Source organism: Microbacterium sp. KU4F, assembly GCF_056868075.1.
In genome coordinates this window covers 1-115343 of record NZ_CP200324.1, presented here as the reverse complement: position 1 = coordinate 115343, position 115343 = coordinate 1, and the positions used below count along the sequence as shown (strand labels likewise).

The window sequence follows — 115343 nt, the reverse complement described above, 5'->3', positions numbered from 1 at the left end:
GATGCGGCTCCGCGCACGCTCGAGCGGCTCGCGGACGACCTCGAGGCCCTGCTGACGACCGTACCGACACCGCTCATCCTGGTCGGACACAGCTGGGGCGGGCCGATCGTGCGCACCCTCGCGGCGCGCCAGGGCCTGGACGTGCGAGCCCTCGTGCTCGTCGATCAGACCGACGAGCACATCGACTCCTACTTCGCCCCTGCGCTCGCCGAACGGATGGCGGCCCGACCGCCCCGCTTCTCCTCGCTCGGCGCACGCCTGGGCATCGCGCTGCTTCGACGGCGGGCATTGCGCGCGCAACCCGTGGAGGTCAGGACACTGCTGCGACGCGATCTCGCCGACCTGCAACGGACGATGGTGCCCGAACTGGCGCAGTTCCTGCCCTCACTGTCCGCCCTGCGGGAGGATGCGGCGCATGCCGACGCCCTCCGGGGCATTCGCACGAGCGTCATCACCGGTACACGGGCCGGCTTCGGCGAACGCACCCGGCGGCGGGAGATCAACCGGGCGCACGGCACGACGGCGCGACGCCTCGGCGCACGGCTCGTGTCGGCACGCCGGTCGGGGCACAACGTGCTCTTCGATCAACCGGGCCTCGTCGTCGCTGAGATCCGCCGCGTCCTGGAGGAGGCCGGTCTCGTCCACAGCGGATGAGACCGGCCCTCCGTCTCAGCCGATCGCCGTGAAACGCGCCCGGTGGTGGGCGGGGTCCTCGATCTCGTCGAGGATGGCCAGCGCGAGATCGGCGGCGGAGATGGTGGACGTGCCGTCGGCGTCACGCAGGAGCACGTCACCGCCGAGCGTGTAGCGCCCCGTCGACGCGGTGCCGAGCCAGGAACCGAACTCTTCCGGCGGGCTGACGTAGAACCAATCGAGTCCCTCGGGGCTCGAGGTGAGCAGCTCGAGAGCGTTGAGCCCGGTCTGCACCTCCGGCTTGACCTCGGCCGGCATGTGCTCGTGGGTCACGTCCCACAGGCGCGGACCGTTCTCCTCGACGAGCAGCGACGACGCGCCGCCGATGTAGCCGAGACGGGTGGAGGTGCCGGCGAGACGTTCGATGAGAGACGTCACGACGCCCTCGAGCTTGCCTGCCATGTCGCCGCGAGGAGACAGCGCCACCACGACGACGTCGCGGCCCGCCACGACGTTCTCCTGCACGCCTTCGTCGAGGATCGAGCCCTGGACGTCGTCGACGCCGTCCACGGGATCCGACGGCGACGTGCGACTCACCGACGTGACCGTGTGTCCGCGACGCTGCGCTTCTGCGACGACCGCCGCACCCGCGTAGCCGCTCCCACCGAGAACTGTGATTCTTGCCATCGATCTCTTCCGTTTCGTCGGGGCCGACCCTCGGCCGCACTGTTCGTGCGATGTCGCGACTTCGTCCGCGACATCCTCACCACCTGCCAAGCGCCGTGCTCATCCGTGGATTCCCGCGGCACTGGACGCATCAGCGATTCATAGGCTGCCCGCCGGTCGGTCGGCCTCGAGATGGCGCAGAGCGTCGTCGAGCAGACGAGCAACCGACGCCCGGTACTCCGGCAGCCATTCGCCCTCGAACCCGCGGATGTCGATCTCGGTCGCAAGGATAAGGCGGTAGTACAGCCGGTACAGAGCCAGGCGGACCGGCCCGGTGGATGAGGCGAGCTCGGCGGCAAGAACTCCCCCGGCCTCCGTGTTGCCCTCGATGATCTGCTCCTCCGCGCCGTCCTCGGCCATCTGATTCGCCCCGACCAGATCGAAGAGCGGATCACCCCACACGGTGCGTTCGGTGTCGATCACTCCCACGATCCGCAGATCGTCGTCGAGGAAGATGTTCGCCGGCCACAGGTCGTTGTGCACGACGACCGGTGACGTGACCGCGTCCAGGACGTGCCCGTGGCGATCCAGGGCGGCGCGCACCCTCGTCTCCGGCAGGGTCGTCCCCGACTCGGCCGCGTCGCGGAGGATCCCGTCGAACATCGCGGTGATCGCGGAGCGCCAGTCGTCGCGCCGCATGCCCGCCTCCGGCGCGGGGTATCCGAAGACCGGGGCGGGCACGCGGTGCAGCTCGGCCATGAGAGCCCCCAGACCGCGCCGCACGCGCGCGGTCTGAGACGCGTCGAGTTCGAGATCGTTCCACGCACGTCCGGGCAGATGACGCGTGACGACGACGTCGGCGTCCACGACCGAGCGCGTGAAGTCGGTCATGAGAACCTCGGGCACCGGTGCGCGCCCGGCGAGCATCCCGTACACGAGCGCCTCGGATGCGGCGATCCCGCGCTCGTAGCGGCACAGCCGCCGCGCATCCGTCGGGGTCGCCTTCACGATGACGCGGGCGCCATCGGCCAGTGTGACCGCACAGGTGGTCGCGAACATCCCGCCGGTCAGCGGTGCGCTGTGCGAGATCTCGCCGAGCGGTGCGAGAAGGGCGGTGAGCTGCGCGGGTGTCAGCGACGTCGGTGTCACGGGCGGCGGGCCTTTCGAAGAGCGGCCGCACCGTCGAGGCGCGGCCCTCTCACGCTATCGGTGCGGCGGGGGCGACGCCCTCAGTGCGCGGGGATGCGGATCGCGACTTCCGTGCCGCCCGCGGCGCTGCGCGTGAGCGAGGCGGATCCCGCGTGCGCGGTGGCGATGTTGTGCACGACCGAGAGCCCCAGGCCGAACCCCTGGACGGCGTTCCGGTGCGACGTGGGTGCGCGATAGAAGCGGTCGAACGCCCGATGCTGCTCGATCTCACTCATCCCCGGCCCCTCGTCGCTGACGCTGATCAGGATCTCGTCGCCCACCCGATCGCAGTGCACGCGCACCTGGGTCCCCTCGACGGCGAACTTGACGGCGTTCGTGAGCAGCTCGGACACGGCTTGGCGGATGCGTCCCGCATCCGCCATCGCGACGGTGTCGTCGGCGACGGCTGCCCGGATCGTCAGGTCGCGCATGCGTGCGATCGGGACAGCCTCATCCACGCATTCGTGGACGAGGCGGGCGATGTTCGTCGGCTTGACCTGAAGCTCCATGCGGATGTCGGCAGCGGTCAACAGCTCCGACACGCGCGTCATGATGCGATCGACGCTGCGCAGGATGATGTCGATCCGCTCCTGCGCGCCGGGATCCGTCGTGGCCACACGTTCGCTGAGGAGGTCGAGGTGGCCGATGAGCGGGGTCATGGGGGTACGCAGCTCGTGCGAGACGGTGTGCAGGAAGTCGTCCCTCATCTGCTCGGAGTGAAGAATCTCCGTGATGTCCTCCGCGACGACGAGGGTCCCGAGCGGCGAGCCGTCGGGACGGGCGACCTTCGACGACGAGCGGATGTAGGCACGCTGGTTTCCCGGCGGCCCCACCCAGGCCAGTGTCGGCGGGAGTTCCGTACCGTCGACCACCGCCTGCAGGAGCCTCTCCCCGCGACCCACGCGCGTCGTGCGATCAGCCGCGAACACCACGCCGGTCGCGACGGGTTCTGTGGGACTCTCCAGCTCATAGCCCTCGTGCCGGGCGACCTCGTGGGCACGCGGATTGGCGAGCAGCAGCCTGCCCTCCGGGTCATAGACCGCGATCGCCGTAGGGACCGCACCGATGACGGCATCGACGAGCATCTTGCCGTCGGTGACACGGGTCAGCGCCTGCTCTCTCGCACGGTGCGCGGCGGTCAGGCGAGCAGCATGGCGACGCAAGGCCTGGGCACCGAGGGCCGCGACGACGATGACCATGAGCAGCGCGATGAGTGTTCCGAGGTCGTAGAACACATCCGAGAGAGTCGTGGGCCACGCCCCCGTGATCACCCACGGGATGACGACGAAGAGCACCATCAGCAAGACCGACACGGCGGGCCAAGGACGCGGAAGCAACGCCAGACCCAGCACCGGCACGGCCACCACGAAGACCGTGAGGGATGTCTGCGGCAGGAGCTCCTGCCGCAGCGCCACGAACAGGACGACATTCGCGCTCAACGCGGAGGCGACCAGCCAGGTGCGCGTCATCCGGCGCGCCAATGCCGCCGAGAGCCATCCCGCCGCGAGCAGGAGCGCGATCACGAGCCAGAGCGCGACGGGCAGTGTTCGCCCGAACTGAACCTCGTACACGATGAGACCACAGACGAGGCCGGCGAGCACGAGTCCCTGCAGCCACAGCAGGGACTCGGCCACGAGATCGACGATGAAGTCCGTCATGGGATTGTGCGCTCCTCGGGTGGGCCGACGACGAGATGCCCTCTCGCGACGGGAGAGGCGGCCCTCCGGGATGCCCGAGATCTCAGGGACGCGTCAACGCTATCCGCCGGGACCGCTCTCACGACAGCGCGCGGGGAGCTCGCCACCGGTGACGCCCGGCAGGCCAGGGCGGGTGGCATCCGCACGGTGCTCAGCCGTGCGAGAGCAGCTCCAGTGCGATGACGACGATCGCGAGGACGGCCTCCCCCGCGAGGATCACAGTGCGCTGCAGCCGGGGAACGGCGAGGCGTCGCACGGCCAGCAGGCCGATCGCGACGAGGGTCGCGGTCGTGACGAGCATCGCGACCAGCAGACCCGTCGAGGCGTCGTAGAGCCCGAGCGCCGACAGGCCGATGCACACGAGGGGTGGCAGGGCGACGGCCGCCGCGCCCAGCGTGCCGGCCACCATGTGACGATGCTCGGCACGCGACGGCACCCGAGAGTGCACCACCATGTGACTGAGGAGGTCGGCGACATAGACCGCGCACACGGTCGCAGCGACGGTGATCGCGAGCGTTCCGAGCGCGAGCCCTGCATCCGGATGCGCATCGTGAGCCCGCAACGCGATGATCACGGCGAGGGCGGTGAAGGCGACGTAGATCCGTTCCTTGAGCGATGCGGCACGCCGGACGCGCGTCTGAGCGTCGTCGTTCATGTCCGGTCCGCGTTCGACGCGTAGGCGCGCAGGAAGGCGCTCGCACCCTCCGTCATGATCCGGTCCACGCGATCGAGGTCGGCCCGTCGCCGTCCGGGCTCGTTCAGCACTCGCAGGGTCGTCAGGGCGTGGAAGTGATCGGCGGCGAGCGCGGGGTCGGGGGCGTCGATGAGGCCCGCTCGCGACAGCAGATCGAGACGTTCGGCAAGCGCACGGTTGTGCGCGGTCTCGAGCGGGTGATCGTCGAGTTCCGGAAGCAGCGCCTCGTTCTCCGTGACGAGCCTCACGGCGGCGCCGTAGTCGGAGGCGGCGAGCTGGGAGCGGCCGAGGTCGAGGGCGAAGGAGATCAGCGCGCGCTCGGTGGCGGCGCGGTCGGCGTCGGCGAGCACCTCCGGAAGGTGCCGGTCGATCAGCCGGCGAAGGGTGACGAGCGCCGCCTCCCCCGCCTGCTCCACGACGCCCAGGAGGAGTCGTCGCTTGTCACCGTAGTAGTCGTACACGGTGCGCTTGGACACGCCGGCGCGCGCTGCCACGGCGTCCATGCTGGTGCGCTCGACCCCGTCGCGCACGAAGAGCTCGCGGGCGGCGGTCAGGATCGCGGAACGTTTGTGCGCCTGGCCCTCTCGAACGGGCTTGAGGCCGGCATCGGCCATCGGCATCCCCTTCCTGTGACTGCACCGACCACTCTACACCACACGGTGTAGTGTGCCTCTCATGGCCCTCAGCTTCCTCTCTCGCTCCAGGCACATGCCCTCGTCAAGCGCTACGGCGCGGTCACCGCCGTCGACGGTCTGTCGTTCGCGGTACGACCCGGTGTCGTGACCGGCTTCCTCGGCCCGAACGGCGCCGGCAAGTCCACCACCCTGCGCATGTTCCTCGGTCTCGACCGACCGTCATCCGGAGCGGCGACCATCGGCGGCCTCCGCGCGGCGGAGCTGCCCCACCCGGCGCGCGTGGTGGGAGCGATGCTCGACGCCCGATCCGTCCACCCGCGACGCTCCGCTGTCGAACACCTCTGGGCGACGGCCCGCGCCGCCGGCATCCGTCGCTCGCGGGTCGACGAGACGCTGGAGATGGTCGGGCTCGCCGATGCCGGCGGCCGTCCGGCCGGAGCGTTCTCGCTGGGCATGAAACAGCGACTGGGAATCGCGACCGCCCTGATCGGAGACCCCGGGATCGTCATCTTCGACGAACCGCTCAACGGCCTCGATCCCGAGGGCATCCGCTGGGCGCGCAAACTCATGCGCGAACTCGCCGCCGAGGGACGCACCGTGCTCTTCTCCAGCCACCTGATGGGCGAGATGGAGCTGACCGCAGACCATCTGATCGTCATCCATCGCGGAACGCTGCTCGCCGACGAACCGCTGCAATCGTTCATCGCCACCCGGACGACGTCCTGGGTCCGCGTCCGTACACCGGATCCCGCCGGCCTCGCCAGGATCCTCACGGACGCAGGGCTGACGACGACTCCGGATTCCGAGCACCCCGACGCGCTCCACGTGTCGAACGTGTCCACCGATCAGGTCGGCCACCTCGCCGCCGCAGGAGGTGTCGAGGTGTCGGAGCTCACGCTCGTCCGCGACTCCCTCGAGGACGCGTTCCTTCGCATGACCGTCCTCGACCGGAAGGCGGCCTGAGATGAACCTGTTCGCCTCGGAATGGATCAAGGCGCGGAGCGTGCGGAGCACGTGGCTCATCGCCGCATCCACCGTCGTCGTCACCGCGCTCGTCAGTCTGCTGGGCATCAGCGGCCTGACCGCGCAGTGGCAGGCCGAGCTGCCCGCCGACTTCGACGCCGTCGGCGTCAGCTTCAAGGGGATCCTCGTCGGGCAGTTGCTCATCGCCATGCTCGGCGCGCAAGCCGTCACGAGTGAGTACGCCTCGGGGCAGATCATCAGCAGCCTCACCATCGCGCCACGGCGCGCCCGACTCTTCGCCGCGAAGGCGCTCGTCAGCGTCTGCGTCGCCGCCGTCGTCGCGGTCGCCACCGTGGCGGCGAGCTTCGCCGTCGGCCAAGCGGCACTCGCTCTCGCCGGCCTGCCGACCGCGAGCGCAGCCGATGCTGACACCGTACGCGCCATCGTCTGCGCCATGGTCTACCTGATGCTGTCTGCCGTGCTGGGCCTGGCGTTCGGCACGCTCACCCGCAGTTCGTCGGGTGCGCTGGCCATCACCGTGTCCGTCGCCCTCCTGGTACCCGCCCTGGCGCCGGGCCTTCCGGGGGTCGTCGGGCGGTTCGCCGGGACCCTCTGGCCGACGACCGCTGGGCAGGCGTCCTACACGGTGGGCGGCTCGGGCGTGCCGCCGCTCCTCGGCCTGGCGGTGATGGCCGTGTTCACCGCCTGGATGACGGCGGCGGCCGTCACTGCGCTCCGCGTGCGCGACGTCTGAGCGCACACGATCTCCACCCGCCCTCCACCCGTGGGTGGTCGTCGGGCGCGCCCGGTGCGACGACGCTGGCGTCATGACTTTCTCCTCGCTTCTGAATGCCCTGCTCCTTCTCGTCCTCGTCGTCTGGTTGGGCTACCGCCAGTCGACGTGGCGTCCCATCCGCTCCGGCCGGATGTGGCGGATGCCCATCCTGCTCGGCATCGCCGGCGTCGCGGTCCTCGCTCAGACCGTCGATCGCATCACGGCCCTCGACGTCATCGCGTTGACGGTCGAGGCAGCGATCTCTCTCGGCGTCGGCGCGGCGATGGGGCGGATCGCCCGCATCCGGCCCATCGCGCAGCCGTCCGCGCGCACACAGGGCGCATCGCTCGAGTCTCGAACCGGATGGTGGGGCATGGCCCTCTGGTTGATCGTGATCGCCAGCCGGATCGGCATCGACGTCGCCGCGGCGGCGAACGGAGCGTTCATCGCCTCCTCCACCGGCGCGATCCTGCTCCTCCTCGCCGCCAACAGGGCGATGCGGGTGCTGGTGCTCGAGTCGCGGACGCGGCGGCTCGTCGAGGGCGGCTCCGACACTGCGGCACCGACCGCGCGGTCCATGATGGGGTCATGAACACCGGGCGCCTGACGGCGCGGACAGCACTGCACCTGGTCGGAGCGGCACTGGTCTCGTTCTGGCTGTTCGCCGGTGCGCATCCGGTCGATGCGTGGACGTGGATCGGGATGCTCGCGGTGCTCACCTGGCTGGGCGGCGCGCTGCTACGCGGCACCCACCGGGTATCCGTCGTTCTCGTCGCGATCGCACTCGCTGCCGCATCCGTCGCCGTCATCCCCACCGCGGGGATCACCTTCACCCCCGTCGTCGTCGCCCTGCTCCTGCTGTGGGCAGATGACACCCTCCCCGCCTGGGCTGCCGTCACGGGCTCGATCGCCGCCCCGGCGCTGATGGCGGTCGGCGCGATCGACCGCGACCCCGGCGTTCCCACTCTGCTGGCTTTCGGCGGCGGCATCGTCATCGCGTCCCTGGCCGGCGCGAGCCGGCGTCAGACGCGGCGTCTCCTGCGGCAGCAGGCGGCGCTGCGGCGGCAGGAGCAGGAGGCTGCCGAGCAGGCCGCCCGGGCAGCTCTCGCCCGCGATCTGCACGACGTGCTGGCGCACACCCTCGGCGGACTCGTCCTCCAGCTCGACGCCACCGAAGCGCTCCTCGAACGCGGCGACACGGATGCCGCCCTCGCTCGCTCCCGCAGCGCCCGGCGCCTGGCCGGTGAAGGACTGGACGAGGCGAGACGAGCGGTCGCCGCGTTGCGCGCTCCTGTCGATCACGAAGAGCAGGAACGGTCGGACGACGTCATCGACCGCGTCGAAGGGCTGCTTCGCACGCATCGCTCCCTCGGCGGATCCGCGACGTTCGTCACGGCAGGAGCGCGGTGGAAGACCTCCGCCGCTCAGGCGGCGGCTCTGATCCGGGCAGCGCAAGAGGCCCTCAGCAACGCCCGACGCCATGCGCCCGACCAACCCGTCGATGTCAGCATCCAGTGGAGCGACGATCGCGTGCTCCTCGCGGTCGCCAACGACGTGGTCGATGCGGGCCGCACCTCATCGGGCGGGTTCGGCGTGCGCGGCATGCGGGAGCGCGTCGCTGCGCTTCCCCGGGGCGGTCGGGTGGACGTCAGCGACGACGGATCGCGCTTCCAGGTGCGGATGGAGGTGCTCCGGTGAGCCCTCAGCCCATCAGGGTGCTCGTCGCCGACGACCAGGCGATCGTGCGCGACGGTCTCGTGACGATCCTCGGCCTCACCGACGACGTGTCGGTCGTCGGTGAGGCGGTCGACGGCGTCGAGGCGGTCACCCTCGCCCTGTCCGAACGCCCCGACGTCGTGCTCATGGACCTGCGGATGCCGGGGCTGAGCGGCGCCGACGCCACGGCGCGACTGACACGGGATGCACCGGAGATCGCCGTGCTCGTGTTGACGACGTACGCCGACGACGACTCGATCGCTGACGCACTGCGCGCCGGCGCCCGCGGATATCTCACGAAGGATGCGGGACGCGCGGAGCTCGAGGCGGCGATCCGCTCGGTCGCTCGCGGCCAGTCGGTCTTCGCGTCCGAGGTGGGAGCACGTCTGGTTCGAGCCGCCACCAGCGCGGCGTCACCGCCCGCCGGTCGTCTGACCGACCGCTTCCCCACACTGACGGCCCGAGAGAGCGATGTCCTCGCCCTCGTCGCCCGCGGCAGGAACAATCACGAGATCGCTGCGGAGCTGTTCGTCTCCGTCGCAACGGTGAAGTCCCACATCAACACGATCTTCGCCAAGCTCGGCGTCCGTGACCGCGCGGCAGCGGTCGCCCTGGTGCTCTCCGGTGGCAGCTGACCTCTGACGTCAGGACAGCGCCGCCTTCAACGCGTCGAGATGGGTGCGGCTCGCACCTGCCGCCGCATCCGGTTCCCGCTCCGCGATCGCTCGGACGACGGCGGCGTGCGCGTCGTGGTCATCCCGCTCCGAGGCCGTCGGCCGGATGCGGAGCATCTCGACCATGGTGCGTCGCACGCGCGGCACGAAGCCGTCGAACAACTCGACCAGCACCTCGTTGTGCGACGCCACGACGATCGCTCGATGGAGGGCCATGTCCGCATCCACGTGTTCCTCGACGCTCTGGCCGGGCAGAGTCCTGACCTCGAGTGCGCGTCGGATGGCACGCAGATCGGCGGGCGTTCGACGTCGGGCTGCCAGCGTGGCCGCCTCCACCTCGATCGCCGTGCGCGCCTCGATCACGGTCACGATGTCTGCGCGCCGGAGGACGTCGCCCCATTCGTCCGGCGCATCGAGGGCGATCACATAGACACCCGATCCATGCCGGGAATCGAGGATGCCTCCGCCGGCGAGCCGACGGATCGCCTCGCGCACGGTGGAGCGGCCGACACCCAGCTGAGCGGCGAGGGTCGTCTCACCGGGGAGCTTGGCGCCCAGGGGCCACTTCCCCGCACGCACGCGCGCAAGAAGCAGATCGGCCGCTTGGTCGGCCAGCGGCGTCCGCGACACCTGGGTCATCTCAACTCCTCAACTTGTCTGAGGACTATGGTAGCGTGCTCGACATGTCCAGCCTCGGATTCCTCCTTCTTCGCCGCCACGGCGGGGCGTAGCCAGACCGGCTCCCCGTCGTGGAGCCGAATCTGCGCCGGTCTGCATCATCCAGACCCGAGGACCTCCGATCATGACCACGACACCCACGCCCGCCTGGAACCGACAGCGCCCCTCCGGCATGCCCTCCCACCGCTACAGCGACGCCTACTCGCGGGTCGAGGTGCCCCTCACCGATGGGGGGCGCCGCTGGCCGAACCGCCGCATAACCACTGCCCCACTGTGGGTCCCCGTCGACCTGCGCGACGGCAATCAGGCCCTTGTCGAGCCGATGGACCCCGCGCGTAAGCGCCGATTCTTCGAGCTCATGGTGCGCATGGGCTACACCGAGATCGAAGTCGGCTACCCGTCCGCATCGCAGACGGATTACGACTTCGTGCGACTCATCGCCGACTCCGGTCTCGCCCCCGAGGACGTCACGGTCGTCGTCTTCACGCCGGCGCGACGCGATCTGATCGAGCGGACCGTGGAATCGATCCGCGGCATCCGCAATGAGGTCGTCATCCACATGTACACGGCGACGGCGCCGGTCTGGCGCACGACCGTGCTCGAGAAGGACCGCGACGAGCTGCGCGAGCTGATCCTCGCCGGCGGTAGGGACGTGTGGGAGCTCGCGGGCCATCTGCCGAACGTGCGATTCGAGTTCTCCCCGGAGGTGTTCAACCTGACGGAGCCCGACTACGTCATCGAGGTGTGCGACGCGATCACCGAGCTGTGGCAGGCGAGCCCGGAGCGCCCCGTCATCCTCAACCTCCCCGCAACCGTCGAGATCGCCACCCCCAACGTGTACGCGGACCAGATCGAGTACATGCACACGCATCTCGCCCGCCGCGACGGAGTGATCCTCTCGGTGCACCCGCACAACGATCGCGGCACCGGCGTCGCCTGCGCCGAGCTGGCCGTCCTGGCGGGCGCCCAGCGCGTCGAAGGGTGCATCTTCGGCAACGGTGAGCGCACCGGCAACGTAGACATCGCAACCCTCGCCCTGAACCTCCACGCGCAGGGCATCGACCCCATGATCGACTTCTCCGACATCGACGAGATCCGCCGCACGGTCGAATACTGCAACCGCATCGACGTGCACCCGCGCCATCCGTATGTCGGCGACCTCGTGCACACCGCCTTCAGCGGCACCCACCAGGATGCGATCAAGAAGGGCTTCGCAGAGCACCGGGCCCGCGCCGATGCCGAGGGGTGCGACCCGCGGGAGATCGCCTGGCGGGTCCCCTACCTGCCCATCGACCCCGCGGACATCGGACGCAGCTACGACGCGGTCATTCGCGTCAACTCGCAGTCCGGCAAGGGCGGCATCGCCTACCTGCTGGAGACCGAGTACGGCGTCGTCCTCCCCCGTCGCCTTCAGATCGACTTCTCGCGTCACGTGCAGCAGCACACCGATGCCACGGGCGAGGAGGTGACGGCGGAGGCCCTCTGGGCGCTGTTCAGCGATGTCTATCTGCACGACCCGCAGCACTCGAGCATCGAGCTCGAGGCGGTACACATGGACGAGGGGAACGCCACCACCGAGGTCATCGTGCGCGTCGACGACCAGGTGCAGCGTTCCACGCACGCGGGCCTCAGGCCGGTCGAGGCGGCCGTGCGCGCGCTGGCCGGCTGCGGGATCGACCTCGCGATCCTCTCTCTCCACCAGAGCTCGCTCACCACGGGCGCGGATGCCGAAGCGGTCACGCTCATCGAGTACCGAGACGCGGACGGTCCGGCGTGGGTCGCGGGCCGCGACCGCTCCACGCTCGCGGCCACCCTGCAGGCGGTGGCCCGCGCCGCGGACCGGGTGCGTGCCCGTGCCGCGACAACACCCCGCGCGCGGCTCGGCACGGCGACCGGGTGACCGTCCTCTCGACTCACCAGAGGGCATTACCACGGAGGGGGGATGTTCACGCAGATCTCGCGCGACAGACTGTATCCATGGAGCACGTCGTTGAGCCGCCCCTACCGCGCCTGATACCGCCGCCGCCGGCGTGGGCGCGCGATCTCGTCGCGACTGTCCTGATCGCGGCGCTCGCACTCGCTCCGTTTCCGGGTGGAGAGTTCCGCGCATCGACGCCATTGACATGGGTACTCGTCTTCCTCCCTGCGGTGCTGTTGCCCGCACGGCGCCGATGGCCGCTCCCTGCGCTCGCTGCCAGCACACTGATCTACTGCACCCTGCTCTTGTTGGGCGTGGTCTCCACGGGTGCGGCGCTGGGAGTCGGGATCACGATGTTCGGCGCCGCTCACCGGACCTCACGCCGCACGACGTTGATCGCGATGATCGCAGCGGAGGTCGCTGTCATCGGTACGAGCGTCATCGCGACTCTCGGCTCGACTTTCGATCCTCGCACCGTGCAAGTCGCGCTTGTCATCGCCTTCGCCGGAGCAGTGGGAGACGCGACGAAGTTCCGCCGCGAGTATCTGCAGGCGATGACCGAACGAGCGATCCGTGCGGAGGAGACGAGGGAGGTGGAGGCGCGCCGACGGGTGAGCGAGGAACGCCTGCGGATCGCGCGCGACCTCCACGATGCCGTCGCCCACCAGATCTCGGTGATCAGCCTCAACGCCGGGGTTGCCTCGGCGAGCCTCGAGACGCGACCGGACAAGACGCGTGAGGCGCTGGCGACGATCCGGACGGCGTCTCGAACGGTGCTGAGCGAGATCGGCGGGCTGCTCGCCATGCTCCGCGCGGACGACGGGGATCAACAGGCACTCGCCCCGCAGCCCGATCTCTCGGACCTTGATCGCCTGGTCGCATCGTTCGTCGAGAACGGCCTCGAGGTCGGGGTGCGTCGCGACGGTGTCTCTGCCGCTGTCCCCTCAGCGGTCTCCCGCGTCGCCTATCGTGTGGTGCAGGAAGGTCTCACAAACGCGTTGAAACACGGATCACAGCGTCGCGCGCACGTCCTCATCGAGGGCGGCGCCGAAGAGCTCCGCGTGATCGTGACGAATCCCGCGATCTCTCCCGATGACACGGATCAGCGCGCAGGGTTCGGTCTGATCGGCCTCCACGAGCGCGTCGCCTCCGCGCGCGGCACCCTCACCTCCGGGTGGACAACGGGTGGTTTCCGCCTCGCCGCCGCACTCCCCCTGCCCGACGGATCCGCGTCGTGACGACCGTCCTCGTCGTGGACGATCAGGCCCTGATTCGCGCCGCGGTTCGGGATCTCCTGGATGCGGATCCCGGAATCGACGTGGTCGGAGAGGCGGCAGACGGATACGAAGCAGTCGCACTGGCAGGCGCGCGACGCCCGGATGTCGTGCTCATGGACATCCGGATGCCCGGGATGGATGGGATCGCGGCCACAGCGGCGATCTGTGCGGAGTCGTCGATGACGATCACGCGCGTGCTCATTCTCACCACCTTCGAAGAGGACGAGTACCTCGTCAGCGCACTACGCGCGGGAGCGAGCGGATTCATCGGCAAGGGAGCCGAGCCGGAGGAGATCGTCCGCGCAGTCAAAGCCGTCCATGCCGGAGAGTCCCTCCTCTCGCCGGCGGCGACGCGGAGCCTCATTACGCGCTACGTTCTGCCTCGAGAGCCGAACGCGGTCATCTCCGGCGACCTCGCGAACCTGACAAGCCGCGAGCTCGAGGTTCTCGTGCTCATCGCGCGCGGACGATCCAACGACGAGATCGCGGCGGATCTGTTCATCTCCCCGCACACCGCGAAGACTCATGCGAAGCGCATCATGACCAAGTTGCACGCGCACGATCGCGCGCAGCTGGTCATCTGGGCGTACGAGAGCGGGCTGCTCGTTCCCGGCAACTGAGTCGCGTACCCCCTGAGGGGTAGAGCAGGTGTCCTCGTGCGGGGGACGCGCCGTCGGGCCTGGCCGGCGAGGCTGAGAGCATGACTTCTCCCGCATCCGCCGCCCCCGCCGCAGCGACGGCGCCGACCGCGCGGCGATCCGTCCTGCTCGTGTTCGCCGGGCTTCTCGTCGCGATGCTGCTCGCGTCGCTGGATCAGACGATCTTCTCGACCGCTCTTCCCACGATCGTCGGCGAGCTCGACGGTGTCGACCACATGCTGTGGGTGACCACCGCCTACATGGTTGCGGCGACGATCATGATGCCGATCTACGGCAAGCTCGGCGATCTCATCGGCCGCAAGTGGCTGTTCATCGGCGGCCTCGCCCTCTTCCTGATCGGTTCGACGATCGGCGGCCTCGCCACCGACATGACGGGGCTGATCGTCGGCCGAGCTGTGCAGGGCCTGGGCGGAGGAGGACTCATGATCCTGTCGCAGGCGATCATCGCGGATGTCGTCCCCGTGCGTGAGCGCGCGAAATACATGGGCGTCATGGGGGCCGTCTTCGGCCTGTCCAGCGTCATCGGCCCGCTCCTGGGCGGCTGGTTCACAGAGAGCGTCGGCTGGCGGTGGGCGTTCTGGATCAACATTCCACTCGGTCTCGTCGCCATCGCCTGCGCCTGGGCCTTTCTGCGCACCCCTCACGGCCGCAGCTCCTTCCGGTTCGATCTGTGGGGCACCGTGACGATGGCGGTCGCCGTGACCTCGATCATCCTGACCACGTCGTGGGGCGGCAACACCTACGCGTGGGACTCGCCCCAGATCCTCTGGCTGATCGTGATCGCCGCCGTCTCCGCGGCGCTGTTCGTGCTCGCCGAGCACAAGGCATCCGACCCGCTGATCCCGTTGAAGCTCTTCCGCAACCGCAACTTCGTCCTGGCCACCGTCGCCGGTCTGTTCATCGGCGTCGCTATGTTCGGCACGCTCGCCTACCTTCCGACCTACCTCCAGATGGTCACCGGCGTCAGCGCGACCGTCTCCGGGTTCATGATGGTCCCGATGGTGGTCGGTCTGATGCTGACGACCATCAGCACGGGCCAGATCGCCTCGCGCACCGGACGCTACAAGTGGATGCCGCTCGCGAGCATGGTCGTCGTCGCGGGCGCGCTGCTGCTGATGTCGACCCTCACCGTCGAGACCCCGCTCTGGCTCCTGATGACCTACCTGTTCGCCCTGGGCGCGGGAATCGGTCTGGGCATGCAGATCCTCGTGCTGATCGTGCAGAACGCGTTCCTCGATTCCGAGGTGGGCACGGCAACCGCATCCAACAACTTCTTCCGCGAGATCGGCGCCTCATTGGGCAGCGCGATCGTCGGCTCGGTGTTCGCGAGCCGGCTGACCGAGCTGCTGACCGAACGGCTGGTGGGAGCGGATGCCGGCGCGGTCGGCGGATCCACGAACTCGCTCACCCCCGCCGCAGTCAATGCGCTGCCCGATGCGCTGCACGACGTCATCGTGGGCGCCTACAACGACGCCCTCACCCCCGTCTTCCTTCTTCTCCTGCCGATGATCGGGGCAGGCTTCGTCGCGCTGCTGTTCATCAAGGAGGTGCCCTTCCGAGCTACTCGCGACGAATCGCGCGACGGGGACGACGACGCCGTCACGACGGCGACCGCCACCCTGATGGACGAGATCACGGAGGGCGCACGATGAGCGTGCCCCTCCTGTCAGTGGACAACGTCACGAAGACCTACGGTCGCAATCAGAACCGTTTCGATGCGCTGCGAGGGGTGACCCTCGAGATCCGAGCCGGCGAGTCCGTCGCGATCGTCGGCAAGAGCGGATCGGGCAAGTCCACCCTCATGCACCTGCTCGCGCTGCTGGACGAGCCGACGGCGGGCCGAATCACGCTCGAGGGAGTGGACACCCGTCGTTTGCACGGACGCGCGCTGAACAGAATGCGCAATCGCACGTTCGGGTTCGTCTTCCAGCAGTTCTTCCTCACCCCGAATGCCTCCGTCCTCGAGAACGTCATCCTCCCGATGAAGATCGCCGGAATCGGTCGCGCGGAGCGTATGCGACGCGGCATGGCGGCGCTTGCGGAGCTGGATCTGGCCGACAAGGCGAAGAACAAGGCGACGAACCTGTCCGGCGGTCAGAAGCAGCGCGTCGTCATCGCGCGCGCACTCGTGAACAACCCCCGAGTGATCTTCGCCGACGAACCGACCGGCAACCTCGATTCGACCACCGGTTCCGTCGTCGAAGACATCCTGTTCGCTCTCAACCGGGAGCACGGCATCACCGTGATCGTGGTCACCCATGACGAGGAACTCGCCACCCGGTGCGACCGCCGCATCCACATCAAGGACGGCCTGATCGTGGCCGAGGAGGTGCCCGCATGAGAACCGCGGATCTGATCAGCTCGGCCATCTCGAACACGTTCCGCTCCAAGACGCGCACCGTGTTGACGATCCTCGCCATCTTCGTCGGCGCATTCACTCTCACCGTCACGAGCGGGCTCGGCACCGGTATCAACCGGTACATCGACGACACCGTCGCATCCATCGGCGCGAATGACGTGATGAGCGTCACGAAGAGTTCCACGAGCGGGAGCGGGTTGTCGTCGGGCCCGACCGAGTACGATCCTGACGCGATCGCGGCGAGCGCCGCAGGGCCCGGCGCGACGGTCACCGCGCTGACGGATGAGGACATCACCGTGCTTCGCGGAATCAGCGGGGTCGAGGACGTGTCGGCGAACAAATCGATCGATGCGGAGTACCTCCAGCACGCCGACGGCAAGAAATGGGTTGTCAGCGTGGGGTCTCTCATCCCCGGGCAGGCCCTCCAGCTCGCTGAAGGCAGTGCTCCCGACGACGCCGCGACCGACTACCAGGTCACGGTGCCGGACTCGCTGGTGGATGCCCTCGGCTTCGCGGATGCGGCCGACGCGATCGGCGAGTCGGTCACCGTTGCCGTCACCGACTTCGCACGCACGCAGTACACGGTGGAGGCGACGATCACGGGCGTGACAGAGGAGACCCTGGTCGGCACCGGATCGAGCATCACGCCGAACGCGGCTCTGTCGGATGAACTGTTCGCGCTGCAGAACACCGGCCTGCCCGCCGATCAGCAGGACCGCTATGCCAGCGCCAGCGTGCGATTCGCCGCGAACGCCTCATCGGAGCAGATCGACGATCTGAAGCAGGCGCTCTCCGACGCGGGGTACACCGGCATGACCGTCGCGGACCAGCTGGGAACCTTCAAAACCGTGATCGACGCCATCGTGCTCGTGCTCAACGCCTTCGCGGTCATCGCCCTGCTTGCCGCGAGCTTCGGGATCGTCAACACCCTGCTGATGTCCGTTCAGGAACGGACGCGAGAGATCGGGCTGATGAAGGCGATGGGCATGAGCTCCGGACGCGTGTTCACCCTCTTCAGCATCGAGGCGGCATTCATCGGGTTCCTCGGCAGCGCCATCGGCGCCGGCATCGGCATGATCGCGGGCACGGCGATCAGTGGCGCTCTGTCCACGGGACTCTTCGCCGATTTGGCCGGGCTCCAACTCATCGCGTTCGATCCGCTCTCCATCGTCACCATCATCCTCGTCGTGATGGCCATCGCCTTCCTGGCGGGCACCCTGCCGGCGGCGCGAGCCGCACGAGCAGACCCGGTGACGTCCCTGAGATACGAGTAGCAGCGGCCCGTCATCGCGAAGCGGCGAAGAAGGCGAGTTCGTGACGTGAGGATGCCAGGAACGCGTCGTACATCGCGGCTCGGGTCGCCGCATCCGCCGTCGCCGCCGACCGGGCAACGATGTCGATCGCGCGGCGGGTGGACTGAGCGAAGACCGGGTCGGCATAGGTCTCCAGCCAGGAGCGATACGCGTGCCCCTGATGCGAGTGCGCCTGCAGCCGCTCCCCCACGTCCTGATAGATCCAGTAACAGGGCAGCAGCGCCGCGATGAGCACGCGGTAGTCGCCGCGGGCCGAGGCCGCCAGCAGGTGATCGAGGTAGGCCGTCGTGACCGCATCGGGGTGCGAACCGAGCCCGAACTCGCCCGAGAGCCAGCGCTCGTGCAGTTGCAGCTCGCCGAGGATCGCGTTCTGGGCGCTTCCGGCCCAGAACGCACGCTCCGCGGAGTCCGGCGCGAGGCGAGCGGCGTCGGCGAGGACGCGGGCGTACTCGCCGAGGTACAGCGCATCCTGGGCGAGATAGCCGAGGAACGCGCTCCTCTCGAGCGTGCCGTCGCCCAGCCCCCGCACGAACGGCAGGTCGTCGATCTCCGCACGGATGCCGGCGATGTCCTCCCACCACGCGGCCTCGACCTCCTGTGCGGTCGGTCGGGTGTCGAGACCACCGCGTTCCCAGAGTCCGGCGAAGTGGCTGATCGGCCCGTTGCCCGAGCCGACCTCTAGCTCCGCGCCGTGACGGATGCTCTCGGCGAGCCACCTCTTCGACTCCGCCGTCGACCGCATCCAGTCCCCGGTGGCCGCCGCACGCGTCGCCACCGCAGAAGACAGCGAGCATCCGGTGCCGTGCGTGTTGCGGGTGCGGATGCGGATGCCGGGGAACTCGGTGACGACGACCGACTCGTCGACGAGCTCGACGAGCGCGTCTGGCAGCCGCTCCCCCGACAGATGGCCGCCCTTGGCCAGAACCCGTACACCGTGCTCACGCGCCACCGCGCCCGCCTGAGCGAGCACCTCGGTCCAGGCCGCGGCCTCGGGGACCCCCGCGAGGATGGCTAGCTCGGGGATGTTGGGGGTCACGAGGTCGACGTGCGGCAGCAGGCGCCGGAGGGCGTCCTCCGCATCCGCATTCAGCAGGCGGTCGCCGCTGGTCGCGACCATGACCGGATCCAGCACGACGACCGGCGGCCGGACCCGACCGAGCCACGCGGCGACTGTGTCGATCACCTCGACGGTGGCGAGCATGCCGATCTTCACCGCGTCGATATGCACGTCATCGGAGACGACATCCAGCTGCTGGGCGAGGAACGCGACCGGGGGCACGTGAACCGAACGCACCCCGTGCGTGTTCTGCGCGACCAGGGCGGTGACGACGGCCATGCCATAGCCGCCGTTGGCGGCGATGCTCTTGAGATCCGCCTGGATGCCGGCCCCTCCCGTCGGGTCGGTTCCCGCGATGCTCAGCACCCGCGGAACGGCACGCCCGGCGCTCATGCCGCATCCCATGCCGCGCGCAGCATACGGGCGGCATCCGCGGGGTCGCTCGCGCCGCAGATGGCAGAAACCACGGCCGCGCCCGCGGCACCCGCTCGCCGGAGCGGGCCCAGGTCGGCGGCGGTGACACCGCCGATCGCCACGGCTGGCAGCGTACTCGCCGCAACCAGCCGCGCGAACCGCTCGTGACCCAACGGCGGTGGTGCATCGCGCTTCGTGGCGGTGGCGTGAAGCGCTCCGATGCCGACGTAGTCCACGACGCCGCTGCCGGATGCGGCCGCCAACTGCTGCGGCGTGGATGCGCTGAGGCCGACGACCGCGTCGTCGCCGACCAGTGCGCGCACTGCGTCCGGCGGAAGATCGCTCTGTCCCACATGCACTCCCGACACGCGCGCGCCCGCCTGGCGAGCGGCGAGGAAGACGTCCACGCGGTCGTTGACGAGCAGCGCGACGCCGTCGGGCAGCACGGCCGACACCCTCGTCACCGTGTCGAGGAAGCAACGTGCGGACGCGTCCTTCTCGCGCAGCTGCACGGCCGTCACACCGTTCGCCGTCGCCATGCGCACCACCTCGACGATGTCGTGGCCCGCCGCGGCGGCTGTGCCGGCATCGGTCACGAGGTACAGCGAGAGGTCCGCGTTCACGCGATCACAGCCCGAGACCGCAGCGTGTCGGCGTCGAGACTGGCGAGGGCATCGAGGAACGCCACGGCGAAGCTGCCCGGCCCCGGCGCGCGCGCCGCCGCGACCTCAGCGGCGACGTTGTAGGCCGTGACCGCCGCGACCACGGCGGCGAAGCAGTCTTCGTCGACTCCCGTGAACGCGGCCATGACAGCGCCGAGGGCGCATCCTCCGCCGGTGACGCGGGTCAGCAGCGGGTCCCCGTTACTCAGCCGTACTTCGCGGCTGCCGTCGGTGACGACGTCCACCGCACCCGAGACGGCGACGATCGCGCCGGTCGCCCGGGCGACGCGTCGAGCCGCCGCGACCGCATCCTCGACACCGTCCGTCGCGTCGACTCCGCGGCCTCCGACGCCCGAGCCGTCGAGGGCGATGATCTCGGACGCGTTGCCGCGTACGACGCTCGGCGCCGCCGCGACGAGCTCGGCGGCCAGCGCGGTGCGCACCGGCAGCACACCGATCGCCACGGGGTCGAGCACCCAGGGAGTACCCGCATCCTGGGCGGCCGCCACGGCCTCGCGCATCGCCTCCCGCTGCTCGGCGCCGGGTGTGCCGAGATTGACCAGGACGCCCGAGGCGATGCGCGCGAACGGCCCCGCCTCGCCCGAGATGTCGACCATCGCCGGAGCCGCCCCGAGGGCGAGGAGCACGTTGGCCGTGAAGCCTGTGACCACCGCGTTGGTCAGGCACTGCACGAGCGGGCCTTGCTCGCGCACTGCCTCCCAGGCTCGGATGGTGGAGTCGATCAGGTTCTCTGGCGCGCGCATCATGTGCGACATCCCTCCGCTCGTACTGACGAGATCAGGTTCGACGGGTGTGATCTCAGCCCCGCAGGGCACCCCGTGTCGTATGTGTGGGTTCAGGTTAGCCGACGGCCCGGGCGACGAGCGCCTCGATCACACCGATCATGTCGAGTTCGCCGAGTCCCGCGTCCGCGGCCTCCTCGTAGAGCCGTCTGCTCGCCGTGATCAGCGGATGCGCGGAGCCCACCGCACGGGCGGCGTCTTCGGCGAGTCTCGCGTTCTTGAGCACATCGGCGATCGCCGCCTGCGCGGACAGGTCGCCGTCGGCGAGTTTCTGCGCCTTCCCGCGCGACACCGCCGACGCCATGGGGCCTGCGGCGAGCACCTCGCGGAGCACGCCGAGATCGGCACCCGCACGTTCGGCGAAGTGGATCGTCTCCGCCAGGCCCGTCACCATCGTGATGAGATACGTGTTCACCGCGAGCTTCATGGTCAGGGCCCTGGGGATGTCGCCGCACCGAAAGGTCTGGGCACACATCGCACCGACCACGGGCTCGACGTGGGCGAGCACATCGGGCTCCCCCGCGAGCATGCCCACGAGCGTTCCGTCGATCGCGGGACCCCGCGATCCCGAGACGGGCGCCTCGACGTACCGACCGCCCGCCGCGGCGACGTCGGCGGCCAGCACCCGGGAGAAGGCGGTCGTGAATGTCCCCATCTGCACGACGGTGCGGTCCCTCACCAGCCGTGCGAAGTCATCCGTACCTCGCCCGAGCACGGCGTCGACCGCGGGTTCGTCGCGCAGCATCAGGATGACGGTCTCGGCCGCCGCGAAGACTCCCGCGACGTCTGCGGACGCCCGCGCGCCTTGCGCCACCAGCTCGTCCCGTGGGGCCGCCGAACGCGCCCAGACGACCACGTCGAACCCGGCGTCGACGAGATTCGTCGCCATAGGTACTCCCATGATGCCGAGTCCGATGAACCCGACCGTGCGTGCGCTCATTCCTGTCCCTCCCGTGTACTCATCCTGCCCGCGGACGGCGGAGTCTTGCTCCATGGGGGCGCCCTCACGCGTGGGCGCACGCCCGCCACAGGCGCACCCACTGCTCGGCACCCAGGTCGCGCGGCAGCGCACCGTGGGCGATGCCCACCGCATCCAGTCGACGTCGCGCGGCGGGAGCGGACATGCGAGCGACCGACGCGAGGATCGCCGGCATGCCATGCCCTCGCGCGGTGAAGACATCGCCCACGAACCGCTCGTACGCACGGCGCTCAGGCTTCGGCACCAGCGGCGCCGGGCGGCGAGTGATCGAGAGAAGTCCGCCGTCTACGCTCGGAGCGGGTCGAAACGCCCACGCCGGCACCCGTCCGTGCAGGGTGAACGTGAACCACGGCGCCGACTGTGCAGTGAGGAGGGTGCCGCCGCCGACGCCGGTGCGTTTGCGGGCGACTTCCCACTGGGTCAGCAGGACGGCATGCGTCCACGAAGGCCGTTGCAGCAGTCTGCGCATGATCGGCGTCGTCAGGTGGAACGGCACATTGCCCACGATGGCGGGCGCGTCCAGCGGGTGGCGCAGAACGTCGGCGTGCTCGACGCGCACCGACGGATACGACCGGCGGAGTGCGGCGACGCGGCGCTCATCGATGTCGATCGCGGTGAGCGGCCGCCCGAGACGGGCGAGACCCGCGGTGAGCGCGCCGCCGCCGGCCCCGATCTCGAGGATCGCGCCCTCGGATGCTGCGACGAGCGTGACGATGCGGTCGATGGTGGGCGGGTGGACAAGGAAGTTCTGGCCGAGTTCGTGGCGGCCGCCGTGGACGGAACGGGTACGCATGAGCGCTCCAAAGGAAGATTCGGAGCACCCCGGTGAGCGGGTACGAAGAAGGACGCGCTGCCGAGGTGCGAGGACATCCCGGAAGACGGCGCGATCACGCGGAGATCAGCGACGCGCCGTCAGGCGCGGCGGTCGCGGACCGAATAGACGAACGCCGTCATCGGCGCTGCGTTCAACGTTCCCATGCCCAGGAGTCTACCGGGCGACAGGAGGACCGCATCCGGATCTCACCGCAAGCCCGCACCGCCGATCGGTCTGCTCTGCCACGCTTGCGGAGTGAGAGCATTCCGATGCCGCGTGTGCGGAAACGCCCTGTACTTCGAGAACTCCATCTGCACGTCGTGCGGCACGTCACTCGGCTTCTCCCGGGCCGAGGGCGCGATCGTTCCGGTCGACGACGCGGGTCGGTACATGGATCGGTCAGGGGCGGTGTGGCACGTGTGCCGAAACCTCGACCTATCCGGCTGCACGTGGCTGGCCTCGCACGAAGGAGGTCAGTGCTCCGCGTGCGAGCTCACCCGCGTGCGGCCCAACGACGCCGACCTCGAGGGGCTTTCGCAGTATCCGGTCGCGGAACGAGCCAAGAGATGGCTGCTCTTCGAACTCGACCGGCTCGGGTTCGCGGTGGTCGGCAAAGCCGAGGACCCCGAGAGAGGGCTGTGCTTCGATCTGCTCTCGAGCGTGCAGGAGAACGTCGTCATCGGCCATGATGCGGGGATCATCACGATCGATCTGGCAGAGAGCGACGACGCGTACCGCGTGAAGCTGCAGAAGCAGTTGGGTGAGCCCTACCGCACCATGCTCGGTCACTTCCGTCATGAGGTCGGGCACTACGTCGAGTGGCTGCTCGTGGAGAACACGGACCGCATCGCCGAGGCGCGCGCGCTGTTCGGCGACGAGCGCGCCGATTACCAGGCCGCGATCGACCGCCACTACTCCGAGGGTCCGCCGGCCGACTGGCAGGCGCGCTACATCTCGACGTACGCGACCATGCACCCGTACGAGGACTTCGCCGAGACATGGGCCCACTTCCTGCACATCACCGACACGCTCGAGACCGCCGATCAGTACGGGCTTGCCGTGTTCGTGGGAATCGACGCGTTCGCCTCGTTCCGCGACATCGTGACGGAGATCTGGATGCCGCTGTCCACCGCGCTCAACATGATCAACCGCTCCATGGGCAAGAGCGACTTCTACCCCTTCGTCCTGCCCGACCCGGTACTGGACAAGCTCGACTTCGTCGCCTCGCTTCGGCCGTGACCGGCGCCGACTCACACCTCAGTCAGCGGCACTGAGGAGCCGGAGAAGGTCCGCGACGAGGTCCGTGGCGCTCGCCTTGCCCTTGCCGTCCGGGGCGAGATGGCCGGCGGTCGGAGGTATCGAATGCGTGCTTCGAAACGGAACTGCGGCACTGCACGCGTGAGCTCGGTCAGATAGCCTGCGAAGCATGGGGGATCACTGGCTTCAGATCTGGGTATGGGCCATCACCGCGGTGGGGTTCGTCGTGTCCGTCGTCGCGTCGATCGCGCATTACTCGTTGGGCGAACGAGGGGAGGACCTTCGTCGACTCCTGCCAACTGTGCAGATCATCTGTACCCTCGCCAGCCTCGTCAGCTTCGCCGCATCGATTCCCGCACTCATCAGCCTGGGCGCCACACCGTCGACAGTCACGGGAGCGATCGGCCTGACGCTCATGCTCGCCATCCTCCTCGTCGCGATGACCATGGTGATGGCGGCCTTCCGGCGCCAGGCCCAGAAGCCCGAGTCGACGCAATGACGCAGACTCCCTCCGTGGACATCACGCTCGACTTCGAGGCGACGCACGTGGGCGGGATTCAGATAGACACAGTCCGACGCTTCAGTCGTATCACCGCCACCTCTGGAGCCGACGCCTGCCCGATGGTACGAAGTTCGCCCTGGAGCCGGTTCGTCGTCGGGGGTCGTATCTGCTTCGGCACCGCCGCGAAGACGGGGATCTGTATCTGTCGAGCGACATCCTCGCCAATTCGAGCAAACGCCCGTGCCGAGAGTTCTACGAAATGGTCCCCGACGATGCGCGCGCCCGCTTCCACTCGGTCGGCCTGACGATCGGCGGTCGGCTTGTCTTTCCCGCAGAGCGCGTCAACGGACGACAGACCATCAATCAGAGACGCGGCACCCATCCGCGAATCAGGGACCGTTTCGATCTCACGCTCGAGCGCATCCGGCGGCACTACGTCGGCGCGGAAAGTCCCCTGACAGCGGTGCTGTCCACGTACGAGACATACTTCGCGCTCTTCCAGGACTTCGCGCACTACGTCGAGTTCTTCTTGTTGCAGGACCTGGTGGACGATTCCCTCAAGAGAATCCGCTTCTATCTCCCGTTCGAGGATTTCTCGGGCGCGGCGCTGCCGAGGACTTATCCGCAGTATCAGCAGTTCCTCAGACGGCAGATCGAGTTCGTCGAGGCAAGAAATCGCCGCATCGCCCGATTGGCAGCGGCTTCACCCGTGTAGTCGGTCTGCAGCGGTACGGAGCAACGGCGGGTGACGACATGCAGCCGTGCTGTCTAGTGTTCGTCCAGGCGGGCGAAAGCCTCACGGAAGCCCGCGACGAACTGATCGCGGACGTTGCCGAGCGGAAAGCTCAGGGCGCGGGTGTGAAGCAATGGCAGCCCAGCTTCGCGCAGCGGCAGCGCGAGCGCATCGAAGACATCGCTGCTGCAGAGAATGATGCCGTCCGGGTTGAGGGCGCGGGCGCGCTCGATGCAGCCTGGGACGTTCTCGCGAAGTATCGCCTTGCGCTGCTTCTTGCTTGATACATCGTTGACGGGGTACGGAACCAGGTCGATCAGGAAGACACCGTCGGCCTGCAGCCGTCGCAGCCATGGGCGCTTGTCGTGCGAACGCTTCTCCAGCCCACCGAGGTCGTACAGCGCCTCGACGACGCCGCGGTAAAGGTTGTCGTAGCCGAGGTGGTCGGCGTAGAAGAAGTTCCGCGGACGAGTGCCACCGTGATCGGTCGGCGCGCTCTCACCGATCAGGAGCAGGCGCACATGCTCGGGCTGATAGTGGGCGCGCAGTTTCGCATACCAAGCGTCCTCGGTGTTGTTCACCACTTCGGAAGCCCCTCTCGCCACTCGTGGTCTGGCGGTAGACCCACACGGTCGGAGAGCGCGAGATCTCGGAAGCTTGAGGGCAGCAGAACCGGGGCGAGGCGCTGGTCAACTTCGAGCAGGTCCCAGCGGTCCTCGTAGTCGGCAAAGGTCCGAAGGAGCACCCGAGAGCGCTCGACCGGCGCATTCCGCTTTCCAGGGAGCGCATCGGGATGGGTGAGCCAGTTCATGTGCTCGATCCAAGCCGCCGCTGCGACGTGGACACGGGGCACCACAAAACTGCGGGGACGGGGTCGCGGAGATCGTGAGGGATTGCGACCATGACGAAGTACTCGCGCTCGTGCAGGCTCGGTGCCTGCGACTTCGAGCCGAGCGGCCAGCTGATCGAGTCCATTTTGGCGCCGCGCGCTGCCTTCACCTGGACTTCGACGAGGCGACGCTCAGTGCCTTCTGCGAGCACCGCGAGGATGTCGGTGCGTTCGAGTCCGTCCCGGGTGAGGGCCGGTGCCCAGCCGCGTCGAGCTAGCTCGGCGGCGACATGGTGTTCGCCGATCGTCTTCGTCTGCTTCGTATCGACCACGATCTGAGGCTAACGATGCGACCGGACATCGATCGGCGCCGCTTCCTGCAGACATACGAAGAGAGAGCCTCCCGCGGTCCTGCAGAAGACTCTCTTTCGGACCTTTACCCGCTTACTCAGTCGAGAGGTTCGAATTAAGCCTGTTCCGGTCGGGATGCGCCCTACCGCTTCTCCACACGGCGCTGCGCGCCGCGCGGAGCCTCGGCGGCAGGGGCCCTCCTGTAATCCACTCGCGGGAAACGCAGAAGGGCCGGCCATTCGGCCGACCCTTCTGCGTTCCCGGTCGGGATGACAGGATTTGAACCTGCGACCCCTTGACCCCCAGTCAAGTGCGCTACCAAGCTGCGCCACATCCCGGAGCCGCCCGCGCGCGGGCAACTCAACCATCTTAGCCGGTCCGAGAGCATGCCGCGAACGCGTCCGACGGCGCAAGCGGTGGATGCGTGTCCGCAGCCGGGAGTACGGTCGCGACATGAGCCAGATCCAGGTGCTTCCGGCCACGAGTGAACGCTTCGACCAGGTTCAGAACGCCCTCACCGGCGGCGGCGACGGCCGGGCGTGTCAGTGCCAATGGTGGATGATGCCGGGCAGCCGGTTCAGCGCGCTGAGCGTCGAGGAGAAGACGGAGATCCTGCGCGACGAGACGGCCGCATCCGTCGCACCCGGGCTCGTCGCGACCGTCGATGGCGTCGGCGCGGGCTGGGTGCGCGTCGGACCGCGCCCAGACCACGAGCGGCTCGCGCGCACGAAGCTCTATGGCAAGACCTCCCCCGAGCCCTGGACCGACGCCACGACCTGGGCCATCAGCTGCTTCTCCGTGCGCAAGGAGTTCCGCGGACAGGGCCTCACGCGCCGGCTCCTCGACGCTGCCGTCGCGTTCGCCCGCGAGAACGGCGCACGTCTCGTCGAGGCCTACCCGGTCGACACCGCCGCGACCACGACCTCGTCGAACGAGCTCTTCCACGGTGCACTGACGACCTTCCTCGACGCCGGATTCGTCGAGACCGCACGATCCCGCGCCGACCGGCCTATCGTCGCGCTCGACCTCCGTTGAGCCCGCATCCGCCAGGATGGAGGGATGACGGATGCGGCATCCCCCGTTCGGGTCGACTCGTGGCTCTGGGCCGTGCGTGTCTACAAGACCCGATCCGCCGCCACGACGGCCTGCCGCGCCGGCCACGTCCGCATCGGCGGCGACCGCGCCAAGGCGGCGCAGCGCGTGCGCCCCGGCGACGAGGTGCGCATACGAATCGCCGGTTTCGACCGCATCCTCGTCGTGCGTCAGACCATCGTGAAGCGCGTCAGCGCACCCCTCGCGGCCCTCGCCGCGGAAGACAAGACGCCCCCGCCTCCGCCGCGCGAGCTGACGGCCTTCGTGCCGGTCCGAGACCGCGGCGCGGGGCGTCCGACGAAGCGCGAGAGGCGCGATATCGACCGGCTGCGGGGGCGTTCCGCCGACGACTGATCGGACCCCGGCGATGTCGGAGGTCGGTGTCAGACTTCAGGCATGAAGGATGCAGCGGCGATGAGCCCCGAGGACGCCGAAGCGGCGATGCTCGAGGGTCTGCTCGCCGGCCTCGAGAAGACCCGCGCATCCATCGCCGCCCTCGAAGCGCTCGAGCTCAACCTGCTCGCGACCGCCCGCCAGATCGCCGCCGACCGCACCTCCCGCCTGCCCGATCCGTCGGCCCGGGCGCACGAGATGCCGCTGCGCGACATCGCCGCGGAGTTCGCCACCGCCCTGCACGCGAACGACCGAGGCATGCAGAACGAACTGCACGACGCCGCCGACATCGCCCGCAGGCTGCCACGCTCCCTCGCTGCGCTGGCCGAGGGCCGCATCTCGCGCCGCCACCTGCGCGCGATCCACGAGGCATCCGCTGGGCTCGACGGGCCACAGCTCGTCGCCTACGACGAACGGGCCGCGGCGGCCGCCTCCGAGATGTCCGTCAACCGTCTGCGCCCGATCCTCCGCCGGCTGGCCGAGCAGGCTCAGCAGCGCCCGCTCACCGAGCGCCACCGCGAGGCCCGCGCGCACCGCGGCGTCTTCGTGCGAGATCTACCCGACGGCATGGCAGAGCTCACCGCCGTCCTGCCCGTCATCGAAGCCCACGGCGCACACGACCGGCTCACTCGGATGGCGCACCTCGTGCGCGACGCCCACGACCCCGCGGCAGATCCGCGGACGATCGACCAACTGCGCGCCGACATCCTCAGCGATCTCCTGCTCACCTCGACCGCCGCCGACACCGCCGACGCACCGCACGCGGGTATCGACGCCGTGCACGCGCACGTGCGCATCACGATCCCCGCCACCACGCTGCTCGGAACGACGGATGCGAGCGCCGAGCTCATCGGTGTCAGCCCCGTCGATGCCGAGACCGCACGGCGACTAACCGGAGGCGCCGTGGCCTGGACGCGCGTGCTGACCCATCCGGTCACCGGCAACGTCGTGGGGGTCGACCGCTACCGGCCCAGCGAAGACCAACGGCGCCTGCTGCGCGTACGCGATGAGCGGTGCCGCTTCCCCGGATGCCGCATGCCCACCCACCGCTGCGACATCGACCACACGGTCGACTGGGCCCACGGGGGACCCACGCACGTCGACAACCTCGCGCACCTTTGCCGCCGACATCACTCGCTCAAACACGCCACGCCGTGGCGCGTCAAGCTCGGGCCCGACGGCGTGCTCGAGTGGACCAGCCCGCAGGGCCGACACCACCGCGACTCCCCCGCGTCCCGCGTCGTCTTCACGGATGCGGCCGACCCGCCGTTCTAGCGAGGGTCACGCCCGGAGCGCCCTGACGTTGACATGACATCCAGCCTGCACACGGGCCGGACACCGCAGGACGATGTTCGCTGTCGCCCGCGCACGGCTGCCGAGAGCGTGTCGCGACGCGCGATCAGGCCTTCCTGCCGCCGGAGGCGTCCTTGCCGTTGAGCTCGTCGAGCAGCGCTTCGAGCGAGGCGACGTCGACCGCGGCGTCGTCGTCATCATCGTCCTCATCAGGGTCTTCATCGATGTAGAGCTCGTCGAGCCGGAAGTCGGCGTCGAGCTGCGCACGGATGAAGACCTCGGGTGATTCGCGGGGCACGGGGAAAGACACCAGGTACGCGTCCGGGACGACCGCCACCCACTCGATCGTGAGGTCCTCACGCCCGGCGACTCTCCCAGCCCCCTCGATCTCCTCGAGGATCTCGTCGATCAAGCGGCCCCACCGTGCGGCGCTCATGGTGAGGAACGCCTCGGCCGCGGCGATGAGGGAGGCAGGCTCGACAGGCTCGGCGCCCACTTCGTCGTCAAGGGGATCGAACTCGGGGTCCGGGTCGAGATTGACCGACACGTCGTAGCCGGCCGCTTCCAGGCGAGCAGGTCCGCGGACGACTCCTTCTTCCTCGACGGGGTCGGCGAGCAGGCCCGCGGCACGGACCGCGCGCAGCAGAGCAGAGGGCTGAACGTTCATGACATCCGTTCGATCGTGGGTCGGTACGCCTCGATCATCCGATGCGCCGCACGCCCGCGCCAACCGCGTGAGGTGGTAGCGCCAGCCCTCCTCGTGCTCGTCGGCGAGCGTCGGCGACACATCCGCGCGGCGAAAGCCCGTCTCCGTGAGCGTGACGGAGGTCCCCAAGTCATGCGCCTCCAGTCGGAACCTCACCTCGAGCGGCGCCGACCATCCGTCCTCTCGCCACCGGAACGCGAGAAGCTCCGCCTCATCGCATCGAGTGACGACCCCGTGAGCCTGCCGTTGCTGCCCCGCCTCGACCCACGTCTCGACGAGCGGCGCGCCGACCACGGCATCGAATCGCAGATCCGGCCACCACTGGGCCCGGCCGGCGGTGAGTGCGCGCCAGACGACAGCCGGCGAGGCCGCAACCACGTGTGCGACGGAGACGGAATCCCGCGGGCCACTCACCGGCGCTCAGTCCTCGAACAGGTCGAGCAGCCAGCGCGTTCCCCGCACGGAGGCGCCGACGGCCTCGCACCGCGCGGCGAGTGCACGATCACTCGTCACGACGATCACCTGCGCACCCCACTCGGCCTCTTCGCGCGCCGTCCAGACGATCGCGTCGTCGCCCGCGGCCTCTGCGCGGATCTCGAGCACGACGGGCGTCCGATAGGAGGCGGCGTAGAACACCTCGGCACCCGGAGCGGCTTCACGCGCCCTGCCCTCCAGCACGACCTTGATCTCCGGATACCAGCGGTCCTCCGCCAGTCCCAGGGCATCGCCGGGAATGCCGCGCACGGCCAGGCCGCGAAGCCGCTCGACGAGCCGCTCCGCCGCGCCCGCGCGATCGTTCCACCAGCCGTCCGGCACGGAGCCGACGACGTTGGCCGCATCCACCACGATCTTCGGCCGAACGGCCAGCAGTTCACGCAGCCGAGGCCAGGATGCGGCGAACCCGGGGTGCAGCGGATAGTCGTCGACGTCAGCGACGGGCACCCACGACAGCTCAACGCTCTCGGGGTCGCTGATCACCGGATCGAAGGCATCCACCACATCCGCCAGCACCGTCGCGTACGACCAGTAGCCGAGATCGAACACGCTCATGAGCCGTGGCCTGACGGCACCGTCGGGCACACCCGCCTCCTCCGTCGCCTCGCGCAGCGCACCGTCCAGAGCGGACTCGCCTTCGTGGCGTGCACCGCCGGGCAGGGCCCACGTGCCGCCATGGTGGCTCCACGAGACGCGGTGCTGCAGCAGCACTCCACGCACCGGGTCGACCGCGAGAAGCCCCGCGGCGCCGAAGCGACCCCAGTAGCGCTCCCCGGTCGGCGCGACGACCCAGGCATCCCCCGGATCCCGCGGTCCCAGCGGCCGGCGCGGCTCTCCGGGGGCAGGGGGTTCGATCGTCACGCTGACAGCCTCGCACACCGCGAGGATGCCGACGCGACCGTCGACGCATTCGGGAGAACCGTCGCGCCTTCTACACCCGCCGATGAGCATCGACCCGCAGCGACGCGCGCGGCTGTGAGCACCCACAATCGGCGCCGCGCGGATGACAACCGCAGGCTGTTATTCCCCAACATATGGGTTCGACAACGCCTCCCACCCCTACATACAGTGGTCGAACCACCGCAGATCACCTTCACCCCACGGCTAGAAGGAGCCTGCATGTCCACGTCCACCACCGCTCGCACGATCCCCGTCGCCCCCACGATCGACGAGTACCTCTCGCGCGGAGACTGGCGCGTCAACGCCAACGCCAACCAGGGATACTCCCTCGGCGGCATGATGCTCAACACGTCCGGCAAAGTCATCGCCAATTACTGGCTCGACCAGGTTTACGCACCCGAGGCGGGCGCCGCGCACCGCGACGGTGACATCCACATCCACGACCTCGACATGTTCGCCGGCTACTGCGCCGGCTGGTCGCTGCGCACCCTCCTCGAGCATGGCTTCAATGGCGTCCCGGGCAAGGTCTCCTCCGCCCCGCCCCGGCACCTGTCGAGCGCGCTCGGCCAGATGGTCAATTTCCTCGGGACCCTCCAGAACGAGTGGGCGGGCGCCCAGGCGTTCAGCTCCTTCGACACCTATCTCGCGCCCTTCGTCCGCCTGGACGACCTCGACGCCGAGGCCGTGCGGCAGGCGATCGAGGAGTTCGTTTTCAACCTCAACGTCCCCTCCCGGTGGGGCACCCAGACCCCCTTCACCAACCTCACCCTCGACTGGGCGTGCCCGGACGACCTGGCCGACCAGCGCCCGATGATCGGCGGCCAGGTGTGCGACTTCACCTACGGCGACCTCGCCCCCGAGATGGCGGTCATCAACCGGGCGTTCATCGACGTCATGACCGCCGGCGACGCCGACGGGCGGGCGTTCACCTTCCCCATCCCGACCTACAACATCACGAAGGACTTCGACTGGGACGACCCCGCCGTCGACGCCCTGTTCGCGATGACCGCCAAGTACGGGCTGCCCTACTTCCAGAACTTCGTGAACTCCGACCTCGACCCGCACATGATCCGGTCGATGTGCTGCCGCCTCCAGCTCGACCTCACCCAGCTGCTCGCCCGCGGCAACGGCCTGTTCGGCTCGGCGGAGCAGACCGGCTCGCTCGGGGTGGTCACTGTGAACTGCGCGCGCCTCGGCTACCTGCACCCCGGTGACGAGGCGGGTCTCATCGCACGGCTCGACGGGCTGCTCGAGATCGCCCGCGACAGTCTCGAGGCCAAGCGCGTCGTGATCCAGCGCCACATCGACGGGGGCCTCTTCCCGTACACGAAGCGCTACCTCGGCACGCTCGACAACCACTTCTCCACGATCGGCGTCAACGGGCTCAACGAGCTCGTGCGCAACTTCACCGGCGACACGGAGGACATCACCTCGGATGCGGGTCACGCCCTCGTCGCCCGCATCCTGGATCACATCCGCGACCGGATGGTGGAGTTCCAGGAGGCGACCGGCACGATGTACAACCTCGAGGCGACGCCCGCAGAGGGCGCCACGTACCGATTCGCGAAGAGCGACATCGCCCGCTACGACGGGATCCGCCACGCCGGCACCGACGACAACCCGTACTACACGAACTCCTCGCAGCTGCCCGTGGGCTACACCGACGACGCGTTCGAGGCGCTCGCGCTCCAGGAGGACCTGCAGCAGAAGTACACCGGCGGCACGGTGCTCCACCTCTACATGGGCGAGGCCGTCTCCTCCGCCGCGGCCTGCCGCACGCTCGTGCGGCGCGCGCTCGAGAAGTTCCGGCTGCCCTACATCACGATCACCCCGACGTTCTCCATCTGCCCACGCCACGGCTACCGCTCCGGAGAGCACCTTCTCTGCCCGGAATGCGGTGCGGATTGCGAGGTGTGGACCCGGGTCATGGGCTACTTCCGCCCCGTGTCGTCGTTCAACGTCGGCAAGAAGGGCGAGGCCGCCGAGCGGCTGGCGTTCGCCGAATCGCGCTCCCTCGCCGCCGCGGCGGTGTGAGGTGATCCCCGCCGCGATCGACCCGGCCACCCTGCGCATCGCCGGTCTCACACGCCTATCCACGGTCGACTGGCCCGACAAGCTCGTCGCGACCGTCTTCCTGCAGGGATGCCCGTGGGATTGCTTCTACTGCCACAACCCGGCGCTGCGCGCGCCGCGTGCGCCCGCCGCGATGAGCTGGCGCACGCTGTGGACGTTCCTGAAGAAGCGGCGCGGTCTGCTGGACGGCGTCGTGTTCTCCGGCGGGGAGCCCACGATGCAGCCGGCCCTCCCGGCGGCGATCGCGGCGGTCAGGCAGCTCGGATTCGCGGTGGGCCTGCACACGGCCGGGATCTACCCGGCCGCGCTCGCCCGCATCCTGCCCCACGTCGATTGGGTGGGTCTGGACATCAAGACGAGCAAACGGCTCTACGAGAAGGTCACGGGCTACTCGAACAGCGCCGAGCGGTCCTGGGGCTCGCTCTCTGTCGTCCTCGCCGAGTCGGCGGCGCGCGCGGCGACCACCCGCCCCCTCGACTACGAGGTGCGCACGACGGTGCACCCCGAGGCGGCGGATGCGGCGGAGCTCGCCGTGCTGGGGCACCGACTCGCCGATGCCGGCGTGACGTGCTGGGCCCTGCAGCGCTTCCGCAGCGAAGGAACCCGCATCCCCCTGCCCCGTGTCGGCGAGGCCTCCTACGAGGTCTCGCTCGACACGGTGCCGGGTGAGCGGTTCGCGCGGTTCGCGGTGCGCTGAGAGAGTCAGCTGAGACGGTGCGGTGAGCTCAGCGCTGGCGGCGCTCGCGAACTCGCATGTTGATGACGATGGGCGTTCCCTCGAAGCCGTACAGCTCGCGCAGGCGGCGCTGGATGAACCGGCGGTAGCCGGGGTCCAGGAAGCCGGTCGTGAACAGGACGAAGGTCGGCGGGCGCGTGCCCGCCTGCGTGCCGAACAGGATGCGGGGCTGCTTGCCGCCGCGCACGGGGTGAGGGTGCTCGGCCACGAGCTCGGAGAGGAAGGCGTTGAACTTGCCCGTCGAGATGCGCTGGTCCCACGACTCGAGCGCCGTCTCGAGAGCCGGGACGAGCTTTTCGAGATGACGGCCGGTGCGGGCGGAGATGTTGACGCGCGGGGCCCACGCGACGTGCGCGAGGTCCTGCTCGATCTCACGCTCGAGGTAGCGGCGTCGGTCGATGTTCGCCATGTCGTCGTCGTTCAGGCGGTCCCACTTGTTGAAGGCGAGAACGAGCGCGCGACCCGATTCGAGCACCATGTCGATGATGCGCACGTCCTGCTCGCTGAGCGGCTCGGACACGTCCAGCACGACGACGGCGACCTCGGCCTTCTCGAGCGCGGCCGATGTGCGCAGCGACGCATAGAAGTCGGCACCCTGTTGCAGGTGCACGCGCCGACGGATGCCGGCGGTGTCGACCAGACGCCACAGCTTGCCGCCGAGCTCGACGATCTCATCGACCGGGTCTCGGGTGGTGCCGGCGAGCTCGTTGACCACGACGCGCTCCTCGCCGGCCGCCTTGTTCAGCAGCGACGACTTGCCCACGTTCGGGCGGCCCAGAATCGCGACGCGACGAGGCCCGCCGATCTCGTGCTTGGCGACCGCGGAGACGTCGGGCAGCACCTTCACGAGCTCGTCGAGCAGGTCCGCGACGCCGCGGCCGTGGATGGCGGAGACCGGATGCGGCTCCCCGAGACCCAGGTTCCACAGGGCAGCCGCCTCCGGCTCCTGGCGCGCATCGTCGATCTTGTTGGCGACGAGCATGACCGGCTTGCCGCTGCGACGCAGCAGCTTCACGACGTGCTCGTCGGTGGAGGTGGCGCCCACGATCGCGTCCACGACGAACAGCACCACATCGGCGAGGTCGATCGCGACCTCGGCCTGGGCGGCGACCGACCGGTCGATGCCCTTGGCATCGGGCTCCCAGCCGCCGGTGTCGACGAGCGAGAAGCGACGCTCGAGCCACTCGGCCTTGTACGTCACGCGGTCGCGCGTCACCCCGGGGGTGTCCTCGACGACGGCCTCGCGGCGCCCGAGGATGCGGTTCACGAGCGCGGACTTGCCGACGTTCGGGCGACCGACGATCGCGACCACCGGCAGCGCCGGCAGGTACTCGATCCCATCGCCCGAGCCGACGAGCCCCGCGAGCACCTCGGCGTCGTCGTCGTCGAGGTCGTAGTCCTCGAGCGACGCCCGCAGCGCGATCGCGCGCTGCTCGGCCAGCGTGTCGTCGATTCCAGCGAGGGTCTCCTCGAGCTGATCCGGTCCGGCTTCGTACTCGTCCTCAGCGCGCATCGCGCACCTCCTGCATTTTCTCTGCGACCGCGAGAACGGCCGCCACTGTCTCATCGAAGTCGAGGTGCGTGGAATCCACGACCTCGACCCCTTCGGCCGCCGACATGAAGTCGACGACGGTGGAATCTGATGCGTCACGTCGGCGCAGCGAGTCGGCGACCGCCGCCGCATCCTGTCCGGTGACCTCGGCGCTGCGCCGGGCAGCGCGCACCTCGGGGGCCGCCGTCAGCAGAATGCGCACCGGCGCATCGGGAGCCACGACCGTGGTGATGTCACGGCCCTCCACGACGACGCCGGGTCGTCCGGAGTCGGCGACGAGGGCGCGGAAACGGGCATTGACGGTGTGACGGACGACGGGGACGCGGGCGACTCCGCTGACCGCGTCGGTCACGCGGGTCTCACGGATCGCCTCGGTGACGTCCGTGTCGCCCACCCGCACCCAATAGTCGTCGGGGTCCAGCGAGATGCTGCCGTCGAAGTCGCCCATCGCCTCGAGCACCGCGGTGGCGTCGGAGGTGTCGACGGATCGGTCGAGGGCGTGCCAGGCCAGGGAGCGGTACACCGCGCCCGTGTCGAGGTACCCGTAACCGAGGCGGCGCGCCACCTCCTTGGAGACCGAGGACTTGCCGCTGCCGGCGGGTCCGTCGACGGCGACGATGGCGACGTCGGAATCACTCATTTGCACTGCTCGCAATCCTCCACCCGCGCGCCTCGAGGCCCGCCACAGCGGGCGCGGCGATCGCGGGAACGACACTGATCTCTGCCAGGCCGAACTGGGCGCCGGGCGAATGCTCCAGGCGCAGGTCCTCGACGTTCACACCCAGCTCGCCGAGTTCGCCGAACAGGCGACCGAGCTGACCTGGCGTGTCGTCCACCATGACGACGATGGTCTCGAAACGACGGTTCTGCCCGTGCTTGCCGGGCAGCCGCTCGACGCCCTGATTTCCGCGCAGGATCGTGTCGGCGACGCCGCGACGGGCACCCGGCGCATCGGGCTCGCGCAGCGCATCCGCGACGGCGGCGAGATCCTCCGCGAACGCGTCGAGCACGTCCACGACCGGAGCAGCATTGGCGCCGAGGATCTGCACCCAGAGCTCGGGAGCGGATGCAGCGAGCCGGGTCGTGTCGCGAACGCCCTGTCCCGCCAGACGCAGCGCGTCTTCGGGGGCAGCCGTGAGCCGCGCGGCCAGCAGGCTCGAAACGAGTTGGGGAACGTGCGAGACGAGGGCGACCGAGCGGTCGTGTTCCTCGGGCGCCATCTCTATCGGCGTCGCTCCCAGATCGAGAGCGAGACCCTCGACGAGCGCGAGATCGGCAGCCGTGGTCTCCTCGTCGCGGCAGACCACCCACGGCCGTCCGATGAACAGGTCGGCGCGGGCGGCGATGGCCCCGCCGCGTTCGCGTCCGGCCATGGGATGCGAGCCGATGTACCGCGCCAAGTTCGCCCCTCGGGCTCGGAGCGCGCGGAGCGGCTCTCCCTTCACGCTCGCGACATCGGTCACGACCGCGTCGGGGTAGGCGGCGAGTTCTCGCTCGACCACGTCGGCGATCACATCCGGCGGCACGGCGACGACGACGAGGCGGGGGGCGTCGCCGGGGGCCGCGGCACGACCGGCGCCGTAGTCGATCGCGAGGCGGAGCTGGGCGGGCGAGGTGTCGTCGAGCACGACGTCGACGTCCAGGGCACGGAGGGCGTGACCGATGCTGGCGCCCAGCAGGCCCGCGCCGACGACACGGACCGTGCCCGAGGTGCGCGCGGCGACCCGCGCGGGCGCGCTGGTGCCGTTCGACTCGCTCACTGGTTCTCCTGCTCTCCGGGCGGGTCGGACACCTGGTCGCGGCGCGCGAGCGTGAGAAGCGCACCCCGCTCGATCTTAGTCAACTCCCGCATCCTTCCCGCCGGGAGTGTTCCCAGGTGGAGGGGCCCGAACTGCCGGCGCACGAGCTCGAGCACGGGGTGCCCGACCGAGGCCATCATGCGGCGCACGATGCGGTTGCGCCCGGAGTGCAGCGTGAGCTCCACGAGGCTGCTCGTGGCCGAGGCATCGAGCAGACGCGCCTTGTCCGCCCGGATGAAGCCGTCCTCCAGCTCGAAGCCGCGCGTGAGCGTCGAGATCGTCTGCGCCGACACGCGACCGTCGACCTTCGCGATGTAGACCTTCGTGACACCGAACGAGGGGTGCGCCAGCACGTGGGCCAGTTCCCCGTCGTTGGTCAGCAGGAGCAGGCCCGACGTGTCGGCATCCAGGCGACCGACGTTGTAGAGGCGCTCCTCGAAATCGCGGGTGAACTCGCGGAGGTCACGGCGGCCGCGGTCGTCGCCCATCGAGCTGACGACGCCGGTGGGCTTGTTGAGCATGACGTACCGCTTCGACTGGTCGAACTCGACCGCGACGCCGTCGACGTCGACGAGGTCGGTCTCGGGATCGATCCGGCTGCCGAGCTCGGTCACGACGGCACCGTTCACCCGCACCCGGCCCTCGACGATGTACTGCTCCGCCACGCGGCGGGAGGCGACGCCCGCGTTCGCGAGCGCCTTCTGCAGGCGGACGCCCTCGGTATCGGTCATCGTGCGATCTCCTCGAAGCCGGTGCTGCCGTCATCCAGCAGCGGTGAGATGTGCGGAAGCTCGTCGATCGTGTTGATGCCGAGCTTCTCCAGCAGCGCGTCGGTGGTGCCGTACAGGATGGCGCCGGTCTCCCCGTCGTGACCCACCTCCGTGATGAGTCCGCGGCCCACGAGCGTGCGCACGACCGAGTCGACGTTGACGGCGCGGATCGACGCGACCTGTCCGCGGGTGACGGGCTGCTTGTACGCGATGACCGCGAGGGTCTCCAGGGCCGCCTGCGAGAGACGTGCGGGCTGCTGGGTGCCGAGGAACTCGGTGATGACGCGGTCGTACTCCTCACGCACGTAGAGCCGCCATCCGCCGCCCACTTCGCGCAGCTCGAAGCCGCGTCGCGGGCCGCCGTCCTCGCCGTCGTAGTCGGCGACGAGCGCAGCGATCGCCTTGCGCACCGCAGGGACGGGTGCGCTGACGGCCGCCGCGAGCGCGACGACGCTGTGCGGCTCGTCGAGGATCAGCAGCACGGCCTCGAGCCGGCGCGCGACGGAGCCCACATCCTGCGGCCAGGCAGTGGTCTCCGACTCTTCGGTGCGGATGTCATCGGTCATAGTCGGCTCCCAGAGTGGCGAGGTTCTCCTCGGACCAGCGTTCCGCGCTCCAGCGCAGGGTCAGCTCGCCGAGGGGCTCCAGCTGCTCGAATGACAGCGCCGCGTGGCGGTACAGCTCGAGGATGGAGAGGAATCGTGCGACGACGATGCCGGAGGCGTCCACCCCGGCGATCAGCTCGCGGAAGGTCAGCGTGCCGCGCTGGCGCAGGAGGGTCACGACGATCGCGGCCTGCTCGCGGATGCTGACCAGCGGCGCGTGCAGGTGGTCGAGGCCGACCGTCGGGATCTCCTTCGGCGCCATCGCCAGCATGGCGAGCGCGGCGAAATCCTCGGTACTGAGCGTCCACACGAGCTCGGGGGCAGCCTGCCGGTACCGCTCGTCGATGCGGACGCTGCGCGCGTGCCGTCTGTCCTCACGCTCCAACGAGCGCGCGAACCACGCGGAGACCTCTTTGAAGGCCCGGTACTGCAGCAACCGCGCGAACAACAGGTCGCGAGCCTCGAGCAGAGCCACGGCCTCCGCGTCGACGAGCTCGCCCTGCGGGAGCAGTCCCGCCACCTTCATGTCGAGCAGGGTGGCGGCGACGACGAGGAACTCCGACGCCTCATCCAGTTCCGCATCCGGCCCGAGCTGGCGCAGGTACGCGATGAACTCGTCGGTGACGACGCTGAGCGCCACATCCGTGATGTCGAGCTCGTGCTGCGAGATGAGGGTCAGCAGCAGATCGAACGGGCCGTCGAAGACGCCCAGCGATACCCGGAATCCGTCTGTGGCCGCGTCCTGCGGCTCAGGCGACGGCGCCACGGGCGACCAGCTCCCGCGCGAGACGCAGGTAGGCCTGCGCCGCGGCGTGCTCGGGAGCGAACTCGGTGATGGGCATCCCCGACACCGACGCGTCCGGGAACTTCACGGTGCGCCCGATCACGGTCTCCAGCACATCGTCGCCGAACGCCTCGACCACGCGCTCGAGCACCTCGCGCGAGTGGAGCGTGCGGGGGTCATACATCGTGGCGAGCACGCCGTCCAGGGTGATCGAGGGGTTCAGCCGGTCGCGTACCTTGTCGATCGTCTCGATCAGCAGGGCGACGCCGCGCAGGGCGAAGAACTCGCACTCGAGCGGGATGAGCACGCCGTGGCTCGCCGTCAGGGCATTGACCGTCAGCAGCCCCAGGGAGGGCTGGCAGTCGATGAGGATGACGTCGTACTCCCCCGCCACGTGGCGGAGCACCCGGGCGAGGATCGTCTCGCGTGCCACCTCGTTGACCAGGTGCACCTCGGCGGCCGAGAGGTCGATGTTGGCCGGCAGCACGTCCAGACCCTCGACGGAGGTCTTCACGATGACCTCGCGCGGGTCGCGCTTGGTGTCCAGCAGCAGGTCGTAGATGGTGGGCACGTCGTGCGTCGTGATGCCCAGGCCCGCGGACAGTGCGCCCTGCGGGTCGAAGTCGACCGCCAGCACCTTGCGGCCGTAGTGCGCGAGAGACGCGGCCAGGTTGATGGTCGTGGTCGTCTTGCCGACCCCGCCCTTCTGGTTGCAGAGGGCGATGATGCGGGCAGGGCCGTGGGCCGCGAGCGCCGGCGGTGTCGCGAACCCCTGGTAGGGGCGACCGGTCGGGCCGAGGGGCACATCGCCCTTCGTGCCTTTACCCGCCTGCTTCACTGCGCGCTCCGCCACCGTACTCCCGCTCTGCTTGGTCGTTCGATCGATTCTAGCGACGGCAGGCCGCGGGTTCGGGGAGGGCGCACCGAGCCCCCTCCCCGAACCGCGCTCACACGGTGCGCCGGCGACGTGCGGCCGCGGCCAGCACGACGGCACCCGCGAGGAGTGCCAGGACGCCGCCGCCGAGCCACACGCCGGAGATCTCCGAGCCCGAGGCGGCCAGCAGGTGGTCGCCCTCCTCGGTCACCTCGGGCGCCGGGGCGACGGGGTCGACGATGGGCGCGACACCGTTGACGGCGGACGTGTCGTTCGCCAGCGCCGCGGTGACGCTGGCCATCGCGCCGAGCATGATGCCGAGCGCCTCGGTGTTGATGTTCGACATGTCATCGGCCGGCGTGTGGTAGTTCGGGTCCATGATGATGCCTTCGGTGCCGCCGAACAGGGCGACCTGCTCCGCGGTCTTGACGTCGTCGGCCCCCGTGAACAGCCCGGATGCCGGGATGCCCGCCAGGATGAACGCGTTGTAATCGCTGCGGGCGTCGAAGGCGGTGTCGATCCAGGGCTGTCCGATCGCATCGAAGTAGCTCGTGAACGCCGCCTCCGTCGCGATCGACCCCTCGGGGACCTCCACCGGAGCTTCGTACGTGGACTGGTCGGCGTCGTACACGGCGATCACGTAGTTGGGCGAGGCGACCATGTCGAAGTTGAGATACGTCGCGATGGTCTCGAGAGCCGCGTCGCCACCGGTCTCGTAGAGATCGTCGACGTAGTGCGCCGATCCCAGCAGCCCGATCTCCTCGGCGCCCCACCAGGCGAAGCGGACCGTGTTCTCCAGCTCACCGGATGCGGCCAGCTGGAGGGCGACCTCCAGGATCGCCGCCGAGCCCGAGCCGTTGTCGTTGATGCCGGGGCCGTCCTCGACGGAGTCCAGGTGCGCGCCGAGCATGACGACGTTGTCGTCGCGGCCGGTGGGCGTGTCGGCGATGATGTTGAACGTCTCGACCGAGTCGATGTGCTGCTGCAGATCGAGATCCGCGAGGACCGGTCCGTCGGCGAGCGCGGCGAGGAGGTCCTGACCCTCGCTCTGCAGGATGCCGACGGTCGGTGCGAGGTCGGGCGTCTGCGCTCCGAGGGTGCCCTGGAGCGGCCCCGCCTCGTTGTTGTAGATGATCACGGCCTCCGCGCCGGCGGCGGCGGCCGCCGCCGACTTCTCCGCGAAGGAACAGCTGCCGCGCGAGACGAGGGCGATCGCGCCGGCGGCATCGGTGCCCGCCCAGTCGTCCGCGGTGCATCCCAGCGGCGCGGTCGGGGCGATGAGCGGCAGATCTGTGAGCCCGCCCGCGGGCGTGCCCGGCGTGAACTCCATCGGGATGCCGAAGGGATCGGCGGGAGTGTAGCCGTCGACCGTCAACGTGTAGGCGTCGATCGTCTGCAGGTCCGCGTCGAAGTACTGGCGCTCCGGCGTGTACCCGGCTGCCGTCAGCGTCTGCTCGATGTAGACCGCACTGGCCTCATAGCCGCTGGTGCCGGCCGCCCGATTGCCGCCGTTCGCATCGGCGATGTCCTGCAGCTGCTGCAGGTGCCCGACGACGGCGTCCACCGTCACCCGCTCCTCCAGATCGGCGGGGTCGACGGCAGCGGCCGGCGCGATGCCGGCGGTCACCGCCAGAGCCGCGCCGATTCCGATTCCGATTCCCATACGGGTGGCTCGTGGCCGTGATGTCGTCACCTGGTGTCCTCTCGCGTTTCCCCGGTGCGCCCGACGCTAGTCGGATTCAGCGGCGATCGCTTAGACAATTCACAGGTTCGTAACGCGACGCGCGCCACGCGCGCGGCATCAGCTCAGAAGAGCGAGCCCAGGGCGTCCAGCCTGAGCTGGGCGATGACGGCGATCAGCGCGACGTCGAGGATGGCGACCAGCGGCGCCCAGCTCGCGAGCCACCGACCGACCGGCCGCATCCGGCTGCCCCACAGCCCCGCACGCGCACTCCAGCCGAGCGTGACCCAGAACAGCGGGATGGTGACGAGCCACACGACCATGCACCAAGGGCAGAGCGAGCCGTACTCGAAGATGCTCCGGTAGGCCAGGAAGTGCACGAACACGAAGGCGGCGGCGATGAAGGACAGGTAGGTGCGCCAGTACCAGCTTCTGAGGCCCGTCGCCCCGGCGAGTGCCGTCACACCGGCGTAGATCGGGCCGAGGAAGAGCACGACGCCGATGATCGAGTTGCTGAAGCCGAGAAGGTTGCCGCCGGGCGAGAGCAGGTTGGGCCCGCACGTCACGATCACGCTCAGCTGACACGACACGAGCGGGTCTACGCCCCGCAGCTGCCCGATGTACTCGAGGTACAGCAGGAACGAGACCGCCCATCCGAGCAGGCCGGCGATGATCCAGAAGACGGCGAGCGCGCGTGAAGGCGGCGCGGTGGGAACGCTCATGCGCTCAGTGTGCGCGCGAGGAGTCCGGCTCGCGGGGCGCGGCGGCCGTGACTAATGCGTCCGGCTCACCGCATCCCCTGGAGCCGGTCGACCGACACGACGCCGGAGTGCAGGGCGCCGTCGGCGATGAGGGTGGGAACGGTCGCCGTGCGGATCTCCTCCTCGACGACACGCTTGCCGTCGGCGACGATGTCGTGCACCCGATCGGATGCGGCGAGTCGGGCGACGTCGTGGATGTCGGCCGCGTCGTAGCCGGCCTCCACGAGCCACTGCTGTAGCTGGGTCTCGGCCTCATCCGCCGAGGCCTGCTCGTTGAACCAGATCTGCCAGGCGACGCCGTCGGGGCGCTCCCCCGTGAAGATGTGCTCGAGGATCCGCCAGTCCGTTCCTCCCTGAGCGGGGACATCGTCCTGCTCCGTGAGGCGTACAGCGGTGAGGTAGTCGGCGATCAGGGGCGAGTTCGTGAACTTCGGGGCGGCATCCGGTCCGATCGGGTACGGGATGTAGGCGAGGTTATGTTCGTCGGCGAAGCCCGCACTCTCGATGTTGCGGAAGAGCTCGCCGCAGAAGCGACATCCGGGATCGATCACCTCGATCGCCACCGGGAGTCCCTCACGGAAGCCCCCGGCATAGCTCGCCGCCTCGGGGAGGTACTCGCGGGCGTCCCAGTCCTTCAGCCGGCTCGGAAGCGCGTCGAAGGTCTTGCCGAGCGAGCGGAACTCCGCAGCGAACGCGCCGATCACATCCCCCTTGGCCAGCGCCGAGCCGAAGTCGTCCGCGCCGGCGTCGATGCTGCACGCCCCCGCGGACAGACTGCAGGCCTGTGTGTCCTGCGGGTTGCAGGTGCCGTAGACGAAGAGGTTCAGCCCGCTCTTGCCGACGATGTACAGGCTGAGGACGAGGGAGAGCACCATGATCCAGGCGGCCACCTCGATCGCGATGCTCGCCGGCTTCACCAGCCTCGGAGCCCGCACCGCGAGAGGCGCGAGCATGCTGTTCTTCACATCCTCGCGGAACGACGTGTCGCAGGGACGGAAGGTCACGCGCCGGGTGACGCACCGCCATGCCGTACCGAGCAGGCGCCGGTACTTGGCGGAGACGGCCGCCAGCACGAGCAGCACGAGGAACGCGGCGATGCACAGCATTCAGAGCCCCCTCAGCATCCGGCCGAGCACATCGAGACAGCGTGCGACGTCTTCCTCGGTGTTGTGCGCGCCCAGGCTGAACCGCAACAGCGGCTCGACCCGCTCGCGTTCGCGAAGCCAGTAGTGCGCGCAGAAGTACCCGCTGCGCGCGGAGATCCCGGCCTTCGAGAGGAAGACCGCCAGACGGTTGCTGTCGACGCGGTGGGCCAGAAGCGGCACGAGCGCGCCGTCGGGATCGCCGAAGACGGTCAGGTTCGGGATCTCGCCCAGCCCCTCGCGCAGCGAACGGGTGAGCCGTCGCTCGCGCTGCTCCACCGACTCCCCCGCGGTACGCGCGTATGCCTCCCGCCAGCGGAGCGCCGCGCCGAAGGCGAGGATCTCCCCCATGCCTGCAGGCCCGGTTCCAGGCGGGTGTACGGCTCGTCGAGCAGCACGAAGTCATCGGCGGTGACCTCGGCCACCTGGCCGCCGCCGACGAATCCGACCTCGAGCGACATCAGCAGCGCGCGCGTCGCGACGACGACTCCCAGCGACGGTCCGTACGCCTTGTGGGCCGAGAAGCAGATCGCATCGGCGTCGAGAGACCGCAGGACCTCGGGCGCGTGCGCCATCGCCTGGGCGGCGTCGACGATCACGGTCCCGCCGAGACGGTGTGCGTCGGCCACGAGTCCCGCCAGATCCGCGGTGACGGCGCCGTCGACGTTGTTCTGGGCCGAGACGACCACGAGGGCATCTGCGAGGTCGGCGTCGCGGTACATCAGAGCACCGAGGGCGTCGCGCTCCAGCACGACACGATCGATCCCGCGAGCGCGGGCGAAGGCGATGGTGCTGAGGAAGACCGCGTTGTGCTCGGTCACCGTCGTCACGACTCGACGGAACCCGCCGGCCGGCATCTGCGCGAGCAGGAGATTCAGGCCGTACGTCGTGTTCAGCGTGAACGAGACGGCGTGCGTGCGCGAGGTCAACCCGAGCGCACGCAGCACCGCGGCCCGCGTGTCGGCGACGCCCGCATCCACCTGTCGCGCGCTCTCGTAAGAGGCGCGCCCGCCGCACGCGTTCCGGGTGCGGAAGTACTCGTCGAGCGCCTCGATGACCGGGACGGGACGCATCGACTGGCAGGCCGCGTCGAGGTACACGGTGTCGGCGGGCAGGTAGGCGAAGCCCGGACGCCCCGCAGCGTCCTCCCGCGCGGGGGTGCGGCGCAGTCTCCTCACCTCTCCGATGATCCGCGGGCGCACGCGAGCGCGCAGGCCGCGAGGCCGTGTCTATCCACCCGATGACGACGGGGCGTTCGGCTCAGCGCGCCCGCGGGTGAGCCGCCGCGTAGACGTCTCGGAGGGCGTCGACGCTGACGTGCGTGTAGATCTGCGTCGTGGCCACCGAGGAGTGGCCCAGCAGTTCCTGGACGACGCGCACGTCTGCCCCGCCCTGCAGCAGGTGCGTCGCGAACGAGTGCCGCAGCGTGTGCGGCGAGACGTGCGCCTCCAGCCCCGCCCCTTCCGCCGCCTGCTGGAGGACGGCCCACGCGCTCTGCCGCGACAGCGCCGCCCCGCGCGCACCTAGGAAGAGGCGCGGAGTGCCCCGGCCACGGCGCGCGAGCTCGGGGCGTGCGCGCGTGAGATACGCGTCGACGGCGGCGCGGGCGTAGGAGCCGACCGGCACGATGCGCTCCTTCGACCCCTTTCCCCGCACCCGCAGCACCTCGCCGTGGGCGAGGTCGTCGACGTCGAGCTGCACGATCTCCGACACGCGCGCACCCGTCGCGTAGAGCAGCTCGACGAGCGCCCGATCGCGAAGCTGGACGGAGGTGGCCTGATCCGCCCGACCGGGCGCGGGGCCCGACGCATCGAGGAGGCGCTCGACCTGCTCGATGGTCAGCGCCTTGGGCAGGCGCTGCGCGAGCTTGGGCGGTCGAAGATCCTGCGCCGGATCGTCTTCGCGGATCCCTTCACGCACGAGGAAGCGGTGCAGCCCGCGGACCGAGGACTGCAGGCGCGCGAGGCTGGATGCGGCCGGCCGCGGCTCGGCCGCCGCCTTCTCCGCGGCGAACGCGGCGATCATCGCCGCATCCACCTCGCCGACGTCGTCGACGCCCCGCTCGGCGAGCCAGGCGACATAGGTCGCCAGGTCGCGGCGGTAGGCGTCGACGGTGTGCGAGGCCAGTCCGCGTTCGATCGTCACATGACGCAGGTACACCTCGACCGCGCGGCCGATGCGCATCTCAACCGACCGGGTCGTCCCGGCGAAGCCGCTCGGCCGCGGCGAGCACGCCCGAGATGAGGATCCCGTTACGCACGCCGCCGGCGAGGATCGCGTCGACGACCTCGGACAGCGGCACCCACTGCGCGACGATGTCCGCCTCCTCGTCGGTGCGCTCGTGCGCGCTGAGTTGCACGAGGTCGCGCGCCAGGAAGACGTGGACGATCTCGTCGCTGCCGCCGGGGCTCGTGAACAGGCTCACGAGCGGCTCGAGGCTTCCCGCGGCGAGATCGACCTCCTCCGCGAGCTCACGACGGGCGGTCTCGGCGGGGCTCTCGCCCGCCACATCCAGCAGCCCCGCCGGGATCTCCCAGTCGCGGTGACGAATCGGATGCCGGTACTGCTGAATGAGCAGCACACGGTGCTCGTCGTCGACGGCCACGACGGCCGCAGCTCCGGTGTGGTCGACGTAGTCGCGCACGATCTCACCGTCGCCGTAGCGCACCACGTCCGAGCGTACGTCCCAGACGCGGCCGTGGAAGACCACGCTCGTGTCGACGACCTCGCCCTCGAACCGCTCGTCCTGGATCACGGCCGCGCCCCGCTCACGCGTTCTCGACGTCGAACAGCTCGCTGGCGCGGTGGCGGTCCAGCGCCGCACCGACGAGCCCGCGGAACAGCGGATGCGGTGCCGTCGGCCGCGAGCGCAGCTCGGGGTGGGCCTGGGTCGCGATGTAGTACGGGTGCACGTCGCGCGGCAGCTCGACGTACTCGACCAGACCGAGGTCGGGATTGAGGCCTGAGAAGACGAGCCCCGCCTCGGCGAGCTGCTCCCGGTACGCGTTGTTGACCTCGTAGCGGTGACGGTGGCGCTCCGACGCGCGGTTCGATCCGTAGACCTCCGCCGCGATCGAGCCCTCCGCGAGGTCGGCCGGGTACAGCCCCAGTCGCATCGTGCCGCCCAGGTCGCCGTGGTCGAGGATGTCGACCTGCTCGGCCATCGTGGCCACGACCGGGTGCACGGTGTCGGGGTCGAACTCGCTCGAGGACGCGCCCTCCAGGCCCGCCATCGTGCGGGCGTACTCGATGACCATGCACTGCAGGCCGAGGCAGATCCCGAGCGTCGGGATGCCCTGCTCGCGTGCGAAGCGGAGCGCGCCGAGCTTGCCTTCGATGCCGCGGATGCCGAAGCCGCCGGGCACGACGATGCCGTCGACATCCGCGAGCGCGGCGGCGGCACCCTCGGGCGTCTCGCACGTGTCCGAGGGGATCCAGCGGATGTTGACGTGCGTCTCGTGCGCGAAGCCGCCGGCCTTCAGCGCTTCCGTGACCGACAGGTAGGCGTCGGGAAGATCGATGTACTTGCCGACCAGCCCGATCGTGACGTCGTGCTTGGGGTTGTGCACGGCGTTGAGCACCTGCTGCCAGCGCGACCAGTCGACCTCCGCCGCCTTCTCACTGAGCCCGAGCCGGCGCGCGATGTACGCATCCAGGCCCTGCTCGTTGAGGGTGGAGGGGATGTCGTAGATGCTCGGCAGGTCGACGGTATTGATGACGCCTTCGACGTCGACGTCGCACATCAGCGCGATCTTGCGCTTGTTGGCGTCGGTGACGGGACGATCGCTGCGCAGCACGAGCGCGTCGGGCTGGATGCCGATCGAGCGGAGAGCTGCGACGGAGTGCTGCGTCGGCTTGGTCTTCTGCTCACCGGAGGCGCCCATGAACGGCACGAGCGACACGTGCACGAAGAACACGGTGTCGCGACCGAGCTCGTGGCGCAGCTGACGTGCCGCCTCGAGGAACGGCTGGGACTCGATGTCGCCGACCGTGCCCCCCACCTCGGTGATGATCACGTCGGGCTTGGGAGACTCGCTGGCCTGCAGCCGCATCCGGCGCTTGATCTCGTCGGTGATGTGCGGGATGACCTGCACCGTGTCGCCGAGGTACTCGCCGCGGCGTTCGCGAGCGATCACCTGCGAGTAGATCTGGCCGGTCGTGACGTTGGCCGCCTGGCTCAGCTCGATGTCGAGGAAGCGCTCGTAGTGCCCGATGTCGAGGTCGGTCTCGGCGCCGTCGTCGGTGACGAAGACTTCGCCGTGCTGGAACGGGTTCATCGTTCCCGGGTCGACGTTCAGGTACGGGTCGAGCTTCTGCATGACGACGCGCAGGCCCCGAGCGGTGAGCAGGTTGCCGAGGCTGGCGGCGGTCAGGCCCTTGCCCAACGAGGAGACGACACCGCCCGTCACGAAGATGTGCTTGGTGGTGTCGTCGTTGTTCGTACCGTGGGAGAGGCCTGAGCCGGAAGAGTTCGTCACGGGCTTCTATCCTATCAGTGGGCGGGACCGGCGAGGGCGAGCAGCTCCCTCGCGTGGGTGAGTGCTGCGTCGGAGTCTGCCAAACCGGACAGCAGTCGCGCCATCTCCGCTTCGCGCTCGGCCCCCACCAGGCGCCGCACGCTCGACTGGGTGACGGAGCCGTCGTTCTGCTTCACGACGCTGAGGTGGTTCGTCGCGAACGCCGCCACCTGGGCGAGGTGGGTCACCACGATCACCTGCGAGGTCTCGGCGAGACGGGCGAGGCGTCGGCCGACTTCGATCGCAGCCGCGCCGCCGATTCCCGCATCCACCTCGTCGAAGACGAACGTGGGTACCGGGTCGGTCGCGGCGATCACGACCTCGATCGCGAGCATGACGCGACTGAGCTCGCCACCCGACGCCCCCTTCGACACGGGACGCGGGGCAGCCCCAGGATGCGGGGCGAGCAGGATCGCGATCTCGTCGCGTCCCGCGGCGGATGCCGGCGTCTCGCTCACCTGCACCTCGACACGGGCGTCGGGCAGGGCGAGGGCATGAAGCTCCTCGGTGACGTCGGCCGCAAGCCGGTCCGCCGCCTCCCGTCGCGCAGCGGTCAGCGCGCCGGCGGCGTCGTCGAGGCGCTCGACGAGCTGAGCGCGTTCGGCGCTCAGTCGTTCGACGCGCGAATCGTCGTCGTCGAGCTCGGCCAGGCGATCCCCGCCGGCGGCGGCGAGCGTCAGCGCGGCTTCCAGGCTGCCGTGGACGCGGATGAGCCCGGCGAGGACGCTGCGGCGCTCCTCGACCGCGGCGAGCTCCGCCGGCCCCGTCTCGTCGAGGTCGGCGAGATACCCTGCGACGGCCCCGGCGAGATCGACGATCCGATAGGAGATCTCGGCGGCCTGCTCTGCCATCGTCGACACGGCCGGATCGGCGTCGGAGACTCGTTCGAGGGCGCGACGTGCCTCGGCGACGAGTGTGGACGCATCGGGCGCGTCCTGCTCGCTCGCGAGCGCCTCGTGCGCGAGAGCCGCGGCCTCTCGGAGCTCCTCCACGTTGGCGAGCAGCTCGGCGCGGGCCGCCAACTGCACGTCCTCCCCCGGCTGCGGCGCTGCGGCGTCGATGGCGGCGAGATCGGCGCGCAACTGCTCCGCCTCGCGTACGCGCTCGTCGCGGCGCTGCACCAGCTCGTCCAGTTCCGCATCCAGTGCACGCAGCCGCTCGTACGCGCTCCGATACTCCGCCAGCGGCACAGCCACGTTCTGGCCCGCATACCGGTCGAGGGCGTCACGCTGGGCCGCGCCGGATCGCAGGCGCAGCTGGTCGGACTGACCGTGCACGGCGACGAGGAGATCGGCGAGATCCGTCAAGACGCCGACCGGCGCCGATCTGCCGCCCACCGTGGCGCGGCTGCGTCCTTCGGCGCTCAGTGTGCGCCCGAGCAGGAGCTCGGCACGGTCGTGTCCGACCGGGTCGAGATCCCCGCCGGCCTCGCGGACGCGCTCGGCGGCGGCACCGTCGGCATCCACGAGCCAGACGCCCTCCACGGCTGCGGCGCTCGCCCCCGATCGCACGACACCCGAGTCGGCGCGCGCTCCGAGCAGCAGCCCCAGTCCGGTGACGACCATCGTCTTGCCCGCACCGGTCTCGCCCGTGATGGCGGTGAAGCCCGGCCCCATGGGCAGCGTCGCGTCGGCGATGACACCGAGCTCTCGCAGGCGCATCTCCTCGATCACGCGGTGACCTCTCCCGCCGGCCCCCGCCATCCGGTGACGGGCAGGTGGAACTTCTGCACGAGGCGCTCGGTGAATGCCGGCGGGTGCAGCCGCGCGAGACGCACCGGCTCGGCGGATCGACGTGCGACCACGCGCGCCCCCGGGGCAGGCGTGGGAGCGTCGGCCATCGCACCAGAGGATGCCGGTGCCGTGCGTGCGTGCCAGCACCTCGATCGCGACCGCGGCTTCCGGCCCGACCACGAGCGGCTTCGCGAACAGCGCGTGCGCCGACAGCGGGACGACCGAGATGGCTTCGACCGTCGGCCAGATGATCGGTCCGCCGGCCGAGAAGTTGTACGCCGTCGACCCGGTCGGTGTCGCAATCACCACGCCGTCGCATCCGAAGCTCGAGAGGGGGCGGCCGTCGATCTCCATGACGACCTCGAGCATCCGCTCGCGACTCGCCTTCTCGACCGTCGCCTCGTTCAAGGCCCAGGTGCTGTAGATGACCTGCCCGGAGGCGTCTTTGACCCGCACCGACAGGGCGAGGCGTTCTTCGACCCGGTAGTCGCGGGCGATAACCCTTGCCACGGCCTCGTCCATGTCGTCGCGCTCGCTCTCGGCGAGGAAGCCCACGTGGCCCATGTTGATCCCGAGCACAGGCGCGGTGCCGCTGCGCACCATCTCCGCGGCGCGAAGGATCGTGCCGTCACCGCCGAGCACGATCGCGAGCTCGATCTCGTGCAGGGGCACGTCGACGCCGAGAACGGCCAGGTCGGCGCACCGCGGCAGCACTTCGGCGAGCTCGTCCCGGTCGTCTTCGGCCAGTACCGGGGTGGCGCCCGCGGCCCGCAGGGCGGAGATCACCCGATCGGCCGCCTCGACGGTGTCTGCGCGGCGCGCGTGGGCCACCACGAGGATGTGGCGCGGATCGGTCATCGCACTCCCGTCAGCTCGGTCACAGTGCTCTCCCATTCTGACGGAATGCGCCCGCCGGTGCGGCCGAGGTGCACGAGATACTCCTGGTTGCCGTGGGTACCCACCACGGGAGAAGCGATCAAGCCCGCCGTCTGAAGGCCCGCATCCCATGCCTGCCAGAGCACGGTCGAGATCGACTCGGCGCGCTGGGCCGGGTCTGTGACGAGACCGCCGCGCACGGCGGTACGGCCCACTTCGAACTGCGGCTTGATGAGTAGCACGATGTCGCTCGTCTCGGTGACGACCGAGCGCACGGGCTCGAGCACGTGCGACAGCGAGATGAAGGACAGATCACCCGTGACGACCTCGGGCGTGTACGGCGACCCCGCCGCGGAGGCGAGGGCAGCGGGGTCCATGAAGCGGACGTTGAACCCTTCGACGGCGATCACGCCGGGGTCCCGGCGCACGCTGTCCGCGAGCTGATCGTGCCCGACGTCGACCGCGAGCACCGGCTCGGCACCGCGCTCACGGAGCACCTGGGTGAACCCTCCGGTGCTGGCACCCATGTCCAGGGCAGCGCGTCCGGCGACGTCGATCGAGAACGCGTCGAGAGCGGCGAGCAGCTTGTGGGCGGCCCGGCTCACGTAATGATCGGATGCGGCGACGGCGATCTCCGCCGAATCGCTGACGCGATGCGAAGGCTTGACGACGGCGGTGCCGTCGACGGAAACCAGGCCCTGCGTGATGAGAGTCGCGGCGTGCGTGCGGGAGCGCGCGAGCCCGCGCGCGGCCACGGCGGCGTCGAGGCGCTCGGTCATCCGGCGTGCGGTCCCGAGTCGAGGCGGCGAGCGATGTCGTCGAGCAGGACCGCGTACGCTGCGGCTCGATCGCCGAGGGGCTGCTGCTCGATCACCTCGAGTGCGGGCAGCAGATCACCGGCCGGCTCCGTGGGTTCTGCGTGCATCACCCCAGGATACGGCTCACCCTCCGCACGAACGGCGCGTCAGGGCCGATGGAACGGATCCGCGTACAGCTCCTCCGGTACCCGGAACCCGAAGATCGCTCGTCCCGTCGCCCAGATCGCCGCAGCCCCCGCGCGCACGAGATCGATGGGACGCGAGCCCGGGGACAGGATGCGCAGATCCGCACCGTCGACGGCGACGCGCGCGTCACCCACGATGGTCACATCGCCCTTGACCTTGGTCTGCGGATAGGGCTCGTGCAGCTCGCGGAGGTCGCCGAGGATGAAGTCGGGACGGGACGTCGGCGGGGCGGCGAGGACGTGCTTGGGTCGATCGATGCCGGTGAGCACGAGTGCCGAGGGAATGCCGGCGGCCTGCGCGCCCGCGATGTCGGTGTCCAGACGATCACCGATGAAGAGCGCGCGGCGCGCGTCGAACCGGGCGAGCGCCTCCTCGAAGATCGGCGTCTCGGGCTTGCCCGCGACGACAGCGAGCCGTCCGATGGCGGTGTGGACCGCGGAGACGAGCGTGCCGTTTCCCGGTGCGATGCCACGCGCCTGCGGGATCGTCCAGTCGGTGTTGGTCGCGATCCAGGGGATCCCGCCCTCGTCCTCGGGTGTCTTCAGCGCGAACGCGGCCTCGGCCAGGTCGGTCCATCCCACGTGGGGCGCGAAGCCCTGCACGACGGCGGCCGGATCGTCCTCGGCCGAACGCGTGACGACGAAGCCGGCCTTCTCGAGCTCGACGACGAGGCCCTCTCCCCCGACCACGAGAATCGTCGCGCCGGCGGGTACGCGGGTGCGCAGCAGTCGAACCGCGGCCTGCGGGCTCGTGACCACGTCGTCGGCTGTCACGGTCAGACCGAGCTCGGTCAGGTGCGCGGCCACACTGGCGTCGGTACGGGACGCGTTGTTGGTGATGAAGCCGAGTCGGCGCGTCGCAGCGACCGTGTTCAGTGCCTCTACGGCGTAGGGCAGCGCACCCGCGCCGGCGTACACGACCCCGTCGAGGTCGGCCAGTACCGTGTCCACGCCTTCGAGCGGGGTGGGAGCGGAGCGGGAGAACAGGGCCATCAGCGCTCCTCGTCCTCGTCGTCCGCGCTCGTCGAGTTCTGTGCGTCGGCGGCCGCATCCGCGGCGGCAAGCAGCTCCTCCACCTCCGCGGCGATGGAGTAGTCGTCGTCATCGTCCTGGGCGGCGTCGACGTCGACGCGCTCGTCGGCTTCAGCGTGGAGATCCTCATCCGCGTCGGGCACATCGGCGCCGGTGTCTTCGGCGAACTCCTCGTCGAAGATCTCCTCCACGAAGATCTCCTCGTCCGATCCGTTGCCCGCGGCTTCGTCGAGCGCTTCGGCGGCGATGTCTGCCCGCCGCATCCACTCGGCTGCCTCGTCGTCGCGTCCGAGCTCTTCGAGCACCGCGGCGCGTGCCGCGAAGAGTGCCGGGCTCCACTCGAAGGCCCGGTCGGGGTCGAGCTCGGGGATGTCGAGTTCGGCGAGGGCTCGCTCAGTCTCGCCGAGGTCCAGGCGTGCACCGGAGAGCGCGATCGCGAGAGACACGCGCACCGCGACCGGGAGCGTGTTCCGGTCGACCGCGCGACCGACCTCGATCGCACGGTCGGGCCGACCGACACCGCGTTCACTGTCGACCATGAGGGCGATCTGGTCCTCGTTGCCGGAGATGCGACGGTAGGTGCGCAGCTCGCGCAGCGCGAGCGCGTAGTCACCGGTCGCGTACGCAGTGATCGCCACGCTCTCGCGCACGACCGCGATGCGGCCGGCACGGCGAGACGCCGCGAGGGCGTGCTCGTGGGCACGCTGGGGGTCCTCGTCGATCAGCCGCCCTGCCATCACGAGGTGACGGGCGACCTCCTCGGCGTTCTCCTTGCTGAGGGTCTTCAGCTCATTCCGCGCGCTCGGGTGAAGATCCCGTGCCGTGATGTCCTCGGGAACCTCCGGCTCCGCGATCTTCGCTGCCCGCACGGCGTCGCGCTGCGGCGGACGCGAGGAGCGGTCAGAGTCGTAACCGCCGCGGTACGGGCGATCGCCGCCCTCGCGGGGACGATACGGACGATCGCCACCTTCGCGGGGACGATACGGACGGTCGCCACCTTCGCGGGGACGATACGGACGGTCGCCACCCTCACGCGGGCGGAACGGCCGGTCGCCGTCGCGGCGGGGACGGTCAGACTGCGCACCCTCACGCGGACGGTACGGACGGTCGCCACCCTCACGCGGGCGGAACGGCCGGTCGCCGTCGCGGCGGGGACGGTCAGACTGCGCACCCTCACGCGGACGGTACGGACGGTCGCCGTCCTGACGCGGGCGGAACGGCCGGTCGCCGTCGCGGCGCGGACGGTCCGACTGCGCGCCATCGCGGGGACGATAGGGGCGGTCGCCACCCTCGCGGGGACGGTACGGACGGTCACCGTCGTGGCGGGGACGGTCAGACTGCGCACCGTCACGCGGACGGTACGGGCGGTCGCCGTCCTGACGCGGGCGGAACGGACGGTCACCGTCACGACGCGGCCGATCCGAACCCTGACCATCCTGACGCGGGCGGAACGGCCGGTCACCATCGCGGCGCGGACGGTCGGCGCCCTGCGCGTCCTGACGCGGACGATAAGGACGGTCGCCGCCCTCGCGGGGACGGAACGGGCGGTCGCCGTCACGACGCGGGCGGTCGGAGCCCTGGCCATCCTGACGCGGACGGTATGGGCGGTCGCCGCCCTGACGTGGGCGGTCTCCGCCGCGGGCGCGCGAAGACTCCCGACGCTGCTCGTTGTCGTCGTTGTTCGTCATTCGCTCTCTCCTCGCGACGTAAACCCCTGGAAAACAGAAATGGCCACCCAGCGTTGGGTGGCCCTTTCTAAAAGGAGTCCGGCGGTGTCCTACTCTCCCACAGGGTCCCCCCTGCAGTACCATCGGCGCTGAGAGGCTTAGCTTCCGGGTTCGGAATGGGACCGGGCGTTTCCCTCTCGCTATGGCCGCCGAAACACTATTGATGTTTCAAGTCATGCACACAACAAAAGAATGTTGTCTGCGGTTCTCGACCGTACATCGAGAACCACTCAGTGGACGCGAACAGCTTCAGTTCAAACGAAGTGTTATCAAGTCATCGGCTTATTAGTACCAGTCAGCTACACGCATTACTGCGCTTCCACATCTGGCCTATCAACCCAGTAGTCTGGCTGGGAGCCTCTCACCCGAAGGTATGGAAGTCTCATCTTGAGGCCGGCTTCCCGCTTAGATGCTTTCAGCGGTTATCCATCCCGAACGTAGCTAATCAGCGGTGCTCCTGGCGGAACAACTGACACACCAGAGGTTCGTCCAACCCGGTCCTCTCGTACTAGGGTCAGATCCTCTCAAACTTCCTACGCGCGCAGCGGATAGGGACCGAACTGTCTCACGACGTTCTAAACCCAGCTCGCGTACCGCTTTAATGGGCGAACAGCCCAACCCTTGGGACCTACTCCAGCCCCAGGATGCGACGAGCCGACATCGAGGTGCCAAACCATGCCGTCGATATGGACTCTTGGGCAAGATCAGCCTGTTATCCCCGAGGTACCTTTTATCCGTTGAGCGACAGCGCTTCCACAAGCCACTGCCGGATCACTAGTCCCGACTTTCGTCCCTGCTCGACCTGTCAGTCTCACAGTCAAGCTCCCTTGTGCACTTACACTCGCCACCTGATTGCCAACCAGGTTGAGGGAACCTTTGGGCGCCTCCGTTACTTTTTGGGAGGCAACCGCCCCAGTTAAACTACCCACCAGGCACTGTCCCTGAACCGGATTACGGTTCGAAGTTAGATATCCAGAGTGACCAGAGTGGTATTTCAACAATGACTCCACAAACACTGGCGTGTCTGCTTCACAGTCTCCCACCTATCCTACACAAGCCACACCGAACACCAATACCAAGCTGTAGTAAAGGTCACGGGGTCTTTCCGTCCTGCTGCGCGTAACGAGCATCTTTACTCGTAATGCAATTTCGCCGAGTTCGCGGTTGAGACAGTTGGGAAGTCGTTACGCCATTCGTGCAGGTCGGAACTTACCCGACAAGGAATTTCGCTACCTTAGGATGGTTATAGTTACCACCGCCGTTTACTGGGGCTTAAATTCGCAGCTTCGCTTACGCTAACCGCTCCTCTTAACCTTCCAGCACCGGGCAGGCGTCAGTCCGTATACATCGTCTTGCGACTTGGCACGGACCTGTGTTTTTAGTAAACAGTCGCTACCCACTAGTCTCTGCGGCCACCACACCCTTTTCCAGGCAAGCTGGTATAAGCGGATGGCCCCCCTTCTCCCGAAGTTACGGGGGCATTTTGCCGAGTTCCTTAACCACGATTCTCTCGATCTCCTTGGTATTCTCTACCTGACCACCTGAGTCGGTTTGGGGTACGGGCAGCTAGAACCTCGCGTCGATGCTTTTCTCGGCAGCATAGGATCACCCACTTTTTATCCGCATCGTGTCTCAGCCGAACGAGTCGCGGATTTGCCTACGACTCAGCCTACGCACTTGCCCCGGGACAACCATCGCCCGGGTTGGGCTACCTTCCTGCGTCACACCTGTTAATACGCTAACCGCACCAGCATGGGGTCGAGCGTTCACCAAGACGGCATCACCCCGAAGGGATCCACACATTCCTGGCTAGGACTCTTAGCACCACTGGATTAGCTTGGGCGGTTCTTCGCCGGTACGGGAATATCAACCCGTTGTCCATCGACTACGCCTGTCGGCCTCGCCTTAGGTCCCGACTTACCCAGGGAAGATTAGCTTGACCCTGGAACCCTTGGTCTTTCGGAGGACGTGTTTCTCACACGTCTTTCGCTACTCATGCCTGCATTCTCACTCGTGTAGCCTCCACGGCTGGTTCACACCGCCGCTTCGCTGGCCACACGACGCTCTCCTACCCATCAACACGGCTGGACCACGAAGGCCTACCAATAATGTCAATGCCACAACTTCGGTGGCGTGCTTGAGCCCCGTTACATTGTCGGCGCGGAATCACTTGACCAGTGAGCTATTACGCACTCTTTCAAGGGTGGCTGCTTCTAAGCCAACCTCCTGGTTGTCACAGCAACTCCACATCCTTTCCCACTTAGCACGCGCTTAGGGACCTTAGTTGGTGGTCTGGGTTGTTTCCCTCTCGACTATGAAGCTTATCCCCCACAGTCTCACTGCTGCGCTCTCACTTACCGGCATTCGGAGTTTGGCTGACGTCAGTAACCTTGTAGGGCCCATCGGCCATCCAGTAGCTCTACCTCCGGCAAGAAACACGCAACGCTGCACCTAAATGCATTTCGGAGAGAACCAGCTATCACGAAGTTTGATTGGCCTTTCACCCCTATCCACAGCTCATCCCCTCAGTTTTCAACCTAAGTGGGTTCGGTCCTCCACGACGTCTTACCGTCGCTTCAACCTGGCCATGGATAGATCACTTCGCTTCGGGTCTAGGACACGCGACTGAATCGCCCTATTCAGACTCGCTTTCGCTACGGCTACCCCACACGGGTTAACCTCGCCACGTATCGCTAACTCGCAGGCTCATTCTTCAAAAGGCACGCTGTCACCCCTACTAAGGAGGCTCCAACGGTTTGTAAGCAAACGGTTTCAGGTACTATTTCACTCCCCTCCCGGGGTACTTTTCACCTTTCCCTCACGGTACTTGTCCGCTATCGGTCATCTGGGAGTATTTAGGCTTATCAGGTGGTCCTGACAGATTCACACGGGATTTCTCGGGCCCCGTGCTACTTGGGATACTCTCCACGCCAGAACACGCATTTCGACTACGGGGCTGGCACCCACTATGGCTGGCCTTTCAAGACCATTCGTCTATACGCTTCTGTCACGTCGATCACCCGGCAGGATGATCAAGAAAGTCCCACAACCCCCAACGTGCAACGCCTGCCGGCTATCACACACGCTAGGTTTAGCCTCTTCCGATTTCGCTCGCCACTACTCACGGAATCACGGTTGTTTTCTCTTCCTGTGGGTACTGAGATGTTTCACTTCCCCACGTTCCCTCTACCCGCCCTATATATTCAGGCGGGAGTCACTAGGTCGGCACGCCGCCCAGCGGGGTTTCCCCATTCGGAGACCCTCGGATCAAAGTGTGCTTATCCACTCCCCGAGGCTTATCGCAGATTGCTACGTCCTTCTTCGGCTCCAGATGCCAAGGCATCCACCGTTTGCTCTTAAAGACTTGAAATCACATGAGTTTGAATCGTCAACTCGAAAATTGACTAAATGATCTAAAAAAAGATCACCTGTGAAATGAATCCGAAGATTCATCTCTAAGATGCTCGCGTCCACTGTGTAGTTCTCAAAGTACGGGCGGTACCAACCCCCACCACCAAAGGCAGCAGAAGAAGGCCCAGAGGTACAGCCGCAACCCCCAAAGGAGTCACACCCGGTCCCTCAGGACCCAACAGCGTGCATGCACCAGAACCCTCCAACCCCACCTTTCCAACCGTAAGCGGCGTACTCAGCAGAATCCTCAGACCCTGATGCCTCGTCAAATGTTCCACCCATGAGCACCCTGCAGAGACATTCGCTCTGATCAGGGGCCTGGACACCGAAGTGCCAGATGCTCCTTAGAAAGGAGGTGATCCAGCCGCACCTTCCGGTACGGCTACCTTGTTACGACTTAGTCCTAATTACCGATCCCACCTTCGACGGCTCCCTCCACAAGGGTTAGGCCACCGGCTTCAGGTGTTACCGACTTTCATGACTTGACGGGCGGTGTGTACAAGACCCGGGAACGTATTCACCGCAGCGTTGCTGATCTGCGATTACTAGCGACTCCGACTTCATGAGGTCGAGTTGCAGACCTCAATCCGAACTGGGACCGGCTTTTTGGGATTCGCTCCACCTCACGGTATTGCAGCCCTTTGTACCGGCCATTGTAGCATGCGTGAAGCCCAAGACATAAGGGGCATGATGATTTGACGTCATCCCCACCTTCCTCCGAGTTGACCCCGGCAGTATCCCATGAGTTCCCACCATTACGTGCTGGCAACATAGAACGAGGGTTGCGCTCGTTGCGGGACTTAACCCAACATCTCACGACACGAGCTGACGACAACCATGCACCACCTGTATACGAGTGTCCAAAGAGTTCTACATTTCTGCAGCGTTCTCGTATATGTCAAGCCTTGGTAAGGTTCTTCGCGTTGCATCGAATTAATCCGCATGCTCCGCCGCTTGTGCGGGTCCCCGTCAATTCCTTTGAGTTTTAGCCTTGCGGCCGTACTCCCCAGGCGGGGAACTTAATGCGTTAGCTGCGTCACGGAAACCGTGGAATGGTCCCCACAACTAGTTCCCAACGTTTACGGGGTGGACTACCAGGGTATCTAAGCCTGTTTGCTCCCCACCCTTTCGCTCCTCAGCGTCAGTTACGGCCCAGAGATCTGCCTTCGCCATCGGTGTTCCTCCTGATATCTGCGCATTCCACCGCTACACCAGGAATTCCAATCTCCCCTACCGCACTCTAGTCTGCCCGTACCCACTGCAGGCTGGAGGTTGAGCCTCCAGTTTTCACAGCAGACGCGACAAACCGCCTACGAGCTCTTTACGCCCAATAATTCCGGATAACGCTTGCGCCCTACGTATTACCGCGGCTGCTGGCACGTAGTTAGCCGGCGCTTTTTCTGCAAGTACCGTCACTTTCGCTTCTTCCTTGCTAAAAGAGGTTTACAACCCGAAGGCCGTCATCCCTCACGCGGCGTTGCTGCATCAGGCTTTCGCCCATTGTGCAATATTCCCCACTGCTGCCTCCCGTAGGAGTCTGGGCCGTGTCTCAGTCCCAGTGTGGCCGGTCACCCTCTCAGGCCGGCTACCCGTCGACGCCTTGGTGAGCCATTACCTCACCAACAAGCTGATAGGCCGCGAGCCCATCCTGAACCAAAAAATCTTTCCAAACGTTGACCATGCGGCCACGTCTCGTATCCAGTATTAGACGCCGTTTCCAGCGCTTATCCCAGAGTCCAGGGCAGGTTGCTCACGTGTTACTCACCCGTTCGCCACTGATCCACAGAGCAAGCTCTGCTTCACCGTTCGACTTGCATGTGTTAAGCACGCCGCCAGCGTTCATCCTGAGCCAGGATCAAACTCTCCGTAAAAGAAAAATGCATACACACAACGGAAAAAGAAGTGCGCAGCGAGTTTGAACTGACCAAAAAGATGTCAATACTGACAATCCATAACGCCAACCCCAAAGGGTTGGACTTGATCCAAAGGAATCTCACCCAGCCGAAGCTGGAACGAGGTTATTTGGCATTTGACAAGTGCACGCTGTTGAGTTCTCAAGGAACGGATGCTCCCACCATCAGACCTCTCGGTCGTCACCATGGGGCAACTATTCGTTTCTCCCGACTCGGTGTCAGATCGGCGCTTCGCTCTTGACAGAGCAGTGGTCCCAAGATCTGACTCGTGGAGTTCGGGATCCTCATCCTACTCGCATCTGCGACAAGATCTCAAGTCGAGATCTTCAGGATGAGGGGTGGTTCTCCGCTTGAGGGGGCGCCGGGCCTCTCGGCCTCTCCGCTCTTCCCTGTGGGGCGAACAAGTAATAAGTTACGTGGGTTCCGGGCGTCTGCCAACTCGAGCGCACACCCCGGGCGTGTCGCGCGTCTTTCCGCGGTCGCAGACGGGGATCACTCCCCCGTCAGGTACTCGATCGCCGCCGAGCGGAACACGCGCGATCCGGGTGCGTTGAAGTGGTGCCGGTCCGGGATCTCCAGGAACGTGCCGCGCGGTGCGGCGGCCGCCAGCGCGCGGGACCCCTCGATGATCGCGTCCTGCGTCCCCGTGGCGAACAGCACCGGCTGTGTCGGCGCCATCGCGGGGTCGGGGTCGGCCGTCCCCGACGAACGCAGTCCCTGCGCGATGGCCCAGAGCGCGCGCAGATCGTTGCCCGGCACCCGCTCGGTGAGGGCGATGTAGTTCTGGGTGACGCGGTCGGTCACCGGTGTCCCGTCCTGGATGAGAGCACTCACCTGGTCCAGGTCCAGGCGTGCGAGCGGGACCCCGTCGGGAACACCGCCCAACACGCCGCGCAGGACACGTTCGGGGAGATCCCGAAGCACCTCCCACCCCACACGGGCACCCAGCGAGTAGCCCACGTAGACCGCATCGTCGATCAGGTACGTGTCCATGACGGCCTCGACGTCGCGGGCGAGCTCGCGCAGGTCGTAGTCACGGGCCTCGTGCGGCTTGTCGCTCGCGCCGTGGCCGCGCTGATCCAGGCCGACGACGCGGAATCCCGCGCGCTGCAGATCGCGCACCCATCCGGTGCTCACCCAGTTGTCCCGCGTGCTCGAGGCGAAGCCGTGCACCACGACCGCGGTCGGCGCGTCCGGCTCCCCCCAGGAGTACGTGGCGATGCGATGCCCCTCTCCCACCATCACGTAGCGGGGTTCGGGCATCTCGGTCAGGGCGGGCAGCGCAGCGGTCACCCCTCGATTCTGCTCCTCATCGCGCCGCGACGCCGCGAGATCGGCGCCAGACGACGACCGCGCAGAGCACGAGCGTGCCCGCGGCCCACGTCGCACAGGCCGGCGGCAGCACGCGGTAGGCCAGATGGGCGATCGTGAACTCGGCCGTGAGGGGACCGTAGACCGCGAGGCCGATCACCCAGGCCGTGATCAGGAAGACGGGAAGAGCGGCGATCCACACGACGCCCACCCACCGCGGCGTCCGCGACACGTGCGGAACGCGCGGTCGACGCCGTAGCCACAGCAGTGCCCACACCGCGATGATCGCGAGGCCGATCGCGCTGGAGCCGTGCTGGAGCCACTTGATGCCGACGAGGGGCCCCCAGGGCTCCTCGAGCGCCGGGAAGATCTCCGAGCCCAGCCGCCCCTCGTGCGTGAACGCGTCCCAGGCGATGTGGCTGGCGACGCCGATCACGAGCGAGGCGACCAGGAGCAGGACGGTGCCCACCGATGGGCCGAACGTCTCCCGCCAGATCGTGCGCACCGGCGCATCCCACGCGCCGGGCAGCCGCTCCGCGAGCGGTCCCGGCATGAGCTCCCGCGCGGCCGGACGCAGCAGGGCTCGCCACAGGAGCAAGAGCGCGAGCGCCACGAGCAGCGTCACGGGAAGCCACCGTAGATCGTGCGTGAGCCCGTACGTCACGGGGAGCCCGCGCACGAACAGCGGAAGATCCGGTGTCATCGCCCCCACCGCGATCGCGGCGGGAACGAGCGGCGTTCGCACGAACGGCAACGCGACGACCGCGTGGCTCGGGGTGAACGGCATGGGTCAGCCGCGCGGAACGAGTCCCGCGAGTGTCTTCTTGCCGCGGCGGATGATCGATACGCCACCGGGAAGGCCGGCGCGAATCGTCGCCGACTCGTCGGCGACGCGTTCGCCGTCAAGGCTCACTCCGCCCTGCGCAACAGCGCGCCGCGCCTCGCTCAACGAGGAGACGAGCCCCGTCGCGACAAGGGCCTGCGCCACGGTCATGTCCGGCTCGATCTCGGCGTTCGGCAGCTCGTCGATCGCCGCGCGCAGCGTCGCGGCATCCAGTGCGGTCAGATCGCCCTGCCCGAACAGCGCCTCGGATGCGGCGATGACCGCCTCCGCCGCCTCGAGTCCGTGCACGAGCGCCGTCACCTCCAGCGCGAGGCGCTTCTGCGCCGCCCGGCGGAACGGCTCGGCCTGCACCTGCTGGGCGTAGCGGTCGATCTCCTCGCGCGTGAGGAACGTGAACACCTTGAGACGGTCGATCACGTCGGCGTCGTCGGTGTTCAGCCAGAACTGGTACATCCGGTACGGGCTGCACATCTCGGCGTCCAGCCAGACCGCGTTGCCCTCGCTCTTGCCGAACTTCGTACCGTCGCTGTTGGTGATCAGCGGGGTCCCGATCGCGTGGACCGAGATGCCCTCCACTCGATGGATGAGGTCGGTGCCGCTGGTGAGGTTGCCCCACTGGTCGGATCCGCCCGTCTGCAGCACGCACCCGTACTGGCGGTACAGCTCCAGGTAGTCGAGCCCCTGCAGAATCTGGTAGCTGAACTCGGTGTAGCTGATGCCCGCCTCGGAGTTCAGGCGAGCGCTGACCGCATCCTTCTTGAGCATCGTGCCGACGCGGAAGTGCTTGCCGACCTCGCGCAGGAAGTCGATCGCCGACAGCGGCGCGGTCCAGTCGAGGTTGTTGACGATCTGCGCGGCGTTCTCGCCCTCGAAACTGAGGAAGCGCTCGACCTGTGCGCGCAGGCGCAGGACCCACTCCTCGACGGTCTCGCGCGTGTTGAGCGTGCGCTCGGCCGAGGGACGCGGGTCTCCGATGAGCCCGGTGGATCCTCCGACGAGTCCAAGCGGACGATGGCCCGCGAGCTGCAGCCGGCGCATCACGATCAGCTGCACGAGGTTACCGAGGTGCAGGCTCGGGGCCGTGGGGTCGAAGCCGCAGTAATACGTGATCGGCCCCTCGCCCAGCACGGCGCGCAGCGCCTCGGGATCGGTGGACACATGCACGGAGCCGCGCCAGACCAGTTCGTCCCACACGTTCGAGAACGAGGGGTCGTTGGCGGGGGCGGTCGCGCTCACGACGGGCGTAGACACGCCTGCCAGCGTAGCAACTGGCCGGGGCTGCGCCGTCTCTCGGCGCGGGAGGACGGCACGAGTCGGAGGCGACTGGAACACTGACTCCATGTTCGCCCTCTCTCCCGAGCTGATCGTCGCCGGCGTCACGAGCCTCGCGCTGCTGCTCGCCCTGTCGGTGGCCCTGATCCTGGTGCTCGTCGCGCGCCGTCGTTCCGCCGACGTCGCCCTCGCCGTGGCCACGGGGCTCGTGCTCGTGGGACTGGTGAGCGTCGTCGTGCTCCCCGTGGAGATCCCGCTGATCATCGGGCTCCCCCTCGCTCTGCTCGGGACGGCCCTCGCGGTGACCGGGGGCGACCCGCTGACGCGTCGCATTCTCGACATCGCCACACACGGTCAGGTGCGCGAAGGCGACGCGGGCGGCATCCTCGTCTTCCGGTCGCGCACCGTCGATGGCGCGGAGGGAGGGCTCGAGGAGGTGCTGCGCGGGGGCACCACGATCGGCTACCTCGAGCGGCTCGCTGTCGCGCTGTCGCTGCTGGCGGGGTTCCCTGAGGCCATCGCCGTCGTCGTCGCGATCAAGGGCATCGGCCGCTTCTCCGAACTCGCCACCTCCGCTGCGCGCGAGCGCTTCATCGTCGGGACGCTCGCCAGCCTGCTGTGGGCCGGTGTGGTCGGCGCACTCGTGCGTCTCGCGATCTTCTGAGGTGCCTCACCGACGCCACTGCGCGAAGCCCTCCACGAGTCCTGCGGCCCCGGACGCGGTCAGCAGCTGTGACACGGCGGATTGCGTGATCTGCTCGCGCTCCGCCAGCTCCCGCTGCGTGAGCCCCATGCATCGCCCGTAGACCAGACGTCGCGCGCGCTCGCCCATCGCACTCACGAGTTCGTCGCGCGCCCAGACGTACGCGTTCGCCAGACGCACCTGCTCGCGCACCGCCACGTCCTCGTCCTCAGCTGCCTCGATCCAGGTGCGCACCGCCGGCATCGCGCGCACCTGCTTGGCGTGCAGGGCGTCGATCGCGGCACGGGCCGCCCACCACGCCGGCCCCTCCGCGAGTTCGCCCGCTGCCGCCTCCACGGTGTACACCTCGCCGACACCGACCCCGAAGCGGCACTCGAGGCCGTCCGGGAGCGCCAGTGTGATCAGCAGGATGCCGGCCAGAGCCGCACCGAGGTCCGGGTACTCCCCCTGGAACTCATCGCCCACGGTCGCGCTCAGCATCCGATCCGCCAGAGGCAGGTCGGCTTCGACCGAGGCGAACACGCTCTCGATCCTTCGCTGCGCCCCGGTGCGGTCCGGGAGCGCGCGCGATCCGACGATGTCTGCGGTCACAACGGTTGCCATACCGCAAGAATAAGCCAATAGCTAATTAATCGCCATAATAAGCGTTTGGCTTATTTCACCCGAATCGGCCGTTCACATAGTCGAAGGTGCGGGGGTCGAGCGGATCGGCGAACATGGCCTCCGTCTCGCCGTGCTCCACGATATGCCCGGGCTGCCCCTGCGACGCCAGGAAGAAGGCGCACTGATCGGAGACGCGCTGCGCCTGCTGCATGTTGTGAGTGACGATCACGATCGTCACCTCCTGAGCGAGCTCCAGCATCGTCTCCTCGATGACTCGCGTCGAGGTCGGGTCCAACGCCGAGCAGGGCTCGTCCATGAGCAGGACGCGCGGGCGCACCGCCAGCGAGCGTGCGATGCACAGTCGCTGCTGCTGGCCGCCCGAGAGCCCGCCGCCGGGTGAGCGCAGCCGGTCCTTCAGCTCGGACCAGAGACCGGCCTTGATCAGGCAGGTCTCCACGAGGTAGTCCTTACGCTCGCGATCGGCGCGGATCCCCGTGAGCGCGAGCCCCGCGAGCACGTTGTCGTAGATGGACATCGCGGGGAAGGGGTTCGGTTTCTGGAACACCATTCCGATGCGCTTGCGCGCGTCGACCACCGGGAGCGTCGGCTCGTAGATGTCGTCGCCGTCCAGGAGCACCTCCCCGGCGAGCGATGCGGAGGGAACCAGCTCGTGCATGCGGTTCAGAATGCGCAGGAAGGTCGATTTCCCGCATCCCGACGGGCCGATCAACGCCGTGATCCGTCCGGCGGGCATCGTCAGCGAGACGTCCTGCAGCACCTGATGCTCGCCGAACCAAGCGGAGATCAGGCGGGCGTCGAGCTGCGCGGGCGCGGCGAGCGCACCGGCCGCGAGCTGGGCCTCGGCGAACTCGAGACGCTCGCGCGTCGCGGCCGCACCCCCGGTGAGGACGATCGCCGAGGGTGCGGACGTCGCCGCGCTTCCTCGACCGAGCGCGCGACCGAGAAAGCGCGGCCGTTGACGCTGGTCGCGCCGGGATGCGGGGAGCACCTCAGCGGCGAGGACGGAGTCACGGACCACCTCGGTGACCGGCTCGTCCGACGCGGAGGATGTCGGCGCCGGAGAAGACGGCGCGTCCGCACGATGCGCGACCGACACCACCTCGGTGATGGTCTCGTCGTACGGCGTCGGGTCGCCCTCGGTCGAGGGCGCGGGGTCGTCGTGAGGTGTCGACATGTGGACGTGCTCCAGTCAGATGAGGTTGGGCAGAAGGACCGCGACCTGTGTTGCGGTGACGAGAGCGGCGAGCCCCACGAGGGGGACGAAGACGATCCAGGTCCTGCGCCAGCCGAAACGGCGCAGCGACCAGATGGCGCCGAGCTCCGCCGCCAGGAGGAATTGAAGACCGAAGATCAGCGCCCACACCGTCCGGACATCGGTGGCCAGCGCCCGATCCTGCGGAGGCAGCGTGACCGAGGTGGTCTGGCGCGCCCCGCGCGCCTGACCCTCCCCCACGAGCATCGCGTCCACGTACTGCACACCCACGGGGGCGAGAGGACCGCCACGAGCGGTCATCAGGATGAGGCGACTCTCGCCCGCTCGCGGGTTGGCAGGCGCGGGGTCGCCGGCGTACCGCGTTCCCATGGTCTCGAACACCAGCTCCCCCTGCCCGGTCGTCACCGTGAAGCGGTCGCCTGGAGCGAGGTGGGACAGCGCCCCGAAGGGGCCGCCGTAGGCGAAGGATCGGCCCATGAGCACGCTGACCCCGACCTGTCCGGGCAGCACGGTGTCGCGCCGGTGTCCGGGCCCGGCCATCAGCGTGGCCCCCGACGTCCCCTCAACGACGACGTCGTGGAGACCGATCTCCGGGATGTCGATGATGGCCACCGGAGCTCCGTCCGCCAGCAGGACATCCTCGAAATCGCCCTCCGAGACCGGAGCCGTCCCGTCTGCGAGCTCCGCGCGGAAGCGGTCCCGCAGCTGCTGCTGACTCGCGTGATACGTGATGTTGCCGATGACGACGATGGCCAGCAGGAACGTCGCGACGACGGTCGCGATCATCACGAGGGTCGCGCGGATGACGGCCTGACGCAGGGTCAACGGAGGCCTCGGCGACCTCGGCGGTCGGCGGGGCATCCGCGGGGGTCGGCCCGGCGGCTTCGCCGGTTCCCGGGGCGGTGCCGATGGCATCGGCGGCTGCTGCGCCACCTGTGCCACCGCGCTCACGCGGCGCCCGCAGCGGAGGCGGTCCGAGGAGCGATGACCGTGGTCGCGGTGATCCGCAGGAGCACGAGGGCGAGGGCGATGAGCGCGAGTCCGGTCAGCAGCAGCCACGGCAGGACGTAGACCACCGCGGCGCGGCTGACGGCCGCCGTCTCCTGCCCGTCGATCTGGGAGGGCGGAGTGAGCGTCACGCGCCCGACGACGAAGGGCCACTGCCCCGAGCCGCTCAACGTCGTGGTGACGACGCGGGTCTCCTTCGGCTTGAGCGAGCGCACGCGCACCTGGGCGCCGTCGATGCGCGTGCCGAACGCGGTGGCGAGGCTGAAATCCGCCGTGGCATCGATCGTCTCGGACGACAGGTTGCGCAGCGTCACCCACAACTCCGTCGCGCCCTCCAGCGGGTTGAGTGTCGGCCGCGAGGTGCCGCTGATGTCGCTGAGGTAGAGACCGCCGGCGATCTCCAGGTCGCCTGCGGCCGGAACGGGAGCGGGTGAGTCCGTCGCGACCGCGCTCGCCCCGGAGGTCTGCGAGGACCCGGACGACGACCTGCCCACCGGCGGCGCGCTCGAGGCGGGAGCCGACGTCCCGACGACGGGCACGCTGATGCCGATGCCGTCCGCATCCGCATCCTCTGCGTGAGCGGGGAGGGCGATGAGAGAGACGGCGACGAGCGCCGTTCCCACCGCGAGGATGCTGCGCGCCCAACGACGCACGCGGGTCGGGGCCACCTCAGCTCCCCGTTCCGACGGTCTCGCGCTCGGCCGCGGCCCGCTCGGCTTCGGCGCGGGTGAACGCCATCCACTCGGCGGCACGCTTGTCGTCGCGCCGACGTCTCCAGCGCACGTACACCACGAAGAGTCCGCCGAGCACGAGGAGGGCGACGAGGGCCCACGGCACGGCCCAGAAGCCCGCCTCGCGGTCCACCTGCGGAGCCGGCGGCGCCTCGCCCGTCACGCCCGTCTGATCGCCTCGCGAGTACAAGGATGCGGTCGCATCGACGTACACGTATTGACCGATCGGGCCGAGGTCGTACGTGAGGGTGCGGGAGGCGCCCGGGAGGAGCTCGTCGAGGTTCTCGAGTCGGCGTTCGATGAGATCCGTGCCGAAGAAGCTCTTCGCCATCAGCACGAGCGTCGGCGCGAGGGCGACGTTGCCCTCGTTGGTGACCGTGAGGGTGACGCTCGCACTGCCGTCGAACGGGTTCAGCGCCGGCTCGTACGTCGCCGTCATCCCCGTGATGTTCAGGAGCGACTGCAGGTCGCCGGCGACCCGCACATACATACGCGTGCCCACGCGGCGATCGACGAGGATCTGATCGGACGGGGACTGGGAGGACACGATGAGCCCGCCCGCGTGGTCGCCGGGGGGTGCATCAGCGGGGACCTTCACCGAGAAGCGGATCGCGCGGGCGTCTCCCGGAGCGAGCTCGAACTGCATCCGCGTGGAGCCGTCCTCGAGCACGACCCAGGAGCCGGAGTCGGTGGCGGCCGCGTTCGCATCCAGGAGGGCGAAGTCCCCGTTCTCCGTGTTGAAGGCATCGGTGGCGTACACGGTCACGCGCTGCGCCGTCGTGCCGGTGTTCTGCACGCGATAACAGTCCGCGACCTCCTGCCCCGGTGCCGCGTCATAGGTGTAGCGCGAACGACCGTCGGCGGCTCCCGCGTCGTCGCAGGGGCCTCCGGCAATGGCGTCGGTGTCGTCGGCGTGCGCGCCCGAGGGCGCTGCCACCACCAGGAGGCCGGCCGTAAGAAGCGTCGCCGACAGCGCGATGATCGCGCGCAGCGCAAGGGCACCCGTTCGGGTTCGGGTCTCGAACACGGATCATTTACTCCATATCTGGCTGACCGCCGCACATCCACGGGGTGAACGCGCGGCGAACAGGGACAAGCGATCCGCCGCGCCCGGGTGAGAGCCCGGGCGCGGCGGGTGGGGGTGGGACCGTCCGGCCCCACCCCCGGGAACTCACTTCGAGACCACGGTGACCGTCATCGTCGAGGTGTAGGTCCCCGCCGGGGTGCCCAGCGGAGCGGTCAGCGTCAGCGCGGCCGACAGGTCGGTCACACCCGTTCCCTTGCCCGCGGGGGCCTCGGCGAACTTCGCCGCCTCCGTGGCACCGGTGAGCGCCGACACGGCGGAGACACCGGCAGCGGTCGAGGTGGCCTTGACGGCGGGAACGATCGCCAACGCGGTGGGATCGATCGTGTTCGACCCGCTCGTGAACGTCGCCACCGAGGTGTTCACCGTCCAGCCCGGCTTGGTCGCGTAGCGCTCGTCGCTGACCTGGAAGGTCGGCAGCGTACCGGTGGACACCGACCTGCCCGCGTTGTCCAGCGCGGCCGCACCCAGCGTGGCCTTCTCGCCGGTGGGGATGCTCAGCGACAGCGCGCCGTCGACGGGAGCCGCAACGGGCGCCTCGATCGCGATCTGACCGTCGATCGGGTCGCCGCCGCCCGAGGTCACCGGCGTCGGATACTCGTACGTCCAGTCGGCCGTGCCTGCGGTGACGTGGATGTACGCGAAGGCGCCGAGCCCCACGAACGTCACCCCGTTGTTCTTCGTGTACGCGATACCCATGCTGTAGTCGCCGCCGGCGGCCTTGATGGGCGCGAAGGACGCGCCGGGGAACTGGTTGAGCGCCGCAGGAGCCTGCAGGACCCGCTTCGTGCCCGGCTCGAAGCCGATGTCGACGCGCGTCGCCCAGTCGGCGATGGAGGACTCCTTGCCGCGCGGCGAGATGAAGATGTAGGTCGACTCCGCGTCGGCGGGCGCGTCGGCGAACCGCTGGTCGGGGTCGGTGGCGCTGGGCGCTCCGACGAGCCCGGTCGTGTACTCGAGCTGGGTGCCCGAGGGCACCACCACGCCGGTGTCCAGCGAGTAGAGGAAGTAGGGCTCGGGCGTGCCGTTCGGCGTCCAGTCGCCGACGGCCGCGGATGCGGCGCTGGCGCCGAACCCGGCGACGCCGAGTCCGAGCGAGAGGGCGAGGCCGGCGGCCGCGACCTTGGTGATCGAGAGTTTCATGTCGATGCGTCCTTTGGGGTTCGGGCTCAGAGGGTCACGAATGCGAAGAGGGGCGCCGTCTGCGACGGGGCGAGGAATCCGAACTTCTCCTTGACGCGACGGGGGGTGCCCGCCAGGCCGCCGGTGAAGTTGGTGAGGCTCGTGGTCTTGCTCGGGTCGACCAGAGCCGCGAGCGACGCGTCGTACTTGGCGTCACCGGGGGTGATGCGCGCACGCTCGACGACGAGATAGGTGTCGCGACCGAACGTCGTGTTCGCGTAGTACGTGGCGTTGGGCACGGTGCTCGCGCCCGAGCCGGTCACGGCAGTGGTGCCCGACACGGCGCTGCCCAGCGAGACACCGGTGGCCGCGGCGACGGTGTTGACCCCCGCGGCGCCCGTCACCTGAGCGGTCCAGCTGGCCACCGAGAACGGGATGATCTCCCCCGCGGCCAGCACGGTCGCGTCGTTCTCGGGGGTGGTGTTGTTCGTGTCGATGCCGGCCTTCAGGCTCGGATTGCCGATGGCGCCGAGGAAGAAGGAGCGCGTCCCCGATCCGTTCTGCGGCAGACGGGGGTTGACCGCGACACCGTCGATGGAGGTCAGCGTGCCCTCGTAGACCTGCTTCAGCTGGGCAGCGGTCAGGTTCGCCCACGCCGCGGTGCCGCCCTTGTAGATGTAGGACACGGCATCCCGTCCGAACGGGACATAGGCGAGCTTGCCGTCGGCATTCTGGTTGGCGCCCGGGCCGCTCGAGGAGCGGGCGATGTCGACCTGGCCCGTGATGGTCTTGCCGTTGTAGGCGGTGCCGGTGATCGAGGCACGCAGCGCCGTGACACCGTTGCCCGAGCCCGAGGGGCGCTGGAAGTAGGGCCCGCCGGACTTCGTCTGGATCTGGCTGCCCGCACCCGTCGAGGGGAACGCGTCGAACGAGCCGATCGTGTCGCCACCAGCGGTCTTGACACGTACGGTGGACCCGGTCACCGAGGTGCCGTTCGCGAGTGCGTTGGCCGCATCCTGGAGGGTGTCGGAGCCGACGAGCACGTAACTGTTGGACACGACCTCGGCGTTCGCCGAGCCCGCCACGAACCCGCCCGCGACGACGACGCCCAGCGCCGCGGTCACGGCAGCAAGCCGCTTGAACTTCATGGTGTTCTCTTTCTGTCGGGTGAAAAGGGTGATGCGGAAGAGAGGTCAGAGGCGTCGGCGCAGACGGCCGACGAAGGGCACGGCGCCGGCGGCGGCGACGCCGGCCAGCAGACTCACGGGAAGGGCCTGCGTCAGCGCGCCCGTCTCGGGGTCGTCCGGCGTCGCCCCCGCGGACAGCGCCCCCGACGCCGCTCCGGATGCGACGGGGTTCGGGGCGGATGCGGCCGGAGCGGCGGGAGCGGGAGCCGGAGCGGCGGCGGCTGCCGGCGCAGGCGCCGCCGGCGCGGGGCTGGCCGTGGGCGCCGGCGCCTTCGCGTCGATCGCATCGGCGGCGGCGAGCGCCTGCGTGCGCCACGCCTCGGGCAACGGTGCGTACCCCTCGGGGAGTTGCCCCTGGAGGTTGCCCGGTGTCTGTCCGTCCTTCGCCGCGAAGCGGATGAATCGCGCGTAACTGGCGGCCACCGCATCCGAGTTGAGAGACGTGTTCGTCGCCGCGTAGACCGGGATGGAGAGCGGGTAGGCATGCGCGTCGGCGCGCACGGCCGCGGAGAACGGGTCGAGAGCGAGAACCTGCGGCTGCGTCTCGGAGGCGGTCATCAGCGATGCGGCCGCCAGGATGCTCGCGGTGTCGGGGGCGACGAACGTTCCCGCGGGGGTGCGCAGCTTCGCGGTCACGGTCTGATAGCGGCGGGCGGAGGAGGTGTCCGTCATCGCGATGACCTTGCGGTCACCGACGAGGTCACGCGCCTTGCGCTGCCACTTGGGCGGCTGCGCGATCGGATCCCACTCCCCCACGTTCAGCCCGTCGCCGCGTAGCGCGTAGTAGGCGCCCGAGACGAGATCGTTCGTGTACGGCCGCCATGCGACGGAGTTGAGAACGCGCGGCTCGCCGGCGTAAGCCTCCTCGGGGTCGACCTTCGGGAAGTCGTCGCGCGGCAGTTCGAGCGCGTTGCCCGTCGGGTTGACGCCCGCATCCGTGGAGGCGTAGGGGTTCACCCTCATGCCCCACGGGTCCGCTTCTCCCGCGAGGAACGCGGCGGCCTCGTCGTCCGCGAGGATGTAGTTCCACACCGCTCGCGCGTAGCCGGAGCGCCCGAGCGGCACCATGAGATCGGCGACCGCCGGGCTCACGATGGCTTGGTCCCGCCAAGTCGGATTGACCGAGAGGAACTCCGGGTCGAAGACGATGTTGCGGGGATTGCGACCGAGATGACTCGTGTCGGCGTTGGTGGGCAGCGCATCCGTGTAACTGGAGGTGAGCAGCTTCGCCAGCAGACGCGGCGTCAGGTTCATCTCCTCGAACGGACGCCGCGCCGCATCCTGTTCCTCCGGGGGCGCCACAGCTGAGGGATAACGATCGACCGCGAAGGTCACTGCGATGCCGGTGAGCGCGATCGGCGCATACGTGAGCGCATCCACCTCGCCATCCCGGGGCCGAACGGGCTGCGACGTGAGCGCGAGCGGCGAGTCCGACACGGTGTTGGCGCTGGCCGCCGCATCCATGTCGGTCGTCGTGATGAGCGTGTAGGCGTCGCCGTCCTCGGCGCCGCAGAGGTCGGGCTGCCAGGACGAGACCGCGTCGCTCGCGAGCTCGGAACCCGCGAGCTGCTGCTCGCCGACACCGATCGCACAGTGCGTGCCTACGGGCTGGAAGTCGAGCCGCACCGCGATCCGGTGCTTCCACTGCTCCCAGAACAGCGGGGATGCGGTGTTCGTGCCCGCACCGCGCGGAACGACGACGAGCCAGCACGGTTGTCCGGTGACCGCGCCGTCGGCGCCGGTCACCGCGGCGCCGCAGCCGAGTCCCGGCGACTGCAGGGCGGTCTGCAGCTCGAAGGTGACGGCTCCCGTCCCCGAGCTGTTCGAACCCGCCCAGGGGATCTCGTTGGTCGTGTACCGCGTGAAGTAGGCGTTCTCGTTCAGGTTGACGCCGGGGATCCGCTGATTGTGCTCGTCGATGCTGCGCACCACGTCGGAGACGCCCGTGCCCGCGTCGGGAACGGTGCGGAAGGGGATGCCGGTGTAAGAGCCGTCCAGCCCGCCCTTGCCGAAGTAGGAGTAGCGGGCATCTTCCGGTGCGATGGCCTCGGCCGAGGAGCGCCCGTCGTCGCGGCGCGCACCCGGGGTGGCGAAGCCGCCGAACTGGCACGTGGTCCGAGACGGGAGGTACTCGGCGTCGTCGTTGATGACGTCGCCCCAGCACTGCATGATCTGCAGGAAGTTCTCGCCGCCGGTCTGGCCGCTCGGCAGGGTGGACGCCTTGCCGCCGGTCCACGAGACCGACACGGCCTGCGCGACCAGGTCGGCGGTCTGCGACACGGTGACCTGGAGATCGGGCATCGGGGCATCGCCGAGATAGATGTCCTGGTCTCGGGCCGAGACCGTCACCGCCGATGACGGCGAGGTGTCCTCGGCTCGCGCTGCGCCCGTGACGGCGAGCGACACCGACAGCACGGCCGCACAGGTCACGACGCCTGCCGCGACGGATCGCACCCACGTGCGGACGAGTCCGTTTCGGACCACGAGAACACCCCAGTTCCGGCCGCCCCAGCGACCACACCACACGTTAGGAATCCCGTGCGAATCGGCTGTGTCCGCACTGGGAATGACCGGGTCCGCCGTCCGTCGGGTTGCCCTCCGGCGGGTGAACGGCGGGTGCCGCGATTCAGCGACCGCGCCCCCGCGAGCGCAGCAGCAGCGGCGGCGCGAGCAGGACGACGGCGACGATCACGACCGCGACGAGCATCCCCGTCTGGGACGGGCCCCAGCTTCTCGGATGCCAGGGTGAAGGGCGACGAGAGCGCGGTACCGGCCGCTCCGGATCCGGAGACCAGATTGCCGTTCGCGTCGTAGACCGCATCCGAGGCGGCACCGGCGGCGCTTGCGCCCGCCGTCGCAGCGGCGGCGGCCGCACCGGAGGACCCGGCACCGTTGGTGCCCGACGCCGGCGCGGTACCCTCTCCCGCGCCCGCATTGCTGCAGGAGTCCGCGTTGTAGGGACCGACGTTCGATCCCGGGATGCGCGAGATCTGGTCGAACGCGGCCTTCACGAGGTTGTTCGGCAGCGGGGAGTATCCCAGGGCCCCGGCCTGCTTCTGCCCCTCGCACACGATGTACTTGACGAACGCGCCGAGCGTGTAGCCCTTGCGTTCGTTGAAGATCCCGCCCACTTGGGTCGGCACGATCATGTACGAGTAGCTGGAGAGCGGGTACGCCGAGGGGTCGGCGTTGTTGTAGACGCCGTCGAGGATCTGGGTCAGGTAGTCCGGTGAGGACTGGTCCTCGTTGATGCGCGCCTCACGCAGCGCGATCTCGACGTTCGCCGCGGTCGGCTCGACGTAGTTGCCGGCCACGTTCTTGAGCTTCACGACGGGAAACCCGGACTTCATGGCGTAGGAGTACTCCACATAGGTGATGGAGCCCTCCCCATTGGTGGGGTTGCCCACGTAGCCCGAGACACCGAGCGATCCGCTCTGCGCCTTGAAGTTGAAGGACGTGGGGAACTGCGAGGTCATTCCCGTCGCCCACGTCTGCGGGTACTGCGTCGACATCCACTTCGTGAACTGCGCCGTCGAACCCGAGCCGTCCGAGCGCACGACAGGTGTGATCGCGCGGTCCGGCATCACCAGCTGCGGGTTCTCCGCCTGGATGGCGGGATCGTTCCAGCGGGCGATCTGGCCCGTGAAGATCTTCGCGACGAGATCCCCGGGCAGTTGCAGGTCGGTGACGAGCTTGCCGCCGATCTTCAGGTTGTACATGAGCGATGTGCCGCCGGCGACGATCGGCAGGTAGGCGTAGGGGCGCGCCGACACCTCGGCGGGCGACCCGTCTTCGGGACGGGCCTGGAACGGGATCTCACTGACCGCGAAGTCGACGGTGTCCCGGATGAAGTCGTTTCGCCCCGCCGAGGACCCGGTGCCGTTGAAGCTGATCGTCATGCCGTAGTTGTGGGCGACGTTGCGTCGCCACTGGTCGAGGGCGTTCTGCGACCAGGTCGATCCGGAACCGGCGATGGCGACGTAGGTGTCGGCGCGCGCGACCGTGGTGCCGCCGAGCGTGGCGGCGCCGACGAGGAGGACGGCGAGGGCGGCGTGCAGGGCACGGCGACGGGGGCGGTTCACGGGTTCTCCTGAGAGCGGGTGGCGGGTGCCGGAGCGGGAGCCTCGAACAGAGGGGGACGACGGACGATGCGCATGAGGTCCTCGCGCGAGCGGCGTGCCGCACGGTAGCGCTGCCCCTCGGAGAGCACCCCGGCGCCTCGGCCGCCGATCAGCCGCGCGATGACGAACAGGCTGAGCACGAGCAGGATGAGAACGGCCGCGGTCCCGAACCCGCGCGCCACCATGTTGGGCTCGGGCGACTGGACGAAGGTGAAGACCTGCAGCGGGAGGGAGATCATCGGCCCCGAGAACGGATCGGTGTTCATCTGGGCCGTGACCCCCGAGGTGAGAAGCACCGGCGAGGTCTCGCCGATCCCCCGCGCGGTGCCGAGGATGACGGCGGTCGCGAGCCCCGAACGCGAGGTGGGCAGAACGACCCGCCAGACCGTCCGCCACCGGGACGACCCGAGCGCGTAGGACGCTTCGCGAAGCTGGTGGGGCACGAGTCGGAGGACGACGTCGGCCGAGCGGATCACGATCGGGAGCATCATCACGGTGATCGCGATGGATGCAGCGAAGCCGGAGCGCTCTTTCGTGATCAGCGTGATGATCGCCGCGTAGACGAAGAGCCCCGCGACGATCGAGGGCAGCGCGGTCATCGCGTCCGAGACGGTGCGGACGAAGCGCGCGAAACGCCCCCCGATCTCGTTGAGGAACACCGCGGTCGTGATGCCCAGCGGAACGGTGATGGCCAGGGCGATGCCGATCTGGATCAACGTTCCGACGACGGCGTGCGAGATGCCGCCGACCGACAGCGGGTCGAGGGGCCCCGCGAAGCGCATGGTCTCCACGAAGAAGTTGAGGTTCGACAAGGCGGGAACCCCGCGAGCGAGCGTGTAGACCGCCACGAACACGAGGGCGGCGAGCACGATCAGGCCCGCACTGTAGAGGAGGACCGTGACCACGCGGTTGACCACGGCCAGCCGGTCGGCGGTGAGGGACACGAGAGCGGCGTAGGCGACGATGAACACCACGAAGGCCACGGCGATCCACCCCACCGGCCCTGTCAGCGGTGCGAGCCAGCCGAACAGCAGCGTCGCCACCGAGACGCCGGCCAACATCGCGCCGATCAGGTCGTAGCCGTCCGAGAGCGAGGCCCGGCCCGGCCGACGCCGCTCCGGTCGTGCCTGATCCGGCTGCGCGACCGGCACGCGGGTGCGCGGCTGCCCCGCGGATCGCGCGGTCGCGTCCGCCGCATCCCGCGACGCGGCGGTGTCATCGATCAGAGTCATCAGGTGCTCTCCGCTCCGGAGCGAGACCGCGCGACGATCGAGGACGCGGTGAAGTTGATCACGAGCGTGATCAGGAACAGGGCGAGGCCCGCGGCCATGAGGGCCGAGAGCCCGAACTCGCTCGACTCGCCGTAGCGCAGCGCGATGAGCGCCGAGACCGAGTTCGACCCGGTCTTCAGCACCTCCCAGTTGATCGTGAAGATGGGCGAGATGATCATGTAGACGGCGATCGTCTCGCCGAGCGCGCGACCGAGCCCCAGCATCATGCCGCCGATGATGCCGCCGCGGCCGAAGGGCAGCACGACGGTGCGGATCATGCCCCAGCGCGTCGATCCCAGCGCGAGCGCCCCTTCGCGTTCACCGATCGGCGCCTGCGAGAACGCCTCGCGCATGATCGAGGTCTGCGTGGGCAGCACCATGAGCGCCACCACCATGCCCGCGATGAACGCCGACGAGGTGTAGGCACTCGCCTCCGTCAGGCGCTGCCCGTCATCGGTGACGGCGAACACCGGGATCCAGCCGAAGTAGGTGGAGATCCACTGCGCGACGGGGACCGCGTTCTCCTGCAGGAACTGCACCCCCCAGAGGCCGAAGACGACACTCGGGACCGCGGCCATGAGGTCGACGATCGTCACCATGGCTCGCTTGACGCCGCTCGGCAGCGCCTCGCTGATCAGTAGCGCCGTCCCCAGCGCCAACGGGAACGAGAAGACCAGCGCGACCACCGCGATCGTGATCGTTCCGAACAGCACGGCGGCGATGCCGAAGGAGCCCGCGACGCCCTCTTGCGGTTCCCAGCGCTGCGTCCACAGGAACGACAGGCCCGAGGTGCCGAGGGCCTGCCCGCCGCGCGCGGTGAGGAACACGCCCACGGCGAGCATGATCGCGACCGTGGTGCCGCCGGCGGCGTAGGCGACCGTGCGAAACACGCGGTCGCCCAGGACGGGTCGCGAGCGCAGCGAGCGTCGCGGAGCGGTCGAGGTGCTCGCGCTGGGCGCGATGACCTCGGTGGTGGCGTCGCTCAACTCTTCCTCCGTCTTTCGGGCAGGCGGAGCCCTCCCCAGGGCTTGGCCGTCAGCATCCCGTCGCGAGATGAATGCCGGATGCTGCGGACGTGTCCTGCGGGTGTCGTGCTGCGGTGCCGCGAGTGCCGTCGGCTCACGAGACCGGCGGCGCGAGGGTGGGCGTCGCCGAGGTCGACGGCGTGGGCGTGGGTGTCGGCACCGGTGTCGGAGACGGCTCGGGGCGTGCTGCCACGAGCGTGACCGCATCACCAAACGGCAGCAGCTGCCCCGCCGAGGGCCAGCTCGCGAGCGCGAGACCCGCGCTCCCGCGGCCGCTGTACTCCGTGATGGGGCGAAAGCCCGCTGCGACCACCGCCGCCTGCGCGTCGACCAGCGTCATGCCCGCCACCGAGGGCACCGCGTTGTTCCCCGTCGCGACGCGCAACGAGACCGGCGAGCCGATCTCGGGCGCCGAACCCTCCGCCGGGTCCGCGCCGAGCACGACGTCGGCCGCCGCGGGGGCGTCGACGCGGACGAGGTCTCCGAGCCGGAGGCCTGCCATCTCGAGCACGTGGGTGGCATCGATCAGAGTGAGCCCCGCCAATCGAGGCACGACGACCGTCGCGGGCGGAGGCGCCACCGTCTCGGTCGTCGTCGGCTCCGGCGTGGCGAGGGCGACGGCCGTGGGAGCAGGGCGCGACGGGGCCGCAGACGGCGCCGAGCCCGCTGCCGCGGAGACGGCGATCACGGCGACCGCGCCCACGGAGGCGGCGGCGGCCGCGATCCACAGGGGCCACCGCCGCCGGACCGCCGCGGAACCCGGCTGCGCGGCCGGGGCGGCGCCCACCGTCACCGTCGCGCCGAGGGACGCCGGCACCAGGGTGCGGTAGTGGCGGGTCGGTCCTGTCGGCTCCTCGGAGACCTCGGGAACCGCGGAGGAAGCGACGGCCGCGAGCGCCTGCCGCATCCGTTCGGCATCCGGATAGCGATCGGCCGGATCCTTGAGCATCGCCGTCGCCACGACGCGATCGAGGGCCCGCGGCACCCCGCGTCGGCGGGCGGACGGCAGCGGAGGGGCGGCTGTCAGGTGCGCACGGACGATCGCTGTCGCATCACCGGCGTAGGGCGCACGGCCGGTGAGCATGAAGAACAGCACGGCTCCGACCTGGTAGAGATCGCTCGCCTCCGTCACCGCAGCGCCGCGCAGCTGCTCCGGCGAGGCGTACGCGACGCTCGCCACCACGCCCTCCCCCGTGCCCTCGGCTCCCGACAGCAGCGCGTCGGCACCGACGGTGGGCCGGCCGGGAACATCGGCGAGACCGAAATCCAGCAGCGTGACGCTTCTGCCCACGTCGGCGTCTGACGCATCCGGGTCGATCAGGATGTTGGCCGGGGTGACGTCGCGGTGCACCACCGACTGCGCATGGGCCGCACTCAACGCGGCGAGCACGCGGTCCGCGATCGCCCGCGCTCGGGAGGGCTCCAGCGGTCCGTTCTGCTGGACATGATCAGTGAGCGTGACCCCCTGGGCGAGCTCCATCGCGATCCAGACCACCGTGGTCCCGTCGTCGGCGACGCCCGCGTCCAGGACCCTGGCGATGTTCTCGTGGTCGACGGCCCGCGCGGCGTGCACCTCCTCGAAGAAGGCGTCCCAGCGCGCGGGGTCTTCGGCGAGGTGCGGATGCAGGAGCTTGAGGGCGATCGTCTCGCCGGTGCGGGTGTCCTCGGCGGCGAAGACCGCCGCGGTCCCGCCGCTGCCGAGAAGCGAACGCAGCCGGAAACGCCCCGCGAGGAGCATGTCGCTCACCGCACGAGCTCGGAGGAGGACCCGGAGCGGGACTCCTCCTGCATGGCCATGAGCAACCGCACCGCGAGCGCGCCGGCATTGCGCGCGACGGAGCGGTTCTCGTACCGGCGCGCACCGATCATGATGATCTCCTCGTCGAGGACGACGAACCAGCCGGTGGTGCGCAGACCCGGCTCCGGATCGGAGCGGACCCTGAGCCGGTGGGCGACACCGATGAGTCGGGCGACATCGGCGCGCGCCGTCGCCTCGGACGCGGACAACCGGGCGCTGCGGCCCAGCTCGCGGTGGTTCTCGGTCAGAAGGCGCCAGCCGACGACCGTTCCGGCCGCGGGGGCAACAGCGTCCGCGACGCGGACGCTGTTGCCATGCATGGCCAGCGCATCCGCGACGGCACGCAACCAGTCGGCCGCGGCGCGGTGCGACCGCTCCGGAAACCGCGCGTACAGGAAGTGCGCAGGCATCGTCTCTCCTTCGAAGCGCACCTCGGCACAGGGGCGCGTCCGAAGCGTGGCGGGCGCAGGTCGACGCCCACCGTCCTGCGGGTGAACGGCAGAGGTCGGGCGGGCGAGGCGCGGGTTACCGGAGCGCGATCACGCTCAGATGCCGAGCTCGCGCGCGAGCGTCTGCGTGCGAGAGACGAGCTCGACGCGCTGCTCGGCCACGCGGCGCGGCGACGTGCCGCCGAAGCCGTCGCGGCTCGCCAGGGAGCCTGGCACGGTCAGGACCTCGCGCACGCCCGGCTCCAGCCGCGGCGAGACCGCGGCCAGCATGTCATCGTCCGCATCATGGAGCTCGATGCCCCGCTGCTCGCACGCCTGCACGAGCGCGCCCGAGATCTCGTGCGCCTCACGGAACGGCACACCGCGCTTGACGAGCCACTCGGCCACATCCGTCGCGAGCGAGAATCCCTGAGGTGCGAGCTGCGCCATCCGGTCGGTGTCGAAACGCGCGGTGGCGACCATGCCGGCGAACGCGGGAAGCACGAGTTCGAGGGTGGCGACCGAGTCGAAGACAGGCTCCTTGTCCTCCTGCAGATCGCGGTTGTACGCCAAGGGCAGCGCCTTGAGGGTCGCGAGCAGACCCGAGAGGTTGCCGATGAGACGACCCGACTTGCCGCGCGCGAGCTCGGCGATGTCGGGGTTCTTCTTCTGCGGCATGATGCTCGAGCCCGTCGAGAAGCCGTCGTCGAGTCGCACGAAGGCGAACTCACGCGTGTTCCAGACGATGATCTCCTCTGCGAAGCGGGAGAGATCGACACCGACCATGGCCGCGATGAAGGCGAACTCGGCCACGACGTCGCGCGAGCTGGTGCCGTCGATCGAGTTCTCCGCCGGGCGGTCGAGCCCGAGGTGCTCCGCGACCAGCTGCGGGTCGAGGCCCAGCGTGGAGCCCGCGAGCGCACCGCCCCCGTACGGGGACACGCGCGCGCGAACGCCCCAGTCCCGGAGCCGCTCGAGATCGCGCACGAGCGGCCAGGCGTGCGCCTGGAGATGGTGAGCAAGCAGCACGGGCTGGGCGTGTTGCAGGTGCGTGCGTCCGGGCATGGCCGCATCCGCGTGCGCCTCGGCCTGGGCGACGATCGCGTCGATCAGCCGGATGAGATCGCGGGCGATGACGGCGGCGTGATCGAGCAGGTACAGACGCACGAGGGTGGCGATCTGGTCGTTGCGACTGCGACCGGCGCGCAGCTTGCCGCCGAGCTCGGGGCCGACCTCGGCGATCAGTGCCTGCTCGAGGGCACCGTGGACGTCCTCATCGCCCTCGGCGGGCAGCAGTCGACCATCGGCGACGGCCGCGGCGAGAGCGTCCAGTCCCTCGTGCATGCGTCGCGCCTCGTCGGCGTCGAGGTACCCGGCAGCCGTCAAGGCCGCGGCATGCGCGTGCGAGCCGGCGAGGTCGTAGGGCGCGAGGATCCAGTCGAAGTGCGTGGATCGGCTGAGCGCTGCGAGCTCGGGCGAGGGGCCGGAAGCGAAGCGGCCTCCCCACAGGGAACCGCGATGAGTGGCGTCGTGGGGGGCGTCGTTCACCCGACCAGCCTACCGAGCACGCTCGTCGGCCGTGCGCACACTGCGGCGCGCGACCGCGGCGAACAACCGTTCAAGGGGTCCCCGCCCCATCGTCAGCGCCCATGCGGTGCACCCGGCCACGACGGCGATCGTCAGCGGCCAGAACGGCTCGAGCTCGCGGAACTCCCCCAGCGCTCCGGTATCGCCGAGTGCGACCAGCGCCCACACTGCCCAGATCAGCAGCTGGGCCGTGTACGCCGTCAACGGCATGGCCCCCGTCGCGCGCAGCGGCAGCAGCACCCACGTCACGGGAGTGCGGGCGATCAGCAGGCATCCGCCCAGGACCGCGACCGCGGTCGCCGCGCCGCCGACGACCTCGGGCAGGCCGCCCGAGTGGGGGTACGTGCTCAGCGCGACGCTCCAGTAGTCGGACGAAGCGGCCGCGGGGTCGGCGAGGCCGCCCGCTCCGTAAGCGAACAATGCGGTCCCGAACCCCATCACGACGAGGATCGCCGCGACGCGGACATCGCGCAGGTCGGTGCGCCCGAGCGCCAGGCCGAGCACCACGAATCCGATCCACAAGGGGAACGGGTACGCCCAGCCGATCACGAGCGCGATGCTCTCGCCCCCCGGGGTGCCCCAGAACGGCAGCAGCCCGAGCGCCGCCTGGATGAACGGCATGACCACGAGCAGCGCCGCCGCGACCGGGAACAGGGTCCCCGCGCCGAGTCGCAGGAGCGGCAGGGCGAGCAGGAACAGCACGGCGTAGGCGGGAAGGATCACATAGACGGGCACGCCCGTGAGGATCAGCAGGATGCCGAGCACCCAGATGAGTCCCGCGCGCACGAGCAGACGGCCGCGCGCCACGCGCAACCGCTCCCCCGACTCGGGAGTCGTTCCACCCGTCGTCAGGGCGATCGACACCCCCGCGAGGACGGCGAACAGGATCGACGATCGTCCGTTGACGATGTCGAGCCACGTCTCGGGGCGCGTCGGATCGAAGGGCTCCTCGATCGTCAGCAGGTGGGCGGCGAGCATACCGATGACCGCGAGACCGCGGGCGAGATCGATCCCGCCGAGCCGGTCGGCTCCGTTCAGCCGCGCCAGAGCCCGCCTCATCCCGCGGGTCCGATCAGCTCTGACGCAGCAGCCAGACCAGCAGCGCCTTCTGGGCGTGCAGCCGGTTCTCGGCCTCGTCCCACACCACGCTCTGCGGGCCGTCGATCACGGCGGCGTCCACCTCGTAGCCGCGATCGGCGGGGAGGCAGTGGATGAAGATCGCGCCGGGATCGGCGAGCGCCATCGTCTCCTCGGTCACCTTGTAGGCGCCGAGGTCGCGAAGGCGGGCGAGCTTCTCCTCCTCCTTGCCCATCGACACCCAGGTGTCGGTCACGATGATGTCGGCACCGGCCGCGGCCTCCAGCGGGTCCGTGAGCAGAGTGAGCGATCCTCCGGTCTCCGCGGCGCGACGATCGGCGTCGGCGACGATGTCCTCGCGGGGCGCATAGGACTCCGGAGATGCGACGCGCACGTGCATCCCCGCGGTGACGCCCGCAAGCGCGTACGAGTGCGCCATGTTCGAGCGGCCGTCGCCGAAGAACGCGAGGGTCAGCCCCTTGAGCTCGCCCTTGTGCTCGCGGATCGTCAGCAGATCGGCGAGAAGCTGGCAGGGGTGGAAGTCGTCGCTCAGCGCATTCACGACGGGCACGCGGGTGCCGCGCGCCATCTCCTCGAGCCCCGCCTGTGCGTAGGTGCGCCAGACGATCGCCGCCACCTGGCGCTCGAGCACGCGCGCCGTGTCGGAGGGCGTCTCCTTGCCGCCGAGCTGGCTGTTGGCGGTCGAGATGATCAACGGCGACCCGCCCAGGTCGGCGATACCGACGGCGAACGAGACTCGCGTGCGCGTGGAGGACTTGTCGAAGATCACCGCAACGGTCTGGGGACCGGCGAGCGGCTTCGCCGCCCAGCGGTCCGCCTTCAGCTCCAGAGCCAGATCGAGGATCTCCGCCTGCTCGGCGCTGGTCAGGTCGTCGTCGCGCAGCAGATGACGGGTCATGCGTGGGCCTCCGTGTCGGGCGATGCGCTCTCCAGCAGCAGCGCGTCGGCGACCGTTGCCAGCGCGGCGGAGAAGAGCCGGGTGAACTCGTCGATCTCGACATCGCCGATCGTGAGCGGCGGTGCGATACGGATCGTCTGATCATTGGGCGCGTTGACGACGAGCCCGTGCTGCTGGGCCGCGGCGACGACCGCCGGCGCGACGGGATGCGTGAGCGCCACACCGAGGAGCAGTCCCTGACCGCGCACGCCCTCGATGATGTCGGAGTCGATCCCGGCGATCGCCTCGCGCAGCTGCGCACCGCGCACGGCCGCGGCCTCGACCAGGCGCGCGCGCTCGATCTCCTCGAGCACGGCGCCGGCGACGGCGGTGCCCAGTGCGTTTCCGCCGAAGGTGGAGCCGTGGGTTCCGGGGTAGAACAGGTCGCTGGCTGCACCGAAGGTGATCAGCGCGCCGATCGGGAATCCGCCGCCGATGCCCTTGGCGACCGTGATCGCGTCGGGGGTGATGCCGGCGTGCTGGAAGCCGAACCACGCACCGGTGCGACCGGCGCCGGTCTGGATCTCGTCGACGATGAGCAGTGCACCGTGACGCTCGGTGATCTCCCGCGCGGCCTCGAGGTAGCCCTCCGGCAGCGGCAGGACGCCCGCCTCGCCCTTGATGGGCTCGACGAACAGGGCGGCCACGCGCTCGTCCATCGCCGCCTCCAGCGCCTCGATCGTCGAATCCAGGAACTCGACGCCGGGCACCATCGGAAGGAACGGCTCCTGCATGGCGGGCTTCCCCGTGAGCGCGAGGGTTCCCATCGTGCGGCCGTGGAACGCGCCGTTGAGCGCCAGGATGCGGGGACGATCGGTGCCGCCGTGGAGGCGAGCGAGTTTGAACGCCGCCTCATTGGCCTCGGCGCCGGAGTTGCCGAAGTACACCCGCCCCGTCTCGCCCGCACCGGACAGGCGCTTCAGGCGCGCCGCGAGGGCGAGCTGCGGCGGGGTCGCGAAGTAGTTCGACACGTGCGCGAGACGCGCCGCCTGCGAGGCGACCGCGTCGACGAACACCGGATGCGCGTGGCCGAGGGAATCGACGGCGATACCGGCGAGGAAGTCGAGATAGCGTCGGCCGTTCTCGTCCCAGAGGTACGCACCCTCACCGCGGACGAAGAGCGCCATCCGGTCGCCGACGTTGCGGACGAGGTCACGTCCGGCGTCGTCCTGCCACGCGGTCACAGTCTGTTCGGCCATCACGCCACCACCTCGGTTCCGATGCCTTTCTGAGTGAAGAGTTCGACGAGCACCGAGTGCGGCACCCGGCCATCGATGATCGCCGCGGTCGGGACGCCGCCCGTGACCGCGTCGAGGCACGCCTGCATCTTCGGGATCATCCCCGACTCCAGGCGCGGGAGCATCTCGCGCAGCTCCGCCGCCGTCAGGTGCGAGACGAGGGAGTCACGGTTCGGCCAGTCCGCATACAGGCCCGGCACGTCCGTCAGCACGACGAGCTTCACCGCGCCGAGGGCTACCGCGAGCGCCGCCGCGGCCGCATCCGCGTTCACGTTGAGCGAGTGCCCGACGTGGTCGAGATCGGGTGCGATGGAGGACACGACCGGGATGCGGCCCGCCTCGAGCTGGTCGATGATCGGCTGCGGGTCGACCGAGACGACATCGCCCACCCGACCGAGGTCGTGCTCGACGCCGTCGACGACGACACCGCGACGGCGCCCGCCGAACAGGCCCGCATCCTCACCGGAGAGTCCCGTCGCGACAGGTCCGTGCGCATTGATCTTGGCGACCAGCTGCGGGTTGATCTGTCCGGTCAGCACCATGCGCACGACCGTGATCGCCTCGGTCGAGGTGACGCGGTATCCGCCCTTGAACTCGCTCGGGATCGCGAGCCGGTCCAGCATGTTGGAGATCTGCGGGCCGCCGCCGTGCACGACGACGGGCTTGACGCCGACGTAGCGGAGGTAGGCGATGTCGGCGGCGAACGCATCCTGCAGCTCGTCGGAGACCATCGCGTTGCCGCCGTACTTCACGACGACGATCTGCTCGCGGTAGCGCTTGAGCCACGGGAGAGACTCGATGAGCGTCTCCGCCTTGGCGCTCGCGGCCGCGGGGTCGGTGTCTTGCAGATCGATACCTGTCATGAGGAGTAGGCGCTGTTCTCGTGGACGTAGTCGTGCGTGAGGTCGTTGGTGCGGATCGTCGCCTCGACGTCGCCGACCTTCAGGTCGACGACGAGGTCGGTCGCGCGCGGGGTCAGATCGACCTGCTCGCGGGGCGCGTCGGGGCCGCCGGCGGAGCAGACGCGGACGCCGTTCATCCAGACATCGACGTCGTAGGGGTCGAAGGCGGCCTGCGTGGTGCCGATCGCAGCCAGCACCCTTCCCCAGTTCGGATCGTTGCCGAAGATCGCCGCCTTGAACAGGTTGTTGCGGGCGATGGAGCGCCCCACCTCCACCGCGTCCTCCTCGGATGCGGCGTGCACGACGCGGATCGTGATGTCATGGCTCGCGCCCTCGGCGTCGCCCTGCAGCTGACGCGCCAGATCGTCGCACAGGGCCACGAGCCCCTCGCGGAAGGCCGCGGCGTCCGGCTCGACGCCGCTCGCCCCGCTGACCAGCAGACTCACCTGATCGTTGGTCGACATGCAGCCGTCGGAGTCGAGGCGGTCGAAGCTCACGTGGGTCGCGGCGCGCAGGTGTGCATCGGCGTCGGATGCGGTCAGCACCGCGTCCGTCGTGATGACCACGAGCATCGTGGCAAGACCCGGCGCGAGCATGCCCGCGCCCTTCGCGATGCCGCCGATCGTCCAGCCGTCGCCGGCGTACACGCTCGTCTTCGCGACGGAGTCGGTCGTCATGATCGCGTGCGCCGCATCAAGACCGCCGTCGGCGGACAGCGCGGCGACACCGGCTTCGACGCCCTCCAGCACCTTCGCGCGGAACGTCTCGTCGCCCGTCCCGATCAGACCGGTCGAGCACACGAGGATGTCGCCGGGCGCGACACCGAGCAGCTCCGCCGCCCTCTCGGCGGTCTGGTGGGTGGTCTGGAACCCGAAGGATCCGGTGAAGCAGTTCGCGCCGCCGGAGTTGAGCACCACGGCCTCGACGATGCCGTCGGTGATCACCTGCTCCGACCACAGGATGGGGTTGGCCTTGGCCCGGTTGGAGGTGAAGACGGCGGCGCCGACCTTGAGCGGTCCGCGGTTGACGACCACGGCCACATCGGATTTGCCGGTCGACTTCAGGCCGACGGCGACACCGGCGGCCTCGAATCCTGCGGGGGCGGTGACGGTCACGGCGCGACTCCGTTCACGGTGAGCGCGCGGTGTTCGGGAAGACCGAGCGCGATGTTCATGGACTGCACGGCGGCGCCCGCCGTGCCCTTGACGAGATTGTCGACGGCGGCGACGACGACGACGCGGTTCGCCGCGCGGTCGATGGCGAGGCCGAGGAGCGCCGTGTTGGCACCGAGCACATCGGCCGTGCGCGGGAACGCGCCCTCCGGCAGCAGCTGCACGAAGGTCTCGTCCCCGTACGCCGCCTCCCAGGCATCCCGGATCTCCGTGTCGCTGACGCCGGGGGCGATGGGGGCGGTGGAGGTGGCCAGGATGCCGCGCGACATCGGGACGATGACGGGCGTGAACGAGATGCGCACGTCGCCCCGGGCGCCGGCGCCGACGAGCGCCTGCTGGATCTCCGGGATGTGGCGGTGCGTGCCGCCCACGGCATAGGGGTTCGCCGTGCCGAGGATCTCGCTCGCGAGCAGGTTCGGCTTGAGGCTCTTCCCGGCGCCGGAGGGACCGACGGCGAGGACGCTCACGATGTCGCCGGGATCGATGACGCCGGCCGCGACACCCGGAGCGAGGCTCAGCGAGACGGTGGACGCGTTGCATCCGGGAGCGGCGATCCGTGAGGCCCCGACGAGCCGCTCACGCTGCTTCACGCCGTCGACGGGCAGTTCCGGCACACCGTAGGTCCACGGCTCGTGGAAATCGCCGCCGTAGAAGGCAGCCCATGCGTCGGCGGAGGTGAGCCGGTGATCGGCCCCGGCGTCGATGACCAGCGGCACATCGGCGAGCGCGTCGGTGTACTGACCGGACTGGCCGTGCGGCAGCGCGAGCACGACGATGTCGTGTCCGGCGAGCACGTCAGGAGTGGTCGGCTGGAGCTCGAGGTGCGCGAGCGAGCGCAGGTGCGGCTGCTGCGAGATCAGCGGCGTTCCGGCATTCGAATGCGCGGTGACCGTGCGGATCTCGACGTCGGTGTGCGCGGAGAGGATGCGGAGGATCTCGCCTCCTGCATAGCCGGACGCGCCGGATACGGCGACCGAATAGGGCATAGGTTCCACCTTAGAGTCTGGGAGCTGTGCGCTCGCGCGCACCGGCGGCATCGGCGACGCCCGCGCACCCGGACCGGTGCGGCACGCATCGCCTAGATTCGGCGGTCTCCCAGACGTCGGCGCACGACCACGCGCTGTGCGCTGTGGATGCGGGCCGAAGACATGCGCCGACGATAGCGGCGCGCGCACCGCATCCGCAAATCGGCTCGCGTCGGATGCACCGGCCAGACTGGGGCGATGCTGCAGACCATCGCCGTCTCCGGGTACCGCTCGCTCCGCGACGTCGTCGTGCCGCTGGGCGGGCTGACGGTCGTCACCGGCGCGAACGGCACGGGTAAATCCAACCTCTACAGGGCGCTGCGGCTGCTCGCGGGGGCCGCCACCGGCGGCATGGTCGAGGCCGTCGCCCGGGAGGGCGGGCTGTCGTCGCTGCTGTGGGCCGGTCCGGAGGGCGGCGGCGATCAGGGCACCCTGCGGCGCGACCCCGTGGCCGTACGGTTGGGCTTCGCGTCCGACGAGCTGGGCTACCTGGTGGATCTCGGCCTTCCCCAGACCGACGGACGAAGCCTCTTCTCCCGTGACCCGGAGATCAAGCGCGAGCAGGTGTTCGCCGGCGCGGTCGCGAAGGCCTCGTCCCTGCTCATCGATCGCCGGCGCAGCGCCACACACGTGCGCGAAGATGCGTGGATCACGCTGGATCAGTCGCTCGCCCCGTTCGAGAGCATCCTCGTCGACCTCGCCGACGGCGACACCGGGCCCGAACTGCTGTCACTGCGACGGACGCTCGCGAGCTGGCGTTTCTACGACCACTTCCGTGTGGATGCCGAAGCCCCCGCGCGGTCTCCCCAGGTGGGCACCCGGGTGCGCGCCCTCTCGCACGGCGGCGAGGACATCGCGGCGCTCTGGGCCAGCGTGCGCGAAGCGGGTGAGGGCGACGCCCTCGACGCGGAGGTCGAACGTGCCTTCCCCGGGATGCGGGTGCAGATCGACGCCGAGGACGGGCGGCTCCGGATGCGGCTTCGTCAGCCCGGCCTGCTGCGCGCGCTCGACGTCGCGGAGCTCAGCGACGGCATCCTCCGCTATCTCCTGTTGTGCGCCGCCCTGCTTCCCGCGGCCCCCGGCCCCCTCATCGTCCTGAACGAGCCGGAGGCGAGTCTGCACGAGAGCCTGCTGGCGCCTCTCGCACAACTCATCGTCTCCGCATCGCGGCGCACGCAGGTCATCGTGGTCACCCACGCGGCCGAGCTCGCTCGCCGACTCGAAGATGCCGGAGCCCTCGCGCACCGTTTGGCGCGTACCTCCGACGGCACCTTCGTCGAAGGGCAGGGCTTCCTCGACGTCCCCGCATGGAACTGGGGCAGTCGCTAGCTCAGGCGCGAACGAGCACGGATGCGGCCAGCGCACGCGCGCGTGCGCGGCGTATGGCCAGCACTGTGACGAGCGCGCCGACGACGCTCCACAGCACCAACCCGATCGCGGCGTTCAGCACCGCGTGCAGCGAACCTCCCACGAGTGCCTGCGCCCCCTGCAGGGCGAGGCTCAACGGAAGGCCCGCCAGCGGCCCCGTCGCGGCGGGCGTGGTTCCTGGAGCGACCAGCGTGCCCGCCGCGACCACCTGCAGCCCCAGCAGCACGAGCGAGACGACGAGACCGGCGCGCGGCAGGAAGGCGACCAGCCCCTGGTGCACGAGAGCGAACGCGACGGCGGTGACCGCGGTCAGCCCCGCCGCCACCAGCGCGCGCTCGGGCGCCACCCCCGACAGCGCGACGGCACCCCAGACGAGAACGGCCTGCGCGAGCGCGACGGCCACGATGACCGCCGCCGCGGAGCGCGCGAGCCGCACGGCGGATGCGGCGGAGGTCAGCGCTGAACGGGCGAAGGGCAGCAGCGCGAGCATCACGCCGACGGCTCCGATCCACAGCGCCACCGGCCCGAAGACGGCCATCGCCGAGGCGATGCCGCTGCGGGGTCCGGTCGTCGATGTGCTGTCGACGCCGATCGGTCTCGCGACGACCTGGGCGATCTGCTTCTGCTGGTCGGCGTCGTAGCGCGGAATCGCCGCCTGCGCCGAGTCCAGCCCGGCGGCGAGCTGCGCGCTCCCCTGACCCAAGGTCCCCAGCGCCTCGGCGAGCTGGCCGTTTCCCTGCGCGAGTCCGTTCGCCCCGGATGCGGCCGCTCCGAGGGCGTCCGACAATCGGCCGAGGCCGTCAGCCACGGGTCCGCTGACCGCCGAGATCGCGCCGGCACCGACGGCGACCGCCGCAGCCGTCTCCGCATCCCTGCCGAGCGCGTCGGCCTGGCCCGCCAGCAGCGCCGAGACGCCGTCGGCGGCATCCTCCGTGGGAGCGAGCAGGGCCTGGAACTCCTGCTGCTGGGCCGGCGTCAACTGCGCGGAGAAAGCGGCCAGCGCAGCGAGGCGGCCCTGCACATCCTGCTGTGCGGCCTCGGCCACGCCCGCGTCCAGCGCACGCTCCGCCAGACGCAGCGAGAGCTCTCCCGACGCGACGGCCCCCGCTGCAGTGAGCTCGCCGAGGCCTCGCGCGCCCTCAGGCATTTCCGAGACGACGCCGTCCATGCTCCGCAGCCCGTCGGCCAGCTGGCCCGTGTACGTCTGCAGAGCGCCGGCACCGCTCTGCGCCTGAGACAGCCCACCGGTGATGGCGGAGGCGCCCTGGGCCATCTGATCCATGCCGGATCCGATCTGCGACATCGCCGAGAGCGTTCCGGTGACGTACTGCTGGGTGAGCTGGGCGGCGACGCCGGCAGGCAGACTCGCCGACAGCGCCTCGGCGACGATGCCGCCGAGGTAGCCGTGCTGAGTGCTCGTCTGCACCGTCAGCTCGGCCTCCTGCGGCGCGCCGGAGCCGATCGTCGACACGTGCGCCGAGAAGTCGGACGGGATCGTCACGGTGGCGAGCACGTCGCCCTTCGCGAGCGACTCGCTCGCGGTCTGCGCATCCGTGAGCACCCACTTCACGGAGGGGACCGAGGTGATGAGGTTCTCGGTCAGGAGCTTGCCCGCAGCCACCGGTGTGGGTCCGGTCAGGATGGGCGAATCCTGGTTGACCAGCGCCACGGGCGGACGCTCGTCGGTCTGAGGCACCAGGGTCAGGACAATCGCGAGCGGTGCGAGCACCACCAGGACGAGCACGGCGGCGAGCTGCCAGCGCCGCTGGCCGCGAGCGGGGGCCGCGATCAGGCTCCACAACGTCGTCATCGCCGTCCTCCTTCAGAGGTGGCCCGCGCGAGGGCGTCCACACGCACGACCGGTCTCTCCGGCGACGCATCCAGAACGGCTCCGCTGGAGCCGAGGACGAGCGTGGTTCCTGGCTCGATCGCGCTGACCACGATCTGCGCCAGATCCTGCGCACCGGCTCGGTCGCCGAGATCGATCGCCACGAGCGCGAGCCCGCTGGTCGCGGCGACGGCCACATCGGCGGCCCAGCGTTCGGCGTCGTTGAGCTGTCCCATCGGCGTCCTCTCACTCACGTCCCGCGCCGACGTCCCCGACACGACCGCCAGCAGTGCGTCGAAGGTCGCTGCGGCACGGATCACCGCCTCGTGCGCCCGGAGGACACCGACGCCGTCGGCGCGAAGGCTTCGACGCAGGTGCTCCGCCAACGAGCTCGCGTCCGCCCGCTCGGGGGTGGCGGGCACGTACGCGGCGTGCGCGGCCGCCGCCGCCCGTTCGAACGGCAGCAGATACCCGTGGACGACGAGATCGCCCTCGACATCCGCCGTACGCCCGGCGACGGCGGCCACGAAGCGTGCGGCGACCGCGATCGGACCTTCCACCAGCACGACCGCTCCGCGCGGGGCGACGAGATCGGAGACGCCCTCGCCGCCGATGCGCACCCCGTGCGCGAGCACCCCCTCACCGGCGCTCCCGCCGTCCTCACGCCCCGCGAGCCAGGTGCGCTGCGCCCGCATCCGCTCGACCGCCTCGCCCTCGATGTCGGCGTCGGGCAGCAGCCGACCGAGCCACGTCGGCAGCCACCATGCCCGGTGGCCGAGCAGCGCCATGATCGCCGGGATGAGGGTCATCCGCACGACGAAGGCGTCGATCAGCACACCGGCGGCGAGCGCGGTCGCGAGCGGCTGGATGATCGCGTTTCCTCCCGGAACGAACGAGAAGAACACCGAGAACATGATCAGCGCCGCGGCCGTCACGACCCGGGCCGAGGCGCTGAAACCGCCGAGGACGGCACCGTGCGCATCGCCCGTCGTGGCGTAGTGCTCCCGCATCCGTGAGACGAGGAACACGTGGTAGTCCATCGCCAGGCCGAAGAGCACGGCCATCACGAGGATGGGCAGGAAGCTGATGACCGGACCGACCTTCCCCACCCCCAGCAGATCCGCTGCCCAGCCCCATTCGAACACCGCGGAGGCGACCCCGAGGGCGGCGGCGACCGACAGCAGGTAGCCCACCGTGGCCGACAGCGGCACCGCGATCGAGCGGAACATGATCGTCAGCAGCACGAGGCACAGCCCGACCACGACGATGCCGAAGGGCAGCAGCGCTTCGCCCAGCCGATCGGAGATGTCGATCGCCAACGCCGTCTGCCCCGTCACGGCGTATCCGAAGCCGTGCACGGCGGCGAAGGCGGGTTCGTCGTCGCGGAGCGTGCGCACGAGGTCCGTGGTCGCGTCGGAGGAGGGTGAGCTGGCCGGTGTGATGCTGAGCACGGCGAGGTCGACGGCCTCGTTCGTGAAGGCCTTCGAGACGGCCACGACGTCGGGGAGCCCCGAGAAGGCGTCATCGAGCGCGTCGAGCGCGTCCTGCACCTCCAGGGTCCCGGAGATGTCGGCGGTGATCAGCAGCGGGCCGTTGAACCCGGGGCCGAAGCCCTCGTCGAGCAGGTCGTACGCGATTCGCGCCGGCGACGACGGCGGGTCGTATCCCGCATCCGGCAGGGTCAGTCGCAGGCTCAGCGCGGGAGTGGCGATCACCATCAGGGCGATCACGACCACTCCGATCGTGGCCACCGGCGTCCGGGTCGCGAGCCGCACCCAGCCCGCCGGTCGTGAGGAGCCCGTCCTCGGGCGGTGCCGCACCCTGGGACGCACCGCGCGGCCGAGAACCGCGAGCACCGCAGGCAGGAGCGTGACGGCGACCGCCAGCGCGGCCAGCACTGCGCCCGCCGCCCCCAACCCCATGACGGTGAGGAATGGGATCCCCGCCACGGCAAGACCGAGCAGCGCGATCATGACCGTGAGCCCCGCGAACACGACGGCGGTTCCTGCGGTGGCTATCGCGACGGCGATCGACTCGCGCGCATCCATCCCCTCGGCCAGCTGCGCCCTGTGGCGCGAGACGATCAGCAGCGCATAGTCGATGCCCACGGCCAGACCGAGCATGGTCGCGAGCAGCGGCGCCGTGGACGAGACGGGCGCGAAGGCCGCGACGATGAGGATCGAGCTGGACGCGACGGTCACACCGATGACCGCTGTCACCAGCGGGACGCCCGCGGCCACGACGGCGCCGAAGGTGACCGCCAGCACGATGAACGCGATCGCCATGCCGGCGATCTCGGTCCAGTCCACACCGCCCTCCGCGCTCGCCACGAGTCCCGAGTACGCCAGCGTCGCCCCGCCGGATGCGGCGGGCTGCGCGGCCTTCTCGATCGCCGCGACGAGGGTGTCGTCGATGTCGGTGGCGGCGACGCTCAGCTGCACGGTGATGAACGCCATCTCGCCGGTGCGCGAGATCTGCGCGGGCTCCCCTGCGGACGTCGCCGTGGCGCCGGAGGCCGACATCGCGACCGGGCACGTCACTCCCGCCACACCGTCGACCACGGCGAGGTCTTCGCATGCGGTCGCGATCGCATCCGTCTCCGCCGTGATCGTGCTCCCGCTGGGCGCGACGATGACCACGCGCGCGGTCGCACCGCTCAGCTGGGGCAGCCGCTGCTGGAGCTGGTCGAGTGCCTGCTGCGACGGCGTCCCGGGAATCTCGAACGTCGACGTGAGGGTTCCGCCGAGCGCCTGCGACAGGGCCCCTCCGCCGATCGCGACAACGAGCCACGCGGCGATGACCGCCCAGCGGAAGCGCACGGCGAAACGGCCCACGCGGAACAGAAACGATGACATCCCCAGACGCCCTTCCCCCGGCGCGCGCATCACCGCGCGTGCACGTGCTCAGGGTAGCGGCACCGTCTCTGCGCGCCACAGCATGTGACGCGCGGTCGCTGCGCTCAGTCGCGCAGGACGGCTCCGAACCGCTCGGCGGCGATCGCCACGCCCGCGAGCTTCGCGTCGGTCGCCTCCGCCGAGGTCAGCGTGCGATCCTCGGCTCGGAAGCGCAGCGCGAACGTCAGGCTCTTCGATCCCTGATCCACACCCTGGCCGCGGTAGTCGTCCACGAGCCTCGCCGACTCGAGGAGGGCACCGGCTCCGTCCACGAGCGCGGCGCGCACATCCGCGGCAGCGACGTCGGCGGGGACCACGAGTGAGACGTCCTGCGTCGCCGCGGGGTACCCCGACAGCGATGCCGCGACGACGCGCGAACCCGCGATCTCGACGAGGAGGTCGAGGTCCAGTTCGGCGACCGTGATGCGACCCGGCAGATCGGCGGCCTCGGAGACGGCGGGCAGCAGCTCTCCACGTAACCGACGGCGGTGCCTGCGACCGAGACGATGCCGGTGCGACCCGGATGCAAGGCAGCGCGCTGACCCTGCGAGATCGTCACCTCCACACCGGCTGCGGCCGCGATCACGCGGACCGCGTCGAGCGCCTCGCTCAGGCCCGCGGCCTCCGCGGCACGCCCCGGCTGCTTGGGAGCGACGGCGCCCGCCACGAGGACGGCCACGTGGCGGCGCTGCGGCGGGATCGAGCCGTCCAGCTGGGCGAGCGTCGCCGCATCCGGGCGCACCGCCAGCGGTGGGACGAACGAGGTGCCGTACGCGACACCCGGCTCCGGGAGGAAGACGGACCCGGCCTCGAACAGGCTCAGATCCACGAGTCCGCGGGAGACGTTGCGGTGCGCGACCTGGAGCAGGCCCGGCACCAGTGAGCGGCGCAGATACGCCGCCTGGGAGTCGAGCGCGTTGGCGAGCTTGATGCTCGGCAGCGACGACCCGTCGGCGCTGCCGTGGAGGTCGTTCTGCTCGCGGGCGACGAACGGGAAGGAGGGCGTCTCCACGTACCCGGCCGCGGCGAGCGCGTTGGAGACGCGGCGCCGACCCTGCTGGGCCGCGGTCCACCCGCGCCCCGAGGGGGCGACCGGCAGTGCTGAGGGGATGCGGTCGTAGCCCTCGATGCGGGCGACCTCCTCCGCGAGCGTCCACGCGTCCGTCAGGTCGGGACGCCACGTGGGCGCATCGACGAACCATGCCGAGCCGGTGTCGTGCACAGTGGCACCGATCAGTTCGAGGGCGGCGACGATCTGCGCGCGCGTGTAGTCGACGCCGATCAGACCCGACACGAAGTCGTACTCGAGCGCGATCGCCTCTCGCTCCAGCTCCGCCCCGAGCGCGGCACCGGTCGCGTCGGCGGTGCCGCCGGCGTACTGCACCATGAGCTCGACCACACGCTGCGCGGCAGCGTAGGGCACCGCGGGGTCGACGCCGCGCTCGAAACGGCGTGACGCCTCCGACGGCAGCTTGTGGCGCCGGGCGGTACGGGCGATCGAGACCTGGTCGAAGATCGCCGCCTCGATCAGGACGTTCGTGGTGGCATCGCTCATCTCGGTGGCGGCGCCGCCCATGACGCCGGCGAGGCCGATGGGACCCGAGTCGTCGGTGATCAGCAGGTCCTCGGCGTCGAGCGTGCGGACCGTCCCGTCGAGGGTCTCCAGCTTCTCCCCCGCCCGGGCCCGGCGCACGGTGATCCCGCCGGTCAGTTTGTCGAGGTCGTAGCCGTGGATCGGGTTGCCGAGCTCGAGCATGACGTAGTTCGTGATGTCGATCAGGATGCCGAGCGAGCGGATGCCGGCGAGCGTCAGCCGCGTGATCATCCAGGGCGGGGTGGGGCGGGAGGCGTCGACGCCGCGCACGACGCGGGCGACGAACTCCGTGACGCCGGCACGCCCGCGGATCGGGTTCTCGTCGTTCACGGCGAGCGGGAAGCCCGTTCCCGGCTCGTCGATCGGCCGATCGGCGGGATCGCGGAACGCGGCACCGGTGGCGTGCGAGTACTCGCGCGCCGCGCCGCGGATCGAGAGCGCATAGCCGCGATCCGGGGTCACGTTGATGTCGACGGCGATGTCGTCCAGACCCAGCAACGAGATCGCATCGGTTCCGACGGGCGCGTCGATGCCGAGTTCGACGAGGCGGAGGATGCCCGAGTGCTCGCTGCCGAGCCCCAGTTCCTTCGCGGAGGCGATCATGCCGTCGGACACGTGACCGTAGGTCTTGCGCGCCGCGATCGGGAAGGGCCCGGGAAGAACCGCGCCGGGCAGGGTCACGACGACCTTGTCGCCCGGGAAGAAGTTGTGCGCCCCGCAGACGATGCCATGGATGTCGGCCCCGCCGTCGGCCGCCGTCTCGCCCTCGGGCGCGACCCGCACTTGGCACCAGCGGATCGTCTTGCCGTTGGACTGCGGCTCCTCCTCGAAGGAGAGCACCTCGCCCACGACGATCGGTCCCTGCAGCTCGAAGCGGTGGATGTCCTCCTCTTCGAAACCGACCCGCACGAAGGCGGCCAGGACGTCTTCGGGAGATGCCTGGGCCGGAACCTCGACGAACTCACGCAACCACGACAGCGGAACGCGCATCACACCACCATCCCGAACTGCTCGCTGAATCGCACATCGCCCTCGGCCATGTCCCGCATGTCCTGCACGTCGCTGCGGAACATCAGGGTGCGTTCGATACCCATGCCGAAGGCGAACCCGGAGTACTCCTGCGGGTCGATGCCCGCGGCGCGCAGGACGTTGGGGTTGACCATGCCGCAACCGCCCCACTCGATCCATCGGGCACCGCCCTTGAAGGTGGGGTGCCAGAGATCGAGCTCGGCGCTGGGCTCGGTGAACGGGAAGTAGTTGGCGCGGAAGCGCGTCTTCGCCTCCGGTCCGAACAGCTGGCGCGCGACGTGGTCGAGAGTGCCCTTCAGGTGCGCCATGGTGATGCCCTTGTCGATGACGAGTCCTTCGAACTGGCTGAAGACCGGGAGGTGTGTGGCGTCGAACTCGTCGGTGCGGTACACCCGGCCGGGGCAGACGACGTAGATCGGAAGCTCGCGCTCGAGCATCGACCGCACCTGCACGGGGCTCGTGTGGGTACGCATGACGAGGTGGCGATCGACGGGGTCGACGAAGAAGGTGTCCTGCATCTGGCGCGCCGGGTGATCGACGTCGAAGTTGAGCGCGTCGAAGTTGAACCACTCGTGCTCGAGTTCCGGCCCTTCCGCGATCTCCCAGCCCATTCCGACGAAGATGTCGCCGATCTGCTCCTGCAGGAGGGTCAGCGGATGCCGCGCGCCGACGCGCGTGCGGACCGGGATCGCCGTGATGTCGACGCGCTCGGCTTCCAGGCGCGCCGCCGTCTCGGCCGTCTCGATCTCCGCCTCGCGGGCGGCGAGCGCCTGGTTCACGCGGCCTCGGGCCTGACCGACGAGCTTGCCGAACTCGGCCTTGCGCTCGTTCGGGACGTCGCGCAGGCGGGCGTTGAGTCGCGCGAGGGGCGAGCCCTCTCCGGCGTGGGCGCTGCGCGCGGTCTTCAGTGCGGCGGAGTCGGCAGCTGCCGCGATGGCGGCCAGGGCCTCGTCGACCGCGGCGCTCACCGCATCGGGCGTGATCTCGTTCTGGGGTGCGTCGGACACGGTGATCGAGTCTACCGGCGCGCTGGCGGCTCCGAAGCGGCGGCAAGATCCGCCCCGGTGGTGATGAGCGCGAGCGCCGCGGCGAAGGGGTCCGGGCGCCGGCTCGTCACGTCGTCCGGTGTGAGCGCGGCGGCGCGCGCGGCGACTCCGAAGGCGTCTGCGGCGGTGCGCTGCTGCTCGTGGAAGGTGTACCCGACGACGAAGTGCGTGACCGCATCGGCCACGATCTGCGGCGCGTGCCCGGCATCCGGGTAGCGCTCGGCGAGCACGAGGTGCAGGGGCGAGTCCACGAGACCGAGCGCAAGAGAGCTGGACACGACCTCGGCGCCGTCGCGGTGCGCGAGCAGCCGGTCGTGGAGGCGCTCCCCCAGCATCCGGGCCGCCTCACCCAGACCCCCTGCCGCGGTGAGCGCGGCATCAGCGGCTATGGGGGCGAGGATGCGGGCGCTGAGGGCGGCGAGCAGTTCCTGCTTGCTCTCGACGTGCCAGTACAGCGCGCTGGGCTGCACGCCGAGCTCGTCCGCGAGCCGGCGCATCGACAGATCCGGCAGCCCCACGCGATCGAGCAACGCGAGGGCCGCATCCACGACATCCGTCTTCGAGCGACGAGGCGCGCGGGAGGAGTTTGAGCCGTCGGCCACCATGCGGGTACTGTACCTGAACAGTGTTCACATGAACGCCGTTCAGGAGGATCCATGACCGCGCTCGTCCCCTCGGTACGCCGCCGGCTCGACGCCACCGACATCGCCAGAGCCGGCGTCTTCGCCGCCGTCATCGCCGCGCTCGGCGTACCCGGCGCGTTCACCGTGTTCGGCGCAGTGCCCATCACCGCCCAGACGCTCGGGGTCATGCTCGCCGGCGCGATCCTCGGCCCCACCGTCGGGGCGCTCTCGGTCACCGCGGTGCTGGCACTGGTCGCCGCCGGCCTCCCGCTCCTCGCGGGCGGGCGTGGGGGGATCGGGGTCTTCTTCGGGCCCACGGGCGGCTATCTGCTCGGGTGGCTGGTCGGGGTCGTGGTGATCGGTCTGATCGTGCACGCCGCCGGACGCCGGCCGGTCTGGTGGCGCACGTTCCTCGGCACCTTGGTGGGCGGCGTGCTCGTCGTCTACGCCGTCGGCATCCCGGTGCAAGCCCTCGTGCTGCGCATCGGGCTCGGCGAGGCGGCACTGTCGAGCCTCGCGTTCCTGCCGGGCGATCTCCTCAAGGTCGTCGCGACGACCCTGATCGTCGGCACCCTCGTGCGCGGGTATCCACGGGCCTTCCGGCGCCAGTGGCGCGCTCGCCCGACCGCCGCCGCGTGAGCACCTTCGTCGTTCCGGTCGAGGCGCGCGATGCGCTCGCGCGCATCGACCAGCTGAGACCGTCGGGGCGCGTTCTGCTGGTGCTCGATGACCGCTGGCCGCCGGAGGTGCGCGCCGGCATCCTTTCGCTCCTCGCCCGCACGCCCGCGCCCGCCGGCACCCAGTGGGCGGCTCTCACCTCCGGCAGCTCGGCCGCTCCCCGTGTCGTGGTGCGCACGCACACATCCTGGGCGGACTCCTTCCCGGTCGTGGATCGGCTCCTGGGCTCACTTCCCGGAGACGTCGTGCTGCTGCCCGCGCCGCCGAGCTCGTCCCTGACGCTCTTCTCCCTGGCCCACGCGCTGGCCGGCGGCCCCGCACCCGAACTCTCCGCCCGCAGCTCCCGGGCGACCCTGTTCCACGGCACCCCGACCCACTTCGCCGCGGTGCTCGCCTCGGGCGGCGCACCGATGCTGCGCGCTGCGCTCGTGGGAGGGATGACGCTGCCCGCCGACGTCCGCACCGAAGCAGAGTCCCGCGGCATCCGCGTCGTGGAGTACTACGGGGCGGCCGAGCTGTCGTTCGTGGCCTTCGACGACGACGGGCACGGCCTGCGTCCGTTTCCCGGCGTCGAGATCGCGGTGCACGACGGCGTCATCTGGGCCCGCTCCGCGTACACCGCGATCGGGTACCTGGGCGGGCCCGGTCCCCTGCGGCGCGATGGCGCGTGGGCCAGCGTCGGCGACCGCGGGAGGATGGAGGGCGACCGACTGTACGTGGCGGGGCGGGAGGACGACGCCATCCAGACCGCAGGAGCGACTGTCATCCCGTCGGAGATCGAACGAGTCCTACGCACCCTGGACGGCGTCGCGGACGCCGTCGTCGTCGGCATGCCCGCGCCCGGTGTCGGCCGACTCGTGGCCGCCCTCATCGAACCCGTCCGTCCCGGCGCCGTTGACGCGGTGACGCTCCGCGCGGCGGCACGCCGCCTGTTCACGCCGGCCCACCGGCCGCGTCTGTGGTTCGCCGGTACGATTGCCCGCACCTCGTCCGGCAAGATCGCTCGCGCCGAGGTGGAGCGACGACTGGCGTCAGGAGAGGTGCCCCGTGTCTGACGTGCTGATCGTGTCGGCGCGCCGCTCCGCGCTGACGACACGGGGCCGTGCGTTGGCGGGGGTGAGCGCCGACCGCCTGGCCGCACCCGTGCTGCGCGCCGCCGCCGACGACGCCGCGCGCGCGATCGGCGCACCGTTCGAGGTCGCAGATGTCGTCCTCGGCAACTGTCGCGGTCCGGGCGGCAACACCGCCCGCCTCGCCGCATTGGCCGCCGGCTTGGGTGCGCAGACGCCCGGCGCGACGGTGGACCGGCAGTGCGGCAGCGGACTGGCCGCGGTCATCGAGGCCGCGCAGGCGATCGCCGCCGGCGACGAGCGCCCTCGGCTGGCGGGCGGGGTCGAGAGCGCGTCAACGGCCCCCGAACGACGCATCGACGGGATCCCCTTCGAGCGCGCACCGTTCGCGCCGACCGGGTGGCCCGACCCCGACATGATCGACGCCGCCGACGCCCTCGCCCGTCTCGACGGCATCGACCGTGAGCGTCAGGATGCGGCGGCCGCCCGCAGCCACCGACGCGCGACCGACGCGCGGGAATCGGGACGATTCACGGCGGAGATCGTCCCGATCGACGGCGTGAGCACCGATGACGCCGTCGGGGCTGCGCTGACACTGCTCCCCCGCCTGAAGCCCCTGCGTGAGAACGGGACCGTGACGGCGGGCACGGCCACGCGCATCGGCGACGGGGCCGCCGCGGTCGCCCTCGTCAGCGCGTCTCGACATGCACGCCTGCCAGGGCTGCTCGTCCGCGCGCACGCCGTCGTCGGCGTCGACCCGGCCTACCCCGGCCTCGGCGCATCACCGGCCATCGAGGCGGCGCTGGCCGCATCCGGTACAGCGCTCGCGGAAGTCGCGGCGTTCGAGATCGTCGAGGCGTTCGCGGCGCAGTCGCTCGCGGTTCTGGGCCGGCTGGGACTCGCCGACGACGACGCCAGAGTGTGCGCCGACGGCGGGGCGCTGGCGCTCGGGCATCCCTGGGGCGCAAGCGGCGCCGTCGCGCTCGTGCGGCTGTTCTCGCGGCTGGTGCGCGCCGGGCACCCGGCCGGGAGCATCGGTGTCGCCGCCGCATCCGTGGGTGGGGGCATGGGCATCGCGATGGTCGTCGAGGTGGTGAGGTGAACGCCATCCGCCTGGAGCGGCTCGGAGTACGACTCGGCGACGTCGATGTCCTCCGCGACCTCGATCTCGACCTCGATGCCCGCACGGTCGCCGTCGTCGGCGACAACGGATCCGGCAAGTCGACGCTCGCACGTGTGGTCGGCGGACTGGTCCCGCCGACCACCGGAACCGCTGCCGTGCTGGGGCTCGACCCTGTTCGCCACGCGGCCGAGCTCCGTCGCCGCGTGGCGATCGTCTTCAGCAATCCCGACGCGCAGATCGTCATGCCGACCGTCGCCGAAGACGTCGCCTTCTCGCTGCGCGGCGAGAGGACCGGCCGTGCCGAGCGGGCGCACCGGGTGGAGGGCGCGCTGGCCCGATTCGGGCTCTCCGACCTCGGCGACCGATCGGCGCACGATCTCTCGGGAGGGCAGAAGCAGCTCCTGGCACTGTGCGGCGCATTCGTCCGGGAACCGGAACTCGTCGTCGCCGACGAGCCCACCGCCTATCTCGACGGCCGCAACGCCCGGATCGTCGCCGACCATCTCCTCGCGGACACCGGGCATCGTCTGCTGCTCGTGACCCACGACCTCGCCCTCGCCGAGCGCTGCGAGGTGGCCGTGCACGTGTCCCAGGGCCGGGTGGTCGCCGTCGGACCGGCGCGGGACGTGGTGCGCTCGTACGCGACCGGCCTCGGATGCTGAGCCTGTACCGAGCGGGCACCGGACCCTGGCATCGGATGCCGGCCGGTCCCAAGACGCTCCTGCTGCTCGTCCTCGTGCTCGTGGTCTCGCTCCTGCCCGCCACGTGGCTCTCGTGCGCGGTTTCCGCCGGACTCGGCCTGCTCTGCTACGCGGTCCCCGGGACGGGATGGGCACAGCTGGCGCGCCAGGTCTGGGCGCTTCGACTGCTCGTCGTGATGAGCTTCGTCGGGCAGGTGATCTTCCTCGGCGTGGAAACGGCGACGATCGGCACGGTGCGCATCGTCGCCGCCGTCGTCCTGGCAGCTCTGCTCGCCCTCACGACCCCCGTGACAGCACTGCTGGCGGTCTTCGAACGTGCGCTGGCACCCCTGCGCCTCATCGGCCGGGATCCGAGCCGGGCCGCCCTCCTTCTGGTCGTGGCCTTCGGCGCCGTTCCCACCCTCATCCGCCTCGCGCATCAGGTTCGTGAGGCGCAGCGCGCCCGAGGCGCGGGTCGCGGCATCCGCTGCTTCGTCGTGCCGTTCCTCGTCGTCGCCCTCAAACACGCCGACGAACTCGGCGAGGCGTTGACCGCGCGCGGCGTGCGCTGAGCTCAGAGGGCGCTCGAGTCGTACTTCCCGGCACCTCGCTGCGCCGCGATCACCTCCGTGTCGGTCGTCGCCCGACCCAACGCCCCTGCCTGCGGCCCCCGCCCCGCACGCTGCGAGGAACGCATCCGGACCTCGACCCACTTGGCGATGCCCGCGAGCACGAGACACAGGGCGATGTAGATCGCCGCCGCCACCATTCCCGCTTGCAGGATCGGTCGGTCGTACTGCGCCTGCGTGCCGATCAGCCGGGCGTAGTAGAGCAGCTCGTTGTACGTGATGATGTAGCCGAGCGCCGTGTCCTTCAGCGTGACGACGAGCTGCGCGACGATCACCGGGAGCATCGCCCGGACGGCCTGCGGGAGCAGGATGAGGCGCATCACGCCGGCCTTGCGCAGCCCCAGCGCGTATCCCGCCTCGCTCTGTCCGCGCGGCAGCGATTCGACGCCGGCGCGGATGACCTCGGCGAGCACGGAGCCGTTGTACACGGCGAGTGCGATCACGACGGCCCAGTATGCCTCGAGGCGCACGCCCACGACGGGAAGCCCGTAGTACAGCAGCATCATGAGGATCAGCACGGGCACCGCGCGGAACAGCTCGATGATGGCCGTGGCCGGCCAGCGCACCCAGGCGTGATCGGACATGCGCCCCAGCGACAGGACGAATCCGAGGACGACGGAAGCCACGGCGGCGGCGGCGAACGCGGCGAGCGTGCGCCCGGTGGCCGCGAGGATCTGCTCCCACACGGTCGTGAAGGTGAAGATGTACCACTTCTCGGCGGAGAACTGACCGGTCTCGATGAATCGATAGACGACGAAACCGCCGAGGCCGAGGATGACGAGCACGGTGATGACGCCGATGATCCGGTTGCGGATGATCGCACGACGACCGGGCAGATCGTACAGAACGGAACTCATCGCGCCACCCTCCATCGGTTCTCGAGTCGTCGCTGGACGAGTGAGAGCGCCAGCACCATCACCACGAAGATCGCTGCGACCCACAACAGCACCACGAGCGCGTTCTCGCCCCGCTCGCTGAGGTTCGCGCGGATGACTCCGAGTTCCGCGACCGAGAAGCCTGCGGCGATGGTCGTGTTCTTGAGCAGCGCGATGAGCACGCTCATCATGGGCGGCACCACAGAGCGGAACGCCTGCGGCATGATCACGAGCGTCATCACCTGCCCGAACGTCAGCCCGAGCGCCCGGGCGGCTTCCGCCTGGCCGACCGGCACCGTGTTGATGCCGGAGCGCAGGACCTCGGCCACGTACGTGGCCGTGTAGATGCCGAGTGCCCAGATCGCGAGCACCGTGTAGCCCGGATTCGGCAGATCCAGCGCCGGGTATCCGAAGGCGAAGAAGAAGAAGATGACCGTGAGCGGGGTGTTGCGCACGATGTTCACGTACACCGTCCCGACGGCGCGCGCGATCGGCACCGGGGAGACGCGCATCGCGCCCACGAGCGTGCCCAGCACGAGCGCGATGGCCGCACCCGCGAAGAAGAGCAGCAACGTGTTGCGCAGTGCGACACCCCAGATGTCGAGATTGTCGACGATCACGTTCATCTCAGAGGTCCTTACCGTGATCCGGCGAGGGCGGCCCCGCCGGGGAGACCGCCCTCACCTCAGGGTCTGTCAGCTGACTGCGTCGACCGCGGGCTGCTCGACGGTGATCCCCGACGCGCCGAGGTTCTTGTCGAAGATGGCCTGCCAGATGTCGCCGCCGTCGGTGAACATCTCGTTGATGTGCTCAAGCAGGACGGTGTCGCCCTTCTCGAGGCCGACGCCGTAGCGCTCCTCGCTGAACGGCTCACCGACGACCTTGAGCTCGTCCGGGTACAGGGCCGCGTAGCCGATGAGGATCGCCTGGTCGGTGGTGACCGCATCCACCTGGCCGTTCAGCAGCGCCTCGACGCAGGCCGAGTAGACGTCGAACTCGGTCGTGGGCACGCCCGGGAAGTTCGCCTTGATGTTCTGGATCGGCGTGGACCCGGTGGCCGAGCACACGTTGGTGTCGGGGCCGAGGTCCGCCTCGCTGGCGATGTCGCTGTCGCTGGCGACGAGCAGACCCTGGCCCGTGATGAAGTAGGGGCCGGCGAAGTCGATCTGCTCCTTGCGCTTGTCGGTGATCGAGTAGGTGCCGACGTAGTAGTCGATGTCGCCGTTCACGATCGCCTGCTCGCGGTTCGCCGAGGCGATGGGCTGGAAGGTGATGTCTTCCTCGCCGTACCCGAGGGATGCGGCGATCCACCGGGCGATGTCGATGTCGAAGCCGGTGCGCTCGTTGGTCGTGACGTCGAGGAAGCCGAGTCCCGGCTGGTCCTCCTTGACGCCGACGATCACGCCGCCGCGCTCGGTGATGCGGTCGAAGGTGGGGCTGCCCTCGAGCGAGACGTCGCTGGCGGTCTCGAACCAGACCGAGCTCTCGTCGGTGCCTTCCGAGCCGCCGGCGGCACCGCCGGGGGTCGGCGATCCGCTGTTGCACGCCGTGAGGCCGAGGGCGGCGACGGCCGCGAGTCCCAGAAGGGCGGTCAGTCGTGTGGTGCGCATTTCTCTCTCCTTGCTGTGGGGGGATTGGTGCGGGAAGAACGTGCGGGGGTCAGTGGGTGATGAGCTTCGAGAGGAAGTCCTTCGCCCTCTCGCTCTTGGGCGCGGTGAAGAAGGCGTCGGGCGCGGCCTCTTCGACGATGCGCCCGTCGGCCATGAAGACGACACGGTCGGCGGCCTTGCGCGCGAAACCCATCTCGTGCGTCACGACGATCATGGTCATGCCCGACTCGGCGAGCGAGGTCATGACATCGAGGACCTCGTTGATCATCTCGGGGTCCAGGGCGCTGGTGGGCTCGTCGAAGAGCATGACCTTCGGCGTCATGGCAAGGGCACGGGCGATCGCGACGCGCTGCTGCTGTCCGCCGGAGAGCTGGGCGGGGAGCTTGTTCGCCTGGTGCGCGACGCCGACGCGCTCGAGAAGCGTCTTCGCCTCGCGCTCGGCATCCGCCTTCTTCATGCCCTTGACCTTGATCGGGCCGAGTGTGACGTTCTCGAGGATCGTGAGGTGCGAGAAGAGGTTGAACGACTGGAAGACCATGCCGACGTCTGCGCGGAGGGCGGCGAGCTGCTTGCCCTCGCTCGGCAGCTTCTCGCCGTCGATCGTGATGGTGCCGCTCGTGATCGTCTCGAGCCGGTTGATGGTGCGGCACAGCGTCGACTTACCGGAACCGGACGGCCCGATCACCACGACGACCTCACCGCGGTTGACGGTCAGGTCGATATCGGTGAGGGCCTGGAAGTCGCCGTAGTGCTTCTGAACGTCGCTGAGGACGACCAAAGGGTCGCCGCGACGCACGGTGATGTTCGAAGTCGGGGGCGCGGCATCCGAAGGCGTCATCTGGACAGACTATGAATCGCCCCAGCGCGCAACCCGACCTCTTGACGGATCTCTCACCGACTTCTAACGTTCGCCCGGTCCGGGCGAGGCGTCAGCTGCGCTGTGCGAAGGCGGATTCGTAGAGGCACACGCTCGCGGCGGTTGCGAGGTTGAGGGACTCCGCGCTGCCGTAGATCGGCAGCCGCAGCGCCGCATCCGCGAGCTCGAGCGCCGAATCCTCCAGGCCCCGTGCCTCGTTGCCGAACAGCCACGCCGTCGGCTGGGCGAGCAGGCCCGCCGCGCGCGCGTCGAGGAGGTCCTCCCCCTTGACGTCCGCCGCGACGACGCGGAGCCCCGCGGTGCGGATGGCGCTGACGGCGGTCTCCAGCTCGCCGGCACGGGCGAGCGCGATGTGGAAGAGGGAGCCGGTGGTCGCGCGGACCACCTTCGGGTTGTAGGGATCCACCGTGCGCCCGGTCAGCACGACCGCGTCGGCGCCCGCCGCGTCGGCCGCGCGGATGATGGTTCCGAGGTTGCCGGGATCGCGCACCTCCTCGCAGATGGCGAGCAGGCGAGGCCCGGCTGCCAGCACGTCGCGCAGCGACGTCGGGAACTGGCGGGCGACGGCGACGATCCCCTGCGGCGTGACGGTGTCCGCCATCGCCTCGAGCACCGGCTCGGCCGTGTACTCGATCTCGAGACCTGCCTCCGCCGCGGCATCTCGCAGGTCCTGGTGTCGCTCGAGGGCGGTCGGGGTCGCGAACAGCTCCACGATGCTCTCGGGTCGGAAGGCGAGGGCTTCGCGCACCGCCTGCGGGCCCTCGAGAAGGAACAGGCCCGTCTCGTCGCGGGCAGCCCGCTTGGCGAGTTTGGCGACGGCGCGAACGCGTGGGGATCGGGGATTCTCCAGCACGTTCCCAGTCTAGGGTGACGCGGGTACGCCGAAGGGGCGCCCTCCGTGAGGAGGACGCCCCTTCGGGGTGTTCTGCTTACGCCGAGGCCTTGGCGGCGTTGACGTCGGACGGCAGAGCCGCCTTCGCCGTCGCCACGAGCGACGCGAACGTGGCGGGCTCGTTCACGGCGAGCTCGGCCAGGATGCGGCGGTCGACCTGCACACCCGCGAGGCCGAGGCCCTGGATGAAGCGGTTGTAGGTGATGCCGTTCTGGCGGGCAGCGGCGTTGATGCGCTGGATCCAGAGGCGGCGGAAGTCGCCCTTGCGCTTGCGACGGTCACGGTACGCGTAGACCAGCGAGTGGGTGACCTGCTCCTTGGCCTTGCGGTACAGGCGCGAACGCTGACCGCGGTAACCGGAGGCGCGCTCGAGGATGACGCGACGCTTCTTGTGGGCGTTTACTGCCCGCTTGACTCTAGCCATTTCTTTCCCTTACTTACGTGCGTCGGCGATCAGAGGCCGAGGAGCTTCTTGGCCTGCTTGGCGTCACCGGGAGCCAGGACCTGCTCCTGGTTCAGACGACGGGTGCGACGGCTCGACTTGCCCTCGAGGTTGTGACGCATGCCCGCCTGCTGCTTCATGAGCTTGCCGCTTCCGGTCAGCTTGAAGCGCTTCTTGGCACCCGAGTGGGTCTTCTGCTTCGGCATCTTCTCTTCCTTCGTTGTGACTCCCGCGTGGCGCGGGATCAGGTGTGTGGCCTTATTCGGCCGCGTCTGCGGTGGCAGGCTCCGGGGCATCCCCGGTGCGTGCCTGACGGGCGGCTTCCTTGTTCGCCGCGCGCTGAGCGTTCTGCTCCGCCTTCGCCTCGGACTTGTTCTTGTGCGGGGCGACCACCATGACCATGTTGCGTCCGTCGATCGTGGGGTTGGACTCCACGGTGCCGAACTCGGCGACGTCCTCTGCGAACTTGCGCAGCAGACGCACACCCTGCTCGGGACGCGACTGCTCGCGCCCGCGGAACAGGATCATCGCCTTGACCTTGTCGCCGGCCTGCAGGAAGCCCTCGGCGCGCTTGAGCTTGGTGATGTAGTCGTGAGCTTCGATCTTCAGGCGGAAACGCACCTCTTTGAGGACGGTGTTGGCCTGATTGCGACGCGCTTCCTTGGCCTTCTGCGCAGCCTCGTACTTGAACTTGCCGTAGTCCATGATCTTGACCACGGGGGGCTTCGAGTTCGGGGCCACCTCGACGAGATCGAGGTCGGCCTCTTGGGCCAGGCGCAGCGCCACCTCGATGCGGACGACGCCGACCTGCTCACCCGCGGGTCCGACGAGGCGGACCTCGGGAACGCGGATGCGGTCGTTGGTGCGGGGATCGCTGATGCGGAACTCCTCTGACGTAGCGGATGGGGCCACCGGGATGTCGACGACATTCCCGGGCGGAAGAAGACCACGCCACCCGGCACGACGCGAAGCGCCGGCTTTCTCGCACCCTGACTGCCCCCCTCAGGAGGAGGCGGAGTGCAATGACCCGGTAGCCTGGAGCGGCAAGCGCGGGTGGGATGTGATCCTCTTTCGATCGGAGCAGATGCTCCGGTGCTCGCCCACTTTAGCAGAAAGAGCAACGTGGACTCGACTCCGTACGACCAGGCCGCCGACATCGACGCGCAGGCTCGCGCCAACCAGGAGCGCTGGGAGCGTCAGGAGGCCGCGGCTACTGCCGCATCCCGCGACATCGCGGACGTGCCCGCGGTGGAGGTCATCACCACCACCGCCGTGCACCTGCTCAGCGCCGCGGCCGTCAAGGTGGGCCTCGCCGACGACCCCGAGACGCAGACCGACCTCGACGAGGCGCGCAAGCTCATCAACGCCCTCGCGGGTCTCATCACGGCCGGAGCGCCGGAGATCAGCGATATGCACGCGCGATCACTGCGCGACGGACTGCGCTCGGTGCAGCTCGCGTTCCGCGAGGCATCGGTGATCCCGGACCCGATCGGCAAGGGTCCGGGCGAGAAGTGGACGGGCCCGGTCACCTGAGCGGATGCGGTCGGCTCAGCGCGACCGGCGGAGCTTGACCGTCAACGAGTCGACGAGCACCGCGATGCGGTCATCGACCGACCAGCGGCGGGCGAGGCGGGCCAGGACCGCGTCGAGCTGCTCCTTGTCGAGACCATCGACCAAGAGCAGCTCGACGATCAGCTCCGGACCGCGCAGACGCGCATCGGGGTCGCCCGCGGCGACCGAGAGGTCGAGCACGGCGAGCTCGCCGCCGATGCTCTCCTGCAGCCCCGCGAAGACCTCGGGCGACACCGGACTCGGCTCCCACGCGTGCCCCTGACCGATCGCCCAGACGGCGGGCCGGCGCAGCACGAACTCCGTGGGAGAGCCGGGATCGATCACGATCAGATCGGTGTCGTCGTCGGCGGCCGCGAGTGCGGTGCGGACGCCGTCGGCGGGCACGGGCCTCGCCGACCGGTCCCACCGGGCCATGGTCTCCACGGAGCTGAACACCGGAAGGACGCGGCGTCCGTCGGGTCCGGCGACCGTGACGATCGACAGCTCCTGCGTCTTGTCCACGCGCAGCCCGTTCGGGGCTGTGCCCTCCTCCCCCTTCTCGGCGATGAGGGGAATCAGCAAGCGCGCGTGGCGATAGGCGTCGACGACGGCGACGGCGTCGCCCTCGCCCGCGCGGAACGCGGTCAGCGCAGCGAGCAGCCTCGCATCCGCGGAGCCGTCGTCACCCGCGTGGGTGTTCGGCTGAAAGCGGCGCCCCTCCCAGGGAATGCCCGCGGAGTCGTGTCCGCAGCTCGCGTCAGCGCCCTGCGACATCCAGCGCCTCGGCCAGCGTGAACGCGCCGGCGTAGAGGGCCTTGCCCACGATGGCGCCCTCGACGCCCAGCGGCACCAGCTCGCGAAGCGCGGCGATGTCGTCGAGGCTCGAGATCCCGCCCGAGGCGACGACCGGCTTGGGGGTGCGCGTCGTGACCTCGCGCAGCAGTTCCACGTTCGGACCGCGCAGGGTTCCGTCCTTGGTGACGTCCGTCACGACGTAGCGGCTGCAGCCCGCATCCTCCAGGCGGTCGAGCACGGCCCAGAGGTCGCCGCCCTCGCGGGTCCACCCGCGAGCGGCGAGGGTCGTTCCCCGCACGTCCAGGCCGACGGCGACGGCCTCGCCGTAGCGGCCGATGACGTCGGCCGCCCACTCGGGGTTCTCCAGTGCCGCCGTGCCGAGGTTGATGCGCGCGGCGCCCGACTCGAGGGCGGCGTTGAGGCTCTCGTCGTCGCGGATCCCGCCCGACAGCTCGACCTGCACGCCCTTGACCTGCTTGATGACGCGACGCATCACGGCCGCATTGTTGCCGCGGCCGAACGCCGCGTCGAGGTCGACGAGATGGATCCACTGCGCGCCCTGCCGCGCCCACTCGACGGCGGCGTCGACCGGGTCGCCGTAGCTGGTCTCGCTGCCGGCCTCGCCCTGGGTGAGGCGGACGGCCTTCCCGTCGGCGACATCGACCGCAGGCAGAAGGATGAGTTCAGGGGTGGACGCGAAATCGTTCATGGCTCCTCGTGCGCTCGCGCACCCGGCGGATCCCCGGTGTGCGGCACGAGGTAAGAGACTACTGGGGTCGCAGCGTGCTGATCCAATTGGAGAGCAGACGGATGCCCGCAGCACCCGACTTCTCGGGGTGGAACTGCGTCGCGCTGAGCGGCCCGTTCTCCACGGCGGCGAGGAACGGGGAGCCGTGCGTGCTCCACGTGAGCACCGGTTCGGCGAACGGCGCCTGCGGCGGCATCGTCCACTGCTGCGCTGCGAAGGAGTGGACGAAGTAAAAGCGCTCGTCCTCCAGCCCCGCGAAAAGGCGCGAGCCCGCCTCCGGCGAGACCGTGTTCCAGCCCATGTGCGGCAGCACGGGGGCGTCGAGCTCGGTGACCGTTCCGGGCCACTCCCCCAACCCGTCGGTCGCGTCCCCGCGTTCGACGCCGTGCTCGAAGAGCACCTGCATGCCGACGCAGATGCCCAGGACGGCACGTCCTCCGGCCAAGCGCCGGCCGATCAGCTCGTCGCCCTTGCTGGCCCGCAGGGCCTCTGCCACCGCTCGGAACGCCCCCACACCCGGTACGAGCAGGCCGTCTGCATCCTGGATGAGGCCGCGGTCGGCAGTCAGCCGCGCGTCGGCGCCGGCAGCGGCCAGCGCCTTGACGGCGGAGTGGACGTTGCCCGAGCCGTAGTCGAGGACCGCGACGAGCGGCTCGTCGGTCACAGGGCGCCCTTCGTGCTGGGAATGCCGTCGACGAGCGGGTCGAGCGCCTTGGCCTGGCGGAAGGCGCGCGCGAACGCCTTGAACTCCGCCTCGGCGATGTGGTGCGGGTCGCGACCGCCGAGCACGCGGACGTGCACCGTGAGCGCCGCGTTGTAGGCGATCGCCTCGAACGCGTGTCGCACGAGGGAACCGGTGAAGTGGCCGCCGATCAGGTGGAAGGCGTACCCCTCGGGCTCACCGTCGTGGACGAGGTAGGGGCGACCGCTGATGTCGACGACCGCCTGTGCGAGCGCCTCGTCCAGGGGCACGAGCGCGTCGCCGTAGCGCGCGATACCGCTCTTGTCCCCCAGCGCGGCGCGGATGGCCTGACCGAGCACGATCGAGACATCCTCCACGGTGTGGTGCGCGTCGATGTGGGTATCACCCGTGGCCCGCACCGTCAGATCGGTGAGGGAGTGCTTGGCGAACGCCGTCAACAGGTGGTCGAAGAACGGAACGCTCGTCGAGATCGAGCTCTTCCCGGTGCCGTCGAGGTCGAGCGAGAGCTCGATCTGCGACTCACTCGTGGCCCGGCTGAGCTCGGCAGTGCGGTGAGGGACGGGCTGCGCGGTCATGCCTGCGAGTCTATCGACGCCATGGCAGCCAGGAACGCGGTCGTCTCGGCCTCGGTTCCCGCGGTGACACGCAGGTGCCCGGGGATGCCGACGTCGCGGATGAGGACGCCGCGCTCGAAGAGCGCCTGCCACACAGCCGCGGGGTCGGTGACGCCGCCGAACAGCACGAAGTTGGTCCACGATTCGTGCGGGCGGTACCCCATCGCGGTCAGCTCGCGACTGATGCGATCGCGCTGGGCGACGATCTCGTCGACCATGCCGAGCATCGTGTCGGCGTGACGCAGCGCCGCCTCCGCCGCCGCCTGGGTCAGCGCGCTGAGGTGGTAGGGCAGCCGCACCAGACGAAGAGCGTCGACGACGGCGGGATCGGCGGCGAGGTAGCCCACGCGCGCACCCGCGAAGGCGAACGCCTTGCTCATCGTGCGGGAAACGACGAGCCGCTCGCGCCCGGGCAGGAGAGAGGTCGCCGACACGGTGCCCCGCGGGGCGAACTCCTGATACGCCTCGTCCACGATGACGATGCCGCGGCTGGCGGCGTACACCGCCTCGATGACGTCGAGCGTCATCGGCGTGCCGGTGGGATTGTTCGGCGCGCAGAGGAAGATCACGTCCGGGTCCGCCTGACGCACCTGCTCCGCGGCGGATGAGGCACTCAGGCTGTAGTCGTCGGCACGTGTCCCGGCGACCCAGCTTCGCCCCCGTCGCCCGGGTCAGCAGGGGATACATCGAGTACGTGGGGGCAAAGCCGAAGGCCGTGCGCCCCGGACCCGCGAACGCCTGCAGGACGTGCTGCAGCACCTCGTTGGATCCGTTCGCCGCCCAGATCTGCTCCGCCGTCAGCCCGCCGCCCAGATATCGGGCGAACGCCTCGCGCAAGTGCGTGAACTCGCGGTCGGGATAGCGGTTGACCTGTTCGAGAGCGGCACCGATCGACGCGAGGATGTCGGCCGCCACGTCAGCCGGGACGGGATGCGTGTTCTCGTTGACGTTCAACGCCACCGGAAGCGGCGCCTGGGGGGCACCGTAGGGCTTGAGCCCGCGCAGGTCGTCGCGGATCGGCAAATCATCGAGGCTGATGGTCACGCGGTCCATCGTAGAACCGCGCAGCGCCTCACTCGCCCGAGGTGTACTCCGCCGGGATCGCCAGACGCTGACCAGCGCTCACCTGCGCACCCGGCAGGGTGTTGAGCCGCATGATCGCGTCGACGACGTCACGCGGGTCGTCCTGCGGCGCGACCTCCTCCGCGATCGACCACAGCGACTCCCCGGCCATCACCGTCACCATCTCGAACGAGCCGGCGGCTGCGTTGGGCTCGCGGGAGGCGAGCGCGGATCCACCGCTGATCACACCGACGGCCACCGCCGCGACGACGGGCAGAGCGACGAGCCAGGCGAGCACCCGACGACCGCGCGCGGTCAGGCGCAGGCGGGTGGCGACGGGGGCGGCGAACTCGATCGTGCTCATGACGACTCCTTCAGGACGGGAAGAGATTCGTACCCGACCCTCCGACCGGGAGGGCCGGGTACGAACTTCTCTTCCGAAGCTATCTTCGATTTACGGTACTGTCAAGCGATCGCACAACCGGCTGAGTTTCGAAGACGACACGCCCTGTCCAAGGACTGGATCACCGCCGATTCCCGCTACGGTTTGGCTGAGGACACCGAATCACCGACCTCCGACATTCGAACGGAGCAGACCCGACGGGAGCGCCGTATGGCCACCAACCAGAAGCCGCAGACCCGCCGGCGCAAGAGCCTCAGCGACAAGCAGCTCGCGATCCTCGAGGTCATCCAGCACTCGATCGCACGCCACGGTTACCCGCCGAGCATGCGCGAGATCGGAGACGCGGTCGGGCTGAAGTCGCTCTCGAGCGTCACTCACCAGCTCAACCAGCTGGAGCTCTCCGGCTACCTGCGGCGCGACCCCGGCAAGACGCGCGCCATGGAGGTCCTGATCGACCTGCCGGGCACCGCCACGGAGAACCCGGCCGATGCGGCCCCCGCCGTGGGCGACGCCGCACTGGTCCCTCTCGTGGGTCGGATCGCGGCGGGCGTGCCGATCACGGCCGACCAGCACGTCGAAGAGATCTTCCCGCTGCCTCGCCAGCTCGTGGGCAAGGGCGACCTGTTCATGCTGAAGGTGTCGGGAGACTCGATGATCGACGCCGCGATCTGCGACGGCGATTGGGTCGTGGTGCGTTCGCAGCCGACGGCGGACAACGGCGACATCGTCGCCGCGATGCTCGACGGAGAGGCGACCGTGAAGACGTTCCGGCGCCGTGACGGACACGTGTGGCTGCTGCCGCGCAACACGGCCTTCGAGCCGATCCTGGGCGACGACGCCGTCGTCCTCGGAAAGGTCGTCGCGCTGATGCGCGCCGTCTGACCTCTTCGACTCCCCCTCCTTCCGCTGGGCTGTCGGCGGGCCGCCGCGTAGCGTGGAGACATGACCGCCTCCAGCTCTACGGTTCCTGGCCGTCCCCCATCTCAGCCGCCGACGTCGCTGGCGCCGCGATCCGTTTCGACGGCGCGCGTTTCGTCGGCGACGAGATCTGGTGGGCCCAGTCGGTGCCGGACGAGGGCGGGCGGATGGCGGTTCGCCGCCGTCAGGGGGACGGGCGGACCGTCGACGTCCTCTCCGCGCCCTGGAGTGCACGCTCGCGCGTGCACGAGTACGGCGGCGGCGCTTGGTGCGCCACCGATGACGGTCGGCTGCTCTTCGTGGAGGGCAGCGACCAGCGCGTGTACGCGCTCGATGACGACGGCGCCCCGATGCCGCTCACACCCGGGGAGGACGACACGGCGTTCGGCGGCCTCGTGTGGGCCGCGGGGCGTCTGATCGCAGTGCGGGAGCGCACGGCAGCCGCCGGAGGGGAACGAGCCGTCGTGGAGATCGCGCTGGACGGCTCCGGCGCGCGCGTCGTCGCCGACGGTGATGCCTTCGTCGCCCAGCCCGCACTGTCCCCTGACGGTCGCCATCTCGCCTGGGTCGGCTGGAATCACCCCGACCTGCCCTGGGACCGCACCCGCCTGCGCGTCGGGCGGCTGCGCGACGGCGTGGTCGTCGATGCGATGAGCGTGACGGACGGCGCGGCGTCGGCCCTCCAACCGGTGTGGAGCGGTTCCGACGAACTGCTGTACCTCGACGACGCGTCCGGCCGGTGGCAGGTGCGGCGCGTGCGCCCGGACACCGGCGAGCACAGCACCCTCACCCACGACGACGCCGACACCGGCGGCGCGCTGTGGACGCTCGGGATGCGGTGGTTCGCCCCGCTCGAGGACGGACGGATCGTCGCGGTGCGCACCAACGGCGAGGACACTGTCGTGGTGATCGACCCCGCCGACGGCACGACCCGCTCCGTCGGCATCGACGGCGCGTCCCAGAGCTTTCTCGAGGACGCGCACGGCACGCGTTTCCTGATCACGACGGCTTCCGCGTCCGCCCCGCTCGGGCTCTGGCTCGTGGATGCGGACGGCGTCGCGGAGCCGGAGCGGCTGGCGGGCGACGACCTGTCCGCTCTCGAGCGGTGGTTGCCCGCGCCCGTCCGACTGACCGCGGAGGGATCCCGCGGTCCCGTGCACGCCTACTTCTACCCGCCGACCCACCCGGAGCTACGCGGACCCGACGACGAGCTCGCCCCCTGCCTCGTGTGGGTGCACGGCGGACCGACCGCCCATGTGGGACCCGCCGCGTCCCGCAAGATTGCCTTCTTCACGAGCCGGGGCATCGGAGTGCTCGATGTCAACTACTCCGGATCGACCGGCTACGGGCGCGCCTACCGTGAGCGGCTGCGCGGCCAATGGGGCGTCGCCGACGTAGACGACGTGATCGCGGCGGCCCGACATCTCGCCGCGGCCGGCCTCGCAGACCCGGACCGCCTCGCGATCGAGGGAGGCC

Annotated in this window: 104 protein-coding genes, 1 tRNA gene, 3 rRNA genes, 5 pseudogenes and 1 riboswitch (1 of these 114 running past the window's edge); of the genes and pseudogenes, 30 read left to right on the top strand and 83 right to left on the bottom strand. The window is 69.5% G+C overall.

The genetic code is table 11. The annotated features are described in order from the left end of the window. Window positions 1-654, top strand: the 3' portion of a protein-coding gene (locus AC1VNH_RS00565; RefSeq protein ID WP_483109440.1) for an alpha/beta fold hydrolase. 216 nt of this gene lie to the left of the window's left edge; only the last 654 of its 870 coding nucleotides appear in the window; its start codon lies off the left edge, out of view; the stop codon is at window positions 652-654. Between the two features lie 15 nt (window positions 655-669). On the opposite strand, the gene AC1VNH_RS00560 is transcribed toward AC1VNH_RS00565, so the two are convergent. From AC1VNH_RS00560 to AC1VNH_RS00540, 5 genes are all read right to left on the bottom strand, one after another. After that, window positions 670-1320 carry an NAD(P)-dependent oxidoreductase gene (locus AC1VNH_RS00560; protein ID WP_483109439.1) on the bottom strand — a complete coding sequence of 217 codons (651 nt, stop codon included), beginning with the start codon at window positions 1318-1320 and terminating at the stop codon, window positions 670-672. Between the two features lie 138 nt (window positions 1321-1458). After that, window positions 1459-2448, bottom strand: a complete 990-nt coding sequence (locus tag AC1VNH_RS00555) for a phosphotransferase family protein (RefSeq protein ID WP_483109438.1) — start codon at window positions 2446-2448, stop codon at window positions 1459-1461. An 80-nt stretch (window positions 2449-2528) separates the two neighbouring features. Further along, window positions 2529-4145, bottom strand: coding sequence for a sensor histidine kinase (locus AC1VNH_RS00550; RefSeq protein WP_483109437.1), 1617 nt, complete (start codon window positions 4143-4145; stop codon window positions 2529-2531). A gap of 190 nt (window positions 4146-4335) precedes the next feature. After that, window positions 4336-4839 carry a hypothetical protein gene (locus tag AC1VNH_RS00545; RefSeq protein ID WP_483109436.1) on the bottom strand — a complete coding sequence of 168 codons (504 nt, stop codon included), beginning with the start codon at window positions 4837-4839 and terminating at the stop codon, window positions 4336-4338. Further along, window positions 4836-5492, bottom strand: coding sequence for a TetR/AcrR family transcriptional regulator (locus AC1VNH_RS00540; protein ID WP_483109435.1), 657 nt, complete (start codon window positions 5490-5492; stop codon window positions 4836-4838). The genes AC1VNH_RS00545 and AC1VNH_RS00540 overlap by 4 nt, the downstream gene beginning before the upstream one ends. A gap of 138 nt (window positions 5493-5630) precedes the next feature. Here AC1VNH_RS00540 and AC1VNH_RS00535 point away from each other — a divergent pair, with 138 nt between their 5' ends. From AC1VNH_RS00535 to AC1VNH_RS00515, 5 genes are all read left to right on the top strand, one after another. Continuing rightward, window positions 5631-6476, top strand: coding sequence for an ATP-binding cassette domain-containing protein (locus AC1VNH_RS00535; RefSeq protein WP_483112666.1), 846 nt, complete (start codon window positions 5631-5633; stop codon window positions 6474-6476). Window position 6477: 1 nt separating this feature from the next. Further along, window positions 6478-7230, top strand: coding sequence for an ABC transporter permease (locus tag AC1VNH_RS00530; protein WP_483109434.1), 753 nt, complete (start codon window positions 6478-6480; stop codon window positions 7228-7230). Window positions 7231-7303: 73 nt separating this feature from the next. Then, window positions 7304-7843: a hypothetical protein gene (locus AC1VNH_RS00525; protein WP_483109433.1), complete on the top strand. Its 540-nt coding sequence runs from the start codon at window positions 7304-7306 to the stop codon at window positions 7841-7843. Further along, on the top strand, window positions 7840-8949 hold the full coding sequence (locus AC1VNH_RS00520; protein WP_483109432.1) for a sensor histidine kinase: 1110 nt from the start codon (window positions 7840-7842) through the stop codon (window positions 8947-8949). Before AC1VNH_RS00525 ends, AC1VNH_RS00520 begins: the two co-directional genes overlap by 4 nt. Next, window positions 8946-9602, top strand: a complete 657-nt coding sequence (locus tag AC1VNH_RS00515; protein ID WP_483109431.1) for a response regulator transcription factor — start codon at window positions 8946-8948, stop codon at window positions 9600-9602. Before AC1VNH_RS00520 ends, AC1VNH_RS00515 begins: the two co-directional genes overlap by 4 nt. Before the next feature lie 9 nt (window positions 9603-9611). Here AC1VNH_RS00515 and AC1VNH_RS00510 read toward each other — a convergent pair whose 3' ends face one another. After that, on the bottom strand, window positions 9612-10280 hold the full coding sequence (locus AC1VNH_RS00510) for a FadR/GntR family transcriptional regulator (protein WP_483109430.1): 669 nt from the start codon (window positions 10278-10280) through the stop codon (window positions 9612-9614). Between the two features lie 163 nt (window positions 10281-10443). On the opposite strand from AC1VNH_RS00510, the gene AC1VNH_RS00505 reads away from it, so the two are divergent. The 6 genes from AC1VNH_RS00505 (at window position 10444) to AC1VNH_RS00480 (ending at window position 17806) form a co-directional block, all read left to right on the top strand. Next, window positions 10444-12219: a 2-isopropylmalate synthase gene (locus AC1VNH_RS00505; RefSeq protein ID WP_483109429.1), complete on the top strand. Its 1776-nt coding sequence runs from the start codon at window positions 10444-10446 to the stop codon at window positions 12217-12219. Between the two features lie 77 nt (window positions 12220-12296). Beyond that, window positions 12297-13475 (top strand): sensor histidine kinase, encoded by a 1179-nt coding sequence (locus AC1VNH_RS00500; protein WP_483109428.1) that lies wholly within the window; start codon window positions 12297-12299, stop codon window positions 13473-13475. Further along, a complete protein-coding gene (locus tag AC1VNH_RS00495; protein ID WP_483109427.1) occupies window positions 13472-14134 on the top strand; it encodes a response regulator in 663 nt (220 codons plus the stop codon). The genes AC1VNH_RS00500 and AC1VNH_RS00495 overlap by 4 nt, the downstream gene beginning before the upstream one ends. A gap of 80 nt (window positions 14135-14214) precedes the next feature. Beyond that, a complete protein-coding gene (locus AC1VNH_RS00490; protein WP_483109426.1) occupies window positions 14215-15825 on the top strand; it encodes an MDR family MFS transporter in 1611 nt (536 codons plus the stop codon). Further along, window positions 15822-16514 carry an ABC transporter ATP-binding protein gene (locus tag AC1VNH_RS00485; protein WP_483109425.1) on the top strand — a complete coding sequence of 231 codons (693 nt, stop codon included), beginning with the start codon at window positions 15822-15824 and terminating at the stop codon, window positions 16512-16514. Before AC1VNH_RS00490 ends, AC1VNH_RS00485 begins: the two co-directional genes overlap by 4 nt. Beyond that, window positions 16511-17806: an ABC transporter permease gene (locus AC1VNH_RS00480; protein WP_483109424.1), complete on the top strand. Its 1296-nt coding sequence runs from the start codon at window positions 16511-16513 to the stop codon at window positions 17804-17806. Before AC1VNH_RS00485 ends, AC1VNH_RS00480 begins: the two co-directional genes overlap by 4 nt. Before the next feature lie 10 nt (window positions 17807-17816). Here AC1VNH_RS00480 and AC1VNH_RS00475 read toward each other — a convergent pair whose 3' ends face one another. From AC1VNH_RS00475 to erm, 5 genes are all read right to left on the bottom strand, one after another. After that, entirely contained in the window at window positions 17817-19295 is a 1479-nt protein-coding gene (locus AC1VNH_RS00475) for a bifunctional hydroxymethylpyrimidine kinase/phosphomethylpyrimidine kinase (RefSeq protein ID WP_483109423.1), read from the bottom strand. Further along, window positions 19292-19939 (bottom strand): thiamine phosphate synthase, encoded by a 648-nt coding sequence (gene thiE, locus AC1VNH_RS00470; protein WP_483109422.1) that lies wholly within the window; start codon window positions 19937-19939, stop codon window positions 19292-19294. Before thiE ends, AC1VNH_RS00475 begins: the two co-directional genes overlap by 4 nt. Then, the gene (gene thiM, locus AC1VNH_RS00465; RefSeq protein WP_483109421.1) at window positions 19936-20745 is read right to left on the bottom strand and encodes a hydroxyethylthiazole kinase; all 810 of its coding nucleotides are present in this window, start codon (window positions 20743-20745) and stop codon (window positions 19936-19938) included. The genes thiE and thiM overlap by 4 nt, the downstream gene beginning before the upstream one ends. Next, a riboswitch (TPP riboswitch) is annotated at window positions 20737-20828 on the bottom strand. It overlaps the preceding gene by 9 nt. Before the next feature lie 11 nt (window positions 20829-20839). Further along, a complete protein-coding gene (locus AC1VNH_RS00460; protein WP_483109420.1) occupies window positions 20840-21721 on the bottom strand; it encodes an NAD(P)-dependent oxidoreductase in 882 nt (293 codons plus the stop codon). 64 nt (window positions 21722-21785) lie between these two features. Then, on the bottom strand, window positions 21786-22553 hold the full coding sequence (gene erm, locus AC1VNH_RS00455) for a 23S ribosomal RNA methyltransferase Erm (RefSeq protein WP_483109419.1): 768 nt from the start codon (window positions 22551-22553) through the stop codon (window positions 21786-21788). A 276-nt stretch (window positions 22554-22829) separates the two neighbouring features. On the opposite strand from erm, the gene AC1VNH_RS00450 reads away from it, so the two are divergent. From AC1VNH_RS00450 to AC1VNH_RS00440, 3 genes and pseudogenes are all read left to right on the top strand, one after another. After that, on the top strand, window positions 22830-23813 hold the full coding sequence (locus tag AC1VNH_RS00450) for a zinc-binding metallopeptidase family protein (protein WP_483109418.1): 984 nt from the start codon (window positions 22830-22832) through the stop codon (window positions 23811-23813). Between the two features lie 187 nt (window positions 23814-24000). After that, the gene (locus AC1VNH_RS00445; RefSeq protein ID WP_483109417.1) at window positions 24001-24330 is read left to right on the top strand and encodes a hypothetical protein; all 330 of its coding nucleotides are present in this window, start codon (window positions 24001-24003) and stop codon (window positions 24328-24330) included. A gap of 46 nt (window positions 24331-24376) precedes the next feature. Further along, a pseudogene (locus tag AC1VNH_RS00440) lies at window positions 24377-25048 on the top strand (DUF6994 family protein); the annotation flags it as partial. A gap of 53 nt (window positions 25049-25101) precedes the next feature. Here AC1VNH_RS00440 and AC1VNH_RS00435 read toward each other — a convergent pair. The 4 genes from AC1VNH_RS00435 to AC1VNH_RS00420 form a co-directional block, all read right to left on the bottom strand. Further along, the gene (locus AC1VNH_RS00435; RefSeq protein ID WP_483109416.1) at window positions 25102-25650 is read right to left on the bottom strand and encodes a hypothetical protein; all 549 of its coding nucleotides are present in this window, start codon (window positions 25648-25650) and stop codon (window positions 25102-25104) included. Next, window positions 25644-25877, bottom strand: coding sequence for a hypothetical protein (locus tag AC1VNH_RS00430; RefSeq protein WP_483109415.1), 234 nt, complete (start codon window positions 25875-25877; stop codon window positions 25644-25646). The genes AC1VNH_RS00435 and AC1VNH_RS00430 overlap by 7 nt, the downstream gene beginning before the upstream one ends. Continuing rightward, window positions 25874-26227, bottom strand: a complete 354-nt coding sequence (locus AC1VNH_RS00425; protein ID WP_483109414.1) for a hypothetical protein — start codon at window positions 26225-26227, stop codon at window positions 25874-25876. Before AC1VNH_RS00425 ends, AC1VNH_RS00430 begins: the two co-directional genes overlap by 4 nt. A 283-nt stretch (window positions 26228-26510) precedes the next feature. Then, window positions 26511-26584, bottom strand: a tRNA-Pro gene (locus tag AC1VNH_RS00420). A gap of 115 nt (window positions 26585-26699) precedes the next feature. Between AC1VNH_RS00420 and AC1VNH_RS00415 the strand changes: the two genes are divergently transcribed. Genes AC1VNH_RS00415 through AC1VNH_RS00405 form a run of 3 tightly spaced genes read left to right on the top strand, consistent with a single transcriptional unit; the run spans window position 26700 to window position 29006 of the window. Further along, entirely contained in the window at window positions 26700-27281 is a 582-nt protein-coding gene (locus AC1VNH_RS00415) for a GNAT family N-acetyltransferase (RefSeq protein WP_483109413.1), read from the top strand. 24 nt (window positions 27282-27305) lie between these two features. Then, entirely contained in the window at window positions 27306-27692 is a 387-nt protein-coding gene (locus AC1VNH_RS00410) for an RNA-binding S4 domain-containing protein (RefSeq protein ID WP_483109412.1), read from the top strand. A gap of 42 nt (window positions 27693-27734) precedes the next feature. Continuing rightward, window positions 27735-29006 (top strand): HNH endonuclease signature motif containing protein, encoded by a 1272-nt coding sequence (locus tag AC1VNH_RS00405; RefSeq protein WP_483109411.1) that lies wholly within the window; start codon window positions 27735-27737, stop codon window positions 29004-29006. 124 nt (window positions 29007-29130) lie between these two features. Here the strand turns inward: AC1VNH_RS00405 and AC1VNH_RS00400 are convergent, their stop codons facing one another. Beyond that, the gene (locus AC1VNH_RS00400; RefSeq protein WP_483109410.1) at window positions 29131-30144 is read right to left on the bottom strand and encodes an SRPBCC family protein; all 1014 of its coding nucleotides are present in this window, start codon (window positions 30142-30144) and stop codon (window positions 29131-29133) included. Window positions 30145-30150: 6 nt separating this feature from the next. Beyond that, complete coding sequence (locus AC1VNH_RS00395; protein WP_483109409.1) at window positions 30151-31086, bottom strand: NUDIX domain-containing protein; 936 nt, start codon at window positions 31084-31086, stop codon at window positions 30151-30153. 258 nt (window positions 31087-31344) lie between these two features. Between AC1VNH_RS00395 and AC1VNH_RS00390 the strand changes: the two genes are divergently transcribed. Both AC1VNH_RS00390 and AC1VNH_RS00385 read left to right on the top strand, forming a co-directional pair. Then, entirely contained in the window at window positions 31345-33159 is a 1815-nt protein-coding gene (locus AC1VNH_RS00390) for a ribonucleoside triphosphate reductase (protein ID WP_483109408.1), read from the top strand. Between the two features lies 1 nt (window position 33160). Next, window positions 33161-33895: an anaerobic ribonucleoside-triphosphate reductase activating protein gene (locus AC1VNH_RS00385; protein ID WP_483109407.1), complete on the top strand. Its 735-nt coding sequence runs from the start codon at window positions 33161-33163 to the stop codon at window positions 33893-33895. Window positions 33896-33923: 28 nt separating this feature from the next. On the opposite strand, the gene der is transcribed toward AC1VNH_RS00385, so the two are convergent. The 27 genes and pseudogenes from der to tyrS form a co-directional block, all read right to left on the bottom strand. Beyond that, window positions 33924-35447: a ribosome biogenesis GTPase Der gene (gene der, locus AC1VNH_RS00380; RefSeq protein WP_483109406.1), complete on the bottom strand. Its 1524-nt coding sequence runs from the start codon at window positions 35445-35447 to the stop codon at window positions 33924-33926. After that, entirely contained in the window at window positions 35437-36126 is a 690-nt protein-coding gene (cmk, locus tag AC1VNH_RS00375) for a (d)CMP kinase (protein WP_483109405.1), read from the bottom strand. Before cmk ends, der begins: the two co-directional genes overlap by 11 nt. Continuing rightward, complete coding sequence (locus tag AC1VNH_RS00370; protein WP_483109404.1) at window positions 36119-37246, bottom strand: prephenate dehydrogenase; 1128 nt, start codon at window positions 37244-37246, stop codon at window positions 36119-36121. Before AC1VNH_RS00370 ends, cmk begins: the two co-directional genes overlap by 8 nt. Next, complete coding sequence (locus AC1VNH_RS00365) at window positions 37243-38016, bottom strand: pseudouridine synthase (RefSeq protein ID WP_243228152.1); 774 nt, start codon at window positions 38014-38016, stop codon at window positions 37243-37245. The genes AC1VNH_RS00370 and AC1VNH_RS00365 overlap by 4 nt, the downstream gene beginning before the upstream one ends. Further along, on the bottom strand, window positions 38013-38621 hold the full coding sequence (scpB, locus tag AC1VNH_RS00360; RefSeq protein ID WP_234073166.1) for an SMC-Scp complex subunit ScpB: 609 nt from the start codon (window positions 38619-38621) through the stop codon (window positions 38013-38015). Before scpB ends, AC1VNH_RS00365 begins: the two co-directional genes overlap by 4 nt. Then, the gene (locus AC1VNH_RS00355) at window positions 38611-39426 is read right to left on the bottom strand and encodes a segregation and condensation protein A (protein WP_483109403.1); all 816 of its coding nucleotides are present in this window, start codon (window positions 39424-39426) and stop codon (window positions 38611-38613) included. The genes scpB and AC1VNH_RS00355 overlap by 11 nt, the downstream gene beginning before the upstream one ends. Further along, complete coding sequence (locus AC1VNH_RS00350) at window positions 39410-40297, bottom strand: ParA family protein (RefSeq protein WP_243228155.1); 888 nt, start codon at window positions 40295-40297, stop codon at window positions 39410-39412. Before AC1VNH_RS00350 ends, AC1VNH_RS00355 begins: the two co-directional genes overlap by 17 nt. A gap of 94 nt (window positions 40298-40391) precedes the next feature. Beyond that, the gene (locus AC1VNH_RS00345) at window positions 40392-42011 is read right to left on the bottom strand and encodes a M20/M25/M40 family metallo-hydrolase (protein WP_483109402.1); all 1620 of its coding nucleotides are present in this window, start codon (window positions 42009-42011) and stop codon (window positions 40392-40394) included. A gap of 113 nt (window positions 42012-42124) precedes the next feature. After that, the gene (locus tag AC1VNH_RS00340; protein WP_483109401.1) at window positions 42125-42721 is read right to left on the bottom strand and encodes a vitamin K epoxide reductase family protein; all 597 of its coding nucleotides are present in this window, start codon (window positions 42719-42721) and stop codon (window positions 42125-42127) included. Between the two features lie 65 nt (window positions 42722-42786). Next, window positions 42787-43866 carry a hypothetical protein gene (locus AC1VNH_RS00335; RefSeq protein ID WP_483109400.1) on the bottom strand — a complete coding sequence of 360 codons (1080 nt, stop codon included), beginning with the start codon at window positions 43864-43866 and terminating at the stop codon, window positions 42787-42789. After that, window positions 43867-44253 carry an aminotransferase class V-fold PLP-dependent enzyme gene (locus AC1VNH_RS00330; protein ID WP_483109399.1) on the bottom strand — a complete coding sequence of 129 codons (387 nt, stop codon included), beginning with the start codon at window positions 44251-44253 and terminating at the stop codon, window positions 43867-43869. It abuts the gene before it with no gap. Between the two features lie 74 nt (window positions 44254-44327). Further along, window positions 44328-44975, bottom strand: a pseudogene (locus tag AC1VNH_RS00325) (aminotransferase class V-fold PLP-dependent enzyme); the annotation flags it as partial. Between the two features lie 187 nt (window positions 44976-45162). Beyond that, the gene (gene xerD / locus AC1VNH_RS00320; protein ID WP_483109398.1) at window positions 45163-46086 is read right to left on the bottom strand and encodes a site-specific tyrosine recombinase XerD; all 924 of its coding nucleotides are present in this window, start codon (window positions 46084-46086) and stop codon (window positions 45163-45165) included. A 1-nt stretch (window position 46087) separates the two neighbouring features. Next, entirely contained in the window at window positions 46088-46657 is a 570-nt protein-coding gene (locus AC1VNH_RS00315) for an NUDIX domain-containing protein (protein ID WP_344230610.1), read from the bottom strand. 13 nt (window positions 46658-46670) lie between these two features. Continuing rightward, complete coding sequence (locus AC1VNH_RS00310; RefSeq protein ID WP_243228162.1) at window positions 46671-48380, bottom strand: CTP synthase; 1710 nt, start codon at window positions 48378-48380, stop codon at window positions 46671-46673. A gap of 14 nt (window positions 48381-48394) precedes the next feature. Beyond that, on the bottom strand, window positions 48395-50092 hold the full coding sequence (gene recN / locus AC1VNH_RS00305) for a DNA repair protein RecN (RefSeq protein ID WP_483109397.1): 1698 nt from the start codon (window positions 50090-50092) through the stop codon (window positions 48395-48397). Beyond that, window positions 50089-51010, bottom strand: a pseudogene (locus AC1VNH_RS00300) (NAD kinase). The gene recN and the pseudogene AC1VNH_RS00300 overlap by 4 nt, the downstream one beginning before the upstream one ends. Next, window positions 51007-51807 (bottom strand): TlyA family RNA methyltransferase, encoded by an 801-nt coding sequence (locus AC1VNH_RS00295; RefSeq protein WP_483109396.1) that lies wholly within the window; start codon window positions 51805-51807, stop codon window positions 51007-51009. Before AC1VNH_RS00295 ends, AC1VNH_RS00300 begins: the two are co-directional and overlap by 4 nt. Continuing rightward, entirely contained in the window at window positions 51804-51953 is a 150-nt protein-coding gene (locus AC1VNH_RS00290; RefSeq protein ID WP_483109395.1) for a hypothetical protein, read from the bottom strand. The genes AC1VNH_RS00295 and AC1VNH_RS00290 overlap by 4 nt, the downstream gene beginning before the upstream one ends. 39 nt (window positions 51954-51992) lie before the next feature. Beyond that, window positions 51993-53024, bottom strand: a complete 1032-nt coding sequence (locus AC1VNH_RS00285) for an HAD-IIA family hydrolase (RefSeq protein ID WP_483109394.1) — start codon at window positions 53022-53024, stop codon at window positions 51993-51995. After that, a complete protein-coding gene (locus AC1VNH_RS00280) occupies window positions 53024-54751 on the bottom strand; it encodes a tetratricopeptide repeat protein (protein ID WP_483109393.1) in 1728 nt (575 codons plus the stop codon). The genes AC1VNH_RS00285 and AC1VNH_RS00280 overlap by 1 nt, the downstream gene beginning before the upstream one ends. Before the next feature lie 76 nt (window positions 54752-54827). Then, window positions 54828-54944: ribosomal RNA gene (gene rrf, locus AC1VNH_RS00275) — 5S ribosomal RNA — on the bottom strand. Between the two features lie 111 nt (window positions 54945-55055). Continuing rightward, window positions 55056-58160 (bottom strand): 23S ribosomal RNA (locus AC1VNH_RS00270). 389 nt (window positions 58161-58549) lie between these two features. After that, window positions 58550-60072: ribosomal RNA gene (locus AC1VNH_RS00265) — 16S ribosomal RNA — on the bottom strand. The 16S, 23S and 5S rRNA genes sit together here, the layout of an rRNA operon. Window positions 60073-60606: 534 nt before the next feature. After that, the gene (locus AC1VNH_RS00260) at window positions 60607-61407 is read right to left on the bottom strand and encodes an alpha/beta fold hydrolase (RefSeq protein WP_483109392.1); all 801 of its coding nucleotides are present in this window, start codon (window positions 61405-61407) and stop codon (window positions 60607-60609) included. A 16-nt stretch (window positions 61408-61423) separates the two neighbouring features. Beyond that, a complete protein-coding gene (locus AC1VNH_RS00255) occupies window positions 61424-62212 on the bottom strand; it encodes a DUF4184 family protein (RefSeq protein WP_483109391.1) in 789 nt (262 codons plus the stop codon). 3 nt (window positions 62213-62215) lie between these two features. After that, window positions 62216-63505: a tyrosine--tRNA ligase gene (tyrS, locus tag AC1VNH_RS00250; RefSeq protein ID WP_483112665.1), complete on the bottom strand. Its 1290-nt coding sequence runs from the start codon at window positions 63503-63505 to the stop codon at window positions 62216-62218. A gap of 103 nt (window positions 63506-63608) precedes the next feature. On the opposite strand from tyrS, the gene AC1VNH_RS00245 reads away from it, so the two are divergent. After that, complete coding sequence (locus tag AC1VNH_RS00245) at window positions 63609-64205, top strand: hypothetical protein (protein ID WP_483109390.1); 597 nt, start codon at window positions 63609-63611, stop codon at window positions 64203-64205. 6 nt (window positions 64206-64211) lie between these two features. Here the strand turns inward: AC1VNH_RS00245 and AC1VNH_RS00240 are convergent, their stop codons facing one another. The 20 genes from AC1VNH_RS00240 to argC all read right to left on the bottom strand — a co-directional run bounded on the left by AC1VNH_RS00240 (window position 64212) and on the right by argC (window position 87776). Beyond that, complete coding sequence (locus AC1VNH_RS00240) at window positions 64212-64847, bottom strand: SatD family protein (protein WP_483109389.1); 636 nt, start codon at window positions 64845-64847, stop codon at window positions 64212-64214. A 55-nt stretch (window positions 64848-64902) separates the two neighbouring features. Then, on the bottom strand, window positions 64903-65655 hold the full coding sequence (locus AC1VNH_RS00235) for a phosphate ABC transporter ATP-binding protein (RefSeq protein WP_483112664.1): 753 nt from the start codon (window positions 65653-65655) through the stop codon (window positions 64903-64905). A gap of 402 nt (window positions 65656-66057) precedes the next feature. Next, window positions 66058-66906, bottom strand: coding sequence for a sortase (locus AC1VNH_RS00230; RefSeq protein WP_483109388.1), 849 nt, complete (start codon window positions 66904-66906; stop codon window positions 66058-66060). Between the two features lie 122 nt (window positions 66907-67028). Beyond that, window positions 67029-67757: a hypothetical protein gene (locus AC1VNH_RS00225; RefSeq protein ID WP_483109387.1), complete on the bottom strand. Its 729-nt coding sequence runs from the start codon at window positions 67755-67757 to the stop codon at window positions 67029-67031. Window position 67758: 1 nt separating this feature from the next. After that, the gene (locus AC1VNH_RS00220) at window positions 67759-68847 is read right to left on the bottom strand and encodes a hypothetical protein (RefSeq protein WP_483109386.1); all 1089 of its coding nucleotides are present in this window, start codon (window positions 68845-68847) and stop codon (window positions 67759-67761) included. Between the two features lie 144 nt (window positions 68848-68991). After that, on the bottom strand, window positions 68992-70047 hold the full coding sequence (locus AC1VNH_RS00215) for a hypothetical protein (RefSeq protein WP_483109385.1): 1056 nt from the start codon (window positions 70045-70047) through the stop codon (window positions 68992-68994). A gap of 26 nt (window positions 70048-70073) precedes the next feature. Further along, complete coding sequence (locus AC1VNH_RS00210) at window positions 70074-71174, bottom strand: hypothetical protein (RefSeq protein WP_483109384.1); 1101 nt, start codon at window positions 71172-71174, stop codon at window positions 70074-70076. A gap of 45 nt (window positions 71175-71219) precedes the next feature. Further along, window positions 71220-73697 (bottom strand): hypothetical protein, encoded by a 2478-nt coding sequence (locus AC1VNH_RS00205; protein ID WP_483109383.1) that lies wholly within the window; start codon window positions 73695-73697, stop codon window positions 71220-71222. Beyond that, window positions 73640-75295 carry a phosphate ABC transporter substrate-binding protein PstS gene (pstS, locus tag AC1VNH_RS00200; RefSeq protein WP_483109382.1) on the bottom strand — a complete coding sequence of 552 codons (1656 nt, stop codon included), beginning with the start codon at window positions 75293-75295 and terminating at the stop codon, window positions 73640-73642. The genes AC1VNH_RS00205 and pstS overlap by 58 nt, the downstream gene beginning before the upstream one ends. Further along, entirely contained in the window at window positions 75292-76566 is a 1275-nt protein-coding gene (gene pstA, locus AC1VNH_RS00195; protein WP_483109381.1) for a phosphate ABC transporter permease PstA, read from the bottom strand. The genes pstS and pstA overlap by 4 nt, the downstream gene beginning before the upstream one ends. Beyond that, window positions 76566-77591: a phosphate ABC transporter permease subunit PstC gene (gene pstC, locus AC1VNH_RS00190; protein ID WP_483109380.1), complete on the bottom strand. Its 1026-nt coding sequence runs from the start codon at window positions 77589-77591 to the stop codon at window positions 76566-76568. The genes pstA and pstC overlap by 1 nt, the downstream gene beginning before the upstream one ends. 133 nt (window positions 77592-77724) lie before the next feature. Beyond that, entirely contained in the window at window positions 77725-79368 is a 1644-nt protein-coding gene (locus tag AC1VNH_RS00185; RefSeq protein WP_483112663.1) for a protein kinase domain-containing protein, read from the bottom strand. Between the two features lie 5 nt (window positions 79369-79373). Next, window positions 79374-79838 carry a hypothetical protein gene (locus AC1VNH_RS00180; RefSeq protein WP_483109379.1) on the bottom strand — a complete coding sequence of 155 codons (465 nt, stop codon included), beginning with the start codon at window positions 79836-79838 and terminating at the stop codon, window positions 79374-79376. Between the two features lie 135 nt (window positions 79839-79973). Then, on the bottom strand, window positions 79974-81404 hold the full coding sequence (argH, locus tag AC1VNH_RS00175) for an argininosuccinate lyase (protein WP_483109378.1): 1431 nt from the start codon (window positions 81402-81404) through the stop codon (window positions 79974-79976). 9 nt (window positions 81405-81413) lie between these two features. Continuing rightward, complete coding sequence (locus AC1VNH_RS00170; RefSeq protein WP_483109377.1) at window positions 81414-82502, bottom strand: heparan-alpha-glucosaminide N-acetyltransferase domain-containing protein; 1089 nt, start codon at window positions 82500-82502, stop codon at window positions 81414-81416. 13 nt (window positions 82503-82515) lie between these two features. Continuing rightward, window positions 82516-83439, bottom strand: a complete 924-nt coding sequence (argF, locus tag AC1VNH_RS00165; protein WP_243227244.1) for an ornithine carbamoyltransferase — start codon at window positions 83437-83439, stop codon at window positions 82516-82518. Further along, entirely contained in the window at window positions 83436-84677 is a 1242-nt protein-coding gene (locus tag AC1VNH_RS00160) for an acetylornithine transaminase (RefSeq protein ID WP_483109376.1), read from the bottom strand. The genes argF and AC1VNH_RS00160 overlap by 4 nt, the downstream gene beginning before the upstream one ends. Next, window positions 84677-85579 carry an acetylglutamate kinase gene (gene argB, locus AC1VNH_RS00155; RefSeq protein ID WP_243227242.1) on the bottom strand — a complete coding sequence of 301 codons (903 nt, stop codon included), beginning with the start codon at window positions 85577-85579 and terminating at the stop codon, window positions 84677-84679. The genes AC1VNH_RS00160 and argB overlap by 1 nt, the downstream gene beginning before the upstream one ends. Continuing rightward, entirely contained in the window at window positions 85576-86733 is a 1158-nt protein-coding gene (gene argJ, locus AC1VNH_RS00150; RefSeq protein WP_483109375.1) for a bifunctional glutamate N-acetyltransferase/amino-acid acetyltransferase ArgJ, read from the bottom strand. The genes argB and argJ overlap by 4 nt, the downstream gene beginning before the upstream one ends. Next, entirely contained in the window at window positions 86730-87776 is a 1047-nt protein-coding gene (gene argC, locus AC1VNH_RS00145; RefSeq protein ID WP_483109374.1) for an N-acetyl-gamma-glutamyl-phosphate reductase, read from the bottom strand. The genes argJ and argC overlap by 4 nt, the downstream gene beginning before the upstream one ends. A 237-nt stretch (window positions 87777-88013) precedes the next feature. On the opposite strand from argC, the gene AC1VNH_RS00140 reads away from it, so the two are divergent. Next, on the top strand, window positions 88014-89144 hold the full coding sequence (locus AC1VNH_RS00140) for an AAA family ATPase (RefSeq protein ID WP_483109373.1): 1131 nt from the start codon (window positions 88014-88016) through the stop codon (window positions 89142-89144). Between the two features lies 1 nt (window position 89145). Here the strand turns inward: AC1VNH_RS00140 and AC1VNH_RS00135 are convergent, their stop codons facing one another. The 5 genes and pseudogenes from AC1VNH_RS00135 to AC1VNH_RS00115 form a co-directional block, all read right to left on the bottom strand. Then, window positions 89146-90993, bottom strand: coding sequence for a hypothetical protein (locus tag AC1VNH_RS00135; RefSeq protein WP_483109372.1), 1848 nt, complete (start codon window positions 90991-90993; stop codon window positions 89146-89148). Further along, on the bottom strand, window positions 90990-93866 hold the full coding sequence (locus AC1VNH_RS00130) for an MMPL family transporter (RefSeq protein ID WP_483109371.1): 2877 nt from the start codon (window positions 93864-93866) through the stop codon (window positions 90990-90992). The genes AC1VNH_RS00135 and AC1VNH_RS00130 overlap by 4 nt, the downstream gene beginning before the upstream one ends. A 104-nt stretch (window positions 93867-93970) precedes the next feature. Next, a pseudogene (gene pheT / locus AC1VNH_RS00125) lies at window positions 93971-96489 on the bottom strand (phenylalanine--tRNA ligase subunit beta). Next, the gene (pheS, locus tag AC1VNH_RS00120; protein ID WP_483109370.1) at window positions 96489-97535 is read right to left on the bottom strand and encodes a phenylalanine--tRNA ligase subunit alpha; all 1047 of its coding nucleotides are present in this window, start codon (window positions 97533-97535) and stop codon (window positions 96489-96491) included. Before pheS ends, pheT begins: the two are co-directional and overlap by 1 nt. A gap of 11 nt (window positions 97536-97546) precedes the next feature. Beyond that, complete coding sequence (locus AC1VNH_RS00115; RefSeq protein ID WP_483109369.1) at window positions 97547-98179, bottom strand: TetR family transcriptional regulator; 633 nt, start codon at window positions 98177-98179, stop codon at window positions 97547-97549. A gap of 51 nt (window positions 98180-98230) precedes the next feature. On the opposite strand from AC1VNH_RS00115, the gene AC1VNH_RS00110 reads away from it, so the two are divergent. The 5 genes from AC1VNH_RS00110 to AC1VNH_RS00090 are packed head-to-tail and all read left to right on the top strand — an operon-like array spanning window position 98231 to window position 102320. Further along, window positions 98231-98836 (top strand): biotin transporter BioY, encoded by a 606-nt coding sequence (locus AC1VNH_RS00110; protein WP_243227235.1) that lies wholly within the window; start codon window positions 98231-98233, stop codon window positions 98834-98836. Then, a complete protein-coding gene (locus AC1VNH_RS00105) occupies window positions 98833-99930 on the top strand; it encodes a class I adenylate-forming enzyme family protein (RefSeq protein ID WP_483109368.1) in 1098 nt (365 codons plus the stop codon). The genes AC1VNH_RS00110 and AC1VNH_RS00105 overlap by 4 nt, the downstream gene beginning before the upstream one ends. Further along, the gene (locus AC1VNH_RS00100) at window positions 99923-101047 is read left to right on the top strand and encodes a thiolase family protein (RefSeq protein ID WP_483109367.1); all 1125 of its coding nucleotides are present in this window, start codon (window positions 99923-99925) and stop codon (window positions 101045-101047) included. Before AC1VNH_RS00105 ends, AC1VNH_RS00100 begins: the two co-directional genes overlap by 8 nt. Next, a complete protein-coding gene (locus AC1VNH_RS00095) occupies window positions 101044-101730 on the top strand; it encodes an energy-coupling factor ABC transporter ATP-binding protein (RefSeq protein ID WP_483109366.1) in 687 nt (228 codons plus the stop codon). The genes AC1VNH_RS00100 and AC1VNH_RS00095 overlap by 4 nt, the downstream gene beginning before the upstream one ends. Further along, the gene (locus AC1VNH_RS00090) at window positions 101724-102320 is read left to right on the top strand and encodes a CbiQ family ECF transporter T component (protein ID WP_483109365.1); all 597 of its coding nucleotides are present in this window, start codon (window positions 101724-101726) and stop codon (window positions 102318-102320) included. Before AC1VNH_RS00095 ends, AC1VNH_RS00090 begins: the two co-directional genes overlap by 7 nt. A gap of 2 nt (window positions 102321-102322) precedes the next feature. Here the strand turns inward: AC1VNH_RS00090 and AC1VNH_RS00085 are convergent, their stop codons facing one another. The 8 genes from AC1VNH_RS00085 to infC all read right to left on the bottom strand — a co-directional run bounded on the left by AC1VNH_RS00085 (window position 102323) and on the right by infC (window position 107985). Continuing rightward, the gene (locus tag AC1VNH_RS00085; protein WP_243227230.1) at window positions 102323-103234 is read right to left on the bottom strand and encodes an amino acid ABC transporter permease; all 912 of its coding nucleotides are present in this window, start codon (window positions 103232-103234) and stop codon (window positions 102323-102325) included. Continuing rightward, a complete protein-coding gene (locus AC1VNH_RS00080; RefSeq protein WP_344225733.1) occupies window positions 103231-103878 on the bottom strand; it encodes an amino acid ABC transporter permease in 648 nt (215 codons plus the stop codon). The genes AC1VNH_RS00085 and AC1VNH_RS00080 overlap by 4 nt, the downstream gene beginning before the upstream one ends. Before the next feature lie 69 nt (window positions 103879-103947). Next, the gene (locus AC1VNH_RS00075; RefSeq protein WP_483109364.1) at window positions 103948-104862 is read right to left on the bottom strand and encodes a glutamate ABC transporter substrate-binding protein; all 915 of its coding nucleotides are present in this window, start codon (window positions 104860-104862) and stop codon (window positions 103948-103950) included. A 49-nt stretch (window positions 104863-104911) separates the two neighbouring features. Further along, complete coding sequence (locus tag AC1VNH_RS00070) at window positions 104912-105700, bottom strand: amino acid ABC transporter ATP-binding protein (RefSeq protein WP_483109363.1); 789 nt, start codon at window positions 105698-105700, stop codon at window positions 104912-104914. Between the two features lie 91 nt (window positions 105701-105791). Continuing rightward, window positions 105792-106592, bottom strand: a complete 801-nt coding sequence (locus AC1VNH_RS00065; protein WP_344225737.1) for a TrmH family RNA methyltransferase — start codon at window positions 106590-106592, stop codon at window positions 105792-105794. Between the two features lie 76 nt (window positions 106593-106668). Next, complete coding sequence (rplT, locus tag AC1VNH_RS00060) at window positions 106669-107055, bottom strand: 50S ribosomal protein L20 (protein WP_243227226.1); 387 nt, start codon at window positions 107053-107055, stop codon at window positions 106669-106671. Window positions 107056-107084: 29 nt separating this feature from the next. Continuing rightward, window positions 107085-107279: a 50S ribosomal protein L35 gene (rpmI, locus tag AC1VNH_RS00055; protein ID WP_055968051.1), complete on the bottom strand. Its 195-nt coding sequence runs from the start codon at window positions 107277-107279 to the stop codon at window positions 107085-107087. A gap of 52 nt (window positions 107280-107331) precedes the next feature. After that, window positions 107332-107985, bottom strand: coding sequence for a translation initiation factor IF-3 (gene infC, locus AC1VNH_RS00050; RefSeq protein ID WP_243227224.1), 654 nt, complete (start codon window positions 107983-107985; stop codon window positions 107332-107334). Window positions 107986-108228: 243 nt separating this feature from the next. Here infC and AC1VNH_RS00045 point away from each other — a divergent pair, with 243 nt between their 5' ends. Continuing rightward, window positions 108229-108606: a DUF1844 domain-containing protein gene (locus AC1VNH_RS00045; protein WP_309736596.1), complete on the top strand. Its 378-nt coding sequence runs from the start codon at window positions 108229-108231 to the stop codon at window positions 108604-108606. Window positions 108607-108621: 15 nt separating this feature from the next. Here the strand turns inward: AC1VNH_RS00045 and AC1VNH_RS00040 are convergent, their stop codons facing one another. From AC1VNH_RS00040 to AC1VNH_RS00015, 6 genes and pseudogenes are all read right to left on the bottom strand, one after another. Then, window positions 108622-109398 carry an SseB family protein gene (locus tag AC1VNH_RS00040; protein WP_483109362.1) on the bottom strand — a complete coding sequence of 259 codons (777 nt, stop codon included), beginning with the start codon at window positions 109396-109398 and terminating at the stop codon, window positions 108622-108624. Further along, window positions 109382-110128: a bifunctional 1-(5-phosphoribosyl)-5-((5-phosphoribosylamino)methylideneamino)imidazole-4-carboxamide isomerase/phosphoribosylanthranilate isomerase PriA gene (gene priA, locus AC1VNH_RS00035; RefSeq protein ID WP_483109361.1), complete on the bottom strand. Its 747-nt coding sequence runs from the start codon at window positions 110126-110128 to the stop codon at window positions 109382-109384. Before priA ends, AC1VNH_RS00040 begins: the two co-directional genes overlap by 17 nt. 58 nt (window positions 110129-110186) lie before the next feature. Continuing rightward, a complete protein-coding gene (hisH, locus tag AC1VNH_RS00030) occupies window positions 110187-110831 on the bottom strand; it encodes an imidazole glycerol phosphate synthase subunit HisH (RefSeq protein ID WP_483109360.1) in 645 nt (214 codons plus the stop codon). Next, window positions 110828-111445 carry an imidazoleglycerol-phosphate dehydratase HisB gene (hisB, locus tag AC1VNH_RS00025; RefSeq protein WP_243227220.1) on the bottom strand — a complete coding sequence of 206 codons (618 nt, stop codon included), beginning with the start codon at window positions 111443-111445 and terminating at the stop codon, window positions 110828-110830. The genes hisH and hisB overlap by 4 nt, the downstream gene beginning before the upstream one ends. Continuing rightward, window positions 111442-112537: pseudogene (locus AC1VNH_RS00020) on the bottom strand (histidinol-phosphate transaminase). Before AC1VNH_RS00020 ends, hisB begins: the two are co-directional and overlap by 4 nt. Before the next feature lie 19 nt (window positions 112538-112556). After that, complete coding sequence (locus AC1VNH_RS00015; RefSeq protein ID WP_483109359.1) at window positions 112557-112910, bottom strand: LysM peptidoglycan-binding domain-containing protein; 354 nt, start codon at window positions 112908-112910, stop codon at window positions 112557-112559. Between the two features lie 249 nt (window positions 112911-113159). Here AC1VNH_RS00015 and lexA point away from each other — a divergent pair, with 249 nt between their 5' ends. Then, window positions 113160-113831 (top strand): transcriptional repressor LexA, encoded by a 672-nt coding sequence (gene lexA, locus AC1VNH_RS00010; RefSeq protein WP_344225753.1) that lies wholly within the window; start codon window positions 113160-113162, stop codon window positions 113829-113831. 203 nt (window positions 113832-114034) lie between these two features. Further along, window positions 114035-115343, top strand: a 1309-nt coding sequence (locus AC1VNH_RS00005) for a TolB family protein (RefSeq protein ID WP_483109358.1), incomplete at its 3' end; no start/stop codon positions are given.

Bases quoted from the DNA above. Each gene is read 5' to 3' on its own strand.
- pstA (WP_483109381.1), bottom strand. From the start codon at position 76,566: ATGACTCTGATCGATGACACCGCCGCGTCGCGGGATGCGGCGGACGCG.
- AC1VNH_RS00290 (WP_483109395.1), bottom strand. From the start codon at position 51,953: ATGCACGCAGAACCCACGGAGCCGGCCGGTGATCTGCTGCCCGCACTC.
- AC1VNH_RS00330 (WP_483109399.1), bottom strand. From the start codon at position 44,253: ATGGGGGAGATCCTCGCCTTCGGCGCGGCGCTCCGCTGGCGGGAGGCA.
- AC1VNH_RS00460 (WP_483109420.1), bottom strand. From the start codon at position 21,721: ATGAGCGCACGCACGGTCGGGTTCATCGGACTCGGCATCATGGGAGTA.
- AC1VNH_RS00560 (WP_483109439.1), bottom strand. From the start codon at position 1,320: ATGGCAAGAATCACAGTTCTCGGTGGGAGCGGCTACGCGGGTGCGGCG.
- AC1VNH_RS00445 (WP_483109417.1), top strand. From the start codon at position 24,001: ATGGGGGATCACTGGCTTCAGATCTGGGTATGGGCCATCACCGCGGTG.
- AC1VNH_RS00110 (WP_243227235.1), top strand. From the start codon at position 98,231: ATGACCGCGCTCGTCCCCTCGGTACGCCGCCGGCTCGACGCCACCGAC.
- AC1VNH_RS00335 (WP_483109400.1), bottom strand. From the start codon at position 43,866: ATGCTGTGCATCGCCGCGTTCCTCGTGCTGCTCGTGCTGGCGGCCGTC.
- AC1VNH_RS00130 (WP_483109371.1), bottom strand. From the start codon at position 93,866: ATGTCATCGTTTCTGTTCCGCGTGGGCCGTTTCGCCGTGCGCTTCCGC.
- AC1VNH_RS00185 (WP_483112663.1), bottom strand. From the start codon at position 79,368: ATGCTCCTCGCGGGGCGTTTCCGGCTGCGTTCGCTTCTCGGCAGCGGC.
- AC1VNH_RS00415 (WP_483109413.1), top strand. From the start codon at position 26,700: ATGAGCCAGATCCAGGTGCTTCCGGCCACGAGTGAACGCTTCGACCAG.
- AC1VNH_RS00180 (WP_483109379.1), bottom strand. From the start codon at position 79,838: ATGCCTGCGCACTTCCTGTACGCGCGGTTTCCGGAGCGGTCGCACCGC.
- AC1VNH_RS00410 (WP_483109412.1), top strand. From the start codon at position 27,306: ATGACGGATGCGGCATCCCCCGTTCGGGTCGACTCGTGGCTCTGGGCC.
- hisB (WP_243227220.1), bottom strand. From the start codon at position 111,445: ATGACCGCGCAGCCCGTCCCTCACCGCACTGCCGAGCTCAGCCGGGCC.
- argC (WP_483109374.1), bottom strand. From the start codon at position 87,776: ATGCCCTATTCGGTCGCCGTATCCGGCGCGTCCGGCTATGCAGGAGGC.
- erm (WP_483109419.1), bottom strand. From the start codon at position 22,553: ATGCGTACCCGTTCCGTCCACGGCGGCCGCCACGAACTCGGCCAGAAC.
- AC1VNH_RS00405 (WP_483109411.1), top strand. From the start codon at position 27,735: ATGAAGGATGCAGCGGCGATGAGCCCCGAGGACGCCGAAGCGGCGATG.
- AC1VNH_RS00485 (WP_483109425.1), top strand. From the start codon at position 15,822: ATGAGCGTGCCCCTCCTGTCAGTGGACAACGTCACGAAGACCTACGGT.
- AC1VNH_RS00530 (WP_483109434.1), top strand. From the start codon at position 6,478: ATGAACCTGTTCGCCTCGGAATGGATCAAGGCGCGGAGCGTGCGGAGC.
- AC1VNH_RS00295 (WP_483109396.1), bottom strand. From the start codon at position 51,807: ATGACCGAGCGCCTCGACGCCGCCGTGGCCGCGCGCGGGCTCGCGCGC.
- AC1VNH_RS00545 (WP_483109436.1), bottom strand. From the start codon at position 4,839: ATGAACGACGACGCTCAGACGCGCGTCCGGCGTGCCGCATCGCTCAAG.
- AC1VNH_RS00490 (WP_483109426.1), top strand. From the start codon at position 14,215: ATGACTTCTCCCGCATCCGCCGCCCCCGCCGCAGCGACGGCGCCGACC.
- AC1VNH_RS00285 (WP_483109394.1), bottom strand. From the start codon at position 53,024: ATGGCCCTGTTCTCCCGCTCCGCTCCCACCCCGCTCGAAGGCGTGGAC.
- AC1VNH_RS00340 (WP_483109401.1), bottom strand. From the start codon at position 42,721: ATGAGCGTTCCCACCGCGCCGCCTTCACGCGCGCTCGCCGTCTTCTGG.
- lexA (WP_344225753.1), top strand. From the start codon at position 113,160: ATGGCCACCAACCAGAAGCCGCAGACCCGCCGGCGCAAGAGCCTCAGC.
- der (WP_483109406.1), bottom strand. From the start codon at position 35,447: ATGCGCGCTGAGGACGAGTACGAAGCCGGACCGGATCAGCTCGAGGAG.
- AC1VNH_RS00510 (WP_483109430.1), bottom strand. From the start codon at position 10,280: ATGACCCAGGTGTCGCGGACGCCGCTGGCCGACCAAGCGGCCGATCTG.
- AC1VNH_RS00280 (WP_483109393.1), bottom strand. From the start codon at position 54,751: ATGACGAACAACGACGACAACGAGCAGCGTCGGGAGTCTTCGCGCGCC.
- AC1VNH_RS00135 (WP_483109372.1), bottom strand. From the start codon at position 90,993: ATGACGACGTTGTGGAGCCTGATCGCGGCCCCCGCTCGCGGCCAGCGG.
- argB (WP_243227242.1), bottom strand. From the start codon at position 85,579: ATGACAGGTATCGATCTGCAAGACACCGACCCCGCGGCCGCGAGCGCC.
- scpB (WP_234073166.1), bottom strand. From the start codon at position 38,621: ATGACCGATGACATCCGCACCGAAGAGTCGGAGACCACTGCCTGGCCG.
- thiM (WP_483109421.1), bottom strand. From the start codon at position 20,745: ATGATGCGCGCGCCAGAGAACCTGATCGACTCCACCATCCGAGCCTGG.
- AC1VNH_RS00085 (WP_243227230.1), bottom strand. From the start codon at position 103,234: ATGAGTTCCGTTCTGTACGATCTGCCCGGTCGTCGTGCGATCATCCGC.
- AC1VNH_RS00480 (WP_483109424.1), top strand. From the start codon at position 16,511: ATGAGAACCGCGGATCTGATCAGCTCGGCCATCTCGAACACGTTCCGC.
- AC1VNH_RS00170 (WP_483109377.1), bottom strand. From the start codon at position 82,502: ATGAGGCGGGCTCTGGCGCGGCTGAACGGAGCCGACCGGCTCGGCGGG.
- AC1VNH_RS00550 (WP_483109437.1), bottom strand. From the start codon at position 4,145: ATGACGGACTTCATCGTCGATCTCGTGGCCGAGTCCCTGCTGTGGCTG.
- AC1VNH_RS00090 (WP_483109365.1), top strand. From the start codon at position 101,724: ATGCTGAGCCTGTACCGAGCGGGCACCGGACCCTGGCATCGGATGCCG.
- AC1VNH_RS00080 (WP_344225733.1), bottom strand. From the start codon at position 103,878: ATGAACGTGATCGTCGACAATCTCGACATCTGGGGTGTCGCACTGCGC.
- argF (WP_243227244.1), bottom strand. From the start codon at position 83,439: ATGACCCGTCATCTGCTGCGCGACGACGACCTGACCAGCGCCGAGCAG.
- AC1VNH_RS00140 (WP_483109373.1), top strand. From the start codon at position 88,014: ATGCTGCAGACCATCGCCGTCTCCGGGTACCGCTCGCTCCGCGACGTC.
- AC1VNH_RS00500 (WP_483109428.1), top strand. From the start codon at position 12,297: ATGGAGCACGTCGTTGAGCCGCCCCTACCGCGCCTGATACCGCCGCCG.
- AC1VNH_RS00210 (WP_483109384.1), bottom strand. From the start codon at position 71,174: ATGAAGTTCAAGCGGCTTGCTGCCGTGACCGCGGCGCTGGGCGTCGTC.
- AC1VNH_RS00505 (WP_483109429.1), top strand. From the start codon at position 10,444: ATGACCACGACACCCACGCCCGCCTGGAACCGACAGCGCCCCTCCGGC.
- cmk (WP_483109405.1), bottom strand. From the start codon at position 36,126: ATGAGTGATTCCGACGTCGCCATCGTCGCCGTCGACGGACCCGCCGGC.
- AC1VNH_RS00390 (WP_483109408.1), top strand. From the start codon at position 31,345: ATGTCCACGTCCACCACCGCTCGCACGATCCCCGTCGCCCCCACGATC.
- AC1VNH_RS00240 (WP_483109389.1), bottom strand. From the start codon at position 64,847: ATGGCAACCGTTGTGACCGCAGACATCGTCGGATCGCGCGCGCTCCCG.
- AC1VNH_RS00075 (WP_483109364.1), bottom strand. From the start codon at position 104,862: ATGCGCACCACACGACTGACCGCCCTTCTGGGACTCGCGGCCGTCGCC.
- priA (WP_483109361.1), bottom strand. From the start codon at position 110,128: ATGAACGATTTCGCGTCCACCCCTGAACTCATCCTTCTGCCTGCGGTC.
- rplT (WP_243227226.1), bottom strand. From the start codon at position 107,055: ATGGCTAGAGTCAAGCGGGCAGTAAACGCCCACAAGAAGCGTCGCGTC.
- AC1VNH_RS00115 (WP_483109369.1), bottom strand. From the start codon at position 98,179: ATGGTGGCCGACGGCTCAAACTCCTCCCGCGCGCCTCGTCGCTCGAAG.
- AC1VNH_RS00525 (WP_483109433.1), top strand. From the start codon at position 7,304: ATGACTTTCTCCTCGCTTCTGAATGCCCTGCTCCTTCTCGTCCTCGTC.
- AC1VNH_RS00015 (WP_483109359.1), bottom strand. From the start codon at position 112,910: ATGAGCACGATCGAGTTCGCCGCCCCCGTCGCCACCCGCCTGCGCCTG.
- AC1VNH_RS00215 (WP_483109385.1), bottom strand. From the start codon at position 70,047: ATGAAACTCTCGATCACCAAGGTCGCGGCCGCCGGCCTCGCCCTCTCG.
- AC1VNH_RS00475 (WP_483109423.1), bottom strand. From the start codon at position 19,295: ATGAGCGCCGGGCGTGCCGTTCCGCGGGTGCTGAGCATCGCGGGAACC.
- AC1VNH_RS00255 (WP_483109391.1), bottom strand. From the start codon at position 62,212: ATGCCGTTCACCCCGAGCCACGCGGTCGTCGCGTTGCCGTTCGTGCGA.
- AC1VNH_RS00365 (WP_243228152.1), bottom strand. From the start codon at position 38,016: ATGACCGATACCGAGGGCGTCCGCCTGCAGAAGGCGCTCGCGAACGCG.
- AC1VNH_RS00160 (WP_483109376.1), bottom strand. From the start codon at position 84,677: ATGGCCGAACAGACTGTGACCGCGTGGCAGGACGACGCCGGACGTGAC.
- AC1VNH_RS00040 (WP_483109362.1), bottom strand. From the start codon at position 109,398: ATGTCGCAGGGCGCTGACGCGAGCTGCGGACACGACTCCGCGGGCATT.
- rpmI (WP_055968051.1), bottom strand. From the start codon at position 107,279: ATGCCGAAGCAGAAGACCCACTCGGGTGCCAAGAAGCGCTTCAAGCTG.
- AC1VNH_RS00520 (WP_483109432.1), top strand. From the start codon at position 7,840: ATGAACACCGGGCGCCTGACGGCGCGGACAGCACTGCACCTGGTCGGA.
- AC1VNH_RS00245 (WP_483109390.1), top strand. From the start codon at position 63,609: ATGTTCGCCCTCTCTCCCGAGCTGATCGTCGCCGGCGTCACGAGCCTC.
- AC1VNH_RS00430 (WP_483109415.1), bottom strand. From the start codon at position 25,877: ATGAACTGGCTCACCCATCCCGATGCGCTCCCTGGAAAGCGGAATGCG.
- xerD (WP_483109398.1), bottom strand. From the start codon at position 46,086: ATGCGCATCGGCCGCGCGGTCGAGGTGTACCTGCGTCATGTGACGATC.
- AC1VNH_RS00070 (WP_483109363.1), bottom strand. From the start codon at position 105,700: ATGACGCCTTCGGATGCCGCGCCCCCGACTTCGAACATCACCGTGCGT.
- AC1VNH_RS00540 (WP_483109435.1), bottom strand. From the start codon at position 5,492: ATGGCCGATGCCGGCCTCAAGCCCGTTCGAGAGGGCCAGGCGCACAAA.